The sequence below is a fragment of the Erythrobacter sp. SG61-1L genome (assembly GCF_001305965.1).
In the GTDB taxonomy this organism is placed as follows: Bacteria; Pseudomonadota; Alphaproteobacteria; order Sphingomonadales; family Sphingomonadaceae; genus Andeanibacterium.
The window spans coordinates 3,439,646-3,552,508 of record NZ_JXQC01000003.1; the positions used below are offsets into that span (position 1 = coordinate 3,439,646).

110 protein-coding genes and 2 tRNA genes (2 of these 112 only partly in view) are annotated in these 112,863 nt (G+C 64.0%); 62 read left to right on the forward strand and 50 right to left on the reverse strand.

Features of this window, described 5'->3' with window-relative positions:
• On the reverse strand, positions 1-177 hold the 5' end (the start) of the coding sequence (gene crcB, locus SZ64_RS16840) for a fluoride efflux transporter CrcB (RefSeq protein WP_054531870.1). The gene continues 231 nt to the left of window position 1, outside the view; 177 of the gene's 408 nt are visible here — the first part of the coding sequence; it begins with the start codon at positions 175-177; its stop codon lies beyond the left edge, outside the window.
• Positions 178-389: 212 nt separating this feature from the next.
• Here crcB and rpsU point away from each other — a divergent pair, with 212 nt between their 5' ends.
• From rpsU to SZ64_RS16875, 7 genes are all read left to right on the forward strand, one after another.
• Positions 390-596 carry a 30S ribosomal protein S21 gene (gene rpsU / locus SZ64_RS16845; protein ID WP_054531871.1) on the forward strand — a complete coding sequence of 69 codons (207 nt, stop codon included), beginning with the start codon at positions 390-392 and terminating at the stop codon, positions 594-596.
• 88 nt (positions 597-684) lie between these two features.
• A complete protein-coding gene (locus tag SZ64_RS16850) occupies positions 685-1,245 on the forward strand; it encodes an FKBP-type peptidyl-prolyl cis-trans isomerase (RefSeq protein ID WP_054531872.1) in 561 nt (186 codons plus the stop codon).
• Positions 1,246-1,327: 82 nt separating this feature from the next.
• A complete protein-coding gene (locus SZ64_RS16855) occupies positions 1,328-3,037 on the forward strand; it encodes a DUF4153 domain-containing protein (protein WP_082384666.1) in 1,710 nt (569 codons plus the stop codon).
• 58 nt (positions 3,038-3,095) lie between these two features.
• A complete protein-coding gene (gene gatC / locus SZ64_RS16860) occupies positions 3,096-3,398 on the forward strand; it encodes an Asp-tRNA(Asn)/Glu-tRNA(Gln) amidotransferase subunit GatC (RefSeq protein ID WP_054531874.1) in 303 nt (100 codons plus the stop codon).
• Positions 3,398-4,882, forward strand: coding sequence for an Asp-tRNA(Asn)/Glu-tRNA(Gln) amidotransferase subunit GatA (gatA, locus tag SZ64_RS16865; protein ID WP_054531875.1), 1,485 nt, complete (start codon positions 3,398-3,400; stop codon positions 4,880-4,882). The genes gatC and gatA overlap by 1 nt, the downstream gene beginning before the upstream one ends.
• 183 nt (positions 4,883-5,065) lie before the next feature.
• On the forward strand, positions 5,066-6,562 hold the full coding sequence (gene gatB, locus SZ64_RS16870; protein WP_054531876.1) for an Asp-tRNA(Asn)/Glu-tRNA(Gln) amidotransferase subunit GatB: 1,497 nt from the start codon (positions 5,066-5,068) through the stop codon (positions 6,560-6,562).
• 22 nt (positions 6,563-6,584) lie between these two features.
• Positions 6,585-7,049 carry a tRNA (cytidine(34)-2'-O)-methyltransferase gene (locus tag SZ64_RS16875; protein ID WP_054531877.1) on the forward strand — a complete coding sequence of 155 codons (465 nt, stop codon included), beginning with the start codon at positions 6,585-6,587 and terminating at the stop codon, positions 7,047-7,049.
• Positions 7,050-7,112: 63 nt separating this feature from the next.
• On the opposite strand, the gene SZ64_RS16880 is transcribed toward SZ64_RS16875, so the two are convergent.
• The 6 genes from SZ64_RS16880 to SZ64_RS16905 form a co-directional block, all read right to left on the reverse strand.
• The gene (locus SZ64_RS16880) at positions 7,113-7,895 is read right to left on the reverse strand and encodes a hypothetical protein (RefSeq protein WP_054531878.1); all 783 of its coding nucleotides are present in this window, start codon (positions 7,893-7,895) and stop codon (positions 7,113-7,115) included.
• Between the two features lie 25 nt (positions 7,896-7,920).
• Complete coding sequence (locus SZ64_RS16885; RefSeq protein ID WP_054531879.1) at positions 7,921-8,613, reverse strand: hypothetical protein; 693 nt, start codon at positions 8,611-8,613, stop codon at positions 7,921-7,923.
• A gap of 2 nt (positions 8,614-8,615) precedes the next feature.
• Positions 8,616-9,365, reverse strand: a complete 750-nt coding sequence (locus tag SZ64_RS18660; protein WP_156313673.1) for a hypothetical protein — start codon at positions 9,363-9,365, stop codon at positions 8,616-8,618.
• 98 nt (positions 9,366-9,463) lie between these two features.
• A complete protein-coding gene (locus tag SZ64_RS16895) occupies positions 9,464-9,769 on the reverse strand; it encodes a hypothetical protein (protein ID WP_054531881.1) in 306 nt (101 codons plus the stop codon).
• Positions 9,770-9,804: 35 nt separating this feature from the next.
• Positions 9,805-12,684 (reverse strand): pitrilysin family protein, encoded by a 2,880-nt coding sequence (locus tag SZ64_RS16900; protein ID WP_054531882.1) that lies wholly within the window; start codon positions 12,682-12,684, stop codon positions 9,805-9,807.
• Between the two features lie 94 nt (positions 12,685-12,778).
• Complete coding sequence (locus SZ64_RS16905) at positions 12,779-14,938, reverse strand: acylase (protein WP_054531883.1); 2,160 nt, start codon at positions 14,936-14,938, stop codon at positions 12,779-12,781.
• 296 nt (positions 14,939-15,234) lie between these two features.
• Between SZ64_RS16905 and clpB the strand changes: the two genes are divergently transcribed.
• Positions 15,235-17,814, forward strand: coding sequence for an ATP-dependent chaperone ClpB (gene clpB, locus SZ64_RS16910; protein ID WP_054531884.1), 2,580 nt, complete (start codon positions 15,235-15,237; stop codon positions 17,812-17,814).
• 43 nt (positions 17,815-17,857) lie between these two features.
• Here clpB and SZ64_RS16915 read toward each other — a convergent pair whose 3' ends face one another.
• On the reverse strand, positions 17,858-18,646 hold the full coding sequence (locus SZ64_RS16915; RefSeq protein ID WP_054531885.1) for a hypothetical protein: 789 nt from the start codon (positions 18,644-18,646) through the stop codon (positions 17,858-17,860).
• A gap of 109 nt (positions 18,647-18,755) precedes the next feature.
• Positions 18,756-21,722: a TonB-dependent receptor gene (locus SZ64_RS16920; RefSeq protein ID WP_241773076.1), complete on the reverse strand. Its 2,967-nt coding sequence runs from the start codon at positions 21,720-21,722 to the stop codon at positions 18,756-18,758.
• A 310-nt stretch (positions 21,723-22,032) separates the two neighbouring features.
• On the opposite strand from SZ64_RS16920, the gene SZ64_RS16925 reads away from it, so the two are divergent.
• The 4 genes from SZ64_RS16925 to SZ64_RS16940 all read left to right on the forward strand — a co-directional run bounded on the left by SZ64_RS16925 (position 22,033) and on the right by SZ64_RS16940 (position 24,923).
• A complete protein-coding gene (locus tag SZ64_RS16925) occupies positions 22,033-22,815 on the forward strand; it encodes an SDR family NAD(P)-dependent oxidoreductase (RefSeq protein ID WP_054531887.1) in 783 nt (260 codons plus the stop codon).
• A 24-nt stretch (positions 22,816-22,839) separates the two neighbouring features.
• Positions 22,840-23,463, forward strand: a complete 624-nt coding sequence (locus SZ64_RS16930; RefSeq protein ID WP_054531888.1) for a TetR family transcriptional regulator — start codon at positions 22,840-22,842, stop codon at positions 23,461-23,463.
• The gene (mtnP, locus tag SZ64_RS16935) at positions 23,460-24,353 is read left to right on the forward strand and encodes an S-methyl-5'-thioadenosine phosphorylase (protein ID WP_054531889.1); all 894 of its coding nucleotides are present in this window, start codon (positions 23,460-23,462) and stop codon (positions 24,351-24,353) included. Before SZ64_RS16930 ends, mtnP begins: the two co-directional genes overlap by 4 nt.
• A gap of 96 nt (positions 24,354-24,449) precedes the next feature.
• Entirely contained in the window at positions 24,450-24,923 is a 474-nt protein-coding gene (locus SZ64_RS16940; protein WP_054531890.1) for a MarR family winged helix-turn-helix transcriptional regulator, read from the forward strand.
• A 112-nt stretch (positions 24,924-25,035) separates the two neighbouring features.
• On the opposite strand, the gene SZ64_RS16945 is transcribed toward SZ64_RS16940, so the two are convergent.
• From SZ64_RS16945 to SZ64_RS16975, 7 genes are all read right to left on the reverse strand, one after another.
• Entirely contained in the window at positions 25,036-26,046 is a 1,011-nt protein-coding gene (locus SZ64_RS16945; protein ID WP_054531891.1) for a type II secretion system F family protein, read from the reverse strand.
• Positions 26,047-26,063: 17 nt separating this feature from the next.
• A complete protein-coding gene (locus SZ64_RS16950; RefSeq protein ID WP_054531892.1) occupies positions 26,064-27,035 on the reverse strand; it encodes a type II secretion system F family protein in 972 nt (323 codons plus the stop codon).
• Positions 27,036-27,110: 75 nt separating this feature from the next.
• Positions 27,111-28,400 (reverse strand): pilus assembly protein CpaE, encoded by a 1,290-nt coding sequence (locus SZ64_RS16955; RefSeq protein WP_054531893.1) that lies wholly within the window; start codon positions 28,398-28,400, stop codon positions 27,111-27,113.
• 2 nt (positions 28,401-28,402) lie between these two features.
• The gene (locus tag SZ64_RS16960) at positions 28,403-29,062 is read right to left on the reverse strand and encodes a CpaD family pilus assembly protein (RefSeq protein ID WP_054531894.1); all 660 of its coding nucleotides are present in this window, start codon (positions 29,060-29,062) and stop codon (positions 28,403-28,405) included.
• 14 nt (positions 29,063-29,076) lie between these two features.
• The gene (locus SZ64_RS16965; protein ID WP_082384667.1) at positions 29,077-30,666 is read right to left on the reverse strand and encodes a type II and III secretion system protein family protein; all 1,590 of its coding nucleotides are present in this window, start codon (positions 30,664-30,666) and stop codon (positions 29,077-29,079) included.
• Positions 30,667-30,715: 49 nt separating this feature from the next.
• Entirely contained in the window at positions 30,716-31,750 is a 1,035-nt protein-coding gene (cpaB, locus tag SZ64_RS16970) for a Flp pilus assembly protein CpaB (RefSeq protein ID WP_054531896.1), read from the reverse strand.
• 74 nt (positions 31,751-31,824) lie between these two features.
• Positions 31,825-32,319: a prepilin peptidase gene (locus SZ64_RS16975; RefSeq protein WP_054531897.1), complete on the reverse strand. Its 495-nt coding sequence runs from the start codon at positions 32,317-32,319 to the stop codon at positions 31,825-31,827.
• Positions 32,320-32,460: 141 nt separating this feature from the next.
• Between SZ64_RS16975 and SZ64_RS16980 the strand changes: the two genes are divergently transcribed.
• The 3 genes from SZ64_RS16980 (at position 32,461) to SZ64_RS18365 (ending at position 34,733) form a co-directional block, all read left to right on the forward strand.
• Positions 32,461-33,384, forward strand: coding sequence for an alpha/beta hydrolase (locus tag SZ64_RS16980; RefSeq protein ID WP_241773077.1), 924 nt, complete (start codon positions 32,461-32,463; stop codon positions 33,382-33,384).
• A complete protein-coding gene (locus SZ64_RS16985) occupies positions 33,381-34,481 on the forward strand; it encodes an FAD-dependent oxidoreductase (protein WP_054531898.1) in 1,101 nt (366 codons plus the stop codon). Before SZ64_RS16980 ends, SZ64_RS16985 begins: the two co-directional genes overlap by 4 nt.
• 75 nt (positions 34,482-34,556) lie before the next feature.
• Positions 34,557-34,733 carry a YegP family protein gene (locus SZ64_RS18365; protein ID WP_082384670.1) on the forward strand — a complete coding sequence of 59 codons (177 nt, stop codon included), beginning with the start codon at positions 34,557-34,559 and terminating at the stop codon, positions 34,731-34,733.
• Positions 34,734-34,754: 21 nt separating this feature from the next.
• Here SZ64_RS18365 and rnhA read toward each other — a convergent pair whose 3' ends face one another.
• The 3 genes from rnhA to ispH are packed head-to-tail and all read right to left on the reverse strand — an operon-like array spanning position 34,755 to position 37,205.
• Entirely contained in the window at positions 34,755-35,195 is a 441-nt protein-coding gene (gene rnhA / locus SZ64_RS16990) for a ribonuclease HI (RefSeq protein ID WP_054532340.1), read from the reverse strand.
• Between the two features lie 10 nt (positions 35,196-35,205).
• Positions 35,206-36,207, reverse strand: coding sequence for a homoserine kinase (gene thrB / locus SZ64_RS16995; RefSeq protein ID WP_054531899.1), 1,002 nt, complete (start codon positions 36,205-36,207; stop codon positions 35,206-35,208).
• 23 nt (positions 36,208-36,230) lie between these two features.
• The gene (ispH, locus tag SZ64_RS17000; protein ID WP_054531900.1) at positions 36,231-37,205 is read right to left on the reverse strand and encodes a 4-hydroxy-3-methylbut-2-enyl diphosphate reductase; all 975 of its coding nucleotides are present in this window, start codon (positions 37,203-37,205) and stop codon (positions 36,231-36,233) included.
• Between the two features lie 77 nt (positions 37,206-37,282).
• Between ispH and SZ64_RS17005 the strand changes: the two genes are divergently transcribed.
• The 9 genes from SZ64_RS17005 to tatC all read left to right on the forward strand — a co-directional run bounded on the left by SZ64_RS17005 (position 37,283) and on the right by tatC (position 44,749).
• Positions 37,283-37,942 (forward strand): hypothetical protein, encoded by a 660-nt coding sequence (locus tag SZ64_RS17005; RefSeq protein WP_054531901.1) that lies wholly within the window; start codon positions 37,283-37,285, stop codon positions 37,940-37,942.
• A 117-nt stretch (positions 37,943-38,059) separates the two neighbouring features.
• Complete coding sequence (gene argS / locus SZ64_RS17010; RefSeq protein WP_054531902.1) at positions 38,060-39,805, forward strand: arginine--tRNA ligase; 1,746 nt, start codon at positions 38,060-38,062, stop codon at positions 39,803-39,805.
• Between the two features lie 3 nt (positions 39,806-39,808).
• Positions 39,809-40,510, forward strand: a complete 702-nt coding sequence (locus tag SZ64_RS17015) for an SPOR domain-containing protein (protein WP_054531903.1) — start codon at positions 39,809-39,811, stop codon at positions 40,508-40,510.
• Between the two features lie 97 nt (positions 40,511-40,607).
• A complete protein-coding gene (gene nagZ, locus SZ64_RS17020; RefSeq protein ID WP_054531904.1) occupies positions 40,608-41,627 on the forward strand; it encodes a beta-N-acetylhexosaminidase in 1,020 nt (339 codons plus the stop codon).
• Complete coding sequence (locus SZ64_RS17025) at positions 41,624-42,442, forward strand: ScpA family protein (RefSeq protein ID WP_082384671.1); 819 nt, start codon at positions 41,624-41,626, stop codon at positions 42,440-42,442. Before nagZ ends, SZ64_RS17025 begins: the two co-directional genes overlap by 4 nt.
• Positions 42,439-43,131: an SMC-Scp complex subunit ScpB gene (gene scpB / locus SZ64_RS17030; protein ID WP_054531905.1), complete on the forward strand. Its 693-nt coding sequence runs from the start codon at positions 42,439-42,441 to the stop codon at positions 43,129-43,131. Before SZ64_RS17025 ends, scpB begins: the two co-directional genes overlap by 4 nt.
• Before the next feature lie 33 nt (positions 43,132-43,164).
• On the forward strand, positions 43,165-43,398 hold the full coding sequence (gene tatA, locus SZ64_RS17035; RefSeq protein WP_193391538.1) for a twin-arginine translocase TatA/TatE family subunit: 234 nt from the start codon (positions 43,165-43,167) through the stop codon (positions 43,396-43,398).
• Between the two features lie 31 nt (positions 43,399-43,429).
• Entirely contained in the window at positions 43,430-43,879 is a 450-nt protein-coding gene (tatB, locus tag SZ64_RS17040; protein WP_054531906.1) for a Sec-independent protein translocase protein TatB, read from the forward strand.
• Between the two features lie 3 nt (positions 43,880-43,882).
• Complete coding sequence (gene tatC / locus SZ64_RS17045) at positions 43,883-44,749, forward strand: twin-arginine translocase subunit TatC (protein WP_054531907.1); 867 nt, start codon at positions 43,883-43,885, stop codon at positions 44,747-44,749.
• A 137-nt stretch (positions 44,750-44,886) separates the two neighbouring features.
• Here tatC and SZ64_RS17050 read toward each other — a convergent pair whose 3' ends face one another.
• Together SZ64_RS17050 and SZ64_RS17055 are read right to left on the reverse strand one after the other, a co-directional pair.
• A complete protein-coding gene (locus SZ64_RS17050) occupies positions 44,887-46,635 on the reverse strand; it encodes an amidohydrolase (protein ID WP_082384672.1) in 1,749 nt (582 codons plus the stop codon).
• On the reverse strand, positions 46,632-47,567 hold the full coding sequence (locus SZ64_RS17055) for an NAD(P)-dependent oxidoreductase (protein WP_277813755.1): 936 nt from the start codon (positions 47,565-47,567) through the stop codon (positions 46,632-46,634). The genes SZ64_RS17050 and SZ64_RS17055 overlap by 4 nt, the downstream gene beginning before the upstream one ends.
• Before the next feature lie 82 nt (positions 47,568-47,649).
• Between SZ64_RS17055 and SZ64_RS17060 the strand changes: the two genes are divergently transcribed.
• Together SZ64_RS17060 and SZ64_RS17065 are read left to right on the forward strand one after the other, a co-directional pair.
• A complete protein-coding gene (locus SZ64_RS17060; RefSeq protein WP_054531909.1) occupies positions 47,650-48,903 on the forward strand; it encodes a threonine ammonia-lyase in 1,254 nt (417 codons plus the stop codon).
• Positions 48,904-49,078: 175 nt separating this feature from the next.
• Complete coding sequence (locus SZ64_RS17065) at positions 49,079-49,981, forward strand: arginyltransferase (protein ID WP_054531910.1); 903 nt, start codon at positions 49,079-49,081, stop codon at positions 49,979-49,981.
• Here the strand turns inward: SZ64_RS17065 and SZ64_RS17070 are convergent.
• From SZ64_RS17070 to SZ64_RS17080, 3 genes are all read right to left on the reverse strand, one after another.
• Entirely contained in the window at positions 49,969-50,445 is a 477-nt protein-coding gene (locus SZ64_RS17070; RefSeq protein WP_054532343.1) for a lysozyme, read from the reverse strand. The two genes, SZ64_RS17065 and SZ64_RS17070, sit on opposite strands and share 13 nt — an antisense overlap.
• 142 nt (positions 50,446-50,587) lie before the next feature.
• Positions 50,588-50,872, reverse strand: a complete 285-nt coding sequence (locus tag SZ64_RS19080; RefSeq protein ID WP_347230272.1) for an OmpA family protein — start codon at positions 50,870-50,872, stop codon at positions 50,588-50,590.
• Positions 50,787-51,635, reverse strand: coding sequence for an outer membrane protein (locus SZ64_RS17080; RefSeq protein WP_054531912.1), 849 nt, complete (start codon positions 51,633-51,635; stop codon positions 50,787-50,789). The genes SZ64_RS19080 and SZ64_RS17080 overlap by 86 nt, the downstream gene beginning before the upstream one ends.
• A 331-nt stretch (positions 51,636-51,966) precedes the next feature.
• Here SZ64_RS17080 and SZ64_RS17085 point away from each other — a divergent pair, with 331 nt between their 5' ends.
• Positions 51,967-53,226, forward strand: coding sequence for a glycosyltransferase (locus SZ64_RS17085; protein ID WP_054531913.1), 1,260 nt, complete (start codon positions 51,967-51,969; stop codon positions 53,224-53,226).
• A 180-nt stretch (positions 53,227-53,406) separates the two neighbouring features.
• On the opposite strand, the gene glnA is transcribed toward SZ64_RS17085, so the two are convergent.
• The 5 genes from glnA to SZ64_RS17110 all read right to left on the reverse strand — a co-directional run bounded on the left by glnA (position 53,407) and on the right by SZ64_RS17110 (position 58,265).
• On the reverse strand, positions 53,407-54,816 hold the full coding sequence (gene glnA / locus SZ64_RS17090) for a type I glutamate--ammonia ligase (protein WP_054531914.1): 1,410 nt from the start codon (positions 54,814-54,816) through the stop codon (positions 53,407-53,409).
• An 80-nt stretch (positions 54,817-54,896) separates the two neighbouring features.
• Positions 54,897-55,235, reverse strand: coding sequence for a P-II family nitrogen regulator (locus SZ64_RS17095; protein WP_054532344.1), 339 nt, complete (start codon positions 55,233-55,235; stop codon positions 54,897-54,899).
• A 288-nt stretch (positions 55,236-55,523) separates the two neighbouring features.
• On the reverse strand, positions 55,524-56,450 hold the full coding sequence (argC, locus tag SZ64_RS17100) for an N-acetyl-gamma-glutamyl-phosphate reductase (RefSeq protein WP_054531915.1): 927 nt from the start codon (positions 56,448-56,450) through the stop codon (positions 55,524-55,526).
• Positions 56,447-56,752: an SH3 domain-containing protein gene (locus SZ64_RS18980; RefSeq protein WP_156313674.1), complete on the reverse strand. Its 306-nt coding sequence runs from the start codon at positions 56,750-56,752 to the stop codon at positions 56,447-56,449. Before SZ64_RS18980 ends, argC begins: the two co-directional genes overlap by 4 nt.
• 127 nt (positions 56,753-56,879) lie before the next feature.
• Positions 56,880-58,265 carry a leucyl aminopeptidase family protein gene (locus SZ64_RS17110; RefSeq protein ID WP_054532346.1) on the reverse strand — a complete coding sequence of 462 codons (1,386 nt, stop codon included), beginning with the start codon at positions 58,263-58,265 and terminating at the stop codon, positions 56,880-56,882.
• 47 nt (positions 58,266-58,312) lie between these two features.
• Between SZ64_RS17110 and SZ64_RS17115 the strand changes: the two genes are divergently transcribed.
• Complete coding sequence (locus SZ64_RS17115) at positions 58,313-59,152, forward strand: DUF4163 domain-containing protein (RefSeq protein ID WP_082384674.1); 840 nt, start codon at positions 58,313-58,315, stop codon at positions 59,150-59,152.
• 40 nt (positions 59,153-59,192) lie between these two features.
• On the forward strand, positions 59,193-60,020 hold the full coding sequence (gene map, locus SZ64_RS17120) for a type I methionyl aminopeptidase (protein ID WP_054532348.1): 828 nt from the start codon (positions 59,193-59,195) through the stop codon (positions 60,018-60,020).
• A 391-nt stretch (positions 60,021-60,411) separates the two neighbouring features.
• On the opposite strand, the gene SZ64_RS17125 is transcribed toward map, so the two are convergent.
• Together SZ64_RS17125 and ccmA are read right to left on the reverse strand one after the other, a co-directional pair.
• Complete coding sequence (locus SZ64_RS17125; protein ID WP_082384675.1) at positions 60,412-61,071, reverse strand: heme exporter protein CcmB; 660 nt, start codon at positions 61,069-61,071, stop codon at positions 60,412-60,414.
• A complete protein-coding gene (gene ccmA / locus SZ64_RS17130; RefSeq protein ID WP_054531916.1) occupies positions 61,068-61,649 on the reverse strand; it encodes a heme ABC exporter ATP-binding protein CcmA in 582 nt (193 codons plus the stop codon). Before ccmA ends, SZ64_RS17125 begins: the two co-directional genes overlap by 4 nt.
• A gap of 53 nt (positions 61,650-61,702) precedes the next feature.
• On the opposite strand from ccmA, the gene SZ64_RS17135 reads away from it, so the two are divergent.
• The gene (locus SZ64_RS17135; RefSeq protein ID WP_054532350.1) at positions 61,703-61,993 is read left to right on the forward strand and encodes a 4a-hydroxytetrahydrobiopterin dehydratase; all 291 of its coding nucleotides are present in this window, start codon (positions 61,703-61,705) and stop codon (positions 61,991-61,993) included.
• Positions 61,994-62,131: 138 nt separating this feature from the next.
• Here the strand turns inward: SZ64_RS17135 and SZ64_RS17140 are convergent, their stop codons facing one another.
• Together SZ64_RS17140 and SZ64_RS17150 are read right to left on the reverse strand one after the other, a co-directional pair.
• A complete protein-coding gene (locus SZ64_RS17140; protein ID WP_054531917.1) occupies positions 62,132-62,941 on the reverse strand; it encodes an SDR family oxidoreductase in 810 nt (269 codons plus the stop codon).
• 604 nt (positions 62,942-63,545) lie between these two features.
• Positions 63,546-64,163 (reverse strand): DNA-3-methyladenine glycosylase, encoded by a 618-nt coding sequence (locus SZ64_RS17150; protein WP_054531919.1) that lies wholly within the window; start codon positions 64,161-64,163, stop codon positions 63,546-63,548.
• A 103-nt stretch (positions 64,164-64,266) separates the two neighbouring features.
• Here SZ64_RS17150 and SZ64_RS17155 point away from each other — a divergent pair, with 103 nt between their 5' ends.
• From SZ64_RS17155 to SZ64_RS17295, 29 genes are all read left to right on the forward strand, one after another.
• Positions 64,267-64,584, forward strand: a complete 318-nt coding sequence (locus SZ64_RS17155) for a 2Fe-2S iron-sulfur cluster-binding protein (protein WP_054531920.1) — start codon at positions 64,267-64,269, stop codon at positions 64,582-64,584.
• 117 nt (positions 64,585-64,701) lie between these two features.
• The gene (locus tag SZ64_RS17160) at positions 64,702-65,712 is read left to right on the forward strand and encodes a cysteine synthase A (protein ID WP_156313675.1); all 1,011 of its coding nucleotides are present in this window, start codon (positions 64,702-64,704) and stop codon (positions 65,710-65,712) included.
• Positions 65,713-65,750: 38 nt separating this feature from the next.
• Complete coding sequence (locus SZ64_RS17165; RefSeq protein WP_054531922.1) at positions 65,751-66,107, forward strand: hypothetical protein; 357 nt, start codon at positions 65,751-65,753, stop codon at positions 66,105-66,107.
• On the forward strand, positions 66,085-66,843 hold the full coding sequence (locus tag SZ64_RS17170) for a hypothetical protein (protein WP_054531923.1): 759 nt from the start codon (positions 66,085-66,087) through the stop codon (positions 66,841-66,843). Before SZ64_RS17165 ends, SZ64_RS17170 begins: the two co-directional genes overlap by 23 nt.
• A 329-nt stretch (positions 66,844-67,172) precedes the next feature.
• Positions 67,173-67,679, forward strand: coding sequence for a division/cell wall cluster transcriptional repressor MraZ (locus SZ64_RS17175; protein WP_054531924.1), 507 nt, complete (start codon positions 67,173-67,175; stop codon positions 67,677-67,679).
• On the forward strand, positions 67,676-68,641 hold the full coding sequence (gene rsmH / locus SZ64_RS17180; RefSeq protein ID WP_054531925.1) for a 16S rRNA (cytosine(1402)-N(4))-methyltransferase RsmH: 966 nt from the start codon (positions 67,676-67,678) through the stop codon (positions 68,639-68,641). Before SZ64_RS17175 ends, rsmH begins: the two co-directional genes overlap by 4 nt.
• Positions 68,641-69,171, forward strand: a complete 531-nt coding sequence (locus SZ64_RS17185) for a hypothetical protein (RefSeq protein WP_156313676.1) — start codon at positions 68,641-68,643, stop codon at positions 69,169-69,171. Before rsmH ends, SZ64_RS17185 begins: the two co-directional genes overlap by 1 nt.
• Positions 69,168-70,892, forward strand: coding sequence for a penicillin-binding protein 2 (locus tag SZ64_RS17190; protein ID WP_054531927.1), 1,725 nt, complete (start codon positions 69,168-69,170; stop codon positions 70,890-70,892). Before SZ64_RS17185 ends, SZ64_RS17190 begins: the two co-directional genes overlap by 4 nt.
• Positions 70,889-72,355: a UDP-N-acetylmuramoyl-L-alanyl-D-glutamate--2,6-diaminopimelate ligase gene (locus tag SZ64_RS17195; protein ID WP_054531928.1), complete on the forward strand. Its 1,467-nt coding sequence runs from the start codon at positions 70,889-70,891 to the stop codon at positions 72,353-72,355. The genes SZ64_RS17190 and SZ64_RS17195 overlap by 4 nt, the downstream gene beginning before the upstream one ends.
• Positions 72,355-73,833 (forward strand): UDP-N-acetylmuramoyl-tripeptide--D-alanyl-D-alanine ligase, encoded by a 1,479-nt coding sequence (gene murF, locus SZ64_RS17200; protein WP_054531929.1) that lies wholly within the window; start codon positions 72,355-72,357, stop codon positions 73,831-73,833. Before SZ64_RS17195 ends, murF begins: the two co-directional genes overlap by 1 nt.
• Positions 73,833-74,903, forward strand: a complete 1,071-nt coding sequence (mraY, locus tag SZ64_RS17205; protein WP_054531930.1) for a phospho-N-acetylmuramoyl-pentapeptide-transferase — start codon at positions 73,833-73,835, stop codon at positions 74,901-74,903. The genes murF and mraY overlap by 1 nt, the downstream gene beginning before the upstream one ends.
• Positions 74,900-76,228: a UDP-N-acetylmuramoyl-L-alanine--D-glutamate ligase gene (gene murD / locus SZ64_RS17210; RefSeq protein ID WP_054531931.1), complete on the forward strand. Its 1,329-nt coding sequence runs from the start codon at positions 74,900-74,902 to the stop codon at positions 76,226-76,228. The genes mraY and murD overlap by 4 nt, the downstream gene beginning before the upstream one ends.
• Positions 76,229-76,284: 56 nt before the next feature.
• Positions 76,285-77,493 (forward strand): putative peptidoglycan glycosyltransferase FtsW, encoded by a 1,209-nt coding sequence (locus SZ64_RS17215; protein WP_054531932.1) that lies wholly within the window; start codon positions 76,285-76,287, stop codon positions 77,491-77,493.
• Entirely contained in the window at positions 77,490-78,746 is a 1,257-nt protein-coding gene (gene murG, locus SZ64_RS17220) for an undecaprenyldiphospho-muramoylpentapeptide beta-N-acetylglucosaminyltransferase (RefSeq protein ID WP_054531933.1), read from the forward strand. The genes SZ64_RS17215 and murG overlap by 4 nt, the downstream gene beginning before the upstream one ends.
• On the forward strand, positions 78,743-80,158 hold the full coding sequence (gene murC, locus SZ64_RS17225) for a UDP-N-acetylmuramate--L-alanine ligase (RefSeq protein ID WP_054531934.1): 1,416 nt from the start codon (positions 78,743-78,745) through the stop codon (positions 80,156-80,158). The genes murG and murC overlap by 4 nt, the downstream gene beginning before the upstream one ends.
• Positions 80,159-80,190: 32 nt before the next feature.
• Positions 80,191-81,090 carry a UDP-N-acetylmuramate dehydrogenase gene (murB, locus tag SZ64_RS17230; protein ID WP_054532351.1) on the forward strand — a complete coding sequence of 300 codons (900 nt, stop codon included), beginning with the start codon at positions 80,191-80,193 and terminating at the stop codon, positions 81,088-81,090.
• 123 nt (positions 81,091-81,213) lie between these two features.
• Complete coding sequence (locus tag SZ64_RS17235) at positions 81,214-82,176, forward strand: D-alanine--D-alanine ligase (RefSeq protein WP_082384676.1); 963 nt, start codon at positions 81,214-81,216, stop codon at positions 82,174-82,176.
• Complete coding sequence (locus tag SZ64_RS17240) at positions 82,177-83,136, forward strand: cell division protein FtsQ/DivIB (protein ID WP_054531935.1); 960 nt, start codon at positions 82,177-82,179, stop codon at positions 83,134-83,136.
• A complete protein-coding gene (ftsA, locus tag SZ64_RS17245; RefSeq protein WP_054531936.1) occupies positions 83,136-84,416 on the forward strand; it encodes a cell division protein FtsA in 1,281 nt (426 codons plus the stop codon). The genes SZ64_RS17240 and ftsA overlap by 1 nt, the downstream gene beginning before the upstream one ends.
• A gap of 134 nt (positions 84,417-84,550) precedes the next feature.
• The gene (gene ftsZ, locus SZ64_RS17250; protein ID WP_054531937.1) at positions 84,551-86,242 is read left to right on the forward strand and encodes a cell division protein FtsZ; all 1,692 of its coding nucleotides are present in this window, start codon (positions 84,551-84,553) and stop codon (positions 86,240-86,242) included.
• A 66-nt stretch (positions 86,243-86,308) separates the two neighbouring features.
• A complete protein-coding gene (locus tag SZ64_RS19050) occupies positions 86,309-88,054 on the forward strand; it encodes a tetratricopeptide repeat protein (RefSeq protein WP_082384677.1) in 1,746 nt (581 codons plus the stop codon).
• Between the two features lie 161 nt (positions 88,055-88,215).
• Positions 88,216-88,719: a YbjN domain-containing protein gene (locus SZ64_RS17260; protein WP_054531939.1), complete on the forward strand. Its 504-nt coding sequence runs from the start codon at positions 88,216-88,218 to the stop codon at positions 88,717-88,719.
• 32 nt (positions 88,720-88,751) lie between these two features.
• Positions 88,752-89,570, forward strand: coding sequence for a pyrroline-5-carboxylate reductase (locus tag SZ64_RS17265; protein WP_054531940.1), 819 nt, complete (start codon positions 88,752-88,754; stop codon positions 89,568-89,570).
• 112 nt (positions 89,571-89,682) lie between these two features.
• Positions 89,683-90,429, forward strand: a complete 747-nt coding sequence (locus SZ64_RS17270; RefSeq protein WP_054531941.1) for a Bax inhibitor-1/YccA family protein — start codon at positions 89,683-89,685, stop codon at positions 90,427-90,429.
• 182 nt (positions 90,430-90,611) lie between these two features.
• The gene (locus tag SZ64_RS17275) at positions 90,612-91,532 is read left to right on the forward strand and encodes a hypothetical protein (protein WP_054531942.1); all 921 of its coding nucleotides are present in this window, start codon (positions 90,612-90,614) and stop codon (positions 91,530-91,532) included.
• A 112-nt stretch (positions 91,533-91,644) separates the two neighbouring features.
• Positions 91,645-91,720, forward strand: a tRNA-Ala gene (locus SZ64_RS17280).
• Between the two features lie 147 nt (positions 91,721-91,867).
• The gene (gene obgE, locus SZ64_RS17285) at positions 91,868-92,926 is read left to right on the forward strand and encodes a GTPase ObgE (protein ID WP_054531943.1); all 1,059 of its coding nucleotides are present in this window, start codon (positions 91,868-91,870) and stop codon (positions 92,924-92,926) included.
• A 44-nt stretch (positions 92,927-92,970) separates the two neighbouring features.
• A complete protein-coding gene (gene proB / locus SZ64_RS17290) occupies positions 92,971-94,104 on the forward strand; it encodes a glutamate 5-kinase (protein WP_054531944.1) in 1,134 nt (377 codons plus the stop codon).
• Positions 94,101-95,009 (forward strand): NAD(P)-dependent oxidoreductase, encoded by a 909-nt coding sequence (locus tag SZ64_RS17295; RefSeq protein ID WP_054531945.1) that lies wholly within the window; start codon positions 94,101-94,103, stop codon positions 95,007-95,009. Before proB ends, SZ64_RS17295 begins: the two co-directional genes overlap by 4 nt.
• A gap of 1,144 nt (positions 95,010-96,153) precedes the next feature.
• Here the strand turns inward: SZ64_RS17295 and SZ64_RS17300 are convergent.
• The 9 genes from SZ64_RS17300 to SZ64_RS18665 all read right to left on the reverse strand — a co-directional run bounded on the left by SZ64_RS17300 (position 96,154) and on the right by SZ64_RS18665 (position 104,595).
• Positions 96,154-96,957 carry a phosphoadenylyl-sulfate reductase gene (locus tag SZ64_RS17300; protein ID WP_054531946.1) on the reverse strand — a complete coding sequence of 268 codons (804 nt, stop codon included), beginning with the start codon at positions 96,955-96,957 and terminating at the stop codon, positions 96,154-96,156.
• Complete coding sequence (locus SZ64_RS17305; RefSeq protein WP_054531947.1) at positions 96,944-97,384, reverse strand: DUF934 domain-containing protein; 441 nt, start codon at positions 97,382-97,384, stop codon at positions 96,944-96,946. The genes SZ64_RS17300 and SZ64_RS17305 overlap by 14 nt, the downstream gene beginning before the upstream one ends.
• Positions 97,377-99,011, reverse strand: coding sequence for a nitrite/sulfite reductase (locus tag SZ64_RS17310; RefSeq protein WP_054531948.1), 1,635 nt, complete (start codon positions 99,009-99,011; stop codon positions 97,377-97,379). The genes SZ64_RS17305 and SZ64_RS17310 overlap by 8 nt, the downstream gene beginning before the upstream one ends.
• The gene (locus SZ64_RS17315) at positions 99,011-99,310 is read right to left on the reverse strand and encodes a DUF2849 domain-containing protein (protein ID WP_054531949.1); all 300 of its coding nucleotides are present in this window, start codon (positions 99,308-99,310) and stop codon (positions 99,011-99,013) included. Before SZ64_RS17315 ends, SZ64_RS17310 begins: the two co-directional genes overlap by 1 nt.
• Positions 99,307-100,086 carry a uroporphyrinogen-III C-methyltransferase gene (cobA, locus tag SZ64_RS17320; RefSeq protein ID WP_054531950.1) on the reverse strand — a complete coding sequence of 260 codons (780 nt, stop codon included), beginning with the start codon at positions 100,084-100,086 and terminating at the stop codon, positions 99,307-99,309. The genes SZ64_RS17315 and cobA overlap by 4 nt, the downstream gene beginning before the upstream one ends.
• Before the next feature lie 68 nt (positions 100,087-100,154).
• Positions 100,155-101,210: a mechanosensitive ion channel domain-containing protein gene (locus tag SZ64_RS17325; protein ID WP_054531951.1), complete on the reverse strand. Its 1,056-nt coding sequence runs from the start codon at positions 101,208-101,210 to the stop codon at positions 100,155-100,157.
• Complete coding sequence (gene metC / locus SZ64_RS17330) at positions 101,207-102,451, reverse strand: cystathionine beta-lyase (protein WP_082384679.1); 1,245 nt, start codon at positions 102,449-102,451, stop codon at positions 101,207-101,209. The genes SZ64_RS17325 and metC overlap by 4 nt, the downstream gene beginning before the upstream one ends.
• 8 nt (positions 102,452-102,459) lie before the next feature.
• Complete coding sequence (gene sseA / locus SZ64_RS17335; RefSeq protein WP_054531952.1) at positions 102,460-103,317, reverse strand: 3-mercaptopyruvate sulfurtransferase; 858 nt, start codon at positions 103,315-103,317, stop codon at positions 102,460-102,462.
• 69 nt (positions 103,318-103,386) lie between these two features.
• Entirely contained in the window at positions 103,387-104,595 is a 1,209-nt protein-coding gene (locus SZ64_RS18665; RefSeq protein ID WP_054531953.1) for a hypothetical protein, read from the reverse strand.
• A 134-nt stretch (positions 104,596-104,729) separates the two neighbouring features.
• Between SZ64_RS18665 and queF the strand changes: the two genes are divergently transcribed.
• Positions 104,730-105,197 (forward strand): preQ(1) synthase, encoded by a 468-nt coding sequence (queF, locus tag SZ64_RS17345; RefSeq protein ID WP_054531954.1) that lies wholly within the window; start codon positions 104,730-104,732, stop codon positions 105,195-105,197.
• Here the strand turns inward: queF and trxC are convergent.
• The 5 genes from trxC to SZ64_RS17370 form a co-directional block, all read right to left on the reverse strand.
• The gene (gene trxC, locus SZ64_RS17350) at positions 105,194-105,649 is read right to left on the reverse strand and encodes a thioredoxin TrxC (protein WP_054531955.1); all 456 of its coding nucleotides are present in this window, start codon (positions 105,647-105,649) and stop codon (positions 105,194-105,196) included. The genes queF and trxC overlap by 4 nt on opposite strands.
• A gap of 52 nt (positions 105,650-105,701) precedes the next feature.
• A tRNA-Thr gene (locus SZ64_RS17355) sits at positions 105,702-105,777 on the reverse strand.
• Positions 105,778-105,819: 42 nt separating this feature from the next.
• A complete protein-coding gene (locus SZ64_RS17360; RefSeq protein ID WP_054531956.1) occupies positions 105,820-106,686 on the reverse strand; it encodes a hypothetical protein in 867 nt (288 codons plus the stop codon).
• The gene (locus tag SZ64_RS17365; protein WP_054531957.1) at positions 106,683-107,444 is read right to left on the reverse strand and encodes a hypothetical protein; all 762 of its coding nucleotides are present in this window, start codon (positions 107,442-107,444) and stop codon (positions 106,683-106,685) included. The genes SZ64_RS17360 and SZ64_RS17365 overlap by 4 nt, the downstream gene beginning before the upstream one ends.
• A 10-nt stretch (positions 107,445-107,454) precedes the next feature.
• Entirely contained in the window at positions 107,455-108,774 is a 1,320-nt protein-coding gene (locus tag SZ64_RS17370) for a replication-associated recombination protein A (RefSeq protein ID WP_054532354.1), read from the reverse strand.
• Between the two features lie 105 nt (positions 108,775-108,879).
• Here SZ64_RS17370 and SZ64_RS17375 point away from each other — a divergent pair, with 105 nt between their 5' ends.
• Positions 108,880-109,551 carry a PadR family transcriptional regulator gene (locus tag SZ64_RS17375; protein WP_241773078.1) on the forward strand — a complete coding sequence of 224 codons (672 nt, stop codon included), beginning with the start codon at positions 108,880-108,882 and terminating at the stop codon, positions 109,549-109,551.
• A gap of 62 nt (positions 109,552-109,613) precedes the next feature.
• Positions 109,614-109,940, forward strand: a complete 327-nt coding sequence (locus tag SZ64_RS17380) for a DUF2218 domain-containing protein (protein WP_054532356.1) — start codon at positions 109,614-109,616, stop codon at positions 109,938-109,940.
• A gap of 199 nt (positions 109,941-110,139) precedes the next feature.
• On the opposite strand, the gene SZ64_RS17385 is transcribed toward SZ64_RS17380, so the two are convergent.
• The 3 genes in view from SZ64_RS17385 to typA are tightly spaced (at most 56 nt apart) and all read right to left on the reverse strand, a layout consistent with a single transcriptional unit that may run on beyond the window.
• Positions 110,140-111,294: a glycosyltransferase family 1 protein gene (locus SZ64_RS17385; protein WP_054531958.1), complete on the reverse strand. Its 1,155-nt coding sequence runs from the start codon at positions 111,292-111,294 to the stop codon at positions 110,140-110,142.
• Positions 111,295-111,350: 56 nt separating this feature from the next.
• Positions 111,351-112,394: a DUF4424 family protein gene (locus SZ64_RS17390; RefSeq protein ID WP_054531959.1), complete on the reverse strand. Its 1,044-nt coding sequence runs from the start codon at positions 112,392-112,394 to the stop codon at positions 111,351-111,353.
• A gap of 41 nt (positions 112,395-112,435) precedes the next feature.
• Positions 112,436-112,863, reverse strand: partial view of a translational GTPase TypA gene (gene typA, locus SZ64_RS17395; RefSeq protein WP_054531960.1) — the final stretch only. 1,402 nt of this gene lie beyond the right edge of the window; 428 of the gene's 1,830 nt are visible here — the last part of the coding sequence; its start codon lies off the right edge, out of view; the stop codon is at positions 112,436-112,438.

The following is a 112,863-nucleotide window of genomic DNA, read 5'->3' on the forward strand; positions in this document are numbered from 1 at the left end:
ACCCATGGCGACGCTGCCCAGCACGTTGCAGGTCAGGGTGGCCCAGGGAAAGGCGGTGACGGTGGCGGGGCCGAGAGCGTGGGTCATCAGCCGTCCGAGCTGATAGCGCAACGCCGCGCCTGCACCGCCGCCAAGGGCGACATAGGCGGTTGCGGCAAGGGGGGAAGTGGCAGTCATGAGCGGTGCCTTAGACGTGCGGCGCCGAAGTTGGAAGGCAGGCCGCGCCAATTTGCTGGCTCAAATGCTTGCCTTTGGGGGCGGTTTTCGCTAGGGGCGCCCGCTATCGAGCCGTTCCTCCACGGAATCGGCCCAATTTTCGTTGATTCGTCAGGGCTGGTCCCCGCCGCTTCGCGGGGCGCCCCGGCAGTTGCTGTGAGGTGTTTGAATTTATGCAGATCATCGTTCGCGATAACAATGTCGACCAGGCCCTTCGTGCGCTCAAGAAGAAGCTGCAGCGCGAAGGCGTGTATCGCGAAATGAAGCTGCGTCGTCACTTCGAGAAGCCGAGCGAAAAGCGTGCCCGTGAAAAGGCCGCTGCCGTCCGCCGCGCCCGCAAGCTGGAGCGCAAGCGGATGGAACGCGACGGATCGAAGTAAGCGTTCAAGATCGCTTGAACCCACAGCATTGTTGAGCCAAGAGGGCGCGGCTTCAAATCCGCGCCCTTTTGCTTTTCAGGAAACGCCCATGGCCGAAGTTACCCGCGTCCCGCTCCAGCCCCTGAAGAAGGGTTCCCTTGCCAAGCTCTGGCTGGGGGTCGTGGTTGTGATTCTCCTCGGTGCCGGGCTTGCCTGGCTCACTGTGCCCAAGGGCGTTTCCGTCAAGGAAATTACGGCCGGGGTCGGCGCGGCGCCGGGTGAAACCGACGTGGTCGTTGTGAACTATGTCGGCAAGCTGGATGATGGCACGGTGTTCGATCAGGGTCAGGGCGTGCCGATCCCGCTGGGTCAGGGCACCATTGCCGGATTTGGCGAAGGCCTGACCAAGATGAAGAAGGGCGGCAAGTACACGCTGCATATTCCTTCGGAAAAGGCCTACGGTCCGGCTGAACAGAAGAACCCGATGACGGGAGAGGTCGTGATTCCCGCCAATGCGGACCTGACCTTCGAGATCGAACTGATCGATTTCATGTCCGAAGCGGACTTCCAGCGCCGGATGCAGATCCAGCAGATGATGCAGATGCAGCAGCAGGGCGGCGCGCCCGGTGGTGCGCCTGCCGGTCCGCAGGGTGCCCCTATCCCTGAATAAGCGCCGATCCCCGAATAGGGGCTGGCGTTTAAGCTGAGCCGGGGCGCTTGCCGCTGCCTCGGTGTTGGGGGATGTTCCTCTCATGGGAGAGGAACGAATCGATATGTCCGGATCGCATGCCCGCGATTGGCCTTTGCGGCCGTGGTTGCTGGCGGGGTTGCTGGGCCTTGCCGGCCTGCTGATCCACTTCACTACCGATGGCCATGATGACAGTGCGCCACACATGGCGGCTGCGGCTTTCCTGTTTTTCGGCCCGATCGCCGCCGCCTTCTCGCTTGAGCGGGAAAGGTGGAAGGAGGTTGCGACATTCGCCTTGATAGCAGGGCTTGTCATGGCCGGGCTGGCCTGGCGGGCGGTCAGCGCAGGCGATCATGCCTCGGATGAACAATACGGTTTCGGTGCCGGAGTAATCGCCAGCTTGCTGGCGCTGCCGCTGTTTCAAGCGGGCTTCCATCGCACCCGCTTTGCCACGCCCTATCGTGATACACATTTCTTCGTCTGGACCGATGCAGTCAGCGCGGCGGGGGCATTGGCATTTACGGGTCTGTCCTTCCTTCTGCTGTTCGTGCTTTCGGAACTGTTCCGCCTGATCCGGATCGAGCTGCTGCATGATCTGCTGGACAAGGGCTGGTTCGGCTGGAGCGTGGCCGGCATCGCCTTTGGTGCGGCACTGGGCACCTTGCGCAATTCGCTGAAAGTGCTGGGCGCGCTGCAATCCGTGGTGCTGCTGGTTCTCTCGCTGCTGGCGGTGCCGCTGGCTGTGGCGCTGACGATCTTCCTGATCGCGGTCGCTTTCTCCGGCCTCGACGTATTGTGGGAAGCAACGCGTAGCGCGACGCCGGTGCTGCTGGCCTGTGCGGCGGGATGCTTCATCCTGGCCAACGCCATTGTCCGCGAAGACGATACGGACATGACGCGCAATGTGGTGATGCGTGTCACTGCCTTCGTACTTGCCGTGGGCATATTGCCGCTCACCCTGCTGGCAGTGATCTCCATGGGCACGCGCGTGGTCCAATATGGCCTGTCGCCGGAGCGGCTGTGGGGCCTCACGGCCATTGCCGTGGCCTGCGCCTATGGTGTGGCGATCTGGGTTGCCGCGATCAGGGGGAAGGTTTGGGGCTGGCGCCCCTATCTGCGCCGGGCGAATCTGCATCTGGCGGTGGGGGTGAGCCTTTATGCGCTGCTGCTGGCCCTGCCGATTCTCGATTTCGCGGGCATTTCCGCTGCCAACCAGCTTTCGCGCCTGGAACGCGGCAAGGTGAGCGCGGAAGATTTCGATTACGATGCGCTCAAATGGGAATTCGGCGATGCTGGAAAGCGCGCCTTGGCAAAGCTGGCGAAGAGCAAGGATGCCGAAGTGGCCAGGCTGGCGCAGGAAGCGCAGGCTCGCAAGGAGCGGCGCTGGTCCTGGATGGAATCGCCAGTGAAGCGGGATCGACGCTTGGCCAATTTGCGTGGGTTGGGTGCGGAACCGCAGGTAAAGGCCGCGTTTGAGCAGTTCCTCAAGCAGGATAGCTGGCGCTGCAACACCCCCTGCACGGTGCTTGATCTCGGGGCCTATTCCATTGGGGATCGCCATTTCGCGCTGATCGAGGGAAGCGAGGTCCAGCATCTGCGGTTGCAGGCTGACGGTTCGCTTTTGCCGGAAGCCGCTGTCCCGCGGCCGCCGGTGCCGGCCTTGAACGATGTTGCGGCCGAAGCTCAAGGCCGAGTGCCCCAGGTCGAGGTTCGCCCGTTCAGCGGCCGCCGCATCTATGTGGATGGCAAGCCGGTGGGAGAAGCGTTCGAATAGTCGCCTTTGCGGCATCCCCGTGCTTGAAGGCGCGCCGCAGGCAAGCTAACGCGCGGCCATGTCAGTCGATAAAGCAACCGTGGCGAAGATCGCCTCGCTCGCGCGCCTCCGGATGAGCGATGAAGAGCTCGACCGGATGGTGCCGGAGTTCAACAATATCCTCGCTTGGGTGGAGCAACTCGGCGAAGTGGACGTGACGGGCATCGAACCGATGACCGCCGTGATCCCCAACAGCCTGCGCCTGCGCGATGACGTGGTAGATGCCGATCCGCTGACCGGCGGCGGCAAGCGCGATGCGGTTCTGGCCAATGCTCCCGCTGCCGAACACGGCTTCTTCGGCGTGCCCAAGGTGATCGAATAATGACTGACGTAACCGAACTCGGCGTCGCCGCCATCCGCGAAGGCGTGGCCAAGGGCGATTTTTCCGCACGCGAAGTGGCAGAAGCGTTCAACGCCAATATCGCCGCCGCGCAGGACGCGCTCAACGCCTTCATCGTCGCCACGCCTGAAAAGGCGCTGGAAGCGGCGGACAAGGTCGATGCGGATCGCGCTGCGGGCAAGGCGCTCGGCAAGATGGCCGGCGTGCCCATCGGCATGAAGGATCTGTTCGCCACGCAGGGCGTGCAGACCACGGCGGCCAGCCACATTCTGGAAGGCTTCAGCCCGGAATATGAAAGCACCGTGTCCCGCAAGCTGTGGGAAGCGGGCGCAGGCATGCTGGGCAAGCTGAACCTTGACCAGTTCGCCATGGGTTCGTCGAACGAGACGAGCTATTTCGGCAATGTGATTTCGCCCTGGCGCAAGCAGGGCAGCAATGCCGCGCTCGCCCCGGGCGGTTCCTCGGGCGGTTCCAGCGCGGCGGTGTCCGCGCGTCTCGCGCCTGCGGCTACCGGCACGGACACCGGCGGCTCTATCCGTCAGCCCGCCGCTTTCACTGGCATTTCGGGCATCAAGCCAACCTATGGCCGTTGCAGCCGCTGGGGCATCGTGGCCTTTGCCAGTTCGCTCGATCAGGCAGGCCCGATGGCCCGCGACGTGCGTGACTGCGCGATCATGCTGGAAGCCATGGCGGGTTTCGACCCAAAGGACGCGACCAGCCTCGATCTGCCGGTACCCGAATGGGAAGCCGGGCTGAATGCCGATCTCAAGGGCAAGAAGGTAGGCATTCCGCGCGAATACCGCATGGACGGGATGGACGCCGAAGTCGCCAAGAGCTGGGACCAGGGCATCGCCTGGCTGAAGGATGCGGGGGCCGAGATCGTCGACATCTCCCTGCCGCACACCAAATATGCCCTGCCGACCTATTACATCATAGCCCCGGCAGAAGCCTCGTCCAACCTCGCCCGTTATGACGGCGTGCGGTATGGTCTGCGCGATCTGCCCGATGGTGCCGGCCTGCAGGACATGTATGCAGCAACCCGCGCCGCCGGTTTCGGCGACGAGGTGAAGCGCCGCATCCTGATCGGCACCTATGTGCTCAGCGCCGGTTTCTATGACGCCTATTACACACAGGCGCAGAAGGTCCGCACGCTGATCAGCCATGATTTCAAGAACGCCTTCACCGAATGTGACGTGATCCTGGCGCCGACCACGCCCACCGCCAGCTTCCCGCTGGGTGACAAGCTGGACGATCCGCTGGCCATGTATCTGAATGACGTGTTCTCGGTTCCTGCCTCGCTGGCGGGCCTGCCGGCCATGTCGGTTCCGGCTGGGCTGAACAGTGAAGGCCTGCCGCTGGGCCTCCAGCTGATCGGCAAGGCCTTTGACGAACAGGGTGTGCTGAATGCAGGGCTAGCCATCGAACAACGGGCTGGCTTCGCGGCCAAGCCGGAGAAGTGGTGGTGAGCTTTGCGGCTGACGTCATCTCGGTGACAGTTTCTGTCATCGAAGGCGTCGGCGATGCATGGCTGAAATTGAGCAAGCGGCGGCCAAAGCGATATGCGCCCAGGCCGGAAAGCGAACAGGACGAAAGTCCAGAACTTCCCCGGCTGACGAAGCGGAAGTAGCGGGACTAAGACGGAAAAACCTATGAGCGAATATCGCATCCAGGGCGCAACGGGCGAATGGGAGGTCGTGATCGGCCTCGAAGTCCATGCGCAGGTCACCAGCAATTCCAAGCTGTTCTCGGGCGCGGCCACGGCTTTCGGCGCGGAGCCGAACAGTCAGGTGTCGCTGGTCGATGCGGCCATGCCCGGCATGCTGCCCGTGCCCAACCGCGAATGTATCCGCCAGGCCGTTCGCACCGGCATGGCGATCAACGCCCAGATCAACAAATGGAGCCGGTTCGACCGCAAGAACTACTTCTACGCCGATCTTCCGCAGGGCTATCAGATCAGCCAGCTCTATCATCCGCTGGTGGGTGAAGGCAGCCTTGAAGTGATCCTCGACGAGAAGGATCCGGAAGGCAGCACCAAGACCATCGGGATCGAACGCATCCATGTGGAACAGGACGCAGGCAAGCTGATGCACGATCAGCACCCCACCATGTCCTATGTCGATTTGAACCGCTCGGGCGTGGCGCTGATGGAAATCGTCAGCCGCCCGGATATGCGCAGCCCGGCCGAAGCGGGGGCATATCTCGCCAAGCTGCGCTCGATCCTGCGCTATGTCGGCTCGTGCGACGGCAATATGGATCAGGGCTCGATGCGCGCGGACGTGAACGTTTCGGTGCGCAAGCCCGGCGAGCCGTTCGGCACGCGCACGGAAACCAAGAACGTCAATTCGGTCCGCTTCGTGATGGCGGTTGTCGAAAGCGAAGCGCGTCGTCAGGTCGATCTGATCGAGAGCGGCGGCACGGTGGTGCAGGAAACCCGGCTCTATGATCCGGACAAGAACACCACCCGGTCCATGCGCAGCAAGGAAGATGCGCATGATTACCGCTACTTCCCCGATCCGGATTTGTTGCCGCTGGAGCTGGACGATGCATTCCTGGAGGAATGCCGCGCCTCTCTGCCCGAACTGCCGGATGCCAAGCGGCACCGTTATGAATCCGGGCTGGGGCTGTCTGCCTATGCTGCGGGTGTCCTGACCGCTGACGTGGAAACGGCGCGTTGGTTCGAAGCGCTCGTCGCCGCGGCCGCCGCCAAGGCTGGCAAGCCGGAAGCGGACCTTGCCAAGCAGGCTTCGAACTGGCTCATTTCCGAACTGTTCGGCGCGCTCAACAAGCTGGGCAAGAGCCTGGGCGACAGTCCGGTTTCGCCCGATGCCGGGGCCGAACTGCTGGCGCTGATCGCGGACGGCACAATCTCTGGCTCGATTGCCAAGCAGGTTCTGGAGAAGATGCTGGAAACGGGCGACGGCGCAGCCGCGATCGTGGAGCGCGAAGGCCTCAAGCAGGAAAGCGACACTGGAGCCATCGAGGCAGCGGTGGACGGCGTTCTGGCCGCCAATGGCGACAAGGTGGAACAGTATAAGGGCGGCAAGGAAGCCCTGTTCGGCTTCTTCGTGGGCCAGACGATGAAGGCCATGCAGGGCAAGGCCAACCCGCAGGTGGTGAACGAACTGCTGAAGAAGAAGCTGGGGTGAGTAGCCCCGCGGGGAGCGGGCGATGCCGCTGAGCATCGTCCTCGTCCAGCCGGAGATTCCCGGAAATACCGGCGCGGTGGGGCGCACCTGCGTGGCGCTCGGCGCCGAACTGGTGCTGATCCACCCGCTGGGTTTCGAGATTTCCGATACGCGCGTGAAGCGCTCCGGCCTAGATTACTGGCCCCATGTGCGGCTGGCCGAGTTTCCCAGCTGGGATGCCTTTCTGGCCGAACGACAGCCGCGTGCGGAGCAGATGTTCCTGTTTGAGGAACATGGCTCAAGCTCGTTCTACGATGCGGACTATCCCGAGGATGCCATTCTGGTGTTCGGGAAGGAAACCACGGGCATCCCCGAAGCGATCTGGCGCGCCTTCCCCGGCCGCCAATTCCACCTGCCCATGCGCTCTGACAAGATCCGCTCGCTCAACCTTGCGAATACGGTTGCGGCGGCGGCCTATCAGGCGATGCGGGGGTATTTCAGAAGCTGAGATCCGCTGTTGGGGACAAGAGGCAGGATCGTTTCGGCGAAGCGATCCTGCCTGCCTGTGTGCTTAGGCCCCTTTCTTGGACTTCTTTGCCGCGGCAAGTTTGGTCCGGGCATTGTTCGCATATTCGGTGAAGTTCAGCTTGTATTTGGTGACAAGCTCATCAAGCGCGGCCACTGCATCCTCGCCCTCTTTGGGCGGGAACAAACTGAGGCCGTTGCCGCCCCAGGCCTTGTATTCAGTGTCGATCTTCTGATCTGATCCGAAGTCGCGGAACATGAACAGGGTACGCAGAGACCTGCCATAGATCATGGCTTTCTGGTAGAACACATCTGCCACTATCAGCTCCGAGTAGCATGACGCTTGGGAGTCTGAGCGGCGCGTCTTTACCTTGTTCATGGTCTTGCGTTCCAGCGGCTGGGCGTGCAGCACCACCGTCGTGCCAGGCGTCAGGGAAAGCTCCTTGCGCAAATCGATCTGGAGGAGCGCGTCAAGCTGGCTTGGGCTGTCGAGTGCGCTCGAGATCAACGTCTTGTTGTTCGCATCGGTGCCGCTGTGCAGCATGGCATCGATCAGGCCGCCGCCAAGCAATCCCGTCGTAATCGAGGTCATCCGTTCCGCCGGCCAAAGATGCAATTCGCAGCCGTCCGCCGGGGCAGAGGTGGGAGCCAGGCCAAATTCGCTGGTGAGTTGCCCTACAGCAGCTTCATTCGCGGCGCGCAATTCAGCGGCAGCTGCGTCCGCGGCTGCCTGTTCTTCAGGCGTCAACACCTTCTCTTTGGCCAGCGCGGGTACGGCAGACAGGCTTATGGCAACGGCAATCATGCCGCTGATGGATTTCAGTTTCATTGGAAATACCCCCTTATTGTCCATTTCAATTATCACGCATTTTTCTTTTGGGCGGTGGGTTCAACGCCTTGCCGAACTCACCAAGCGCTTCTGAATACTGATCGGCCAGTTCTCTGAAGCTGGCTTCCTGTTCCGCTTCTTCCTTCGGTGGAAACAGTTTGAGGCGACGCTGCGAATAGGCGCCGAAGCTGCGCGTCGGGGTATCCGAACCATCGAACTGGCGAAAACGGAACAGTGCCTTCAGAAAGCGACCATCAACGAAATCCTGCTGAAAGAAGATGTCGTCAGTCACCAGTTCGGCATAACAGGGTGGGGCATCCGGCACATGCGGCCCCTTCGCCTTGCGAATTTGGGCACTGGTCAGAACATCGTCATGGACGATGAGTTTGTAGCCTTTGAGAGACAGGATTTCTGCCAAGGGGCTGGCGCGCAACCTTGCCGCCTGTTCGGCAGTCGATAATGGGTCGGGTGGCAGTTTGCGATAGCCGTCACGGCCCTGGACGGCGCCGTCTGTAATCCCGCCATGGAACCAGCCATGGTAAGTCGAGCGAAGGCTGTTTGCTGGCCATGCATGCAGCTCGCAAACTGTCGTTTGCGGAGCGTCGGCACTTTGGCTCGTCGCCGTTTCGCCATTGTCCTCGGCAGTGGCCGGGATGGCTGTGCAGGCAAGCAGTATGACGGGCAGCATCAGGAGATGTGCATTGTATCGCGGCTGCATGATCAGTTCTTCTTCCGGGGGCTGCTGAGAAAACCGGCAAATTTTTCGATGTTTTGAATCAACGCGCCGGGCAATTCGGCATCGCTTGCCGGAATGTCTGCCTTCTCCCCATCGCGGAAATTGTGCAGCTTCGTTTCGACCCAGGTTGAAAGATGGCGGACGGGAAGGTCGCTATCGGGGCTGAACTGGCGGAAATGAATGTAGCTCTTGAGAGATTGTCCGCGTGCAGTCACCCGGGAGAACACGACATCGCTGAGGACGAGGTCGGCGTAACAGGCTGGTACGTCATTGAGGTAGGGTGTCTTGATCTTGCGCTGGGTATGGTCGTCAAGCGCCTCATCATGAATGATGACTTGGAAATTCGGCAAATCCATCAAGCTGGTGAGCGGCAGTTGCCTGAACAGTTCGGCTTGTTGCGCGGATGCGAGGGGAGCGGGACGGATGCCGGTCTGGGGCGGGATGAGGCTGGCGTCTCCTGTCCCTTTGTCAATGTTATGTGTTCCTGAAAATGCGATCCACGTTCTTGCGCTCGCCTCCGGTAGAGTTCCGCCTCCTGCAAAATTATCCCATAATTTCAGATTATTGACGGAAAGCCTTGGGGCGGGCCAAACATGGAGTTGGCAAGGGGCGGAATTCGTCGAATCTTCTGCGATAGGGGGTGCGACGTCTTCGCTATTCGCGGCAGAAGGCGATTGCGCAGCAATGGCCACCGCTACGGCCAATGCCACCGCCTTGCGGTTTCCAATATTCACGCGACCCCCCGTTTGGACTCGTGACTAACGGAAGCTGATTAAAAGCAAAAAAGACTGGCGCAAATTCAGATTGCACCAGTCCCGAGCAATCTACGAAGTCACCCCTTGCGGGAGCCCGTCATCGGCATGGCGCCGAAGGCACCGGCATTGACGGTACCGGTCAGCGTGTCGCCGTCGATCGTGGCGGTGGCTTCGAGGGTGAGCGGCATGGGCACGGTCATGTCCATCTTCCAGGTCAGCGTGTTGCCGTCGATCTTGCCTTCCTTCACTTCCAGCGAGCCGAGCGGACCGGCGTTGAGGCCGGTGAAGGTGGCGCCGTCATCGGAAGGGACGACAGTGAAAGTGCTGGTCTGGTCGCCCATCGGGGTCTTGGTCAGGCATTCATAGGTACCGGCAACGGACATGGTGTTCTCCTCTCAAAAGGGGCAAGCGGCGGGGCTTACTCCGCCTCACTTACATTGCTGTCAGTATCGGCATATTCAACCGGCATGTCCAGTCCCGCAAGCTGCTGGTCGATCACCTTGCGGTCCCCCACCACAATGATCGCCAGATCGGCAGGCTGGAGATATTGCCGGGCCGCCGCGTCGATCGCCTCCTTGGTCACGGAGCGATAGATTTCCGGCAGCTTCACCTGATAATTGTCGGGACGGCCATAGAGGCGGTTCGAAAGCAGCGCGCCCAGAACCTGCCCGTTGGTCTGGTAACGGTTGGGCATGCCGCGGATATTACCATCGGTCACGCGCTGGAATTCGGTGTCCTCCACCGGGCGGGCGACGGGGAAAGCTGCCATGTTATCGAGGATCAGCCTGATCGAATCCGCCGTCTTGTCCGACTGGACCTGCGTGTAGACCAGCAGTGCCTCCGGACCCTGATTGCGCATGATCTGGCTACCCACGCCATAGCTCCAGCCCTTGTCCTCGCGCAGGTCGAGATTGAGGCGGGAAAGGAAGCCGTCGCCGATCACCTCATTGGCAAGGTCCAGCGCTTCCTGCCCCTGCTGCTTGCCGGTGAGCGGCAGAACGCGGCCGAAGACCAGCACGGACTGCGGCGAATTGGGCCGGTCGATCACTACCAGGCGGCGCTTGGGCGCAGGGGTGGCTGCGGCCAGATCCTTGCGCGGCGGCATGGAGCGGACGCCCGGCCAGTGGCCGAACGTGGCATTGAGCTGGGGCAGCAGCTTGTCCATCGTGATGTCGCCCACCACGGTGATGCTGGCAAGATCGGGCCGCAGCCAGCGGCGATGCTCGGCAGAGATTGCCTCGGGCGTCAGGGCGGAAATCACGCTCTCGTCACCCAGCCCGCCGACCGTGCCATAGGGATGGGAGGGGCCGTAGAGGATCGGCCGCAGTGCGCGGGTGGCAAGGCCGAAGGGCGATGCCTTTTCCTGTGCGATGTCGGCCAGCCGCTGGTCCTTCACGCGGGCGACGTCCTCCGCCTTGAAGGCCGGATTGCGCACCATGTCCGCCATGAGTTCCAGCGAGGGCGTGAGATTGGCGGTGAGCGCCGTGAGTGAGACGGAGCTGGTATCGAGGTCCGACCCGGTGCCGATGGAGGCGCCCAGCCGTTCCTGTTCCTCCGCGATCTGCACCGCGCTGCGGGTGGTGGTGCCTTCTTCCAGCAGGTCCATCATCAGTGACTGGGTGCCGGCCGCTTCAGTGCCGTCGGCGGCAAAGCCGGCATCGAATGAGAGCTGGACGGAAACTTTGGGAATGGCTGTGCGGCGAGCAAGGGCAACGGTGATGCCATTATCCAGCTTTGCTCGTTCGATGCCGGGGAAGGTAAGCTCTCCCACGTCGGCCACGGGCGGATAATCGCGCGGGGCACTGCGCTGCACATCGGGCACGGGGCGCTTGGCATCGGGCAGGGGCGCAGGCGTAGTGCCTTCATCACCCCAGCCGCCCATCGTGCCGCCATCATCTGTGCGCTCGCCCGGCACCACGGCCAGACGGTAGGAGGGGCGAGTGAGCCAGCGCTGCATGGACTGCTGCACATCGGCAGGTGTCAGGGCGGCCATGCGCTGCAGCTCATGCTTGTAGTTCGCCGGATCGCCTGCGTAGAGCAGCCCCTCCGCCAGGGTCGCGCCCTTGCCGGAAAATCCGCCGACCACTTCCAGTGCGCCGATCTGGGCAGAGACGGTCTGGGTGGCGGCACGCTGCAATTCATCGGCTGTGGGGCCATTGGCCACCAGATCGGCGATGATCTCGTCCAACCGCTTTTCCGCCTGTGCCCGGTCCACGCCGGGCTTCACGTCCATTTCCACCTGCAGGAAGCTCAGCTGTTCGAATTGCTGGGCACCGGCGGAAACGCGCACGGCCAGCTGCTCGTCGCGCACCAGCGCATTGTCGAGGCGGGAACTGGCAAGTCCGCCCAGCACATGCATGCCGATGGCCAAAGGCACGGCATCCGGGCTGGTCAGGGCAGGGCCAGTCCATGCGCGATAGATGCGCGTCACTGGCACCTGATCGGTCATCTCGCGGGTGACGGGTGAGGCAAGGGTGACGGGTTCGGCCGCGATCTTGGCAATGTCCGGCCCGCGCGGAATGTCGCCGAACCATTTTTCCACCTTGGGCCGCGCGGTGGCGGCATCGATGTCGCCCGACAGGACCAGCACGACATTGTTCGGCCCGTAATTGTCAGTGAACCACTTGCGCACATCGGTGATGCTGGCCGCATCGAGGTCCGCCATCGAACCGATGGTGGAATGGCGATAGGGGTGGCCAACGGGCAGCAGCCCTTCGTTGAGCGCATAATCGACCAGACCATAGGGCTGGTTATCGCCCTGCCGCTTCTCGTTCTGGACGACGCCGCGCTGCTTATCGAGCTTGTCCTGCGTCACCGCGCCCAGCAGGTGCCCCATGCGGTCGCTTTCCATGAACAGGGCCAGGTCCAGCGCGCCGGTGGGTACGGTTTCGATATAGTTCGTCCGGTCGAACCAGGTGGAACCATTGGTGGAGGTGGAGCCGGCGGCTTCCAGCGGAATGTCGAAATTCTCGACGTTCTCCGATCCGCCGAACATCAGATGTTCGAACAGATGGGCAAAGCCGGTGCGACCGCGCGGTTCGTGCTTCGATCCCACGCGGTAATAGATCGTCACACCTACGACCGGCGCCTTGCGGTCTGTATGGACGATGGTGGTCAGCCCGTTGGGCAGAGTGAAGCTCTCATAGGGAATGTCCACTTGCTGGACGAGCCCGGCCAGCGGCGCGGGCTGAACTGCGGGCGCGCTCTTGAGCGAGGCCTGCGTGGATGCTCCGCTGCAGGAGGCAAGCGCCAGCGAGGCCGTGAGCGTGAGGAAGACGGGGGCGAATTTGCGGCGCATGGTCAGTCCCTTGATATGCGGCGGGTTCCGGCCCTTGCTCCGCAGGGCAGGGGAATAGGAACCTTCGAAACTATCCCGCAGGCCTAACGCCTGCTCAGCCGCTCGTCACTTCATATCGACGAACGGCATGTTTCAGCGCATCGGCGCGTTCGAACCACACGGGCTTGCGCTGCCTTGCCACGAACAGGGCGGACTGGTCCGTATAATGCGGGCTGTCCGGCCGGGTTGTGGCACTGCCGAAAGGCATGACGGAAGTGGAGCGGACCTTGCCGTCCTTGCCCCATTCCACGAACATGATGAAACTGTCGCCATGCTTCACCGATGCCCGGCCATCGGGCGCAAGGTCGAAATTGGTGGCCGCGCGCAAAGTGTCGCTGCCGCCGTCGTACGGCAGGTCGGTTTCGCCTTGCCGCAGCCGCAGGAACTCGCCCAGCGGCGGGTCCAGGCGGCCGAAATGCTCCATCAGGTGATGGGCAGCAAATGCCAGATGCGCGCGCGGATCGGGCAGGGGCGTGTTGTTGTAATCCGAACGGCTCGCTTCGTTCAGGATCAGCCCGGCCAGCGCATCGGCGCGGCCCTTGCCGTCAGAATTGTAATCCCATTCGCCCAGCAGTTTCTGTGCCTTTGCCAGCAGCGGATCGCCTGAGACGTCCAGCGCTGCGATCCCGTCCAGCATCTGGGCGACATAGCCTGCGCGTTCCCAGCCGGTATCGTATTTGATCCGCTCCAGCACCAGCAGGCCTATCGGCCCCTGTATCTGTGCGAACAGTTTCTGTGCGCGGCGGGCGCGGTTGGTCATGGTCAGTTCCACGCCATATTCCGGGGGCACACTGGAAGGCGAAAGGTCGCTCTGCCCGGCAGCGGCGAAGGGCGTGTTGTTGGCGTTCCAGAGAAAGCCCGATGCCGGGTTGAGGTAGAAGGGGATCTTTTCGAACGGCACTATGCTGCGCCAGACCAGGTCCGACCGGTCCCCCGGCAGGACCCGCCGCCAGTCCGGCCCGGCGATCCGTTCGGGCAAGGCAGCATTGTAATGATAGGCGATATTGCCCGCCGCATCGGCATAGATGAAATTGGTGGACGGCACAGCCTGCATGGCCAGCGCCGCCCGCCATTCGGCATAATTGCGGGCCTTGTTCAGGCGGAAATATTCCTCCAGCTGGCCGATCCCGCCCATCCCGCCATAACGGATGGCAAAGGCGCCCTTGGGGCCTTTCACCACCGGCCCATGCTCGCTGCTCCACACGGTGCGGCGGATGGGCAGGGTGATCGGGCCGAGCTTGACTGGCAGGACGATGTCCCGGCGTTCCAGATCGTGCCACTTGCCATCCAGCCGGTATTTCGTGCCGCTGGGATCGAGCACCAGCCGATAGGCATCGATGATGTCCGGGCGGTTGACCGTGTTGGTCCAGCCGAGCGTCTCGTTATGGCCCAGCAGGGGGAAGGGCGCGCCGGGGAAGGTGGCCCCGGCATAGTGCCAGCCCTCATCGCTCTCCACCACCAGCTCATACCAGGCGACCGGCCCGCGCCATGGCTGGTGAGTATTGGAAACGAGCCGCGTGGCGCCGTCGCCGCTGCGGGAAGGGGCGATGGCGAAGGCGTTGGAGCCATTGTCGTCCGATCCTTCCCCCAGTGGGGTCAGCGGCGGATTGCCGGGCTTTCCGGTGTCGAACACCGGGCCGAAATCCACTGCCGGGTCTTCCCCTTCGGCCAGCGGGGCGATCACCCGGTCCAGCCCGAAGAAGAAGGGCTGGCGCAGGGCAAAGCCGGTGGCGATGTCCAGCCCGTCCACCGGGAAGAGATTGCCCAGCTTCACTTCGCCGGGGTGGGCCTTGGCATAGGTATTGAGGCCGGTGGCATAGGCATCCAGCAGGGCGTGAATATCGGCAGGCAGCTTGCCATATTCCCGCTCCGCCGTGCCGCGTGCGTCGATCAGGTGATAGGCGAAGTCCACTGCCGCCCCGTCCTTGCCGATCACCGCGCCATAGCGGCCGCGCGTCATCGCGATCACATCCTGCAGGGTGGAAAAATCGTCTTCCGCATGGGCCATGGCGATGCCGAAGGCGACATCGGCGTCCCGCTTGCCGTGGATATGCGGCACGCCCCATTCGTCGCGCAGGATTTCGGCGCGATAGGTCACGCCGGTTGGCGCTTTCGCAGGGCTGGCGGCGAAGGGTTCCCATGTGGCGAGGCCGATGAAGGCAAGGGCGATGAGCGCAAGCACGCCCCAGCCGATCCGCGCGATCCACCGCTTCATCCCCGTTCTCCCCTGACCGGGCGCGGCCTTTGCGGCTGCGCATTTTCGTTTGAAACTTTCCTACACGGCCCGGCCCGGTCTAGACAATCGCGATAAGTCGCGCCTGCCTTTCAGCACCTGTCACGCTGATTTGACGCGTATCAGTGAGGGCCGGGAATTTTTACGCGATGGGTCCGTAACATGTGTAACACCTCACCATATGCGGCTGGCACACGGGCTGACAAAAATCCGGGACGAGGGCTTGTGTTGCCAAAGTGCAACACCATATCTAGGCGGAAAGGTATTGAGGGCACCCCATGAATCTCGAAAAATTCACCGATCGCGCCAAGGGTTTCCTGCAGAGCGCACAGACCGTTGCCATCCGCATGAGCCATCAGCGGATCGCCCCCGAACATCTGCTGAAGGCCTTGCTGGAAGATAGCGAGGGTATGGCCGCGCAGCTTATCCAGCGCGCGGGCGGCAACGCGCACATCGCCACTGCCGAAGTGGACAAGGCGCTGGCCAAGATCGCTTCCGTTTCCGGCAGCGGCGCGCAGTCAACGCCGGGCCTCGACAATGATACGGTCCGTATTCTCGATCAAGCGGAACAGCTTGCATCGAAGGCGGGCGACAGCTTCGTGCCGGTGCAGCGCATCGTTCAGGCGATGGCGCTGGCCACCACTACGGCCGCCGGGCAGGCACTGAAGGCCGCGAATGTCGATGCCAAGGCGCTGGAAGCGGCGATCCAGGAAGTGACCGGCGGCCGCGCCGCGCATTCCGCGGGCGCCGAAGAAAGCTATGACGCGATGAAGAAATATGCCCGCGACCTGACCGAGGCCGCGCGCGCCGGCAAGCTTGATCCGGTGATTGGCCGTGACGAGGAAATCCGCCGCACGGTGCAGATCCTTGCGCGCCGCACCAAGAACAACCCCGTGCTGATCGGCGATCCCGGCGTCGGCAAGACGGCCATCGTCGAAGGCCTTGCCCTGCGCATCGCCAATGGCGACGTGCCGGACAGCCTGAAGGACCGCAAGCTGATGGCGCTCGACATGGGCGCGCTGATCGCGGGCGCGAAATATCGCGGCGAGTTCGAGGAACGGCTCAAGGCCGTGCTGGACGAAGTGAAGGGCGCCGAAGGCGAGATCATCCTGTTCATCGACGAGATGCACACGTTGATCGGCGCGGGCGCCTCCGAAGGCTCGATGGACGCAGGCAATCTGCTCAAGCCCGCCCTTGCGCGCGGCGAGTTGCACTGCATCGGCGCGACCACGCTCGACGAGTACCAGAAGTATGTCGAGAAGGACGCTGCCCTGCAGCGCCGTTTCCAGCCGGTCTATGTCGGGGAACCGACCGTGGAGGATACGATCAGCATCCTGCGCGGGCTGAAGGAAAAGTATGAGCTGCATCACGGCGTGCGCATCACCGATGGCGCGATCGTGGCTTCGGCGACGCTTTCCAACCGCTACATCACCAATCGCTTCCTGCCCGACAAGGCGATCGACCTGATGGACGAGGCCGCCAGCCGCATCCGCATGGAAGTGGAGAGCAAGCCTGAGGAAATCGAGAAGCTGGATCGCAAGATCATTCAGCTCAAGATCGAGGAAATGGCCCTCTCCAAGGAGACGGACACCGCTTCCAAGGATCGGCTGGATGCCCTGCGTGAAGAACTGGCCAATCTCGAACAGCAGTCGAGCGAACTGACCACGCGCTGGCAGAACGAGCGCGACAAGATCGCTGCCGAAGGCAAGATCAAGGAAGAGCTGGACTCTGCCCGGCTGGAACTGGAACAGGCTCAGCGTCAGGGCGATCTCGCCAAGGCGGGCGAGCTTTCCTACGGCCGGATTCCCGAGCTGGAAAAGAAGCTGGCCGAAGCCCAGTCCCAGTCGCAGAACGCCCTGCTGCGCGAGGAAGTGACTGAGGACGACATCGCTGCCGTAGTCAGCAAGTGGACCGGCGTGCCGGTCGACAAGATGATGGAAGGCGAGCGCGAGAAGCTGCTCCAGATGGAGCAGGTGATCGGCAAGCGGGTCATCGGCCAGCAGGCTGCGGTAGAGGCGGTGTCCAAGGCTGTGCGCCGTGCGCGTGCAGGCCTTCAGGATCCGAACCGTCCGCTGGGCAGCTTCCTGTTCCTTGGCCCCACGGGCGTCGGCAAGACCGAACTGACCAAGGCCCTGGCGGAGTTCCTGTTCGACGACGATAGCGCGATGGTTCGCATCGACATGTCGGAGTTCATGGAGAAGCACGCGGTGGCCCGCCTGATCGGCGCTCCTCCGGGCTATGTCGGCTATGAGGAAGGTGGCGTGCTGACCGAAGCGGTGCGGCGCCGGCCCTATCAGGTCGTGCTGTTCGACGAGGTCGAGAAGGCGCATCCGGACGTGTTCAACGTGCTGCTGCAGGTGCTGGACGATGGCCGCCTGACCGATGGACAGGGCCGCGTGGTGGACTTCTCCAACACGCTGATCATCCTCACCAGTAATCTGGGAAGCCAGTATCTGGCGAACATGGCTGACGGGCAGGACGTTTCGGCAGTCGAACCGCAGGTGATGGAAGTGGTGCGGGCGCATTTCCGCCCCGAATTCCTCAACCGTCTGGATGAGATCATTCTGTTCCACCGCCTGAGCCAGGCGAATATGGAACCGATCGTCGATATCCAGGTAGGCCGGGTGCAGAAGCTGCTGAAGGACCGCAAGATCACGCTCGACCTCACCGAGGCGGCGCGGCGCTGGCTGGGCCGGGTAGGCTACGATCCGGTCTACGGCGCAAGGCCGCTCAAGCGGGCAGTGCAGCGTTATCTGCAGGATCCGCTGGCGGAGAAGCTGCTGGCCGGGGAAATCCCCGACGGTTCGACTGTCAATGTGGACGAAGGCGACGGCGCGCTGAGCATCGCCGTGAGCTGATACTGGACGGCCCCCGCTCGAGTGAGCTGGGGGCCGTTTGCGTTCAGGCGTATCCCAGCAATTCGCGCAGGCCCGGGGCGGCAAAGTCCACCAGTTTGCGGTGCTTCTCGCCAAGTACCTTGGGCACGGCACTGCCGGCATTGGACAGGTTCTCACTCGCGGTGGAGCTTTGCTTGCGGTCGGCCCCTATCCGCACGCGCTCGCGCCAGTCATCGGGCACACTGGCAAGGCCGCAAGCTTCGAACAGGCCCATGAAGAAGCTTTCCGCGCCGGCGCCGTCCAGGTCTTTCAGCGCGGCGATAATGTCTTCATAGCGGACAATCGGGCAGCCTGCGCCCATCCAGCTGACGGCATTATGCATATACATGTCGCGCAGGCTCATGCTCTTCTTCTGGACCCCGAAGATCATCAGGGTAATCAGCGCATCGACTGACAGGCGCTGGCTCTTCACCAGCATGGAATTGTCGCCGAATTCGTCTGAAAGGAAGAAGCGGGCTCGCGCCAGAACCCAGCTATAGGGATCGCGGACCAGCACGATCGTGCGCGCGGAAGAGGTCTCGACTGCCGAAACGTCAGAAAAGAGCAGGTGGCCCCAGCTCAGCATTCGGCGCTCCGGCTCGAACGCCATGAGGTGCTGCTGGAGGTTGCCCCACTGGATGAACTGCGTCTTGTATTGATCTTCCACCGGAACGAACATCCGCATGATGTTGCGCAGCAGGTGAGTGCCTGATTTGGGCACGCTGTTGAGGAAGAGCGGGCCGGGCAGGCGGGCCTGTTCGAACTTCCGGTTCTCTTCGTCGAGAGTGTCAGGTTTCAGGCGGATACGAACCATGCTGGCTTCCCCGTTTGGCAGAACTGCCGGATTGGCGAAGCAGGACAGTGAAGGTCAACAAAAAAGGCGGCCCGAAGGCCGCCTTTCAAGTTCCGGATTGCAGCAGCAATCAGAAGATGTCGCCGAGCTTCGCCTTCACGCCGATATAGGCATAGCGGCCATAGGCAGAGACCGGGTAGCTGAGCGAGAAGTCCGGCTTCGCGTTGAACAGGTTGTTGATACCGCCATAGACGGTGAACTTGTCTGCGAAGTCGGCCGAGACGCGGATGTCGTGCTCGACGCGGGACTTGTAGAAGAAGTACTTCGGATCGCTGATGTCGGGGTTACCCGCGAGCTGCTCGGTCGTGTACCGGCGGGTCTTGTCCCACCAGGTGAGCGAGTAGCTGGCAGTCACGTTGCCGATTTCCCAGTTGAGATCCCAGGCAGCAGTCCAGCGCGGCTTGTAGGCCTCGCCCAGATCGCTGTCGAGGTCGGCCCCGATCGATGCGAAGTAGTTCAGCTTGTCGAGATAGCCGATCGTCAGGTTCGAATAGAGTGTGCCGAGGCCATCGCCCACCGGGAGCGAGTAGTTCACCTGAGCGTCGAAACCTGCGGTTTCGAACTTGGCAACATTCTGCGGACCAGAGCGCCAGCCGACGACGAAGCCCGAGTCGGGATCGCGATCGATGTTGGTGCAGAACTGGTTGTCCAGCGAGGGCTGGTCAACGCACAGCTCGGCCAGATCCTGGGCCGTGGCGGTGTTGATCGCGTTCTCGATCTTGATGTTGTACCAGTCGAAGCTGACGGCCAGACGCGGAATGAACGAGGGCCGCAGCACAACGCCGGCAGTCCAGGTCTTGGCGGTTTCGGCCTTCAGATTGGGGTTGCCACCCGAGAAGCCGAGAATGCTGGTGTTCGCTTCGGCATCGGTGGCCGGGCTGAACGCAGCAATCTCGTCGGGGGTGAGGCCCAGGCCGCTGAGCAGCGCCTGACAGTTCGCAGCGCGATACTGCGTGCCTTCGGCGACGTTGGTGGGATCGCACGGATCGTCGATGAACAGGTAGCCGCCAGCCTGGGCGCCATACAGTTCGCCGATGTTCGGTGCGCGGACCGATTCCGAATAGGTGCCGCGGAAGCGGATATCCGGGATCGGAGCGTAGACGCCGTCGAACTTCCACGCCGTGGTGCTGCCGATGCTCGAATAATCGGACAGACGAACTGCTGCACCGAAGGAGAGCGTTTCAGCCATCGGAGCGCCGTCGAAAATCGGAACGTTCAATTCGCCGAAGATTTCCGAAACGTCGAACTTGCCGCTCGAGTCAGCAAACTGCGCGCTGTCCGCATACCACCCATTGTGGTAGTATTCGTCATAGGTCGCTTCGCTGGTTTCCTTGCGATATTCAGCGCCGATGGCGAAGCCGATCGGACCGCCCGGCAGTTCGAAGAACTTGCCGAAGTCGCCGCTGATCGAAGCCGAAACGACGTTCTGAGTAACCTTGGAGCTGGAGAGCGAATCGCGGGTCGCCCAGTCGATGGCGGCCTGCGAAGCGACGCCATAGCCCAGGAGATTGAGCGGAACACAGCCGCTGCCGGCGCCCGGAGTGAAGGTTTCGGGCGCAGCGCCGTAGTTCCACTCGGTAGGGTCGACGATGCCGCTGCCGTCGATGTCGATGCGGCAGACGGCCTTGCCGGTGCCATCGTCGACAGCGTCGATCGCAGCATAATAGCGGTCGGCGATACGGGCGTGGGTGTTGGTCACGTCCGCCGAGGTTTCGCCGTAGACGTACGAGATTTCGTACCGGGCGTGATCGGAGATCTCGCCTTCGAAACCGATAACGCCGCGCCAGGTTTCACGATCGTTATATTCGCCGCGCTGACCGAAATCGAAATTGTCGCGGCTGACCAGAGCGTCGCCCTGAACCAGATCGCCGAAGCGGTCGTTCAGGAAGTAGTTGTCGCCCTGCAGCAGGGTGTAGAAGTCGAAGCTCGGCTGGCTGATCGAGTAAGCCTTCGCCTTCATGTACTTGCCTTCCGCGAAGAAGCGCAGAGCAGGCGAAACCTCGTAGCTGAGCAGCACGTTGCCAACGTGGCGCTCGGTCTGCGGCACGATGTCGCCGTAATAGCCGGCGCGCGGCGTGTTATCGCCGCCGATCGCAAGGCCGCCGGAAGACGGGAGGATCAGGCCGCGGTCATAGACCTTGCCGCTGCCGGTGTAGTCCGGAATGCCGTCGAAATCGAGGTCGACCGCGCCGTCGACAGAGCTGTCGGACCAACCGGTGTTGGCGATCGGAATACGATCGGGCACGTTCGGATCGTCAGGGAAGTCGTTGGGATCGCGGATGATGCCGTAGAAGCGGCTGTTGTCGCCAAGGTAGCTGCGCGCACGGGTATCGACGCGTTCCTGGCGAGCATATTCATACGCCACGGCGATATTGCCGCGATCGTCGGCAAAGTTCTTGCCGGCGGTGACGGAGACGAGGGTCTGGTTGCCGTCGCCTTCGGTGGTCCAGCCGGTCTGAGCGCGAATGTTCAGGCCTTCGAAGTCACGCTTGAGGACGAAGTTGACCACGCCCGACACGCCGTCGGCACCGTAAACGGCCGAAGCGCCGCCGGTGAGAACGTCGACGCGTTCGATCAGATCCTGCGGGATCGAGCTGATGTCGACCGCAGCCGATTCGGGAACGCCGGCGACGTGACGCTTGCCGTTGACGAGGACGAGCGTGCGGTTCGCGCCGAGGTTACGCAGGTCAAGCAGGTTGACGCCGGTATAGCCCAGGCCAACGCCGGTGTTCGAGCCGGCGCTGTCGGCCGAGCCGACCGAGCCGAGCAGGGCAGGGTTGCGGATCAGGGTGTCGACGACGTTGACGTCGCCCGAACGCTCGATCTGTTCAGCCGTGACGGCGACGACCGGGTTGGGTTCGTTCAGCTGGCTGCGGGCAATACGCGAACCGGTCACGATGATGACGGCATCCGTATCTTCGGCCGAGTCGACAGTAGCGACGGAATCGTCGTCCTGTGCCAGAACCGGCTGTGCCACCAGCATGATGGACAACGCGAGAGGTGCGGCAGCACCCTTCAGGCGGGATTGGATTTTCACTGATACAGTCCCCATTGCAGGCCCTGCTCATGGCAGGGCGCTTTGATGTGAACGTTGTCCGGACATCCCCTTTGCAGCGTGCCCGGACGACGAAATAGCGTGTGTGCTACCTACCACCTGCGTGAAGCCCGGATTGGTTTCAATTCAAATTACTTTGCGTTGCGGCATTCATTGCCCGAATGTTGCAATCGCACAACAGTTGCAATCGAGACGAAATATTTGCCGACTTAGCTCCCGGCTTGACCGGGCAGGACGACCTGCTTAGCCGGTCGCTTAATTTTCCGCCGATTCCGGCGCGAGGGAGGCTAGCTTGAAGATCGACAACACCGTTTCCGCCGTCATTACTGGTGGCGCTTCCGGCCTGGGCGAGGCGACCGCTCGTGCGCTGGCCGCGCGTGGGGCCAAGGTTGCGCTTTTCGACCTGCAGCAGGAAAAGGGCGAATCTGTCGCCGCCGAAATCGGCGGCATCTTTTGCCAGGTGGATGTCACTTCCGACGAGTCCGTCGATGCCGGTTTCGCCAAGGCTCGTGCAGCCCATGGGCAGGAACGGATTTTGGTGAATTGCGCCGGTATCGGCACCATCGGCAAGACGACTCGGCGCGACCGCGAAACGGGTGCGATCTCGCACTTTCCGATAGCCGCCTTTGCCAAGACGCTGGAAGTGAACACGGTCGGCACCTTCCGCTGCATCGCCAAGGCTGCTGCGGGCATGATGACGCTGGAGCCGCTGGTGGACAATGAGCGCGGGGCTATCGTCAACACTGCATCTGTTGCTGCCGTCGATGGCCAGATGGGGCAGGCTGCCTATTCTGCTTCCAAGGGCGGCATCGTGGGCATGACGCTGCCCATCGCGCGTGACCTGATGAGCGAGGGCATCCGCGTAAACACGATCCTGCCGGGCATCTTCCGTACACCGCTGCTGGCAGGCCTGCCGGAAGCAGCGCAGGAATCGCTTGCCGCTCAGGTGCCGTTCCCGAAGCGGCTCGGCCATCCTGAAGAATATGCTGCGCTGGTGATGACCATGATCGAGATCGGCTATTTCAACGGCGAGCATGTCCGTCTCGACGGTGCGATCCGAATGCAGCCGAAGTAAGGCGCAAGGCCGGGGGGCAAGGACATGGCGGCAGCACCGGACACTACGTCTGAAGCGCGGGAGCAATTGCTTGCTACCGCGTCTGCCATCATGCGCGAGACCGATACGGTCGACATTTCGCTGGCCCAGCTCAGTCGTCGCTCGGGGCTCAACTCGGCGCTGGTGAAATATTATTTCGGCAACAAGGCGGGGCTGATGAAATCCCTGCTGGACCGGGATATGACCAGCATTCTGGCCTCGGTCGATGCCTTGCTGGCGTCGGAACACGATCCGGAGACGAAGCTGCGCCGCCACATTTCCGCGGTGGTGGACCGTTTTTACGATGTCCCCTACATCCAGCGTCTGCTGATGCGGCTTATCCGCGAAAGCGAAGCAGTGGAGGCACAGCGGATCGCGAACACCTATCTTAGCCCGATCTATTCCGCGTACGATCAACTGATCGGTGAAGGCGTGGAAGCCGGGGTGTTTCGCGAGGTTGACCCACAACTCTTCTATTTCAGCGTGACCGGCTCGGTTGACCGGTTTTTCGCAGCGCGGCTGTTCATGCGTTATTGCTTCGGAGAAGATGCCTTGTCCGAGGAATTGCGCGACCGCTACCGCGCGCATCTGATAGATTTCATCATGGCAGGATTGCTGAGGAACGGATGACTGCAAGCTGGCATATCGGCGTGATCGGCGGAACCGGTCTCTATGATGCAGAGGTTGTGGAGGAAGCTCAGCAGATCACGGTGCGCAGCAGCTTCGGCGAACCGTCCGGCCCGGTAACTACCGGGCGCATTGGCGATGTGCGCTTCACCTTTCTGGCCCGCCACGGTGCCGGGCACCGCATGTCTCCGGGAACGGTGAATTACCGCGCCAATATCGATGTTCTGAAGCGTTGCGGCGTGACCGACATCCTGTCCATCTCGGCCATCGGTTCGCTGCGCGAGGAATTCGCACCGGGCGGGTTCGTGGTGGTCGACCAGATGATCGACCGCACTCTGGGCCGGGACCGGAGCTTCTTCGGGGAAGGGCTGGTCGCCCATGTCAGCCTCGCCGATCCCACTTGCCCTCGCCTTTCCGGCTTTGTCGGCGATGCAGCGGAAAAGGCCGGGGCGATCGTGCATCGCGGCGGCTGTTATGCGGCAATCGAGGGGCCGCAGTTTTCGACTAGAGCGGAAAGCCACATGTACCGCGCTTGGGGCGCGGATGTGATCGGCATGACGGCCCTGCCGGAAGCCCGCCTCGCGCGGGAGGCGGAATTGCCTTACGCCCTGCTGGCAATGGTCACCGATTACGATTGCTGGCGGGAAAGCGGCGAAGCGGTGGACGTTGAAGAAGTGCTGCGGGTGATGCACGACAATGCGGGAAAGGCGCGTGCTGCCCTGACTGCGCTGGCAGGCCTGTTGCCCAAGGAACGCAGCTCCAGCCCGATCGACACGGCGCTCGAAGGCGCGATCGTCACTTCCCCGGAAAAGCGGGATCAGGCACTTGTCGCCCGGCTGGACGCCGTGGCCGGTCGCGTGCTTGGCCGGGCAGTGCCGGCACAAAAACGATAAATACTGACGCCGGGGCAGCCAGTTCGTGCCATTTTGGACGGCGTTACCGTTCGATACTTGCATTTTGCAATGCAAAATCGTTACAGCAAAAACCATATGGACGTTAAATCGCCCCTCTCCGATTTTTTGCCCTACATGCTTTCGGTCACGTCGAATGCCGTAAGCGGGCGCATTGCGCTCGAATATCGGAGCCGCTTCGGCCTCAAGGTGCCGGAGTGGCGAGTAATGGCGGTGCTGGGCGATGCCGGTGCGCTGACTCAGCGCGAGCTGACGGCGATGACCCTGATGGACAAGGTCGCCGTCAACCGCGCCTGCAAGGAACTGGAGGAACGTGGCCTCGTATGGCGCCAGCCCAATACCAAGGACGGGCGTTCGCACCTGCTTGAACTCACCGAAGAAGGTCGGCGGATGTATGGTGAGATCATGCCGCTCGCACTGGAGATGGAACGGCGGCTGCTATCCAGATTCACTGCCGAGGAGATTGCAGGCTTCAAGGGACTGCTTGTGCGTCTCAAACAGGAGGTGCGCGATCTGCACGCTGAAGGTATCGACAGCGGCAATTACGACTGAGGCGCCGGGTTGACATCACCCCAGGGCAAGCGGTCGCAAGGCTTCCCAAAGCAGCGAAAGGCCCTTTCCGGCTGGCGGAAAGGGCCTTTGCTCTGTCAGTGGTCCGGCTGGATCAGCCGCCGCCAGGCCGGTTGGCGAAGGTGTCGCCGATGGCACAGGCCGCTGGGCCGAGGATCACGATGAACAACACCGGCAGAATGAACAGGATCAGCGGAACCGTCATGATCGCGGGCAATCTCGCTGCCTTCTCTTCCGCTCGCATCATGCGCTCATTGCGGAACTCGGCGGACAGGACGCGCAGCGAGGATGCCAGCGGCGTACCGTAGCGCTCCGTCTGGATCATGGTGGTCACCACGCCGCGGATGGAGTCCAGATCGACGCGATAGGCGAGATTCTCGAATGCCATCCTTCGTTCGGTAAGGAAGGACAGTTCGATGGACGCGAGCATGAACTCGTCGCCCAGTTCGGGATAGGCGCGGCCCAGTTCCTTGGCCACGCGGGCGAAGGCGGCGTCCACGGTCAGGCCGGCCTCGGCGCAGATGACCAGAAGGTCCAGCGCATCGGGCAGACCCTTGCGCATGGCCTGGGAGCGCTTGGTGATCTTGTTCTTGAGGAACAGGTCAGGCGCCTTGTAGCCGGCGATGATCGCGGCCGCGAAGGCCATGAAGCGCTTGAAGCTGCTCCATTCCGGGAAGGTGTTGCTCCAGTAAACGAGAATCACCGCAATCACACCCAGTACGATGGGCAGGACCATGCGGGCAAAGATCACCGCGACGGCCCATTCCTTGTTGCGGTAACCGGCCTGCGCCAGCTTCTGCTGGATCTGCTTGACCTGACTGTCCTGAAGAACCTTCATTCCCGTCAGGGCGTCCTTCATGCGGTCGGTCGTCTCGGTCTTGCGGACCAGGCTCTGGCGCTTCTTGGCAGTGGCGGTGACGATGCCGGCCTTCAGTTCCTCGCGCCGGGCGTTGAGCGTCTTCACGCGGCGAACCATCGGATCGCGCACGGTAACGGCGGCATAGACGGCCATCATTGCGGCCAGTGCGGCGACGCCCGCCAGAATGGAGCCGACGGCAAGGACGTCGACGCCGAGGAGCGTGGGGCCGGGAGGTGTGCCGATCATGTTGCTGTTCCTCCCGATCAGATTTCGAAGCTGACCATCTTGGCCATGATGAACGCGCCGATGCCCATCCAGACGAAGCCGCCAATGCCTGCGACCATCAGTCGCTCATCGACGAAGAAGTCGTTCAGATAGTCCGGGTTGACCCAGTAGATCATGCCGAAGACCAGGAAGGGCAGGGCGCCGACGATATAGGCCGAGGCCTTGGATTCAGAGCTCATCGCCCTGATTTTCAGCTTCATCTGCGCACGCTTCCTGAGAACGTCGGACAGGTTGGAGAGTGTCTCGGCAAGGTTGCCGCCCGTCTCGCGCTGGATCGCAAGGGTGATGCAGAAGAACTGGAATTCAGGAGTTCCGAGGCGGTCGGCCGTGACCTGAAGCGCTTCTTCCATCGAGCGACCGACCTTGATTCGGTCTACGATCGCGCGGAATTCCTCACCTACCGGGCCGGGGATTTCGCTTGCGACAACCGACAAGGTCTCCGTCACCGGAAGGCCGGAGCGCAGGCCGCGCACCAGCAGTTCGAGCGCGTCCGGGAACTTGGTATTGAACGAGTTGGTGCGCTTCTTGATGAAGTAGTTCACTGCCATATGCGGCACGCTGGCTCCGATCAGCACGCCCACGGCCAGCGAGAGCAGCAGCGCGCCCGACTTGAGATAGACAATTACCGCCAGAGCCAGCGCAAGGCCGATCGAGGCGTAGACATATTGCGTGACCGACCAGTTCTTGCCGCTACGATGCAGGCGCAGTGCAAGGGCCTCGATACGCGAGCTGGAGCCGGCGATGCGATGCATCTTGGGCTTGCGCGCGGCGATTGCCTTCTTGAGCTGGGATTCGACCTTGTCGACCGTGCTTTCCGAATGACGATAGCGCACTGACTGGAGGCGCCGGGCGCTCTCCTTCGCAGCCGAGGGGCCGGCAAAGGCAGCGTAGATCAACCCCAGAACGCTGGTGATGGCGAACACGAACAGCCCGATCTGGAGAATGTTCATTGCCTGGTTCTGCCTTCCTTGCCTGCTTCAACCGGTGTGGCCGGGGCACGTAATGCCGCCCGCCACCCGAATTCCTTATTCGACCGCTTCGGCGGCCTTCTTGCTGCCCTTCTTGGCCATCAGCGACTTGATGTCGAACTTGCCCAGCAGCGAGGTCTTGGCGCTCGCTTCGTGGTGCAGCACGGCTTCTTCGCCGCCCATGCCGATAACAGCGTTGGCGACATCGCGGATCACGCCTGCCGCCTTGCTGGAACGGTTGGCATCGACGAAGGTCTGGCCGAGCTTGGCGGCATTGACTGCCGCACGCTGATCATCGGGGATCGTGAAATCGATCTTGCGTTCGATCGAAGCCTCGAAATCCGCCTTGGAAATCTCGACCAGACCCTGCTGAACCTTGTTGGCCACAACGACCGGAGTGGCGTGCGGAGCGTTCGACTTGAGCCAGGAGAGGATGCGGATCGCATCGCGCGCGGAAGCCAGCGTCAGCTCGGTCGCCAATACGACGACATTCACATCCGCGAGCAGATGCGGGAAGTTGATCAGCATGTTGCGGGGCAGGTCGATCACCGTCATCTCGAAAGCGTGACGGAATTCCTCTTCCAGCTGCACGAAGGCGGAGCCGTCGGTGATCAGCGGAGAGTTGATCGGCGCTTCTGCCGACAGGATCGAGAGGTTGTCGTTCGCGCGGATCATGGCGCGTTCGATGAACAGGCCGTCGATACGGCTGGGATTGTCGATCGCGTCGGTCAGGCCGCGGCCTGGTTCCAGATCGAGCGTCAGCGCGCCGGTGCCGAAATGGACGTCGAGATCCAGCAGGGCGGTAGGCATCTTGTGCTCTGTCGAAAACAGCCATGCCAGCGAAGTGACCAGCGTGGATGCGCCGACGCCGCCGCGTGTGCCAACAACCGCGGTCGAGATGTGGCGCTTGGCCGCATTGGCATCGCTTGATTTCGGCGCGGAGAAGACCGCCTGGGCCTGAACCAGTGCATCGCGCACCTGCCCGGACGAAAGCGGCTTGAGCAGATAGTCATGGATGCCGCTGGCCAGAAGATCGCGATACAGGCGCACGTCGTTGACCTGGCCGATGGCGATCACCACCGTGCCCGGTTCGCAAACTTCCGCCAGCGCGTTGATGTCGTTCAGCGGATCGCCGCTTTCCGACAGGTCGACCATCAGGATGTTCGGGCTTGCCGTGACCGAGAGCGACTGGACTGCGTTGCGCAGGCCGCCCTTGGCGCATTTTTCAGGCTGCCAGCCCATTTCGATGACGACCGGGCGCAGCACGTCCAGCGCGGTTTCATCGCATACGAAGGCGGCGAAGGGATCACGTCCATTGGGCGTTCCCGCTTTCCACGGCGCGTTCATGCTCAGTTACCTCCGCTGGCGGCGTTGCTGGTGCTGGTCGTGTTCAGGCCGCCGGTTCCGGTCGGCTTCTGATCGCGATAGCTGGCAATCGCCTTGTTCGACGTCATGATCACTGTCTCGCCGGTGCCCTTGGCACCGTGGATCAGATGTTCGGGATCGGCGACCATGGCGGAAAGGTTGCTGTTTACCGAGCAGCCGAAGCCGTCATTCGTGCCGTTATTGTAATTCGACGCCGCTCGGCCGCCCCAGTCGGGGCAACCCGGCACCGAAGCCTTGGACCGGGTGACGACGATCCTTGCCGTGCCCGGAATTACCGAGCCTTCGGTTACCGGCGCGCCATCGCTGACCAGAATGCCGTAGCGTGCGGCGATCTCGGCAATCTTTTCCCGCGTGGCGGTGCTGGCCATGGGGTCGTCGATCGAGACGCGGTCGCCATAGCCGAGTTCCATAGCCTTGAACCAGTCGTTCAGCCGTTGCTGTTCGCTGATGGCAAGGCCGCCGGGGCTGGCAGTGACGTCGAAGGTGTAGTTCGATCGTTCGACCACCGGCTGCTTGACCGAGTCGAGCGAGCGGTTGGTCGGTTCGCTGGCGCAGGCCGTGAGCGAAAGCCCCAGAGTGAGTGCCAGTGCCGTCGCGACGGATTTGGTCATGCGGATGCGCATCGTTTTCACCTTTCTCACTTGAGGCTGAAGCCGGGAGCGACATCGGCTTCGGCGCGGCGTTCTGCCTGGCCGTTGCGCGGGCGATCCTTGGCGTCGTAATCTTCGAGGCCGAGCTTGGGAGCGCTGGCGCCTTCGCCGATTGCGCTTGGCTTCGGGCGGTCGCCGCCGGTCACACCGTCATTTTCCAGATTGCCGAGCAATTGCTGGATAGCAGTGGGCGCCCGGAAGCCGTCGGTCGGCAGCTTGATGTCGTTCGCATCGACCGGGTTCACCAGATACGGCGTGACCACGATCACCAGTTCGGTCTGACCCTTCTGGAATTCGGTCGACTTGAACAGATTGCCCAGGATCGGCACGTCGCCAAGGCCGGGGGCCTTGTCGATTGCGTTCTGCGAATTGTTGCTCAGCAGGCCTGCGATCATGAAGCTCTGGCCGGAGCCGAGTTCCACGGTCGTTTCCGCGCGGCGCACGGTCAGGGCAGGGACGGTGAAGTTGTTCATTGTCACCGCGCCCTGGCTCGAAAGCTCCGACACTTCGGGGCGCACGCGGATCGAGATCCGGCCATTGGCCAATACGGTGGGCGTATAAGCCAGGCTGACGCCGTATTTCTTGTATTCGACCGAAGTCGTGCCCAGGCCCTGGCTCATCAGGATCGGGAACTCGCCGCCGGCAAGGAAGTCTGCCGTTTCGCCCGAAAGCGCGGTGAGGTTGGGCTGCGAAAGGGTCGTCACCAGACCGTCGCGCTCGGCAAGGTCAAGCGCGCCGAGCAGGTCGAGGCCCAGAAGCTTGCCGGCACCGGACAGGGTCGTGCCGTTGGCAATCGTTTCGATCGACGTGCCGTCAACTTCGACATATTTGCCGGGATTGTTGACGTCCGGAATGGTAACTTTCACGCTGCTGCCGGCGCCGAGTGCAGAGCCACCCGGGTTCGTGTTCGGGCGGAAGGTATTGGCGAAGCCGTCGCGGCCTGATCCGAGGCCGAACTGGAAGCCGCTGGAGCTGTCGATCGAAGTCAGGTTCGCGCCCAGCGAACGGACCAGCGAACGGCTGACTTCGGCAAACTTCACCTGCAGGTTCACCTGCAGCGGCGTGGCCGTCTTCAGGCGGCTGACCACGTTCGAATTCTCGCCGACGAAGGCCTTCACGAGGCGTTCCGCTTCTGCAGCATCTTCAGGAGCGGCGACAGTGCCGGTCAGCAGCACGGTGTTGCTGCCCATGGTGGCGACCGACACCTTCGCGTCGGGCATGGCCAGCGACAGCATCTGGTCGATACTGTCGATGTTGGATCCCACGCGGATGTTGGCCGCCCACACCACATCGCCCGAAGCGTTGCTGGCATAAACCGTCGTCTCACCGCCGGAGAGGCCGAAGACGTAGAGCTGGCGCTGCGACTTCACCTGAACATCCGCGATTGCCTCGTTAGCAACGAAGATGTCGGTCATGTTGCCTGGAACGCTGACCAGCTGGCCACGGCCCACGGAAAGCACGATGTCGGTGGAAGGCCGCAACACGGACTGGGCGTGGGCCACGCCGGAAGGCGCAGTGGCCATCGGGATGGCGGCAACGGCCGCAGTCAGCATGGTGGCGATAAGGCGGCGGTTCATGGTTTTGCCCCTCGATTGAATTCGCTCGCTTGGTGCGGTGGTCATGGCGTTACTTGCCGACCGGAACCGCGACGGTGGTTTTGCCCCGGGTCACGTTGACGATCGGTCCGGTCCGGACCGGCGCTGCCGGAGTGTTGCCGCGCGTGCCGGTATTGCCGTTATAAGCCATGGCAGCGGGCGGCGGAGTTGCATCGGCGCGCGGGATGGAGGTGCGCTGGAAGCGGGAGACGTCGCCGCCGGTGACGAAGCTGCTGCCACCGTCACGCGGGCGGCTCATCGCCGTGCGCAGGATCTTTTCCTCGTCAGACTTGGATGCGCCTTCCGGCACATTCACATCTCCGGAGGCAATGGCGCGCTCGAGATCGGACTGATTGTCGGCAATCGAGCGCAGCGACAGGCTGAGAGTGCCGATCGTCTGGGCAACGGCGACCTTTTCGGCGATTTTCGGCGTGACTTCGAGCGTCACGGTACGGAAGTCGCGGACCACCGTCTTGCCGTCGGGCGTGTGGGTGGTTTCGGTCGACTGGTCGGTCGCCAGCACGCGGATGTTGCGCAGGATCGTCTCGGCGGCCTTGAGCGGAGCACCGCGACCGCCCGAGTCGCCGGCGTTGACAGTCTGCGTCAGCACCAGGTCGACACGGTCGCCCGGGAACACGAAGCCGCCCACGCCGGTCTTGGCAGACACGGGAACGGTTACGGCACGCATGCCCGCGCCAAGCGCTGCGGCAAGGAAGCCGCGATCGCCGGGGGCGACGAGCGAACCCTGGGTAACCGGCTCACCGGCTGTGATCGGGTGGCGAACGACAGTACCCAGAAGGATGTTCATGTCGGATTTGCCGTCGATGAAATAGGCGTCCTGCACCATTTCCTTCGGCCACAGCTGATAGGCGACCGCATCGGCGGTGATGATGGTACCGACCGGCAGTGCACGCTGTGCCACCAGCACCTTCGGGCCTTCAGGCTCCTGCGGCGCGGCTGCGGCCTGAGGAGCGGAGGAACCCGCGAACATGCTACGCGCTGCAATGGCCGTGCCGATCGCGATGATCAGCGCCCCCAGCAGCAGTACCAGTTTCTTCCTGTCCATGGTGCGTCAAGCCCCCTCAATGACCGTAGGGAATTCAGAACCCCGATGTTCGGCCAGAATGGTTAAAATCCCGTTCACCCCAAATTCCCGCCTGCAGCGTGGGCTGCTGGCAGGTAATTCGCGGCAAGTACCCACAATCCCCCGATTGCGATTGCGACCCCGTAAGGCACCGCCAGGCGGTCGCGCTGGCGGCGGGCGACGTGCCAGGCGCCGAACACGATGGTGAGCACACCGCCCACCAGTGCCATCACGATCAGCAGGGTCAGAAACTGCGTCGGCGGGATCCACAGGGCCAGCGCAGTAAGCAGCTTCACGTCGCCGCCACCCATCGCGCGCAGCGCGAACAGAACGGCAAGGACGGCGAAACAGGCCACTGCAACGCCAAGCTGGATCGCCACGCCCGGCCACAGCGCAAGCCCGCTGGCCCACCAGAAAAGCGGCGCGCCAAGAGCGATGGCAGCGTTCAGCCAGTTCGCGATCTGTCGCGAACGGATATCGGTGAAGGCTGCCACAAGCAGTGCAATTGCCAAGGCTGCAAGCAATCCGTACTGGATCGAAGCGTCGTCCATATAGGCCCCCTGATGGTCTCAGAAGGCACGGGTACTCTTAAGGGCTTACTAAAAAGTAACCACGGGCAGGAGGCTCACATTAGCCAACCAATCCAAGCGCAGAGCTGTTCTTTCGACCGCCGGGCCATTCCGGCGGCCGCAGTGGAGGGTTTCTGGCATGCCGAAGATGGCTGGCCGGTTCGCCGGATCGATTGGCCCCTGCCAGATGTTGGTGCCAGGGGTTCGATCCTGTTCCTGCCAGGGCGGGGGGACTGCTACGAGAAATACCTCGAAACGCTGGACCACTGGTCGAAGCAGGGCTGGCGGGTCACGGCATCGGACTGGCGCGGGCAGGCAGGGTCCGGGCGGCTGGGAATGGACGCGGTAACGGGCCATGTGCCCGATTTCGCCGTCTGGGTGGCGGATCTGGCGTGGTTCTGGCGCCGTTGGGTGGCCGAGACGCCCGGCCCGCACGTGATCGCAGGCCATTCGATGGGCGGCCATCTGGTGCTGCGTGCACTGGCGGAAAAGGCCATCGAGCCGGATGGAGCAATTTTGTCGGCGCCGATGCTGGGGTTCCATTCCTGGGGTCTGCCAAGCTGGCTGATGCACTCCATCGCCGGTCTGATGACCCATCTGGGCGACCGTCGCCGCCCGGCCTGGAAATGGAGCGAGAAGCCCGGCGAAGTCCCGGAGGGCCGTGACATGCTGCTGACTCATGATCCCGAACGCTACGGCGATGAATTATGGTGGCGCCAGCACCGGCCGGAACTGGTCATGGGGCCGGGTAGCTGGGGCTGGGTGGAACGCGCGTATGCCTCGGTGCGGGGCCTGGAAAAGCCCGGTGTGCTGGAGGCAGTGGAATCGCCGGTTTTCGTCGTGGCCACCGATCATGACAAGCTGGTGGCCTATTCCGCGATTGAGAGAGCGGTCCGCCGACTGCCACGGGGGGAATTGTTCCTGTTCGGCGAGGAAGCGCACCATGAAGTGTTGCGCGAAGTCGACGCCATCAGAAATCTTGCGATAGAGGCGATTGACGGATTCCTCTCGCTTGTCGCATCGCGGGGGACGAAGAGGTCCTCTTGAACGATACATACGACATTGCGGTAATCGGCGCGGGAATCGCCGGGGCGAGCCTTGCGGCCGAACTCGGACCCCATGCTCGCGTAATCATGCTGGAAGCGGAAGACGCACCGGGCCGCCATGCGACCGGGCGTTCCGCCGCGTTCTGGGCCGAGACCTATGGCGGTCCATTGGTTCAGCCGCTGACCACCGCTTCAGGCCAATGGCTGGAGGAACGCGGCTTCCTGTCGGATCGCGGATCGCTCAACATCGCCAAGGCCGGGCAGGAACCGGAACTCGAGGCGTTCATCGCCGATTTCGAGCAGGCAGGCGTCAGGGTGGAACGACTGGGACGTGAGGAGATCGAGCAGATCGTCCCGGGCCTCAAGCCCGATTGGATTTACGGTGTTGACGAACCGGACTGCCGCGACATCGATGTCGCCGGAGTCCATGGTTGGTATCTTGCCGAAGCAAGGAAGGCCGGGGTGGAGCTGCGCTGCCGCGCTGGCCTGACCGAAGCTGGCTACGACCGGGACCGTGGCTGGACCCTGCGCACTTCCGACGGTGCGACGATCCACTGCAAGGTGCTGGCCAATGCTGCCGGGGCATGGGCGGACCCGGTGGCGCAGATTGCCGGAATCCACCCGCTGGGCATTCAGCCTTTGCGACGCACCGTGGTGCAATTGCGCACTGCTCCCGCCGCACAGGACGATCTGCCGCTGGTAGTGGATCTTGGCGGCAGCTTCTATTTCAAGCCGGAGAGCGGGCGCCTGTGGCTTAGCCCGCATGACGAAACGCCCAGCGTCCCTTGCGATGCCGCGCCCGAGGAACTGGACGTGGCCATCGCCATTGACCGGTTCGAACAGGTTGTGGACTGGACAGTGGAACGGGTGGAGCACAAATGGGCCGGCCTGAGGAGCTTCGCGCCCGACCGGCTGCCGGTCTATGGCTTCGATCCGGCTAATCCGGCCTTCTTCTGGTTTGCCGGGCAGGGTGGTTTCGGCATCCAGACGGCGCCTGCCGCCGCCCGGCTTGCAGCCCAGATCCTGCTGAACCTGCCAGCCGACGATTTGACTGTATCGCTGGATCGCGAGCGTTATCTGGCCAGTCGCTTCGCTTAAGGACTTGCGGTTCAGCCGCCGGAAAGGGCAACTTCGCGAACTGTTCGAAACCGAGCAACGAAGGGAGTTGGCCCCATGGCGCACAAGTTCGAGATTTATAAGGACAAGGCAGGCGAGTTCCGCGTCCGCTTCAAATATAATTCCGAAGTGATGTTCTCGACCGAAGGCTATTCCAGCAAGGCGAGCGCGCAGAACGCCATCGATTCGATCAAGAAGAACGGGCCGGACGCTCCCGTCGAGGACAATAGCTGACTTACCCGATCCGGCGGGGCCTCAACGCCCCGCCACACTCGCGGCCGCGTCGCTGGCCAGCTTGTCCACCCGTTCGTTTTCGGGGTGGCCATTATGGCCCTTCACCCAGATCCAGTCGATCTTGTGCGGGGCGGCAGCCTCGATCAGATCGTGCCATAATTCGGCATTGCGCACTGGCTTCTTGCTCGCATTGACCCAGCCCTTGCGCTTCCAGCCGTGCACCCACTTGGTGATGCCGTCGATCACATATTTGCTGTCGGAATGAAGCTGCACCTCGCAAGGGCGCGTCAGTGCCTTCAGTGCACTGATCACTGCCATCATTTCCATGCGATTATTCGTGGTGTGCGCTTCTGAGCCGGAAAGTTCCTTCTCATGCGGGCCCATGCGCAGCAGCGCGCCCCAGCCACCCGGGCCGGGATTGCCCTTGCATGCGCCATCGGTGAAAATTTCTACCTTCGTCACACTCCGTTCCTCAAGGCAGATGGTCCGGGTGAGGATGGGCGGCAAAAGCAGCGGCCCCGCGATCCGCATAGAAGGCAAGCCGCCGGGCGAATGCCAGCGGATCCTTGCGGGTTACCAGCGCATCGGCGGGCGTGTGCAGCCAGTCTTCGGCGCGCGTCAGCAGGAAGCGCAGAGAGGCCCCGCGTGCCAGCACGTCCAGCGCGGCGCGTTCATCGTGCGACAGGGGCCGGATGCTTTCATAGCCTTCCATCAGCGCAGTGCCGATTTCCGGCCGGAACCCGCGCCCTTCGGCATCGAAGCACCATGCAGCATGGGTCACTGCCAGATCATAGGCTGTGATGTCACAGCAGGCGAAATAGAAGTCGATCAGCCCGCTGACCTGATGTCCCATCATCAGGACATTGTCGGGGAACAGATCGGCGTGGATTACCGAGCGCGGCAGGCCCTTGGGCCAGTTCTCGCGCAGATATTCCAGTTCCTCGCTCACTGTTGCGGCCAATGCCGGGTCGATCTGGGTCAGCCCTTCCGTGCCGCAGACGCCAGCCAGATTTTCCCAGCCGGCCAGGCTGAGATCGTTCGCGCGCTCCATCGCGAAATCGGCTGAGGCCAGGTGAACGCGGGCAAGGGCACGGCCTACTGAGTAAGCCTGCTCTGCCTCGGGATGGTCGATGGAAACGCCCGGCAGGAACTCGATCAGCGCCACTGCCTTGCCGTCCAGCATGCGGAAGGCGGCGCCTTCACGGTCATGGATCGTGCGCGGCACGGGGCAGTCATGTTCCGCCAGATGATCCAGCAGGCCAAGGAAGAAAGGCAGGTCCGCCAGTTCGATCCGCCGTTCATACATGGTGAGGATGAAGCGCGCGCCATATCCTTCCCTGCCTGTCGTCTCGATCAGCCAGTTGGAATTGGAAACGCCTTCCGCGATGCCTTTGGCCGAAACCAGTTCACCAACGTCATAATGCGCGATGAGCGCAGCGAGATCCTCTGCGCCGAGATGCGTGTAGACTGCCACTTGCCTGTCCCCCTTCGCGCGGCCTAGTCCGCCAGCTGGCGCGGCAGCTTGAAGATCATCTTCTCTTCCGCAGTCACGAGCGTGTGCTCTTCCACCTCGCGCCACTGCGACAGCGTGTCGACCACTTCACGCACCAGCTTCTCAGGGGCGGAGGCGCCTGCAGTGAGGCCCAGCGTGGCCACACCCTTCAGCCAGTCGGGATCGATTTCGCTCGCGCGCTGGATCAGGCGAGCGGGCGTGCCGAAGCGTTCGGCCACTTCCACCAGACGCAGGGAGTTTGAGCTGTTGGGTGCACCGATCACCAGCACCAGATCGCATTGCGGCGCAATCGCCTTTACCGCGGCCTGCCGGTTGGACGTCGCGTAACAGATGTCTTCCGCCTTGGGCCCGACAATCTGGGGATAGCGCGCCTTGAGGGCATCAATGATCTCTGCCGTGTCGTCCACCGAGAGCGTCGTTTGGGTCAGGAAAGCCAGAGAAGTCTTTTCCGGCAGGTCGAGGGCTGCAACGTCTTCCACGGTTTCGACCAGCGTCATCGCCCCTTCGGGTACCTGGCCAAAAGTGCCGATCACCTCGGGATGGCCCTTGTGGCCCACAAAGACGATATGCCGCCCGGCTTCCATCTGGCGTTCGGCCTGGCGGTGTACCTTGCTCACCAGCGGGCAGGTGGCGTCCAGCCAGTTCAGCCCGCGTTCCGTCGCGGCTTCCGGTACGGATTTGGGCACGCCATGCGCGCTGAATACCACCGGCACGCCATCGGGCACTTCGTCCAGCTCTTCCACGAAAACCGCGCCCTTGGCCTTCAGCCCTTCTACGACAAAGCGGTTATGGACGATCTCGTGCCGGACATAGACCGGGGCGCCATAACGGGTGAGCGCGCGCTCCACGATCTCGATCGCGCGGTCCACGCCGGCGCAGAAACCGCGCGGCGCTGCAATAAGCAGGATCAGGGGCATAAGCGTTTCCGGACGGTGTGGTTTTGGAAAGGGAGCGTTCATCTGGGTCGCTCTAGCGGTTGTCGCTGCGCGGCGAAAGGGCTAGGGCTGCGCCGACAGCTTCGCCTTGAGGACTTTTCATGATCGCTCGCCATCGCCGGATTTCCAAGATTGCGACCCTGGCCGCATGCGCAGCCGCGCTTGCGGGGTGCCACGCCAAGGGCCAGCTCGTGATCGACGAAGGCGTGGGCGTTACCGCGCTGCGCGGTGTTTGTCCTGCAGTCGGCATTCCTGATTACACGGGGGATATCACCCTGTTCAACGGCGCAGCACGTACGGCTGATGCGATCGACGTGGTTGCGGTGATGACCAATGTACGCAGCAATTGCGACGATTCGGGCGACCGGGTCTACGCCACTGCCTCGTTCGACGTGCTGGCACGCCGCTCGAACACGAATGGCGCGCGTACGGTGCAGATTCCCTATTTCTCCACGGTACTGCGCGGCGGCAGTGCCGTTGTCTCCAAGCGAGTGGGAACGGTGACGATCCAGTTCGCCGATGGGCAGGAACGCGCGCAGGCGAGCGGCGTGGCCGGCGCCTATATCGACCGCGCGGAAGCAACCCTGCCGCAGGACATCGTCGATAAGATCGGCCGCAAGCGCCGGGCTGGCGAGGAAGACGCGGCGATTGATCCGCTCACCCTGCCGGAAGTGCGCGATGCACTTGCCCGCGCGAATTTCGAACTGCTGGTCGGTTTCCAGCTTTCCGAAGCGCAGCTGGCCTATAACGCCACCCGATGAACCGGCTCTCCCCTGGCGGGAGAGCCTGACGGGCCGCATGGCCCCGCGCACGCGCCGGCCGCCAAATGGCGGCTGGGCGCTTTTCCCCATTCAGTAAACAGGCTAACGGCCAGAACCATGTCCGCAACCAAGACGATCCATGCCGCCTTCGCGGCCCATCTCGCAGATGTCCTCGACGCGCTCGAACAGGAAGGTGCGTTGCCAGCAGGGCTGCCGCGCTCCAGCGTGACGGTGGAGCCGCCGCGCGATCCTTCTCATGGCGATCTGGCGACCAATGCCGCGATGGTGCTGGCCAAGCCCGCTGGAACCAATCCGCGTGCACTGGCGGGCGGGATTACGGCAAAGCTGGAAGCGCTGCCGGAAGTGACCTCCACCGAAATCGCCGGGCCGGGCTTTATCAACATGCGCGTATCCGATGCGGCGTGGCGCGGCGAACTGGCCGCGATTGCCGCGCTGGGCGCGGATTATGGCCGTTCGAGCGTGGGCGGAAGCCGGATGGTGAATGTCGAATATGTCTCGGCCAATCCCACCGGCCCGATGCATATGGGCCATTGCCGCGGCGCGGTGGTGGGCGATGCGCTGGCCAGCCTGCTGGAATTCGCGGGCTATCGCGTGACGCGCGAATATTACGTCAACGATGCGGGCGGCCAGGTCGATGTGCTCGCCCGCTCGGTCTACCTGCGGTATCGCGAGGCACTGGGCGAGGACATTGGCGAGATTCCGGCCGGCCTCTATCCGGGCGATTACCTCAAGCCGGTTGGCGCCGCGCTGGCGCAGGAACTGGGCGACGCCTATCTCGGCAAGCCGGAAGAGGAATGGCTGGTGCTGTTCCGCACCCGCGCCGTGGCCGCAATGATGGAGATGATCCGCGCGGACCTGTCGCTGCTGGGCATCCATCACGATCTCTTCTCTTCCGAGGCGGAACTGCAGGCCGCAGGCAAGCCCGAAGCGGCCGAGAAGTGGCTGCGCGAACACGATCTGGTCTATGACGGTGTGCTTGAAGCACCCAAGGGCAAGACTCTGGAAGACTGGGAGCCGGTGGAACTGCCGCTGTTCCGTTCGACCAAATTCGGCGACGATCAGGACCGCCCGATCCGCAAGAGCGACGGCAAGTGGACCTATTTCGGTGCGGATCTGGCCTACCATCTGCAGAAGGCCCAGAGCGCTGACGAGTTGATCGACATCTGGGGTGCGGACCATGCCGGCACGGTGAAGCGGATCAAGGCCGCAGTCGCTGCGCTGTCCGAAGGGCAGGGCAAGCCGATCCCCTTCGATGTGAAGCTGGTCCAGATGGTCCAGCTGCTGCGCGATGGCGAGCCGGCCAAGATGTCCAAGCGGTCGGGCAATTTCGTCACCATCGCCGACATGGTCGATGAAGTGGGCAAGGACGTGGTCCGCTTCACCATGCTGACCCGCAAGCCCGAAGCGCAGATGGATTTCGACTTTGCCAAGGTGGTGGAAGCTTCGAAGGACAATCCGGTCTTCTATGTGCAGTATGCCCATGCGCGCATCCATTCGACCCTGCGCAAGGCAGCAGCCGAGGGGCTTGCGCCGTCCGACGCGCATCTCGATCTGCTGGGCGAGGAAGAACTGGCGCTGGTGAAGCATGCCGCGCAGTTCCCCCGCATGGTGGAAGCGGCTGCGGTTGCTCGCGAGCCGCACCGGATTGCCTTCTTCCTCTACGATCTGGCAGCAGCGTTCCATGCTTACTGGAATCTGGGCAATGACGATCCGTCCAAGCGCTTCATTCTTTCCGATCAACCCGAACTGACCGGGGCAAGGCTTTTCCTCGGCCTGCAAATCGGGCAGGTTGTGAAGAACGGCCTCAATCTGCTGGGTGTCGAGGCTGTCGAGGAGCTGTAAGACATGGCGATCGGCGATCAGTACGGCGATGAAAGCGATCCTTTCGGAGATGCCGGCGCGGCACCGGCACCTGCCGGCCGGCTGGCGCTGGACGATGGTGACGACCAGCTGCCCTGGCTGGAAAGCGACGACGATTACGAGGATGAAGGCGTCGATACGGCGCGGATCGCCGCTCTTGCCGTGATCGGCCTTCTTGGCGTCGCTCTGCTCGTTGGGGCGATCTGGTGGTTTACCCGCGAACGGTCTGACCCTGCGCTTATGGCTGATGGCAGCACGATCGAGGCGCCGGAAGGCCCCTATAAGAGCAAGCCGGAAGATCCGGGCGGCAAGACCTTTGCCGGCACTGGCGATACCAGCTTTGCGGTAGCCGAAGGCAAGACGCGTGAGGCCAAGTTGGCCGAAGAGGATTTGCCGCGCCCCAGCATCGACACCAAGGCCGCATCGCCAGTGTCCACTGCTGAAGCCAAAGGCGGTGTCGGGGTGCAGGTCGGCGCCTATTCCACCCGCGAAAGCGCGGAACAGGGCTGGCAGAAGCTGGCAGGCAAATATGAGGCGCTGAGCGGTGTGAGCCACCGTGTGGTTGAAGGGCAGGCCGACATTGGCAAAGTCTATCGCCTGCAGGCCGTGGCGGGCGATCTGGCCGGGGCCAACGCGCTGTGCAATAGCCTCAAGGCTTCGGGCGGCGCCTGTCAGGTGAAGCCGTAAGGCTGTTTCCTGCGCCGGCTCGGCTCAAGGTGAATTTCCACATCCGCGCGCGCGCCATGCTTGCGGAAATGACGCATAGCTGCGAGCCTTCCTGTCCATGACGCCAGCGATCTTTGGCCTTTCCGGACTACAGCTGACCGCTGACGAGCGGGCGTTTTTCCGTGACTGCGATCCTGCAGGCTACATCCTGTTTGGCCGCAATGTGGAAAGCCGCGATCAGCTCTGCGCGCTGACCGATGAATTGCGCGCGATCCAGGGGCGGGACCGGCTGTTCATCTGCATCGATCAGGAAGGCGGGCGGGTCGCGCGGATGAAGCCGCCGCAGTGGCTCGCTTTTCCACCGGGCGAAGTTTTCGATCGGCTTTACGATCTGGCCCCCGCCAGCGCGATCGAAGCGGCGCGATCCAATGCGCAGGCACTGGGCATGGATCTCGCCGAAGTGGGCATCACGGTCGATTGCCATCCTTCGCTCGATGTGCGCCAGCCCGGCGCGCATGACGTAATCGGAGACCGCGCGCTGGGTAGCGAGCCGATGCGCGTTGCCGCCTTGGGCAAGGCCATATTGCAGGGGCTTATCCGCGCCGGAGTGGCAGGCTGCATCAAGCATATGCCAGGCCATGGCCGCGCCATGGCGGATAGCCACAAGGCCCTGCCAGTAGTGGATGCGAGCGAGGAAGAGCTGGAGATCGATCTCGCCCCCTTCCGCGCCCTTGCAGATACGCCGGTGGGGATGACGGCCCATATCCGTTATCGCGCGTGGGACGATGAGAATGCAGGGACGCTTTCCCCCTTCGTGGTTGGCGAGATCATCCGCAAGCGGATCGGCTTCGATGGGCTGCTGCTGACTGACGATCTGGACATGGAGGCGCTGACCGGGACAGTGCCGGAACGTGCCGCGCGGGCGCTCGCCGCGGGCTGTGACATCGCCTTGAATTGCTGGGCGAAAATGGACGACATGGTGGGCATTGCCAGTGCCTTGCCCGCCATGGGCGAGGTTGCGGCCAGAAGGCTTGACCGTGCGCTCAACGCCACCGAAGGGGGGCAGAACGGCACCGATCAGGCCACATTACTGGCCAAGAGGGACGCACTGCTGGCCCTTGTCGGGCAGCCGGCATGAGCGAACAGGAAACTTCCCTGGACGCTGACATCCCGCCGCTGCCGCAGGACGATGCATGGGAGTTTCCAGCCGGTCAGGGGGCAACGAGCGAGGAAGAGGCGCTCTACCTCGAACTCGATGGTTGGGAAGGGCCGCTCGACCTGCTGCTCGATCTTGCGCGGCGCCAGAAGGTCGATCTCAAGAGCATCTCGATCCTCTCGCTCGTCGACCAATATATCGCCTATATCGAGCGGGCCGAGGCATTGAAGCTGGAACTGGCGGCCGATTATCTCGTGATGGCCGCATGGCTGGCCTATCTCAAATCCGCCCTGCTGCTGCCGAAGGACGAGCAGGAAGATCCCAGCCCTGAAGAACTGGCCCTGCGCCTGCAATTGCGCCTGCAAAGGCTGGGCGCGATGCGCGAGGCTGCGGCGCGGCTGATGGGGCGTGACCGGATCGGGCGCGATGTGTTCCTGCGCGGCGCGCCGGAAGGGCTGCGGGTGGACCGCAAGAATTTGTGGCAGTGCGACTGGTTCGATCTGATCCAGGCCTATGGCCAGGTGAAGGCCCGCACCCAGCCGGCAGTGCACATGGTGCGCGACCGGATGGTGATGACGCTGGATTCCGCGCTGGACCGGGTCTCTGCCATGCTTGGCGTCACGCTGGACTGGATGGAACTGCGCGAATTCCTGCCCGGCGGGCCGGACAAGAAGTTGCAACGCTCCGCCCTTGCCTCCAGCTTCGTCGCCGCGCTGGAACTCGCCCGGCTGGGCAAGGCGGAAATTCGGCAGGAGGAGATTTTCGGCCCCATGCATCTCAGGCGGATCAAGGCATGAGCGAGGAACAGGTGCCCGAAGCCGGCACCCGGCCCGAAGCGGACGATCTGGTGCGTGCGGTGGAGGCCACCCTGTTCGCCGCGGAAGAAGCCTTGAGCGCGGATGCGATTTCCACCCATCTCGGCGGGGCGGATGTGCGCGCGGCGCTGAAGGAACTGGAAGCGCATTATGCCCAGCGCGGCATTCGGCTGGTGGAGCGGGGCAAGCGCTGGCAGTTCCAGACCGCGCCCGATCTGGCCCATCTGCTGCGGCGCGAGCGGGAACATGCCCGCCGCCTGTCGCGCGCGGCCACCGAAGTGCTGGCGATCGTGGCCTATCACGAACCCGTCAGCCGCGCGGAGATCGAGGCGATCCGCGGTGTGCAGACCAGCGGCGGAACGCTGGACGTGCTGATGGAAGCGGGCTGGGTGCGCGTGGCCGGGCGCCGCGAAGTGCCGGGCCGCCCGGTGATCTATGCCACCACGCCGGAATTCCTCAGCCACTTTTCGCTCGAATCGCGGCGCGACCTGCCGGGCATCGACGAATTGCGCGCAGCGGGCCTGCTTGATCCGGTTGATGACGCTTATGATGCGCTTATGACAGGCGGGGACGCTGGAGAGGCCGCACAAGAGGCTGAATCGGCCTCGGAAACCGATCTTGCGGACGCGGATGATGCCGCGATGCTGGATAAGCCCGGCGAACTGGGCTAAGGGTCCGCCCCGTAAGTATCGGAGTTGCCAATAATGAATATCGGGCCGGTTCAGATCCTGATAATCGCGATCGTAATCCTCGTGCTGTTCGGCCGTGGCCGGATTTCCGAGATGATGGGCGATTTCGGCAAGGGCGTGAAAAGCTTCCGCAAGGGCCTGAATGACGACGATGCGCCCGCGGTTCCGCCTGCCAGGATCGATGCACCCAAGCAGGGGGCGGCAGATAATGCGGAGACGAAGTCTCCCGATAATACCACCTCCAACTGAATGAGGACGGGGGTTCGCCCCCGCTGGCATCATGTTCGACATCGGCGCGCAAGAGCTGCTGGTCATCGTGGTCGTGGCGGTACTCGTCATCGGCCCAAAGGATTTGCCTGCAGCTTTGCGCACGGCCGGTCGCTGGATCGGCAAGGTGCGCCGCGTTTCCAACCATTTCCGCGCCGGCATGGAAACCATGATCCGCGAGGCGGAGCTGGAGGAAATGGAGAAGAAGTGGCAGGAACAGAACCGCCGGGTGATGGAACAGCACCCCGATGCGGAACAGCCCAATGCCGCCAATGGCGGAGGTGCCGAGATGGTGCCGCTGCCGCCTGCCGTGGACCCGGCTGCCTCTGACAATTCCGCTTCGGATGCCTCCGCCGAAACCGCACCGCCAGCCTCTGCCGAAGCGCGCGTGGCCGATGTGCCTGCTGGCGAGACTGCTCCTCCTGCCGCGCCCTCTGCCCCGGCCGATCCGGAGAAGACCTGAGCCATGGTGTTCAAGATCCGTGAAATCGACGATTCGCAGGCCCCGCTGCTCGATCATTTGATCGAGTTGCGCGCGCGGCTGGTGCGCTGCGTCGCCGCGCTGCTGGTGGCCTTCGGCGTGTGCCTCTATTTCGCGCGGGACATTTTCGGGTTCCTCGTGCTCCCGCTGACCAATGCCTTCCCTGCGGGGCAGGGCAGGCTGGTCTATACGAAGCTGTACGAAGCCTTCTTCGTGGAGATCAAGGTGGCGCTGTTCGCTGCCTTCTTCATCAGCTTTCCTGTGATCGCCAATCAGCTCTGGGCCTTTGTCGCGCCGGGCCTCTATGCGAAGGAAAAGAAGGCGTTCCTGCCCTTCCTCTTCGCCACGCCGGTGCTGTTCGCGGCCGGTGCCTCGCTGGCCTATTTCGTGGTCATGCCAACTGCCTTCAAATGGTTCCTCGGCTTCGAGGGGACGGCGGGCGGCCTCACGCAGGAAGCATTGCCTGCGATGGGCGATTATCTCGATCTGGTGATGCGCTTCATCCTGGCCTTCGGCATCAGCTTCCTGCTGCCGGTGCTGCTGTTGCTGCTCAATACGGCCGGCCTCGTCACGCGCGAGCAACTGGTGGGTGCGCGCCGTTATGTGGTGGTGGTGATCTTCATCGTTGCTGCCGTGATTACGCCGCCCGATGTGGTCTCCCAGCTCCTGCTCGCGGCGCCACTGCTGGTGCTGTTCGAAGGGTCGCTGGTGCTGATGTACTTCTCCGAACGCAAGCGGGCGAAGGAGAAAGCGGAAGAAGAGGCACAGGCTGCTGCCGAGGCGGCAGCGGAAGCCGCTGCGGCCGCATCCGCTGCAGAACCCGCAGCCACCGAACCCGCGAAGGAAGGCTGACAGCCTTACCTCTCCGTCCCTTACCTCTCCGTCCCTTAGCTCGCCGTCATTGTGGGCGCAGCGAGGCAATCCAGTGCTGCTCGCAGTGACGAAAGGAGCGGTGGCACTTTCGGCGCCGTGCCGTCCGGATCAGGCCGTCACCGTCCTTCGGCAGGCGGAGTGGCTTCGGTGGTTTCACCCAGATCGAAGCTCTTCATCGCCTCGTCCTGCTTGATCTCAAGTGGAACGGCGGTTGCGGCATCGAATACCTGCGCACCGTTGATCCACACCTGCAGCACTTTCGTGTTCCGCAAATCCTGCGTGCTGGCCAGGAACGGGTCCTGATCCACCACCAGAAAGTCCGCCCGCTCGCCTTCGGTCAACTGGCCGAAATGCCCATCGGCAAATCCGGCATAGGCTGCGCCTGCCGTATAGGCCGCCAGTGCCTGTTCGCGGCTGATGACTTGCTGGGGCTGCCACCCGCCGAAGGGCTGGCCGTCCTTGTCCTCGCGCGTGATGGCCACGGCCATGCCTTCGAAGGGGCGGGGCAGTTCCACCGGCGCGTCTGACCCGAAGGCCAGCGGCACCTTGGCGTCCAGCATGGAACGCCAGGCATAGGCGCCCGCCAGCCGGTCCGGCCCCAGCCGCGCTTCGGCCATCAGCCGGTCGCTCGTCTGGTGGGTGGGCTGCATGGAGGCGATGGCGCCTTCTTCGGCAAAGCGCGCGAAGTCTGCCGGGTCAACCACCTGCGCATGTTCGATGCGCCAGCGCCGGTCGCCCTTGTAGGTGTCCGCCATTTCGCTGATCGCGCTCAGCGCCTCGGCATTGGCCGCATCGCCAATGGCGTGGATGGCCACCTGAAACTTGTCGAGCGCGGCGCGGCTCATGATGTTGCGCAGCTGGGTGGGATTGAGCAATTGCAGGCCGCTATTGCCCGGATCGTCGGTATAGGGGGCCTTCAGCCAAGCCCCGCGCGAACCCAGCGCGCCATCGAGAAACAGCTTGATACCGTTCAGCCGCAGCCGGTCATCATAGAGCCACGGCGTGGGGCCGGGGCCGCCGATCAGCGCCATGTCTTCCACACTGCCGGCATAGGCCATGATGCGGATGCGCAATTGCCCACTGTCGCCCGCGCGGCGGTAGGACTGCCAGTCATCGATGGATATGCCCATGTCGGCCACGGCGGTTACGCCCTGCCGGATCAGCATGTCCTGCGCGGTGAGGAAGGCCAGGTCGCGGTCTTCCGGGCGCGGCTTCGGAACTTTGGAATCCACCAGCTTCTGGGCATTGTCCACCAGCACGCCCGCCGGGTTGCGGGTGGCGCCAGTGCGCAGGATGCGGCCGCCATCGGGATCGGCCGTCTTGGCGGTGATGCCCGCCATCTGCAGTGCCTTGCTGTTGGCCCAGCCTGCATGGCCATCCACCCGGCTCAGCCAGACGGGGCGGTCGGCCACGGCAGCATCGAGTTCGGCAGCGGTGGGGAAGCGGCCGAGGCCCCATTTCTCCTGATTCCAGCCCGTGCCGATGATCCATGCCCGGTTGGGGAAGCGCGCGGCATAGGCGGCGATCTTCGCCTGCGCGTCGGCCAGCGATGTGGTTTCGGAAAGGTCCAGCGTCAGCGCCTGAAAGCCCAGGTCCATCAGGTGGAGATGGGCGTCGATCATGCCGGGTACGACCGTCTTGCCCTGCCCATCGACATGATACTGATAGGGCGTCATCGGCTGTTCGCCGCGCTTCAGGATCTGGCGGATGATGCCGTCGTCGCGGATCATCATCCCGCCGAACTGCGTCACCGTGCCGTCGCGCGACACGGAAACGCCATTGATATTATTGACCAGCGTGTCGGCCGCGGCAGGCGATGCCGCAAGGACACAAGCCGCCAGCGCGGCCGCCACGCGAGCGATCATTTCTTGCCGCCTTCCGGCAGGCAACGGACCAGCGCGCTGGTGTCCTGACGCCCGCCGCCCATGGTTTGCACCTTGGCATAATAACCGTCGATCACGCTGGTGACCGGCAGCTCTACGCCCAGATTTTCCGCTTCGGCCATGGCGATGGCCAGATCCTTGCGCATCCAGTCCACCGCGAAGCCGAAATCGAATTCGCCAGCCGCCATGGTCTTCCAGCGATTGACCATCTGCCAGCTCTGCGCCGCGCCGCCCGATACGGCTTCCAGCACCTTGTCCATGTCGAGTTCGGCGGCCTGTGCGAAACGCACCGCTTCGGACACGCCTTGCAGCACGCCGGCGATGCAGATCTGGTTGACCATCTTGGTCACCTGCCCGGCGCCGGGGCCGCCGACATGCACGATGCGCGCGGCATAGGCTTCCATCACCGGAGTGGCTGCCGTCACAGCCTCGTCCGTGCCGCCGCACATGATGGAAAGCTTGCCGCTTTCCGCGCCCGCCTGCCCGCCGGAAACGGGGGCGTCCACAGCCAGAATGCCGCGCGCGTCAGCTTCTGCCGCGATGCGGCGCGCGATGTCGGCGGAAACGGTGGTATGGTCGATATAGAGCGATCCGGGCGCCATGGCCGCCAGCGCGCCTTCATCGCCCAGCACGACCTGCGCCAGATCGGCATCGTTGCCCACGCAGGTGATTACAACGTCCTGCCCGGCCGCAGCCTCGGCCGGAGTGGCGGCAACGCGCACCGAAAGGCCTTCTTGCGCCAGCAGCGCCTGCCGGGCTTCCGCGCGGGCCAGAGTGCGGTTGTAGATTGTGACATCATATCCGGCGCGGGCGAGGTGGCCGGCCATCGGCCCGCCCATAACGCCAAGGCCAAGGAACGCGATCTTTGTCTTCTCGGTCATCGGTGTGTCCTGTGCAGCTTGTTGGGTCGCAATGCAAATGCCCACTCTGCCTAGGTGGCGCGGATGCGATTGTCTGTTTCCCAAATGCACGGTTTTCCGTTACGGGCCGCACACTATGACCGAGACTACTGCACTGGATAAGCAAGCAAGCGCCACCGCGCTGCTGACGATCGACGATGTTCGGGCCGCTGCACAGCGGATCGAAGGCGCGGTCGTGCGTACCCCCACCACGCACAGCAAAACCCTTTCGCAGATTACCGGCGCCAATATCTGGCTGAAGTTCGAAAACCTGCAATTCACTGCCGCCTACAAGGAACGCGGCGCCTTGAACAAGCTGCTGCTGCTTACCGAGGAACAGCGCAATCGCGGTGTGATCGCGGCGTCTGCCGGCAACCATTCGCAGGGCCTTTCCTATCACGGCACCCGCCTGGGCGTACCCGTAACCATCGTGATGCCGCGCACCACGCCGATGGTGAAAGTGATCCAGACCGAACAGGTCGGCGGCAAAGTCGTGCTCGAAGGCGAGAATTACGACGAAGCCTATGAATATGCCCGCAACCTGGAAAAGCAGCTGGGCCTGACTTTCGTCCACCCGTTCGACGATCCTGACGTGGCGGCCGGGCAGGGAACGGTTGCACTGGAAATGCTGGCCGACGCGCCTCAGATCGACACGCTGGTGGTGCCCATCGGCGGCGGCGGCCTGCTGTCCGGCATGGGCACGGTGGCCAAGGCGCTCAATCCGGACATCAAGCTGTTCGGCGTCCAGCCCCAGCTTTACCCGTCGATGTATTCCAAGCTCAACGGCAAGGATCTGCCCAGCGGCGGGGATACTCTGGCTGAAGGCATCGCGGTGAAAGTGCCGGGCAGCTTCACGTCCAGCGTGCTGAAAGACCTGATCGACGAGATCGTGCTGGTCGACGAGGAAATGCTGGAGCGGGCGCTGGCGCTGCTGCTGCAGATCGAAAAGACGGTGGTGGAAGGGGCCGGCGCTGCCGGGCTTGCCGCCGTGCTGGCTCATCCGGAAAAGTTCAAGGGCCGCAATGTCGGGCTGGTGCTATCGGGCGGCAATATCGATACGCGCCTGCTGGCCAATGTGCTGCTGCGCGATCTTGCCCGTTCGGGCCGCCTCGCCCGCCTGCGCATCTTCCTGCAGGACCGGCCGGGATCGCTCTACAAGGTGATGCACGAATTCGATGCGCACCATGTGAATATCCTGGAAATCTACCACCAGCGGATCTTCACAAATCTGCCCGCCAAGGGGCTGGTGACGGACATCGAATGCGAAGCGCGCGACCGCGAGCAGCTCGTGTCGCTGATCGATGCTCTGACCGCCAAGGGCTATCAGGTTAGCGAAGTCGAACTCAACTGACCGATTTCGGGCCGCACAGCCGCAACCCCTGCCGCATGGGGGTGTGGCTGTGCAAAAAATCCCCTGTGTTAAGCATGAATCGTGGTTAAGGTTGTTTTAATGGTCGAGTCTCCGGGGCATAGTCTGCGGGAACTCGCCCATTGGCCAAACTTAGCTTGGAAGGCTGCGCAGCCCCGTGACCGCACCGGTACGCTTCCCCCGCTTCTTCGTGACCAGCCCGGCGCCGTGTCCCTATCTGCCGGGCAGGACGGAACGGAAGGTGTTTACGGAGCTGAAGGGGCCGAATGCCGACGGGTTGAACGAAGCGCTGGGCCGCATCGGTTTCCGCCGCAGCCAGACGGTGGCCTATCGCCCCAGTTGCAGCAATTGCCGGGCCTGTGTTTCGGTTCGCGTGGCCGCGACTGAATTCAGGGCATCGAGCACCCAGAAGCGCAATCTGAAGCGCAATGCCGACCTGATCGCCATCGAATGCCGCCCCTGGGCCACGAACGAACAATTTGAATTGCTGCGCCGCTATCTGGGCGCGCGCCATCCCGGTGGCGGCATGGCCGCGATGGACGAGGTTGACTTCGCCGACATGGTGGAACACACGCCGGTCACCAGCGTCATCGTCGAATATCGCGAGCGGCGCGAGGATGGAGAGCCGGGCCGCCTGGTGGGCGCCTGCCTCACCGACCGGCAGACCGACGGCTATTCGATGATCTACAGCTTCTACGAGCCGGAAGAATGCGGCCGTTCGGGGCTGGGCAATTACATCATCCTGGACCACATCCGCCGTGCGGCGGAAACCGGCTTGCCGTTTGTCTATCTCGGCTATTGGGTCGAGGGTTCCGAGCGGATGCAGTACAAGGTTCGCTATCGGCCGCTTGAACAGCTTACCCCCGATGGCTGGGAACGGATGGATGCGGATCAGCAGGAACGGCTGATTGCCGCCACGGCGGCCTCCAGCCATCAACGCCGCGCCATTCCGCTGGGTGGCAGCGGCAAGGACGGCACGCCCGGCGGGCAGGAACAATATGTCCTGAACGAGGATGAACTGGCTCAAGCCGCCGCCGCCGCACTCGGTCAGGACGCGTAGAGAAGTGCTTCCGCTTCCCGGCGACGGGTCAGCCCTTTCAGCACTTTGCCGCCTGCGCGGTTCCACCGGGCAAATTCCCGTGCAGCGCCGCTGAAATCGCCTGCCGCATGTCTGCGCGTCAGCGTCGCCCGGCCGATTGCGCCGGTGTTGTAGTGGAAGCTGACCAGCGCATCGAATTGCGGTTGCGATGTGGGCGCATCGCCCAGCGCGCGGTCGACGGCATCGGCATAAAGGGCAAGGTCCGCTTCAAGGCGCGCGTCGCATTGCCGCCGGGTCCACACCGTGTCCGGCCCAATGCCGCGGCCGGTTGCGCCCCAGCCGATTGTCCATGGCGGGCCGCCTGTACCGGGATCGGGATAGGCTTCGAACAACCCGTCCGCGCGCTGGCGCGCACAGCCTTCAAAGCTCTGGATCAGGGCAATGCCATTGGGGCCAATCCTGCGGGGGCGGGCAAGGGGTTCCATGATGTCCTCCATTGAGTTGGACGGAACATGTAGGGAACACATTGCCCTGTAGGAAAATGGTTTCTGGCGGCAGGCGAAAGAAAAGGCCCGAAGGTTTCCCTCCGGGCCTTTCGCTTTTCGGGCCTTGCGGCTCGGATCGGGCTTAGCGGCCCGAACCAGGGCCGTAAGTGATCTCGACGCGGCGGTTCTGCAATTCGCGCACGCCGTCTGCCGTCGGCACGCGGGGATTGCCTTCGCCGAAGGCGTGGGTGGAAATTGCGCCACCCGGAATGCCGTGGCCGACCAGATAGCTGCGCACGGCCTGGTTGCGGCGTTCCGACAGGCCGACATTGTAGGCATCGCTACCCGAGCGGTCGGCATAGCCGGCCAGCATGATCGGCACGTTGGTGCAGGCGCCATAGGCCATCACTGCCGTATCCAGCACCATTGCCGCCTCGGGCGTGATCGTCGACTGATCCCAGTCGAAGAACACGATGTAGGGGCCCTTCTGGCACACCGGCGGCGGCGTCTCCCGCTTCCAGCGCACCTCCATCCCGCGCGCCGATGCAACTCGGGATCGGCGGTTCGGACGGGCCGAAATTGACCGTGATGCCGCCCATCAGCGAATGGGTGCGCAAATTGCCGTGCAGATCGTCTTCATAGGCGTCGACGAAGTTCAGATCCTGAACCTGCAGCATGCGATATTTGATGCCCAGATCGATGTTCTTCGAAACGCGGAAGCGCATGCCCGTGAGCAACTGCCAAGCGAAACCGCTGGCCTGATCGTCGAGATAGGGAAGCGTATCGTCCACATCGAGATTGACCGAGGCATAGCCCACGCCGCCGCCGGCAAAGGCGGAAACCTGGCCATCGCCCAGTTCGAGCAGGGCATTGACCATGCCCGTCAGTACATTGACGTTGCCGTCCGCGCCGAAGTCCCCGGCGGAAGTTTCGTCGGCGTCCATGTCCTTGTAGGCAACTTCGCCTTCGACACGGATCACGCCGAAATCATAGCCGACAAAGCCGCCCAGATCGAAGCCGGCGGCATAATCGCCATCGACTACGTCCTGATCGCCCGAGAAGACTACGTCGTTCGGAATTACGATGCCGGCATCGACGCCAGCATACATCTGCCCGTCGCGGGCAAGCGCCGGTGTTGCGGTGGCGACGGCGATCAAAGCCGCGCCGAGACCGAGTGATTTCTTGACCATTGTTCGTCACTCCCCCTGCAGGATTCTGCCCAAATGCCAGCAAAAGGGTTAATTCGCAATCGGCTAGGTTGCGACTGCGAAATTCGCTCCTACATGCCCGCGATGCAGACTTCCCCTGAAATCGCGTGTTTCCCCCGTGGAAGTGACGCTTTGAGGACACGGTCCGCAACCTTTGCACAGCCGGAAGGCACGGCCCCTGTTGCACATGCGAACAGAATCGGCTTTTGCCATCCTCGTGCCCGAATTGGCTGCAAATAGCGGCTCGTCAAACCCGTTCAGAAAAGCTGCGCCGCCGCGAAGCGTAGTGTCCGAGGCAAGGTAGAAAGCAAATATGGCACGTGACGACAAACCTTTGCTGATCTGCGACCTCACTCAAAGCTATTCGCCCAATGGCGGCGGCGGGATCAGCACCTATCTGCGTGAAAAGCGCAATCACGTGCTGGCACGGACCGATCATCGCATCCTGCAGATCGTCCCCGGCCCAGAAGACCGCATCGTTGAGAACGGGCGCAGCATCTGGGTGGAAATCGGCGCGGAACCCGTGCGTGGCAGCCCGAATTACCGCTTCATCATGCGCACCAAGAAGGTGCGCGAGGTGCTGGAGCATTATCGCCCCGACATCATCGAATCGCTGTGCCCCTGGGTTCTGCCCTGGACTGCGATCAATCACCGGCGCAAGTTTCCCGAGACCACGCTGGTCGCCGGTTACCGCACCGATTTCCCCAATGCCCATGTCTATCGCGTGGGCAAGGAAATCGCGGGCGAGAGGATCGCCTCGATCGCTCGCTGGCTGATCATGGGCTATGCCGAAATCACCTATCGCGAGTTCGACCGCGTCTACACGCTGGGCGAAGATGCGAAGTCGATGCTGGGCACCCGCAAGATCGACCGGGTGGACGTATTGGAACTGGGCGTGGATCTCAGCCAGTTCGATCCTTCCAAGCGCGATCCCGAATTCCGCCAGCGCATGGGCCTTGGCGGCACGGACGGCCCGCTGTTGATCTATGCTGGCCGCATCGACAATGAAAAGCGTGCCGACCGTCTGGTCGAGATGATGAAGCGCCTGCCGCCGGAACTCGGCGCGGGCCTCGTCATGGTGGGCGACGGCAAGTTGCGCGACCGGCTGGTGGCCGAAACGGCAGGAATGCCGGTGGCCTTCCCCGGTTTCATGAGCAATCGCGAGGAACTGGCCACGGCGCTGGCTTCGTCGGACATCTATGTCTCGGCCATGGCTGACGAAACCTTCGGCGTTTCCATCGTGGAGGCGCAGGCCAGCGCGCTGCCGGTAGTGGGCGTGGCATCCGGCGCCATGCCCGCCCGCGTCCCGCCGGGGCTGGGCCTACTCGGTCCGGTGGACGATGCAGACACGATGGCGCGGAACGTGCTTGAGATCTGGAACAGCAACCACGATGCGATCGGCGCCGCCGCGCGCAACCATGTGGTGAACCGCTATAGCTGGGATCGGACCTTCTATCGCCTGTTCAACGAGATCTACCCGGTGGCTCTGGCGCATACTCGCCAGCGCAATCGCGGGCCTTCGAGCGGCTGGCAGACCCGCCCCGCATCGGAATTGCTGCGCGAAACGGTCTGACCCGGTGGGAAGTCTGGCGGGTGCCCTGCAGGGTGCCCGCTTCAGCTGATACAGGCCTGAATCAGATGGGCAAAAAAAGGGCGGAGCCGCGAGGCCCCGCCCTTCTTTTTTCCGCGATTTCCCCCCGGATCAAGCGGAAGGGAGGCCAGGCCTTCCGGCCGGCCCCCCGATGCCCGGCCCTTAGGCCGAGTAATACATGTCGAACTCGACGGCCGACGGCGTGGTTTCCCAGCGCAGCACTTCCGGCCACTTGAGTTCGATGTAGGCTTCCAGCTGGTCCTTGGTGAACACGCCGCCTTCCAGCAGGAATTCGTAATCGGCTTCCAGCGATTCCAGGGCTTCGCGCAGCGAACCGCAGACGGTCGGCACGGCGGCGAGTTCGGCCGGCGGCAGATCGTACAGGTTCTTGTCCATGGCTTCGCCCGGGTGGATCTTGTTCTTGATCCCGTCGAGACCGGCCATCAGCAGGGCTGCGTAGCACAGGTAGGGGTTGGCCATCGCGTCGGGGAAGCGGAATTCCACGCGCTTTGCCTTTTCGCCCGCACCGTAGGGGATGCGGCACGAAGCCGAACGGTTGCGGGCCGAATAGGCCAGCAGAACCGGAGCTTCGTAACCCGGAACCAGACGCTTGTAGCTGTTGGTGGTCGGGTTGGTGAAGGCATTGAGGGCCTTGGCGTGCTTGATGACGCCGCCGATGAAGTACAGGCACATGTCAGACAGGCCGGCATAGCCGTTACCGGCGAACAGGGGCTTGCCACCGTCCCAGATCGAGATGTGGGTGTGCATGCCCGAGCCGTTATCCTTCATGATCGGCTTCGGCATGAACGTGGCGGTCTTGCCATAGGCATGAGCGACCTGCTGCACGACATACTTGTAGACCTGCATGCGGTCGGCGGTGGTCACCAGCGTGCCGAAGGTCAGGCCGAGTTCGTGCTGCGCCGAGGCCACTTCGTGGTGGTGCTTGTCGCAGGGCAGGCCCATTTCGAGCATGGTCGAGACCATTTCGCCGCGGATGTCGACGCAGCTGTCGACCGGAGCGACGGGGAAGTAGCCGCCCTTGGCGCGCGGACGGTGAGCCAGGTTGCCGGCTTCATAGTCGCGGGCCGAGTTGGTCGGCAGTTCGATGTCGTCGATCTTGAAGCCGTTGCCGTCATAGCCGTCGTAGAACTTCACGTCGTCGAACAGGAAGAATTCGGCTTCCGGACCGACATAGACGGTGTCGCCGATGCCCGAGGCCTTCACGAAGGCTTCGGCGCGCTTCGCGGTCGAACGCGGGTCGCGGGCGTAGAGTTCGCCGCTCGAGGGCTCGACGATGTCGCAGACCAGGATCATCATCGGCGTGGCCGAGAACGGATCGATGTAAACCGCGTCAAGGTCGGGCTTCAGGATCATGTCGGATTCGTTGATGGCCTTCCAGCCTTCGATCGACGAACCGTCGAACATCAGGCCGTCTTCCAGCTCGTCTTCGCCGAGCACGGAGGCGACCATGGTCAGGTGCTGCCACTTGCCCTTGGGATCGGTGAAACGCAGATCGACCCATTCGATCTCCTCTTCCTTGATCCGCTTCACGATTTCCTTTGCACTGGGCATAACTCAATTCCTCCAATGGACTTGTTCGTATTGTTCTTCCCCCGGCGGCAGCACCGTCAGGGGCTATCTTGTCTGATAGGTTAGATGGCCGCGTCGTCGCGCTCGCCGGTGCGGATGCGCAGGGCGGTGTCGATCGGCGAGACGAAAATCTTGCCGTCGCCGATGCGCCCGGTCTGCGCGGCAGCGGCAATCGCTTCCACCACGCGCTCGGCCATGTCGTCGGATACGACGACGTCGAGCTTCACCTTGGGCAGGAAATCGACGACATATTCGGCGCCGCGATAGAGCTCGGTATGGCCCTTCTGACGTCCGAAGCCCTTGGCCTCAGTAACGGTGATGCCGGATACGCCGATTTCATGCAGCGCTTCCTTCACCTCGTCGAGCTTGAAGGGCTTGATGATCGCTTCGATCTTTTTCACTTGGTCCCAGACCCCTGTTGCTGTCCGCGCCGGCTTCAAGAAGCCGAAGCCGGGGGAGTTCGAATTTCCCCGGCGCAATCATCTACAAGAATCGTGCCAACACGACTGAGAATCATGCCAAGGGCTGGAAACGGGGCGTATAAGATCGGCAGCCCTTGGGAAAGTGCGGATTCGCAAGATCGTGAAAGCGGCGGCACGACTGTGGCAACAATCCTGCGTCGCGCCGCGGCTTGAGAATGGGTAAAATTCGGGCAGGAAGCTGCCCGTTTTTTAGGCAGTTAACCTTGCTCAGAGGCGCAAACCGGCGGTTTCTTCCAGTCCGGACATCAGGTTCAGGCTCTGCACGGCAGCCCCGCTGGCGCCCTTGCCGAGGTTATCGAGCATGGCGATCAGGCGGACCTGCGAACCGTCCGGGCTGGCAAAGACAAACAGGTCCATCCGGTCGCTTCCCTGGTTCGATGCGCGCAGCAGCAGTTCGCCGTCGGCCGGGCTTTCGCCCATGCCCACGATCGGGCTGTCGGCATAGAAGGCGGCCAGGCACTGGCGCAACTCGTCGGCCGGGGCTGCGCCCTTCATCGCGGCGAGTTGCAGCGGAATTTCCACCACCATGCCGCGGTGGGCCGGGACGACTGCCGGAGTGAACAGAGGCGCAAGGGCAAGGCCGCAGCGGGCCTGCATTTCGGGCACATGCTTGTGGCCCAGCGCCAGCGCATAGCCGCGCCAGGCAATGTCGGCATCGTCCTCGAACCGGGAGATCAGCCCCTTGCCGCCGCCGGAATAGCCGCTGACCGCATTGCAGGTATAGGGCCAGTCGGCCGGCAGCAGCCCGGCGCGCACCAGCGGGGCGAGCAGGGCAATGAAGCCGGTGGAGTAGCAGCCCGGATTGGAAACCCGCATGGCTTCCGCCACATTGCGGCGGCCTTCGACTTCGGGAAAGCCATAGACCCAGCCGGGCGCCACGCGATGCGCCGTGGAGGCATCGATCACGCGGGTTGTGTCATTCGCGATCAGCGCGGCCGATTCCCGCGCGGCGTCGTCAGGCAGGCACAGGATCACGAAATCCGCGGCGTGGAGTGCCTCTGCCCGCGCGGCGGGATCCTTGCGGCGTGCCTCGTCGAGCGTGATCAGCGTGAATTCGTTCCGGCCCGCGAGCCGGTCGGCAATTTCAAGGCCCGTAGTGCCTGCCGCGCCATCGATGAAGATGGAGGCGGTCATGCGAAGGGGTCCAGCAATTCGCTGGTCTTTACATAGCCGACCGGGCCATCGGGGCCAAGGCAGCCCCAGGCCCAGGTCGCGTTGCTGTCCAGCAGGTCGAACCGCTGACCCGGCGACAGGTCATAGACGATCTCGGATTCATCGGTGGCTTCGGCGCGCATATTCGCGCCCATGTCACCCACCATTCGCTGCATCGGCACGACGTAATGCGGCACGAAATATCGGCCCGCCAGCGCGACATGCGCAAGGTCGCCGCGCAGGGGAACCCTATGCGCGTCAGGCTTGGCGACCGGGCCGCTCAAAGCGAAGGGGCCCAGGTTCGAATTGTCTGAGGTCGATGCGGTGGCGTTCAACGAAGGGTCCGTCTGCTGGATTAATTTCGCGCGCGCTTAGCCCCCAAGGGGCTTCGGGGCAAGATTTGCCGTCGTTTCACGCGCCATAACGTGCCTTGAGCATGTGCCAAGCCGCCCGCAAGCCCAACGCTTCGCCACCCTTGGGGCGGCCGGGCTTGGCCGAGGGACGCCAGGCGAAAGTGTCGAAATGCGCCCAGTCGATGCCTTCGCCTACGAACTTGTCGAGGAACAGGCCTGCCACGCTGGCCCCGGCATAGCCATTGTCGGGCGAGTTGTTGAGATCGGCCACGTCGGACTTCAGCCATTCGGCATAGGCCGGATGCAGCGGCAATTGCCACACGGCGTCATCATGCGCGATGCCCGCTTCGATCAGGGCGCGGGCGGTTTCCTCGCGCCGGGCCATCAGGGCGGGAAGGTCCGGCCCCAGCGCGACGCGTGCCGCGCCGGTGAGCGTGGCGAAATCGATAATCAGGTCCGGCTCGCTTTCCGAAGCCAGCGCCAGCGCATCGGCCAGGATCAGGCGCCCTTCGGCATCGGTATTGCCGATTTCCACCGACAGGCCCTTGCGCGATTTGAGGATGTCGCCCGGGCGGAAGGCATTGCCTGCCACGGCGTTCTCCACTGCCGGGATCAGCAGTTGCAGCCGCACGTTGAGGCCCGCTTCCATCACCAGCCCGGCAAGGGCCAGCGCGTGGGCGGCACCGCCCATGTCCTTCTTCATCAGCGCCATGCCGCGCGCGGGCTTGATGTCCAGTCCGCCGGAATCGAAACACACGCCCTTGCCGACAAGGGCGAGTTTCGGCGCCTTCTCGTTGCCCCAGGTCAGCTCGATCATGCGCGGGGCATGGTGGCGGCTGGCGGCGCGGCCCACGGCATTGACCATGGGAAATTCGCTTTCCAGCCGGTCACCCTTGGTGACGGAGACCTTGGCCGAATGTGCCTTGGCCAGCGCTTCCACCTCGGCCTCGATCTGGGCCGGCCCCATGTCTTCCGCGGGAGTGTTGACCAGATCGCGCACGGTCATCACGGCGCGGGCTTCGGCAAGGGCAGGCTCGATTGCCTTCACGCCCTTGGTCAGCAGAATCCGGTCGCCCTCTTCCTCCTTCTCCTTGCGGTAGCGGGTGAAGCGATATTGCCCGGTCTGCCAGCCATGCAGGGCAGGGCCGGGATCGCCGGTCATCAGGCGATAGGTGCCTGCGGGCAGCACTTCGGCCAGCTTGGCCAGGCACCAGCTTGAAAGCGATGCGGTGTTGGCCACGCCGCCTGCGGCAAACCAGCCATCCCCATCGGGCACGATCACAGTCTGGTATCCGCCCGCAGTGAATTTCTGCGCTTCCACTGCCGCGCGCTGGGCGGGGCTGAGTTTCTTGAACCAGGCTTCGAAGCCCTGCTTGTCGATCAGATGAATTTCGGTGGCTTTCTGCCCCCGGTCAGGCTGGATCAATGTGTCCTTGTCGATCATGCATCCCATCTGCATCACCTGCCGCCGAACCGCGAGGGGAAATTTCGATGGCTGTACGCTCTGTTATTTCCAGTGCCCTTTCCGCCACCCTGATTTCCGCCGCGCTCGTCGCGTTGGCGGGTTGTTCTTCTTCGTCCCCGGCCGAGAAGAAGGAGGCGGCAACTGCCACCCCGACGCCAAGCGCGACGCAGACGGCAGCCGTTGCGCCGCAGGGGGAGGCCCGCAAGATCGCGCAGGCGAACGAGACTTACGAATTCGAATACAGCTTCCCAGCACAGGCCGATGCCGTTCCGGGGTTGCGCGCCATGCTGGAAACCCAGGCGAAGAAGGACATGGCAGAGGCAGAAAGCGCGGCCACTGCCGGGCGGGCGGATGCCCAGGCCAATGATTATCCCTTCCACGCCTACGGATATTCCACGGACTGGCAGGTGGTGACCGATCTGCCAGGCTGGCTCAGCCTTTCGGCCACCCATTGGGAATTTACCGGGGGCGCCCATGGCAACAGCAATTTCGATAGTATGTTGTGGGATCGCAAGGCCGATACGGCGCGCGAGCCGCTGTCCCTGTTCACCTCCGTCAAGGCGCTGGAGGCGGCAGCCCAGCCCGCCTTCTGCAATGCGCTGGACAAGCAACGCGAGGAAAAGCGCGGCGAGAAGGTGGTGCGCAGTGCGGATGACTGGATGACGGCCTGCATCGGTTTCGATTCCGTCACTCTCATTCTGGGTTCCTCCAACGGCCAGACTTTCGACCGTATCGGCTTCCTCGTCCCGCCCTATGCCGCCGGGCCTTATGTGGAAGGGGATTACGAGGTGACGCTGCCGGTCACGCCCGCCGTGATGAAGGCAGTGAAGCCGCAATATCGCGCATCGTTCAGCATCATGCGGTGAAACCCTCGCATTTCCGGCCCGCAGTCGCTACATGGCCGGCATGACCGAATACCAGACAATTACCGGAAACGAGACCGTCCTGCGCGACGGCACGATCAAGCTCCATGGGCCGGAAGGCTTCGAAGGCATGCGCAAGGCAGGCCGCCTTGCTGCTGAAATCCTCGATGCGATGGTCGATCTGGTGAAGCCCGGCGTCACCACGGGCGAGCTTGACGATGTGGTCCGCCAGATGACGCTGGATGGCGGCGCGGTTCCGGCGACCCTGGGCTATCGCGGCTATACCCACAGCTGCTGCATCTCGCTCAATAACGTGATCTGCCATGGCATTCCGGGCGACAAGGTTATTCGCGACGGCGACATCCTCAATATCGACGTCACGCCGCTGCTGGATGGCTGGCACGGCGATTCCAGCCGCATGTATATCGCCGGCGATGCTCCGCTGAAGGCGCGCCGCCTGATCGACGTGACTTATGAGTGCCTGATGATCGGCATCGATCTGGCCAAGCCCGGTGCACGGCTGGGCGATATCGGTGCGGCGATCCAGGCCCATGCCGAAGCCCATCGCTATGGCGTGGTGCGCGAATTCTGCGGCCATGGCCTTGGCCGCCTGTTCCATGACGCGCCCGAAGTGGTCCACGCCGCGCGCGCCGGGACGGGGCCTGTGCTGAAGCCGGGCATGTTCTTCACCATCGAACCGATGATCAACCTCGGCAAGCCGGGGGCCAAGATGCTGTCGGACGGCTGGACGGCCGTGACGCGCGACCGTTCGCTGTCGGCGCAGTTCGAACATTCGATCGGCATTACCGAAACCGGCTGCGAAATCTTCACCGCCAGCCCCAAGGGGCTGCACCAGCCGCCCTACGCCTGAGGCATTGCGGGGGCGGGACGGCGCCCGAAAGTTGACGCAGAACGACCAGCGAAACCTGTGACTTTCCGCCTTCGCCGAGGGGCGGAAAGCGCCTTCCTGCCCAGTGTGCAGATCGGCTGAAAAGCTTGGAATCGGGCCGTTTTCTTGCCGCTCGATCGTGCCGCATCGCGCCGACAATACCGTGCTGCCCATTCCCGCGAGTGTGACCTTTGGCAAACAGCCTGTCAGCGGCTGTGACCTTCCGGCGGAGGCCCGATGCGCGGCGTGGTCTGAGGGCAGGGCGGAAAGGCGAAGGCTCATCTCCGGGCATAAGCCAGATTTCGGCCGTGTAGGAAAATGCTCTCTGCGCGGGCGTCCGGAATTCCTTCGGGCCGGAATTCCTTCGGGAAGGCTACCCCTCGCGCGATGCCCTCACTGCCGCACCGCCCGCAAAGGGCGCGATGGCCATCAGCACAAGGCTGATCGCGGCGGTCAGCATGATGCCGCTTTCCCCTCCGGTAGAGAGCGCGCCCGCGCCGAAGATCAGCAGCGGCACCGCCAGCGGGATCAGCAGCAGGCCCGACAGCGCCGCGCCGGCGCGCAGGCCCGCAGTCAGGGCCGCAATGGTCACGCCGATGGCGGCAAGGCCCGGCGTGCCCGCCAACAGGCCCAATTCCACCGTGTAGAGCGTCTTGCCGTCGATCCCCAGCAGGGCCGAGGCGGGCAGGGCGGCCAGCATCAGCGGCGGGCCGAAGCTGAGCCAATGGGCCAGCACGCGCACCGCGATCACCACTTCTTCCGAAATGCCGCGCAGCGCCCAATGGTCGAAGAAGCCCTGTTCCAGATCGGGCGCGACCAGCCGGTCGAGCGGGAGGATGGCGGCCAGCAGCGCGCCGATCCACGCCACGCCGCCGCCCGTGCGCGCCAGCACGGGTGCATCCGGCCCGACGGCAAAGGGATAGAGCATCGCCACGGCAAGGAAGAACAGGATCGGCAGCAAAGTGCCGCCGCGCCGCCCGCCGGGCATGAAGGCCGCCAGATCGCGGCGCAGCAGGTGCAGCAGCGCGCTCACGCCACGAAATCCCGCAGCGGCAATTGCTGCATTCCCGCCAGCGCGAAGGTCTGATGGGAGGCGACGACAGCGATGCCGCCGCTGGCGCAATGCTCCGCCGTCAGCCGGGTGACCAGAGCGACGGCGGTGGTGTCCAGGCCGTTCAGCGGCTCGTCCAGCAGCCAGATCGAAGCCTTCTGCCCCAGCAGCCGGGCCAGCGCCGCGCGCTTGCGCTGGCCGGTGGAGAGGTAGCGCACCGGCACGTCCAGCAGCTCCGACAGGCCGAGCCCTGCGGCGCGCTGCGCCTCGTCCTCGCCATCCAGCGCGCTCCAGAAGGCTAGGGCCTTGCCCAGCGGCAGATGCTCGTCCAGCGCGAGCCTTTCGTCGACCAGCCCCACCGTTCCTTCGCGCTCCACCGCGCCGACATAGGGGCGGGCAAGGCCGGCAAGGATACGCAGCAGGCTGGATTTGCCGATGCCGTTCGCGCCCGCAACCTGCAAGGCCTCACCCGGACCCAGCGAGAAGCCGAGGCCGGAGAACAGCAGCCGGTCCCCCCGGCGGCAGGCAATATTACTGGCAGAAAGACGCGCCGCTTGCATGGCCAAGCCGCTTAGGCGAAAGCCGGTTGAGCGACAAGCAGAGGAGCCGCATCATGCCCATTCCGCAACTGACCGACGGAGAACGGATCGAAGGCCTCTCTCACCTGCCCGGCTGGGATCTGCATATCGACAAGACGGCGATCACCCGCAAATTCGCCTTCCACAACTTCAGCGAAGCCTTTGCCTTCATGACGCGCGTGGCCCTGCTGGCGGAAAAGATGGACCACCATCCCGAATGGGCGAATGTCTACAACCGGGTGGAAATCACCCTGACCACGCATGACGCAGGCGGCCTTTCGGCGCGCGACATCGCGATGGCGCGGGCGATTGACGAGATTGCCTAGATTGGATTGGCAGACTTCCTCCTGCCGCCGTCCGTCCTGAGCCTGTCGAAGGACGCGCGCAAGCTTCCGGCATGGCCTCTTCCTGACGTACCCTCAAATCGTCATCCCAGCGAAAGCTGGGATGACGCGCAGATCAACTCACCCCTCCACATCCTCATGCGCCTTGTTCAGCAGGGCAGCCCGCTTCCTCAGCTTGCCGGGCATCCACTTGGCGGCGAAGCGCATCTTCCTGGCGGTCTTGCCGACGAGGTAATGCACCCTGTCGCCATGGACGGCGTCCCAGGCATTGTCGGCCACTTCCTCTACCGGCGTGAATTCGAGGCCCGCTTCGGCCACCACCTGCCGGATCGGCACATTGCTGCGCGAATTGGGCACGTGGGACAGCAGGGGCGTGTCGATGAAGCTGGGCATCAGCGAACGCACGCGGATCCCGTCGGCCTGCCATTCGCCGTCCAGCGTTTCGGTGAGGGAGCGCACGCCCGCCTTGGTCGCGCCGTAAATGCTCTGGCTGGGCATGCCGTATAGCGCGGCGGCACTGGCGGTGTTGAGCAGGCAACTGCCCGGCGCGCTGGCCTTCAGCCAGGGATAGGCCGCCTGCGCGCCATAGATCACCCCCTTGAGATTGATGTCCAGCGTGCGGTCGATCTCGTCGCGCGAAAGCTCCGCCAGCGGCCCGGCCAGCGGCACGCCTGCATTGTTTGCCAGCACATCGATCCGCCCGCCCGAAGCATTGGCAAAGCCGCGCAAAGCCTCGTCCCACGCATCGCGCTCGCGCACGTCGAACCGGAACCGGAATGCTCCGCCTGCCAGCATGGCGGCGGTCTCTTCCATGCCGGTATCGTTCACATCGCCAAGGCCCACGAACCAGCCTTCCGCCGCAAAGCGCCGGGCGATGGCCCTGCCAATGCCGGACCCGCCCCCGGTGATGAAGATCGCCCGCTGAGTCATATGCCGCTCCTCTCCCGTTTCTTTGGGAGGAGGGCATACTGCGTACTGACAGTCCTGTCAGCAGGAGACCTTTCGTGGCTGGGCCGCATGGATACAAGCGGCCGCTTTCAGGCGTGCTTTATCGCGGAGGCGATGGCCGAATTGGGGTGGTTAGCGGACTATTGCTCTTTGGTCTGACAAAATGTTGCAATGGGGTCACTTACCGCGAGACCTGTGAGCGTCGTGTAATATATCGGAATGGAGGTAAGGTTCACCAGAGAAAGACAAAGGGCGACCTTCCTTGACAGATTCCGAAAGGCCGTGAGCACAAATATGACCGTTGCAAGCGTTAGCATTATGGATGGGACGATTATCTTGTGCCACAGTTCGTACTCAATCGACCTTTCGGGCAAGAATACACAAGCGACAAAGTCTAGATACTTGATGTCTAGCCTAAGAACCCAAAACCAAAACAGCGCTGCAATGGCGCTAAGAATGAGGGTTATCAATCGCACAAGTTAAATTTAGACCTTCCCCGTGATGTCCGCAATGTTGTCGTGTCCGGACAGTCAGCTTTTGGAATCCCCCGGGCGAATTGCCGATAGTCCGAATTCGCCCACGCACCCTATAGCGCGGCGTTGTTGTAGCAATGCCAGGTGAAGATCGCGGCGGCTCCGCGATGCGGGCGCCAGGGATCGGCCAGCACGCGCACTTCCTTCTCGCTCGGCCGGGCTTCCATCTGCAGGATTTTTCCGATCCCGGCCTGCACGGCAAGGTCGCCCGCGGGCCAGATGTCGGGCCGCCCTTCGGCGAAGAGCAGGTAGATTTCGGCTGACCAGCGGCCCACGCCCTTGATCTGGACAAGCTGGGCGATGGCGGTTTCGTCATCTTCGGGCAGGGCTTCGAAATCGAGTTCGCCATCGGCCACGAGCTGGCAGAGCGAGCGGATATAGGACTGCTTCTGGCGCGAAAGGCCGCAGGCGCGCAGTGCGTCGAAATCCTGCGCCAGGATCGCTGCCACCGGCACGTCGGCGCCCACCAGTGCCTCCAGCTTGGTCCACATGGAAGCAGCAGCGGCCACGCTTACCTGCTGGCCAACGATGGTGCGCAGCATGGTGGCATAGCCGGTGGGGCGGATGCGCGGTTCGGGATATCCGGCGATCTGGCGCGCACGATCAAATGCCGGTTCGCGAGCCGACAACTCGTCGATCCCCTGCCGCAATAATTCCGCCGAAAGCCCCATAAATCCTCGCCGCCTTCTTGCCAAAACCCGCCTCAACCCGTAGCAGCCCGGCCATGCGGCCGGCCGGCCGCAGCCAATTTTCCGAGACGATGAGGACGTGCATATGCCCAAGCTGATCGTGGTCAACCGCGCTGGCGAAGAAACTTCGGTCGAGGTTGGCCAGGGCCTGACCGTGATGGAAGCCATTCGTGACAATGGCTTCGATGAACTGCTGGCTCTGTGCGGGGGCTGCTGCTCCTGCGCCACCTGCCATGTGCATGTCGATCCGGCCTTCAAGGATCTGCTGCCGAAGATGACGGTGGATGAAGACGATCTGCTCGACAGCTCCGACAATCGTGACGAGAATTCGCGCCTTTCCTGCCAGTTGCCCTTCACGGACGATCTGGACGGCATGAAGGTGACCATCGCCAAGGAAGACTGATCGGGCTTGCGGCGCGCCCGGCACTGGCCGGGCGATGTCGCTGGTCCAAGCAGGACTAGGGGCGGGCAAAGCGCATTTGCATTGCGATGCGGGCGCTTGCCCCCTAACTCAGCCACCATGACTGGTGCGACTTACCGCGATACGCTCGATCTGATCGGCAACACTCCGCTCGTCCTGCTCAAGGGGCCGAGCGAGGCCGCAGGCTGCGAAATCTGGGGCAAATGCGAATTTGCCAACCCCGGCGCCTCGGTGAAGGACCGGGCCGCCTTGTGGATCATCCGCGATGCGGAAGCACGGGGTGAGTTGAAGCCGGGCGGCACGATCGTGGAAGGCACGGCCGGCAACACCGGCATCGGTATCGCGCTGGTGGCCAATGCGCTGGGCTACAAGACGATCATCGTCATGCCCGACAATCAGAGCCGCGAGAAAATGGCCACCCTGCGCGCGCTGGGTGCCGAACTGGTGCTGGTTCCGCCCGCGCCCTACAAGAACCCCGGCCATTTTGTGCATACCAGCCGCCGCCTTGCGGAAGAGACGCCGGGCGCGATCTGGGCCAACCAGTTCGACAATACCGCCAACCGCAAGGCCCATATCGAAAGCACCGCGCCGGAAATCTTCGCGCAGTTGGAAGGCCGGATCGATGGTTTCACCTGCGCGGCGGGCACTGGGGGCACGATTGCCGGAACCGGCATGGGCCTGAAGTCTCTGGACGAGAACATCACCATTGCCCTGACGGACCCCTATGGCGCGGCGCTGTATAATTACTACGCCCATGGCGAGCTGAAGGCGGAAGGGTCTTCAGTGGCGGAAGGGATCGGGCAGGGCCGGATCACCGCCAATCTCGAAGGCGCGCCGATCGATACGCAGTTCCGCATCTCGGATGAGGAAGGCCTGGAATGGGTCGGCCGCCTGTTGAAGGAAGAGGGGCTGTGCCTTGGCCTGTCCTCCGGCATCAACGTGGCGGGCGCCGTGGCGCTGGGCCGCAAGCTGGTGGCGGAAGGCAAGAGCGATGCCCGCGTGGCCACGATCCTGTGCGATACGGGCTTTCGTTACCTGTCCTCGCTCTACAATCCCGAATGGCTGGAGGCCAAGGGCCTGCCGGTGTTCGGCTGGCTTGAGCAAGCGTAAGGCTTGGAGCGCGGCCCGGCTTGGGCTAACAGCCGGTGATGAACAGCGAACCGCCAGTCGATCGCGAAGCTGACGATGACGATGCCCCGCTCGTCAGCCGCAGCCGTACGCGCGCGGAAGCGATCAAGCGGATGCAGATCGGCATTGCCGGGCTGACCGGGGTGCTGCTGCTGGTGGGCCTGGCCAACATCATCCGCGATCGGGCGAATGAATCCGAATTGTCCGCCGTTCCCGAAGCCGTTTCCACGACAACGTCGACGACTTCGCATGCCCCGGCGAAAGATCCGCTGGCCGATGCCGGCGTAGTGCCCGAACTGCCGGCCGATCCGGTCGCCTCGGCCAAGCCCGCGCCGACGGATGCGCAGGGCATCGATGATCCGCAGACCCAGCCGTAAGACGCTGATCGCCGTTCTGGTGGTGCTTGCCGCGGGCGTTGCGGCGTGGCTGCTCGCGCCTCGGCCTCCTGCCGTTCGGGGAACTCCGCTGGGCCTGTTCACCACCTTGCCGCTCTACTGGAACGAGGCGGCGGACATCTCGGCCATGCTCGATCCCGCGGCGGAAAAGCACTGGGCGCGCGGACTGATCGAAGAACGGCGCGATCTGCGTCCGCTCGACGTGCTGTCGCCCGAAGCGCTGGCGCCGTTTGCGGACATGCTGATTGCCCAGCCGCGCGCTCTGGCTCCGGCAGAGAATGTCGCGCTGGACGATTGGGTGCGGGCCGGGGGGCATGTGCTGCTGTTCGCCGATCCGCTGCTTACCCAGCATTCAGGCTTTGCCCTGGGCGACCGGCGGCGGCCGATGGATGTGGCGCTGCTTTCCCCGATCCTCAACCGCTGGGGCCTTTCGCTCGACATTGACGAGGCTCAGCCGGAAGGGGAGCGGGAGGCGCAATTGCTGGGCGGGCCGTTCCCGGTGGATGAGGCCGGGCGGCTCGCGCTGGTGGCCACGGCGCCCGATGCGCCTGCTTCCTGCCGCCTGCTGGAAGGCGGCCTGGCTGCCGATTGCGCTATCGGGCAGGGCCACGCCCTGATCGTGGCCGATGCCGCCCTGCTCGACAGCGAGGGTGCAGGATCGGGCGAGCGGGAAGCCGCGCTTTCCCGCCTGTTGGCGGCAGCCTACGCGCGAGACTGACCAAATCGGGGATTTTGCGGGAAAGCGACTCTCCCTTTTCGGGGATTCGCTCGCAAACCCTTGAATTTACATGGAACATTTGATGAACATCGTGCCCTTTGAAAGGTCTTGTTAAGGAGGAAAATCACGTTAATTCCGTGTGTTGCATACTAATCCCCGAATTTCCCGCGATTTTCCCTTCCATCCCCGCTTTGTGCGGGTTACACAATCTTTCCATCGGAAACCTGTTCTCGCTGCATTCCGCCCATGCGGAGTGGGCGGGCCGTGGATCAGCACGGCCCCCGGCGGGGGTGGTTTGCCGATGGTGAGGGATCAACGCCCAATTCGGGATGGGGCTGGTGACAGGGGACAGGCAGGTCATTTACAGCGGTCAGGGCTTCTCGCTGAAGGGCGAGAAGGGCCGTTTTGTGCTGCCTGCACCCTTCCGCAAATCGGTAGCTGAATCGAGCGACGGCAAGATACTCTGCCTCGCCAAGCATGAGCGCTGGAACTGTCTGACCGGCTTTGGCCTGTCGCGCAGCGCGGAGCTTGAAGACCAGATCGAGCGCGAAGAAGAACGCGCCATCCGCATGGGCCGCGATTTCGACCCCGACCTGCGCCGCATCCAGCTGTTCGGCTTTGTGGAACTGCCCTTCGATGCCTCGGGCCGCTTCATCATGCCTGAACATCTGATCGGCCTGGGCTGCCTGACCGACGGCGTGTTCTTTCAGGGCGCGGGCACCTTCTTCACCCTGTGGAACCCCGAAGAACTCTATCGCATGGGTGAAGGCTGGGAAGGCGCGCAGGCCGCTTGCCGTGCGCTCGCCGCCGAAAACACGAAGGGGAAGAAGGCATGACCGCTTCCCTCACCACGCCAGCCGATGCCCCGCACATCCCCGTGCTGCTCGATGAAGTGGTCGTCGCGCTCGATCCCCGTCCCGGCGATGTGATCGTGGACGCCACGTTCGGCGCTGGGGGTTACACTCGCCGCCTGCTCGATGCCGGGGCGACCGTGCATGCCTTCGATCGCGATCCCGATGCCATCGCCGCCGGAAACCAGTGGCCCGAAACGCGCGAGAATCCGCCGCGCCTGATCCTGCACCCGCGCCGTTTTTCCGAAATGGCCGAGGCCATGGCGGAGGCGGGCGTGCCGCAGGTGGACGGCGTGGTGATGGACATCGGCGTTTCCTCCATGCAGCTCGACCAGTCGGAGCGCGGCTTTGCCTTCGCCTCCGACGGTCCGCTGGACATGCGCATGAGCCAGGACGGGCCGAGCGCCGCCGATTTCCTCAATACGGCGGACGAGGCCGAGATTGCCGACGTGCTGTATCTCTATGGCGAGGAACGCCAGTCCCGCCGGGTGGCCCGCGCCATCGTGGCCGCGCGTCCGCTGACGACCACGGCCGAACTGGCCCGTGTGGTGCGCAAGGCGCTGGGCCATCGCCCCGGTGCGCCGAAAGACCCGGCAACCCGCAGTTTCCAGGCCATCCGCATCCATGTGAATGCGGAACTGGACGAGCTTGAAGCGGGGCTGAAGGGCGCTGAAACGCTGCTGAAGGACGGCGGAAGGCTCGCTGTGGTCAGCTTCCACAGCCTTGAAGACCGTATCGTGAAGCGTTTCCTGCGCGATGCATCCGGCGCCGCCGCCAGCACATCGCGCCATCTGCCTGCCGCCAATGACGGCACGCCCGCCACTTTCGCTTCGCTGTCCAAGGCGATCCGTCCAACCGAAGCGGAAACCACGCGCAATCCGCGCGCGCGTTCCGCCACCTTGCGCGCCGCCACTCGCACCGGCGCGCCTGCCAGGGAGGCCGCGTGATGTCCGGTAAACCCATCATGGGCAGCAGGATGAGGAAAATCGGCTGGGCGGCAGTATTGCTGACCTGCACCAGCGCCTATGGCGCGCTGCACCTCAAGGTCAATTCGGTGAAGAGCGAGGTCCGCCAGGCCGAACGGCGGATCGTGGCCCTGCGCGAACAGAAGCTGATGCTGGAAACCGAGTTTGAAACCCGCGCCAACCAGCAGCAGCTGGCCAATTGGAACGAGGTGGATTTCGGCTATCAGGCGCCCACCGCCAAGCAGTTCCTTGAAGGGGAGCGTCAGCTCGCCCAGTTCGGCACGCCCCGCGCCAAGGGCGCGCCGGAGCCGATCACCGTGGCCCATGCCCCGGTCGAAACGGAAGAGAGCATCTTCCCGGCGATGGTTTCGCCCATCACCGGCAAGGCCATTGCCGCCGAAGTTCCCCGGGACAATCCGCCCAAGCCTATCGCGCGCGAGAACCTTTCCGCGCGGCTGATGCGTCCGGCCCAGCGCGTGGAGATCGGGCCGATTGCAGGGGGGGCGGAGTGAACGCACTCACGATCAGCACGGCAATCACCACCGGCCGTGTCGAACTGGTCAACACCCGCCAGCGCTCGCTCTTCACCGCCCGGTTCCGTGTCTTGTGGGTAGTGGCGATCTTCAGCCTGATTGCCCTCGTGGCGCTGATGCGCATTGCCTATATCGGCGTGGTCCAGCCCGGCCCGTCACGCACGTCCATGGCCGAGGCTCTGCTGCCTCCGCGCGGCGAGATCACCGATCGCAACGGTGTGCCGCTGGCGCGCGCCTTCCCCGCCTATGCGCTGTGGTTCAACCCCACCGCGCTGGGCGATGGCGGATCGCCGCTGGTGAAGACTCCGGCGGAAGTGGCGGCCGAACTGGTCAAGATCTTCCCCGACATGGATGCCAAGTGGCTCACGCGCCGGCTTGCGAGCGGCAAGTCCGGCTATCTGCGCCGCCGCGTTCTGCCTGAAGAGGCGAACCGCATTCAGGCAATCGGCGAACTGGCGCTGGAAGTCCCGCGTGAGACGGACCGGCATTATCCGCAAGGCACCATGGCCGCCCACGTGCTGGGCTATGTCGGGGCCGACGGACATGGCCGGGTGGGCATGGAATCCGTGCTCGACAAGCAATTGCTCGATCCTGCCCAGCGCGGAAAGCCCGCCATGCTTTCCATCGACAGCCGGGTGCAGGGCGCACTGGAAGACGAATTGCGCCGGGGCATGCTGGCAGTGGACGCCGTCGGCGCGGCCGGGCTGGTGCTGGATGTGGACACGGGCGAAGTGCTGGCGCTGGCATCGCTGCCGGAATTCGATCCGAACAAGATCGACGCGGCGGGCGAGAAGAACATGTTCAACCGCGTGACCAACCAGGTCTATGAACTGGGTTCCACTTTCAAGCCGCTGACCGTTGCCGCCGCCATCGACGCGGGAACGGTGACTGACCTTTCGCGCCGCTATCAGGCCGCCCGCCCGCTGGAAATGGGTGGCTTCCGCATTCGCGACAGCCACGTTATGGGGGCAACCCTGAACGTGCCCGAAGCCCTGATCCATTCCTCCAATATCGTGACTGCCCAGGTTGCCGACGAGCTGGGCGGCAAGGCTTTGCAGCGCTATATGACCGAGCTGGGCATGCATGAGCGGCCCTATATCGAACTGCCCGCGCGCGGCTTCCCCATCTGGCACAAGGGCGACTGGCCCCGGCTGCGGACCATGACGGTCAGCTATGGCCACGGCATTGCCGTTACTCCGCTGCATCTGGCCAGTGCCTATGCCACCATGGTGAACGGCGGCATCTGGCGCCCTGCCACGCTGCACAAGGTTGAACCCGGCCATGCAGCCAAGGGCCGCCGCGTGTTCAAGGCCAGCACCAGCGCGCGCATGAACCAGCTGCTGCGCATGATCGCGGTCTATGGCACCGGCAAGAACGCCGATGCGCCCGGCTTCCGCGTGGGCGGCAAGACCGGCTCGGCCGAAAAGCCCGGTGCGGGCGGCTATCAGCGCTCCACGCTAGTTTCCACCTTCGCCGCCGCCTTCCCGATGGACCGGCCGCGTTATGTCATCATCGCCATGCTGGACGAGCCGAAGGGCACGGCGGCCAGTTCCTATCAGCGCACCGCCGCATGGAACGCCGCCCCGATCGTGGGCCGTCTGGTGCCGCGCATCGGCCCGCTGCTGGGCGTCATGCCCGACGATACGCATGACATCGACCTGACCGATCTTGCGCCGCTGGTTGGTGGGAAGAAGGAATGAACCTCGCCCGCCTGGCCGAAGCGGCGGGCATCGCCGTTTCCAACCTTCCCGACGATACGGTGACGGGCTTTGCCATAGATCACCGCAAGATCGCGCCGGGCACGGTGTTCGGCGCCTTCCGGGGCGCGCGCTTCAACGGCGAGGATTTCATTCCTGCCGCCATCGCTGCGGGCGCCATTGCCATTGTCGCTCGTCCCGAAGCAGTGGTGCAGGGCGCGGTGCATATCGCCGATGCCGAACCGCGCCGCGCCTTTGCCCGCCTTGCCGCGCAGTTCTTCCAGCCCGTGCCGGAAGTGGTGGTGGCGGTGACGGGGACCAACGGCAAGACTTCCACGGTGGAAATGACGCGCCAGATCTGGCGCATGGCGGGCCAGCGCGCGGCCTCCATCGGAACCCTGGGCGTGACCACCCCGGACGAGAGCGTTTCCACCGGGCTGACCACGCCCGACATCGTCACTTTCCTGTCCAACCTGCACGGGCTGGCGCAGGAAGGCGTGACGCATGTGGCCTATGAAGCGTCCAGCCACGGATTGTCGCAATATCGCGTGGAAGGGCTGAAAGTGGCGGCGGGTGCCTTCACCAATCTCAGCCGCGATCACCTCGACTACCACCCCACGATGGAAGATTACTTCGCCGCCAAGATGCGCCTGTTCGACGAAGTGGTCGAAGATGGCGGCGCGGCGGTGATCTGGGCCGACGATGAATGGTCGGCCCGCGCGGCAGACCATGCGCGGCAGCGCGGCCTCAAGTTGATGACCGTGGGCGAGAAGGGCGAGGGCATTCGCCTGACCGGCCGGGTTCCGGGCCAACTGGGGCAGGAACTGGAACTGGAATATGCCGGCGCCGTCTGGAAAGTGAAACTGTCGCTGATCGGCGGTTATCAGGCGGCCAATGCGCTGGTTTCGGCAGGGCTGGTGCTGGCGACGGGCGGCGATCCGAAGGCAACCTTCGATGCCCTGTCCCGCCTGCAGCCAGTGCGCGGGCGGCTGGAACGCGCGGCGATCAGCGCGGCGGGTGCGCCCATCTATGTCGATTACGCCCATACGCCCGATGCGCTGGAAGCGGCGATTGCGGCCCTGCGTCCGCATGTCGAAGGCCAGCTTATCACTGTGTTCGGCGCGGGCGGGGATCGCGATACCGGCAAGCGTGCGGAAATGGGCAAGGTGGCCGCTCGCGCTTCGGACGTGGTAATCGTAACGGATGACAATCCGCGCAGCGAAGACCCGGCGGCAATCCGCGCCATGGTGCTTTCCGGCGCGCCGGATGCGCAGGAAATCGGTGACCGGCGGGCGGCTATTGCTGCGGCCATTGCGCAGGCCGGGCCAAAGGACATCGTGCTGATTGCCGGTAAGGGCCACGAACAGGGCCAGATCATCGGCGCGGGAGACGAGATGCAGATCCTTCCCTTCGACGACGTGACAGTGGCGCGCGAATGTGCCGGTATTGCGGGAGGCGCGGCGTAATGGCTTCCCTTCCTCTCCCGATCACGTGGCTTCCCCAGACTTCCGATGCGCTGCCGCTGGCCCTGTGGGATGCAGTGTCCATCGCCGTCGCCACGGGCGGCAAGCCCAGCGGGCAATTCCAGGTCTCGGGCGTCGAGATCGACAGCCGCGACGTGGTGCCCGGCGATCTGTTCTTCGCCCTGAAGGGTGAGACGAGCGACGGCCATGCCTATCTCGACAAGGCCTTCGCCAATGGCGCGGTGGCTGCCGTGGTGGATCGCCCGATAGACCGGCCGCATATTCTGGTGGAAGATACCACTGCCGCACTGGCCGCATTGGCGCAGGCCGCGCGCAGCCGCGTGTCCGCCCGCATCATCGGCGTCACCGGATCGGTCGGCAAGACGGGCGTGAAGGAAGCTATCTTCGCCGCGCTCGACCGGGCCAGCCGCGGTGCGGCCCATCGTTCGGTGCGCAGCTATAACAACCATGTCGGCGTCCCGCTCAGCCTCACGCGAATGAACGCACGCGCAAAGTTCGCGATCTTTGAAATGGGCATGAACCATGCGGGCGAAATCGCCGCGCTGACTGCACAGGTTCGCCCGAATGTGGCCGTCATCACCACCATCGCGCCCGCTCATATCGAGATGTTGGGCAGCGAAGAGGCGATTGCCGAGGCCAAGGCGGAAATCTTCCTCGGCCTAGAAGCGGGGGGCACGGCAGTCATCCCGGCGGACAGCCCGCATTTCCTGCGCCTCAAGGAAGCCGCACTGGCGGCCGGGGCAAAGGTCGTCTCCTTCGGCAAGGCACGCGATGCCGATGTGCGCCTGCTCGATGCCATTCCCCAGGCCAATGGCGGATCGCTGGTGACGGCCGATCTGGGCGACAACCGCCTGTGCTACACGGTGGCTGAGCCGGGCGAACACTGGGTGACCAATTCGCTTGCCGTAATGGCGGCCGTGCGCGCTGCCGGCGGCGATCTGGGCGCGGCGGGCCTTTCGCTGGCCGAGATGGGCGGCCTCAAGGGCCGGGGCGCACGCCACCGGGTGGCAGTGCCCGGCGGGCAGGCCCTGCTGATCGACGAAAGCTACAACGCCAATCCCGCCTCCATGCGGGCAACGCTGGCGCAGTTGGGGCAGACGCCCGCCACGCGCCGGATCGCCGTTCTCGGTTCGATGCGCGAGCTGGGCGACTTCGGCCCGGCCTTCCATTCCCAGCTCACCGAGCCGCTGGCGGCTGCCAATGTGGACTTCGCGCTGCTGGTCGGTGCGGAAATGGATGCACTGGCGCTGGAATTGGGGAAAGGGGCGGCAAACGCGCTTGGCAAGCCGATTCGCTTCGCTCATTGCGGTAGTCCTGAAGAAGCCATCGCGGCCCTTGAGGAATACGGGCTGGCGGGGGGCGACGCGGTGCTGGTCAAGGGCTCTAATTCGGTAGGGCTGGCGCGCGTGGTTGCTCACTTCGCCGCGGCCGTAAATGCCGAGGGTCGCAAGGAAGTCTAATGCTGTATCTCATCGCACAATGGCTGGATTTCGAAGGGCCGGCCAATCTCGTGCGCTATCAGACGTTTCGCGCCGGCGCGGTGCTGATTACCGCGCTGCTGATCGGGCTGGTGATTGGCCCGCGCTTCATCAACATGCTGCGCGTGCGCCAGGGCAAAGGCCAGCCGATCCGCGAGGACGGCCCGCAGAGCCACCTCGCCAAGCGCGGCACGCCCACCATGGGCGGGCTGATGATCCTCGTCTCGCTGATGCTCTCCATGCTGCTGTGGATGAACCTTGCCAGCCCCTTCGTCTGGGCCTGCATGGCCGTGACAGTGGGTTTCGGCCTGATCGGCTTCCTCGACGATTATGACAAGGTGACCAAGCGCAGCCACAAGGGGGTTTCGGGCAAGGTGCGCCTTGCCGCGGAATTCTTCGTGGCAGGAGTGGCCAGCTGGATCATCGTCAGCCAGATCAGCACCAACCTTTACATCCCCTTCCTTTCCGGCGTCAGCATTCCGCTGGGGCCGTTCTATTACGTCTTTGCCGCCACGGTGATCGTGGGCTTCGGCAATGCGGTGAACCTGACTGACGGGCTGGATGGCCTCGCCACCATGCCGGTGGTGATTGCGGCGGGGGCATTCTCGCTGATCTGTTACCTCGCGGGCCGCGTGGACTATGCCACCTATCTGGGCATTCCGCATGTGCCGGGCGCGGGCGAACTGGCGATCTTCTGTGCGGGGATCATGGGGGCGGGCCTTGCCTTCCTGTGGTTCAACGCACCGCCTGCCGCCGTGTTCATGGGCGATACGGGCAGCCTTGCCCTTGGCGGGGCGCTGGGCACCATTGCCGTGGCCAGCCATCACGAAATCGTGCTGCTGGTGATCGGCGGCCTGTTCGTGCTGGAGACGGCATCGGTCATCATCCAGGTGTTCTTCTACAAGCGGACCGGCAAGCGTGTGTTCCGCATGGCGCCGATCCATCATCATTTCGAACAGCTTGGCTGGGCGGAATCGACCGTGGTGATCCGTTTCTGGATCGTCTCGATCGTCTTCGCGCTGGCGGGCCTCGCAACGCTCAAGCTCAGGTGATCCGCTCAACCCACTTCTCCGGCAAGCGTTACGCCATTCTCGGCCTTGCCCGTTCCGGGCTTGCTGCGGCCGAATGCCTGCTGGCCAGCGGCGCCGAAGTCGTCGCGTGGGACCGGCAGGATAATGCCCGCGCCGCCGTGGAAGGCCGCGCGCGGCTGGCCGATCCGCTGGAAATCGACCTGACGGGTTTCGACGGCGTGGTCGTATCCCCCGGCGTGCCGATCAATGTTCACCCGATTGCCCAGCGCGCCCGCGAGGCAGGCGTTCCGCTGATCGGTGACATCGAACTCTTCGCGCTCGCCCGGGCCGACCTGCCGCCTCACCGCGTGGTGGGCATCACCGGCACTAACGGCAAGTCCACCACCACTGCGCTGGTGCGCCATCTGCTCGACAGCGCGGGCATCCCCGCGCGCATGGGCGGCAATATCGGCCTGCCGATCCTGGCGGAAGAACCGCTGGAGGCGGGCGGGGTCTATGTGCTGGAACTGTCCAGCTATCAGATCGATCTGACCTTCTCGCTCAAATGCGAAGCAGCGGCGCTGACCAATATCACGCCAGATCATCTCGATCGCTATGCCGGGTTCGAGGCTTACGCTGCCTCCAAGGCGCGGCTCTTCGCGATGCAGGATGCCGATCAGTTCGCCGTCTTCGGCTGCGACGATGCACCCACCCGCGCGATCTATGAGGCTGAGCGCAGCCGCCGCCCGGCGGGCCGCGTGGCCTGCGTGGACAAGGCCGCGCTCCTGCCGCATCAGGCTGAGTGGCCCTCCCTGCAAGGGCCGCATAATCTGGAAAACGCGGCCACTGCCGCCGCGCTGGTGGAAGAACTGGGCGTCACGCGCAATCAGGTGCTGGCCGGCCTCGCCACCTTCCGGGGGCTGCCGCACCGGATGGAGCGGCTGGGCGAATATCGCGGCGTGCTGTTCATCAATGACAGCAAGGCCACCAATCCCGCTTCTGCCGCCCCGGCGCTCGCGGCCTTTCCGCCAAACCCGGAAAAGCGCATTCACTGGATTCTGGGCGGCCTGCCCAAGGGTGACGATTTGGGCGAGTGCGAGCGTTATTTCGGCAATGTGGCCGCCGCCTATACTATCGGGGAAGCCGGGCCGCGCTTTGCGGAAATCCTCGATCCGGTCACGCATGTCGAACGCTGCGAAATGATGGCGGAGGCGGTCAGCCGCGCCATGGCCGCCGCCAAGCCGGGCGACGTGATCCTGTTCTCCCCCGCCTGCGCCAGCTTCGATCAGTTCCGTGACTATGAACTGCGCGGCGACGCCTTCCGCGAAATCGTCAGCTGCCTGACGGATGGGGGTGTCGCGCCGTGACCGCAGTGCCCGGCCTTTCCCACACACCCAGCTTGTCGCAACCTTATGTTCCCCGGATGGGTGAACGCGGTGCGCAGGCTTCGCGCAGGCGGCTCGACAAGCGCAGCCAGTTGCGCATCTGGTGGAGAGAGATTGACCGGGTTCTGCTGGTGATGGTGCTGCTGCTGATGGCCATCGGCACAGTGGCCGTGGCCGCCGCATCGCCTGCCAGTGCGCGGCGCCTGTCGACTTCGGCAGTGAAGCTGGACGATCTCTATTTCTACTGGCTGCACCTGCGCTGGCAGTTCCTGGGCATCCTGACCATGCTGGGCGTTTCCATGGCGCCCAAGGACTGGGCACGGCGCGGCGCCATTGTGCTGTGCGCGGCGATGCTGGTGGGCCTTGTCCTGGTGCCCTTCGTGGGGTCTGAAGTAAACGGCGCCAAGCGCTGGCTGCGCTTCGGCATCAGCCTGCAACCGTCCGAATTCCTCAAGCCGGCCTATGCGATCACCATGGCATGGATTCTGTCGTGGCGAGTGCGCGATCCGCGCCTGCCGGTAATTTCCATCGCCACGGGCCTGATGGCGCTGATCGTCGGCCTGCTGATGGCGCAGCCCGATTTCGGTTCCGCAATCCTCTATGTCGGCTGCTGGGGCGTGCTGGTGCTGCTTTCGGGCATCGACATGCGCCGTATCGGCGCGCTGATGGGCGCAGGCATTGTGGGAATCGGCGCGACCTATCTGCTTTACGACAACGCCCGCCACCGCATTGATGCCTTCCTTGGCGGCGGCACGGCCTATGACCAGGTGGACCTTGCCCGGCGCACGCTGATGGCCGGCGGCTGGACGGGCAGCGGCATGTGGCTGGGCACGCGCAAGCTTTCCCTGCCTGAAGCGCATACGGACTATATCTTCTCCGTCATCGGAGAAGAATTCGGCCTGCTGATCTGTGCATTGGTGGTGCTGGTCTATCTGGCGATCATCGCCCGCGTGCTGGTGCGGCTGGTGAACGAGGAAGACCTGTTCACGATCCTTTCGGCATCGGGCCTCATTGCGCTGATCGGCGGGCAGGCCTTCATCAATATTCTGGTGAACCTCCAGCTCTTCCCCTCCAAGGGCATGACCTTGCCCTTGGTGAGCTACGGCGGTTCTTCCACAATTGCCCTGTGCCTAACTGTCGGGCTGATGCTGGCCTTGACGCGGCGCAACCCCTATCTCAGCCGGGACCGGTTCGATCTCATGGCGGCGCTCGCCAAAGAGGACCGGGACAAGGGAGGGCGGCATTGAGCTCCGCTTCGAAACATTACGTACTCGCCGCCGGAGGAACGGGCGGACATCTGATCCCGGCTTTCGCGCTCGCTACCGAGCTTGAGCGGCGTGGGCATCATGTCGCCCTGATCACGGATGAACGCGGCGCGGCCATTCCGGGCAAGCCCGAATTCCTGACGGCCCATGTGCTGCCCGCCGGGCGGTTCGGCAAGAACCCGCTCAAGTGGATCGGCGGCGCGCGTGCCGTATGGCAAGGGCGCCAGATGGCCCTGCGCCTGTTCGACGCCTTCGAGCCTTCGGCAGTGATCGGCTTCGGCGGTTATCCGGCGCTGCCTGCGCTGCTGGCTGCAACGTCCGCCCGCATCCCCACTGTGATCCATGAACAGAACGCCGTGCTTGGCCGGGTCAACCGGCTGCTGGCGGGCAAGGTGGATGCGATTGCCACGGCCTATCCTCATGTCGAGCGACTGAAGGAAAAATACGAGGGCAAGGCGCATCTCGTCGGCAATCCGGTGCGCGCCGAAGTTCTGGTTTTGCGTGACGAACCTTTCCCGGCGCTGACGGAAGACGGATTGCTGCGGGTGCTCGTCACTGGCGGAAGTCAGGGTGCGCGTATCTTGTCGGATGTTGTGCCCGATGGTCTCGCGATGCTCCCGCCTGCCTTGCGCGCGCGACTTCAAGTGACGCAGCAATGCCGTCCCGAAGACATCGAGGCTGTGCGCCAGCGTTACGCGGGCCATGGCATTCCGGCGGAATTGGGCACCTATTTCGAAGACATGCATATTCGCCTGGCCGATGCCCATCTGTTCATCGGGCGGGCAGGGGCATCTACGATTGCAGAACTGACAGCCGTAGGGCGCCCCGCGATCCTGATCCCGCTGCCAATTGCCACGGATGACCATCAGGCCGCCAATACCCGCGAAATGGTGAAAGCGGGGGGTGCTCGCATGATCCGCCAGCCCGGTTCCACGGTCAAGGATACGTCGGGCATGGGCGAAGAAGGCAATCAGTTGCGCAAGGAACAGTCCGACGTGTTGCAGAAGCTGGCCAAGGATATTTGCCGTCAGATCCTGGCGCTCGCCGAAAATCCGAAGGGGCTGGCCAACGCAGCCCATGCCGCATGGAATTGCGGCCGCCCCAATGCGGCAAGGGATCTTGCCGATCTGGTCGAAAGCTTCGGCGGTGCGCCGCTGATGGACGTGATCCGCGTGAATGGCGGGGAAGTGCAGGCCAATGGCCGCGAGGCTCTCGCACGGGAGACTGCACAATGAAGGGGGTGGGCACCGATATCGGGACGATCCACTTCGTCGGCATCGGCGGCATCGGCATGTCCGGCATTGCCGAAGTGATGAAGAACCTGGGCTACGCAGTTCAGGGTTCGGACATTGCCGAAGGGCCTTCGGTGGAACGGCTGCGCGCGCGCGGGATCAAGGTAATGATCGGCCATGCGGCGGAAAACCTTGGCGATGCCGCCGTGGTGGTGACGTCCACTGCCGTGCGCCGCACCAATCCGGAAGTGGCCGCCGCGCTGGAACATCGCATTCCCGTGGTCCGCCGCGCGGAAATGCTGGCCGAGCTTATGCGGCTGAAGAACACGGTCGCCGTGGCCGGCACGCATGGCAAGACGACCACCACCAGCATGATCGCCACTCTGCTCGATGCGGGCGGGGTTGATCCCACCGTGATCAATGGCGGCATCATCGAAAGCTATGGCTCCAACGCGCGCCTTGGCGACAGCGACTGGATGGTGGTGGAAGCCGACGAAAGCGACGGTTCCTTCCTGCGGCTCGACGGTACGATTGCCGTCGTCACCAATATCGATCCGGAACATCTCGACCATTACGGCTCGTTCGATGCGGTGAAGAAGGCCTTCGTCGAGTTCATCGAGAACGTGCCGTTCTATGGCGCCGCGGTTCTGTGCATCGATCATCCCGAAGTTCAGTCCGTGGTCGGTCTCGTGCGCGACAGGCGCGTGGTGACTTATGGCTTCTCGCTGCAGGCCGATGTGTGCGGCGTGAATGTTCGCCCCGAAGGCGGCGGCAATGTGTTCGATGCAGTGATCCGCCAGCGCGGGCAGGAAGATCGCCGGATCGAAGGCGTGAAGCTGCCCATGCCGGGCCGCCACAACGTGCAGAACGCGCTCGCGGCGATTGCCGTGGCCGTGGAAATGGGCTGCCCGGACGATGTGATCCGCAATGGTTTCGCCAAGTTCGGCGGTGTGCGCCGCCGCTTCACCAAGGTGGGCGAGACGGGCGGCACCACGATCATCGACGATTATGCGCACCATCCGGTGGAAATCAAAGCCGTGCTGTCCGCCGCGCGCGAGGCGACGCAGAACCGCGTGATCGCTGTGGTCCAGCCGCACCGCTTCACCCGCCTGCGCGACCTGATGGAAGAATTCCAGACCTGCTTCAACGATGCCGACATGGTCTTTGCCGCGCCGGTCTATCCGGCGGGCGAAAGCCCCATCGAAGGCGTGGACAGCAAGGTTCTGGTGAGCGGGATCAAGGCACGCGGGCACCGTTCCGCCGCCGAGGTTTCCGGCGCGGATGAACTGGCAAGCGTGCTGGCCGATATCGTCGAGCCGGGCGATATCGTCGTGTGCCTCGGCGCGGGTGACATTACCCGCTGGGCGGCCGGGCTGGCCCCTGCGATCGAAGCGAAGAAGGGTGCTGCCAAATGATGAGCGCGCCCTATTCCGAAATCGACGAGGTGATGGTTTCGGCGCATCTTCCGGTCAAGAACGTGCGTGGCAAGCTGACACATAACGCGCCGCTGGCCCCGCTGGTGTGGTTCAAGGCGGGCGGCGCGGCGGACTGGCTGTTCGAACCGGCCGATGTGGAAGATCTTACCTCGTTCCTGTGCCAGCTTGGCGGGCAGGTGCCGGTGATGGCGCTGGGCCTGGGTTCCAATTTGATTGTACGCGATGGCGGAGTGCCGGGCGTAGTGATCCGGCTGGGCAAGCCTTTCGCGAAAGTGGAGCAGGTGGATGCAACCACCCTGCGCTGCGGCGGCGGGGCGAGCGGTATTCTGGTGGCTTCCACTGCGCGCGATGCGGGCATTGCCGGGCTGGAATTCCTGCGCGGCATTCCCGGCACGGTCGGCGGCTTCGTGCGGATGAATGGCGGCGCCTATGGCCGCGAAGTGGCCGATATTCTGGTGGATTGCGATGTGATCCTGCCCGATGGCAGCTTCGTCACGCTTGCGCCCGATGAACTGCAATATTCCTATCGCCATTCCGCCCTGCCGGATGGCGCAATCGTGGTTTCGGCGCGGTTTGCCGGGCAGCCGGGCGATCCGGCGGCAATCGGCGCGGAAATGGACCGCATCGCCGCCGCGCGCGAGGAATCGCAGCCGCTCCGCTCCAAGACGGGCGGATCGACTTTCAAGAACCCCGAAGGTGACAAGGCATGGCGGCTGGTCGATGCCGCCGGTTGCCGGGGCCTGACCATGGGCGGCGCGCAAGTGAGCGAAAAACATACCAATTTCCTGATCAACACCGGCAGCGCCACCAGCACCGACATCGAAGGGCTGGGCGAGGAAGTGCGCCGCCGTGTTTCCCAGAGCCAGGGCGTGGATCTGGAATGGGAAATCCAGCGCGTGGGGAGGCCTTGATGCTGGCGATGCTTCTCCCTTGGTGCGCTCCTGCGAAAGCAGGAGCCCATAGTGTCGCCTCGCCTCGTTCCGCTAGGCTCCTGCTTTCGCAGGAGCGCACAACGCAACGCGGAGGAGGCTACCGTGTCTGAACTCCCCAAGCTCCATATCGCAGTGCTGATGGGCGGCTGGGCCAATGAACGGCCGGTCTCGCTCACGTCGGGCAATGGCGTGGCCGATGCGCTGGAAGCGCGCGGCCACAAGGTGACGCGGATCGACATGGATCGCAGCGTGGCCGCAAAGCTGGCCGAGGCCGCGCCGGATGTGGTGTTCAACGCACTGCACGGCGTGCCCGGTGAAGACGGCACGGTGCAGGGCATGATGGACCTGATGGGCATTCCCTATACCCACTCCGGCCTCGCCACTTCCGTGATCGCCATCGACAAGGAACTGACCAAGCTCGTCCTCGTCCCCCATGGCATCCCCATGCCGGGCGGGCGCATCGTGCAGTCGGAAGAACTCTATCAGCGCGATCCGCTGCCGCGCCCCTATGTGCTCAAGCCGGTGAACGAAGGCTCGTCGGTGGGCGTGGCGATTGTCACCCAGGAATGCAATTACGGCGATCCGATCCGCCGCGATGCAACCGGCCCGTGGCAGGAATTCGCCCAGCTTCTGGCCGAGCCCTATATCAAGGGCCGCGAACTGACCTGCGCAGTGGTGAACGGCAAGGCGCTGACCGTTACCGAACTGGTGCCCAAGGGCGGCTTCTACGATTTCGAGGCGAAATATACCGACGGGATGACGGACCATATCTGCCCGGCGAATATCCCGCTGGAGATCATGGAACTGTGCAAGGCCTATGCGCTCAAGGCGCACAAGGCGCTGGGCTGCCATGGCACCAGCCGTTCGGACTTCCGCTGGGATGACGAACAGGGGCAGGCCGGGCTGTTCCTGCTGGAAGTGAATACCCAGCCGGGGATGACGCCGCTGAGCCTTGTGCCCGAGCAGGCGAAATATTGCGGCATGGACTATGGGGACCTTGTCGAGGCGATCATTGCCGACGCGCTGGAGCGTGCAGAAGCATCGCGCGGGGGAAAGGGGGCGTAGGTGGCGCAGACGATCAAGCGCAAGGCTCAGGGGGTGCGCCGCGCGGCGGCGGCCCGGGGCACCGCGCAGAAGGTTAAGCAGGCCCGTTCCTCCACCGGGGCAGTGGCCGATGCGCTGGTGCGCTGGCTGCCCTTCACCGAAGAACAGCTGCAGCGCGTTTTCCTTGCCCTGATCCTGGGCGGGGCAGTGGCGCTTGCCTGGATCGTCGCCAGCCTTGCGGGCCTGCCCGCGCTTGCCAGCCAGCAGATCGCCACAGTGGCGGGCGATGCGGGCTTCGAAGTGAACCGGGTGGAAGTGCGCGGCGTACAGCGCATGAATGAACTCAAGGTCTATGAGCGCGTATTGGGCGAGCGGGACCGGGCGATGCCGCTGGTCGATCTGGATGCGGTGCGCGTCCAGTTGCTGGGCCTCAGCTGGGTCAAGGACGCGCGCGTTTCGCGCCGCCTGCCGGATTCGCTGGTGATCGACATTGTCGAGCGCACGCCCCATGCCGTGCTGAAGAAGGCCGACAAGCTGGTGCTGATCGACGATACCGGCCACGAGCTTGAGCCGGTTTCCACCGCTGCCGCGCGTGGGCAACTGATTATCGAAGGGCCGGGCGCTGGCCGCCAGGTTGCCGCACTCGGCACATTGCTGGATGCCGCCCCGGCGCTGGAACCGCAGGTGGCGGGTGCCGAATGGGTCGGCAATCGTCGCTGGAACCTCACCTTCAAGACGGGGCAGGTGCTTGCCCTGCCGCAGGGCGAGCGGGAATCGGCCAGCGCGCTGGTGTCCTTCGCCCGGCTCGACGGGGTGAACCGCCTGCTGGGCGGCAAGGTCGCCACATTCGACATGCGCGCGCCGGAACGGATCTACATGCGCATTCCCGGCCGCACGCAGCAGCAGCTCGATTCCGGTACTGCCGCGCCTACAGCGTCGGGTACGGATGAGATGAGCGAGAATGCGGAGGTGCCCGAGTAATGGCATCCACGCCGCGCATCACAAAGGTTTTCGGGGCGATCAATATCGGCTCGTTTCGCATTTCCGCGATGATCGCGGGGGTGAGCGAAACGGGCGAGATGATCGTGCTGGGATCGGGTCACCGTGCGGCGCAGGGGATCAAGCGCGGCTATGTCACCGACATGCAGGCCGCGACCTATGCCGTGCGCGATGCGATAGAGCGGGCGGAGAAGCTGGCCGGCACCAGCGTATCCAGCGTGTGGATCGGGTGTTCGGGCGCCGGACTTTCCAGCAAGATCGCACAGGTGGAAATCGATATTGGCGGCCGCCGGATCGAAGAAGAGGATATCGAACACCTCCTCGTTGCCGCGCGGGACGGGTTGCAGCCCGATGGCCGCACCGTGCTCCACGCCCAGCCAGCGCATTACACGCTGGATGGCGCGCATGGCGTGTCCAACCCCAAGGGCCTGCATGCAGAGCGGCTTGGCGTGGATATTCACGTGATGTGTGCCGATGGCGCGCCGGTGCGCAACATCACTGAAGCGGTTCAGAACGCGCATCTCGATGTGGAATCGGTGATCGCCTCACCTGTCGCGGCTGGCTATGCCTGCCTCAGCCAGGAAGAACGCGAACTGGGCGTGGCGCTGATCGAACTGGGCGCGGAAGTCACCAATGTCTCGGTCTATGCCGGGGGAATGCTGCTGGGGATGCTGCCGATCCAGATGGGTTCGGCCGACATCACCGATGCCATTGCATCCCATTTCGGCATTCGCCGCTTTCAGGCCGAACGGCTCAAATGCGTTTCCGGCTCGGCCATCGCCTCGCCGACCGACCATCGCGAGATGATCCCGGTTAACGGGCCGGGGGAAGAACAGGTCGGCCCAATTGCCCGCCATGCGGACGACAAGAACCGTGTGCCGCGCGCAGAGCTGATCTCCGTCATCACCGGCCAGCTCGACAAGCTGATCAGCGAGATTTCAAAGGCACTCAAGAGCCTTGGCTTCCCCGGCCAGAACGGACAGGTGGTGCTGACCGGCGGCGGGGCGGAACTGGCCGGCATCGCGGATTTCGCGCAAGGGGCACTCGCCCGGCCGGTGCGTATCGGACGCCCGCCCGCGTTGAAGGGCCTGCCGGAGGCGCATGGCGTGCCCGGCTTTTCGACACTTGCCGGCCTGATCCTCTATGCCGCGGCCGATCCGGTGGACGTCCGCTCCATTCGTCCCGGCTATCAGGATACCACCCGGCTGAGCGGTTTCGCGCTCGCCCAGCGTGTGTTCCAGGCCCTGAAACAGTATTTCTGACGGGATGAATGCGGTTTGAAACGCGCTTGTCAGACTGTGGATAAGGGCTGTTACGCTTTGCACCAGCGATTCCCTTTATGGCACAAGTGCAACAATGAGCATCGCCTTGCAGTGCGCCCTCTTGGAGAGCTTCAATGAGCATTAATATCGGCCCGCCTTCGGTTGAGGAACTGCGCCCCCGCATTACCGTGATCGGTGTGGGCGGCGCGGGTGGCAACGCCATCGCCAACATGATCTCTTCCGAGATCGAGGGTGTGGACTTCATCGTCGCGAATACAGACGCGCAGGCGCTGAACAATTCCATCGCCGAACATCGCATCCAGCTTGGGCCTGACATTACCCAGGGTCTTGGCGCGGGTTCGCGCCCGGAAGTGGGCAGGGCTGCCGCGGAAGAAACCGTGGAAGAGCTGGAGCGCGCGCTCGACGGCGTGAACATGGTCTTCATCGCGGCCGGCATGGGCGGCGGCACCGGCACGGGCGCGGCTCCCGTCATTGCGGAGGCTGCCCGGCGCAAGGGCGTGCTGACCGTAGGCGTGGTGACCAAGCCGTTCCTGTTCGAAGGCACGCGGCGCATGCGTTCCGCCGATGCGGGCATCGAGGAACTGCAGAAGCACGTCGATACGCTGATCGTCATCCCCAACCAGAACCTGTTCCTGGTGGCCAAGGCGGAAACCACCTTCAAGGAAGCCTTCGCGCTGGCCGACGAAGTGCTGCAGCAGGGCGTGCGTTCCATCACTGACCTGATGGTGATGCCGGGCCTCATCAATCTCGACTTTGCCGACGTGCGTTCGGTGATGGGCGAGATGGGCAAGGCGATGATGGGCACCGGCGAGGCCGAGGGCGAAAACCGCGCTCTGGAAGCAGCCGAGCGCGCCATTGCCAACCCGCTGCTGGACGGCGTGAGCATGCAGGGCGCCAAGGGTGTCATCATCTCCATCATCGGCGGCGAAGACATGAAGCTGCTGGAGGTGGACGAAGCCGCGAACCACATTCGCGAACTGGTCGATCCCGATGCGAACATCATCTGGGGTTCGGCCTTCAATCCGGACCTTCAGGGCAAGATTCGCGTTTCGGTGGTCGCCACCGGTATCGAGCAGACGGTGGAGCAGGCCGTGCAGGCTTCGCGTCCGCTGGACTTCTCGGCGCCGCGCGGGCCGAAGCGCCCTGTGCTGCCCGTGCCGACCGAAGACGAGCGTGCCGTGGATGCCGCTGCACTGCAGCCGCAAGCCGCGCCTGGCTTTGCCGCGCCTTCAGCGCCGCCGATGGCAGCGCCCGCCATGCCGCAGGCCTATGAGCCGACCCCGTCCTATGACGAGGAAGACGAGTATGACGATACGAGCGGTGGCAGCTATGCCTCGCTGAGTGGCGACGAGATCCAGACCGGCGAATTGACGCTGGAGGAAGAGGAAGATGACGGGATGGCCGATGACTGGCTCAATCCCGCGGCTTCCCAGCAGACCGGCATGGGCGGCAGCGAGCTTGAGCTGACGCTGGAAGCGCCCGATGGCGGCAATGGCAATGAAGACGAACTGCTGCTCGACGCCAGCCGCCTCGCCGCTCAGGACGAACCGCCGGTGCAGGCCCAGCTTGGCGGTGGTCGCCGCCGTGGCATTCTGGGCGGCGAAGCGGCGGCTGCCGCTTCCGCAGCTGCTCCGGCCGCGCCCGCTGCAGGTGGCGGGGCTGCCGGTGGCGGCTCGACCCTGTTCGAGCGTATGGCCAATTTGTCGCGCGGCGCTGCGAAGGATGCCGTGGATGACGATGACGACGATCCATCGGGTTCCTCGCTCAGCATTCCGCGCTTTCTGGGGCGCCAGAACAACCAGTGATCGCAGGGGCGGGGGGCATTCGTCCCCCGTTCAGCCAGGCTCGGGCAGCTCAGGCCCGAGCCGGTAATGGCGAAGGTTGGGGCGATAACGGGTTCGGGTGCAGTGATTTCCACCAAGCAGAGTGCAAAGGGCCAGAGGGCCATGGCGGGAACTGCGATTGTCGCGGCACTTGCCGTGCTGGCTGTTCCGGCCTTTTCCCAGTCCTCCACCGGAGGCCCTTCCCGCGAAGTGGTGCAGCCGCTGCCGCCGAAATCGGCAAGCGATCTGAGTGATGCGCTCATGCGTTTGTCGGCCAATGCGCTCGACGGCAGGGCGATGCTCGATGCTGGCTGGGCCTCGCTCGATCTGAACGATGTCACTGCTGCCGTGGGTTTCTTTTCCCGCGCGGAGAATCTGCCTGAAACGGCGGCGGAGGCGAAAGCGGGCCTCGGTGCGGCGCAGGTCGCGCGCAAGCGGCCCATCGAGGCGCTGGCCCTGTTTGACGAGGCGGAGAAGCAGGGCGTCAGACTTGGCGTTCATGCAGCCCAGCGCGGCCTTGCCTATGATATGGTGGGCGACAATCTGCGGGCGCAGCAATTCTATCGCGCAGCCTTGGCGGAAAGCGGCCTGTCGGACGAAAAATCTCAGGAAATCACGCGCCAGCTTGCGCTTAGCCAGGCGATTTCCGGGGATCAGGCCGGGTCGGAGGCGACCTTGCTGCCGCTGCTCAAGCGGCAGGATCTCGCGGCCTATCGCACGCGGGCCTTTGCGCTTGCCGCATTGGGCAAGACGGATGAGGCAGTGGCGATTGCGGAGGCAGTGATGCCCGCCTCGCTCTCGGGACGGATTGCGCCCTATCTGCGCTTCATGCCGAAGCTGACCCGGGCGCAACAGGTGTCGGCAGGCAATTTCGGCAATTTCCCTGACGCCGATGCGATCGGGAAGGACGATCCGCAGATCGCGCAATATGCCGCTCAGGCCAGGCTGCCGCAGGTGGCTGCCGCGGTCGATGCCCGGCTGACTCCTACCGGCGCGCCGCTGGGAGATGGCAAGGCCAAACCCGCCGCGCCGCCAGCTGGCACCGTGGTGACGCTTGCAAAGTCCGATAAGCCTGCCGCCAGGCCAGCGGATGCGAAGTCTTCGTCCAAGAGCAAACCGGCCGAGCAGGCGAAGCCCGCCGCAACGCTGGCCAAGGCCGATCCGGTTCCGGCGCCTGTCAGGACTCCGACGCCGGCCCCGGTTCAGACATCCGCGCCAGTTCCCGCTCCGGCGCCAACTCCGGCCCCAACGCCTGCCCAGTTCGCGCTTCCGCCTGCACGGCCGGCCGAAACGCCGCCGCCCGCGCCCGCCAGTCTGGCCGATGCCTTTGCGGAATTCGCTACGCTGCCGACCAAGGTTGCGCCTGCGGCCGGGGCCGTGGACATCACGCGGATTGCCATCAAGCGCGAGCCGGACAAGAAGGCCGAGGCTGAAAAGGCAAAGGCCGAAGCTGACAAGAAGGCCGAGGCAGAGCGCAAGAAGATAGAGGCTGAGAAGAAGGCCGAAGCCAAGAAGAAGGCCGCCAATCCCAGCCGCGTCTGGGTTCAGGTGGGTACGGGCCAGAACCGCTCGGCCATCGCCTTCACCTGGCGCAAGTTGCAGAAGGAACAGTCCAAGCTGTTCGGCAGCCGCAAGGGCTATGTCGCGCAATGGGGCCGGACCAACCGCCTGCTGACCGGGCCGTTCGGCAGTGCGAAGGAAGCCAATGCCTTCATCGCCAAACTCAAGGCCGAAGGGATCGACTGCTTCGTGTTCACCAGCTCTGCCGGTGAGGAAGTCGAACCGGTTTCCTGACCCGCTTGTGACGCTGCAACCGCAGTCGGTGCCATTTTTGCACAGCTTGTAAACAGGGTTATCGAGTTTTGCCCAGCGCCGCCATAGGGGCGGATTGCAGCAGTGCCACTGCCCAACGCATTGGTTATCGAAGGGTTGCGAGAACCGTGGGAAGCTATGCGATGAGGACAAGCGAAGAGGACATCGACCGCGACGACGCGGCCCCGGTCGACATGCTCGCCCAGCTGTTCGACGCGCGGGGCTGGCCTTGCGAGTTCGTCAGCGATGACGAGATTTCCGGCGAGATACAGGGGAGCTGGACGCGCTATCAGGTGCGCGGCATCTGGCGTTCGGAAGACCGGGTGCTGCAACTGCTATGCCTGCCCGACATCCGCGTGCCCGATGCCAAGCGCCGGGCGACCTTCGAACTGCTTGCGCTGGTCAATGAACAGCTCTGGCTCGGCCATTTCGATATCTGGTCTAACGGCGGGGTGCTGCTCTATCGCCATGGGCTGATGCTGGGCGACGATGGCCTGCTGAGCCTCGGCCAGGCGCAGTTCGCGGTGGAAAGCGCGGTGGCCGAGTGCGACCGCTTCTATCCCGCCTTCCAGTTCGTGCTGTGGGGCGACAAGAATCCGGCCGACGCCTTGGCCAGCGCATTGGTGGACGCAGCCGGAGAGGCTTGACGCTGTTGCCGCACTAAGTCAGTCGGCATGCCATGAACAGCTTCACTTCCATTCTCCTCGTCGGCTGCGGCAATATGACCGGCGCCATGCTGAAGGGCTGGATCGCAGGCGGCATTGCCCCATCGGTCTTCACCGTAGTCAATCCCAGCCCGCGTGACCTGCCCGAAGGCGTAACGCAATTGCGCAGCCTGCCGGATGTCGGACAATTCGACGCAGTGATGCTGGGCGTGAAGCCCCAGAAGCTGGCCGAGGTGGCTCCGCAGGTTGCGCCACTGGTCGGGCAGGGCACTGTGCTGCTTTCCGTGCTGGCGGGCGTCCAGCTGGCGACTTTGGCCGCAGCCTTCCCGAATTCCGCCGCACAGGTGCGGGTGATGCCCAACCTTGCCGCCGCATTGGGCAAGTCGCCGGTGGCGCTCGTCGGGGCGGGGCTGGACGATGCTTCCACGGCCAGGATCGACGCGCTGATGGCGCCGCTGGGCACTGCCGAATGGCTGACGGAAGAAGGGTTGATGGACCTCGTTACGGCGCTGGCCGGATCCGGCCCCGCCTTCGTCTATCGCTTCATCGATGCGCTGGCGCAGGGCGCGGCCAATCTCGGCCTGCCTGCCGAACAGGCGCAGCGCCTTGCGCTGGCAACTGTGGAGGGCGCTTCCGCTCTTGCTGCCGCGTCGGAGCATTCGCCAGGTGAACTGGCCCGCCGCGTGGCAAGCCCGGGCGGGGTTACGCAAGTGGGGCTGGACATACTCGACAAGGGCAATGCCCTCGCCGATCTGATGGAGGCGACATTGCGCGGAGCGCGCGACCGTTCGATCCAGATGGCGGCCGAAGCAAGAGCTGCTTCCCAAAGTTAACGGAATCAGACTAATCCAATCCGGTTTTCCTTGAAATCGGTCTCGTGAACATCGATATTCGGTGTTGACCGGCCCCGCTTTGGGCGGCCGGCACTGGAGTTAGGAAACGAAAATGGCAGATTGGAACGAACCCCGCCGCTCGCAGCAGGGATTCGGCGCGTCTACCGGCTTTGGCGGCGACCTTGCCGGCCGCACGACCTTTGACGCCGGCCTGCGCAAGCACATGCTGTCGATCTACAATTACATGGCATCGGGCGTGCTGCTGACCGGCATCATCGCGATGCTGTTCGCCCGTTCGGGCCTGGCCCTCTCGGTGATGTCGAGCGGCCTTGGCTTCGTGATCATGCTGGCCCCGCTGGCCATCGTCTTCGCGATGAGCTTCGGCGCGAACCGCTTCAGCACCACCACGCTTCAGGCGTTGTTCTGGGGCTATGCGGCGCTGATGGGCCTGTCGCTTTCCACGATCTTCCTCGTCTATACGGGGGCTTCGATCGCGGCGACCTTCTTCGCTACCGCCGGCGCCTTCGCGGGCCTCAGCCTCTATGGCTACACGACGCAGAAGAATCTGTCCGCCATGGGCAGCTTCCTGATTATGGGCGTGATCGGCCTGATCATCGCCAGCCTGATCAACATCTTCCTGCAGTCGCCGGGCCTCTATTGGGCGATCACCTATCTGGGTGTGCTGATCTTCGCGGGCCTTACCGCCTACGATACGCAGAAGCTGAAGGAACAATATGCCCATGTCGCCGGCACCGAATGGGCCGGCAAGGCAGTCGTGCTGGGGGCGCTGAACCTCTACCTCGACTTCATCAACATGTTCCTGTTCCTGCTGCGGATCATGGGTAATAACCGCAACTGATCCGGCTGGAGCCGCAGAATATCGTGCCCGGGGTGCCACGTGGCATCCCGGGCATTTTCATTATTGGTTAGGCACGTTAGGAAGGCGCTTCATCGGGGCGAAAGCTCCCGCGGCATATAAGGCGCCGCCAATTCCACCGGGTTCAATATCCGGGAGTTCAGGGGGGAGGGGCCCTAAATCTAATGAGCAGGAACGTGCAGATCTCTTTACGCAAGCTGTCAGTCTTCGCGGCCGTCGCCAGTCTTGTCACGCTTTCGGCCTGCGGCGGGTCAACGCCGCCGCCTCAGCCTGCTCCCCCGCCGCCGGTGGCGATCGTGATCGTTCCCGAACCCGAACCCGTGCCGATGCGCCCCATTCCCCCGGGCGGGGCCACTGCCGACATGCTGATCCCGGCCTTGGGCGTAGACGGTGTGCGCCAGACGGTGAACGCCCATCTCGATCCGCTGGAAACGGTGTGGAACTTCCGCTCTGCCTGGAATGTGGCTGCGCTCAACTGCATCGATCCGCAGTACCAGCCGATCCTCGATGGCTACAAGGCGATGCTGACCAAGCATGCCAAGCGGCTGAGCAAGGTGAACGCCGATCTCGACAAGCAGTATCGCAAGGAATTCGGCGCAGGCACCAAGGCTACCCGGGCGCGTGAAGCCTATATGACGCAGGTCTATAATTACTTCGCGCTGCCGCCTGCCCGCCAGTATTTCTGCGATGCGGCGCTGAAGGTGAGCGAAGAGGCGTTGCTGACGCCGCCGGCCGATGTGGATTCCTTCGCCCTTGCAGGCCTGCCGAAGCTCGAGGCCGCGTTCGAGCAGTTCTATCAGGACATGGAGAAATATCGAATCGCCGTGGCTGACTGGGACAGCAAATATGGCGCCCTTTATGGCGACGGCGCGGGTGGCCCGGCCTATCTGAGGGCGGATTACGGACCGCCAACGACGGTTCAGGGCGTGCAGGCCGGCTCGGAATTGCCCGCCGCGCAGGATTACGCGCTGCCGTCCGCGCAGACCAGCTATGCGGCCATTCCTGGCGAGGCGCCGGCTTCGGCCCCTGCTCCGGGTGCGCCTGCGGTCTATCCTTCGCAGCCGGTGGTGCAGCAGACGCCCTGAGCCAAACGCCGGCCGGGCGGTGTCCAGACTCAAATTTGTTCTTTCAAGCAGGTGGCCTCTTCGCTAAGAGGCCGCTTCCGCGGGCCATTTGGCTCCGCGATCGCACTGGAACGGGGCCGTAGCTCAGCTGGGAGAGCGCGTCGTTCGCAATGACGAGGTCAGGGGTTCGATCCCCCTCGGCTCCACCAGTGTGCTGAGAACTGCTCCATCTCAGCTTCCGATCCGCCGCCTTGGGTAAGCAAGGTGGCTTTGAGTAATCCTGTCGGCTAGAAGGCGAAAGCGTGGCCGGACGGCCAGGGGCCAGATGGCCCCGTCGGCGCTTGAGGCGAACAGACATGCATTTCCTTGACCAGGCCAAGATCTATCTCCGCTCCGGTGCGGGCGGCCCCGGCGCGGTCAGCTTCCGGCGGGAGAAATACGTCGAATATGGCGGCCCTGACGGCGGCAATGGCGGCAAGGGCGGTGACATCGTGTTCGAAGCCGTGGCCGGCCTCAACACGCTGATCGACTTCCGCTATGCCCAGCACTTCAAGGCTTCGCGCGGCGCGCATGGCATGGGCAAGGATCGCACCGGTGCCGCTGCGCCCGATCTGGTGATTCCGGTTCCGGTGGGCACGCAGATTATCTCCGACGAGGATGGTGAGACTGTCCTGGCCGATCTCACCGAAGTCGGCCAGCGGGTCACCCTGCTGGAAGGCGGCATCGGCGGCCGGGGCAATGCCAGCTACAAGACCAGCACCAATCGCGCCCCGCGCCAGCACCAGCCCGGTATGCCCGCGCAGGAAATGTATGTGTGGCTGCGGCTGAAGCTGCTGGCCGATGTCGGCCTGGTCGGCCTGCCCAACGCCGGCAAGTCCACCTTCCTCAATGCCGTCTCCAATGCCCAGTCCAAGGTGGGCGAATATGCCTTCACCACGCTGGTGCCCAAGCTGGGCGTGGTGCGGCACCGCAACCGCGAATTCGTGCTGGCGGACATTCCCGGCCTGATCGAAGGCGCGGCGGATGGCGCGGGCATCGGCGATCGCTTCCTGGGCCATATCGAACGCTGCCGCGTGCTGGTCCATCTGATCGACATTGGCGGGGTTGACCCGGTGGAGGCCATGCGGATCGTTGAGGACGAGCTGGAAGCCTATGGCGGCGGGCTGGAAGGCAAGCCGCGCCTGGTGGCCCTGAACAAGATCGACATTTCCGGCCGCGAACTGGCCGCCGATTATGCGAAGGAACTCAAGGCGGCAGGTGCCGACGAAGTGTTCCCCATCTCCGGCGCCACGGGCGAGGGGATGGAGGCGCTGCTCGATGCGGTGCTGAGCTATCTTCCGGCCAAGACGATCACGGAACGTCCTGACGGCGAAGTGGAAGAAGCACACGACGAGAAGCCCTGGTCCCCGCTTTGACGGTGCTTCCAAAGCTATCGCGCAACGGCTAAGGCCCGCCCGCCATGACGATTGCGCATCTTACTGATCTGGCCGATGCGGCCCTTTGCCCCCGCCTTGTGATCAAGGTCGGCTCCGCCCTGCTTGTCGGGCCGGATGGGCAGCCGCGCCGTGAATGGCTCGCCTCGCTGGTGGAGGAAATCGCCGCCGCCCATGCACGTGGGCAGCAGGTGGTGGTGGTCAGTTCCGGCGCCATCGCGCTGGGCGCCGCGCGATTGAAGCTGGAAAAGGGCGGTCGCGGCAATCTGGCCGATGCGCAGGCTGCTGCCGCCGTGGGCCAGATCGGCCTTGCGGGCATCTGGTCGGACCTGCTGGCAGGCCACGGCCTTACTGCCGCGCAGCTGCTGCTGACGCTGGACGATCTGGAAGATCGCCGCCGCTATCTCAACGCCGCCGCCACTTTGGGCCGTCTGCTGAAGGCGGGTGCGGTGCCCGTGGTGAACGAGAACGATTCCGTCGCCACGGAAGAAATCCGCTTCGGCGATAATGACCGGCTGGCCGCGCGCGTGGCGCAGGCCGCCCATGCCAATGGCGTGCTGCTGCTGTCTGACGTGGACGGGCTGTACGATCGCAATCCCAGCCAGCCCGGCGCGCAGATGCTGCCGCAGGTGCGCGGGGTGACCGAAGAAATCTATGCCATGGCGGACGACCGCTCCGGCTCCGGCCTCGGCTCCGGGGGCATGACTTCCAAGCTGCAGGCGGCCGAGATCGCGGAGCGGGCGGGCATTGCGCTCGCCATCCTCAACGGCACCCATGCGTCGCCGATTGGCCGCGCCATGGGCAATGGCACCGGCACGCTGTTCCTGCCCCTGCGCAAGGATGGCGCGCGCAAGGCCTGGCTGGGCGGGCGCATGCGGATGATGGGTACGCTCACGGTCGATGCCGGTTGTGCCAAGGCGCTGGCCAAGGGCGGCAGTCTGCTCGCCACCGGTGTGACCGGGGTGGATGGCAGCTTCGAACGCGGCGATCCGGTGATCGTGCAGGATGCGGCGGGCAAGCCTATCGCGCAGGGCCTCGCGGAATATTCCTCCGCCGAATGCGATCGCCTGAAGGGCACCCGCACGGAAGAACATGCCGCGATCCTCGGCTATTCCCCGCGTTCCGCGCTCGTCCATCGCGATCAGCTGGTGCTCTTGTGACGATAGCCGTCACCGGCGCGACCGGTTTCGTGGGACAGGCAATGCTGGACGAGGCGGCCCGACTGGGCATTCCCGTCCGTGCCCTCACGCGCAAGCCGCAGAAGCCCCGCAAGGGCGTGGAATGGGTGAAGGGCGATCTCGCCAGTGCCAAGGCGCTCGCCGCGCTGGTGAAGGGCACAGAGGCCGTCATTCACGTGGCAGGCGTGGTCAACACGCCCGATCCGGTCCAGTTCGAAATCGGCAATGTGGCGGGCACACTGGCCGTAGTGGAAGCGACGCTGAAGGCAGGCGTGCCGCGCTTCATTCAGGTATCCTCGCTCTCGGCGCGCGAGCCGGGCCTTTCGGCCTATGGCAAGTCCAAGCGCCGGGCGGAAAAGATCGTCAAGGCATCCGCGCTGGACTGGACCATCGTGCGCCCGCCCGCGATCTACGGCCCGCGCGATACTGACATGTTCGAACTGTTCCGCGCCGCGCGCTGGGGCGTAGTGCCGGTGCCGGAAGACGGCGCGGCATCCATGATCCATGTGGCGGACCTCGCCAGCCTGCTGTTCGCGCTGGTCCCCTCGGGCGAGGATGTGACCTACAAGGTGTTCGAGCCGGACGATGGCCGCAAGGGCGGCTGGCCGCATAAGGAAATGGCCCGCGCCATTGGCGAGGCGGTGGGGCGCAAGGTGCTGACGCCCGGCCTGTCCAAACCGATGCTGCTGCGCGCCGCCGCGCTGGATGCCCTGTTCCGTGGGGCCAAGGCCAAGCTGACCATCGACCGCGTCAATTACATGAGCCACCCCGACTGGGTCTGCGCAAGGAGCAAGGCCCCGCCGAAGAGCCGCTGGACGCCCCGCATCGATACGCGCGAGGGGCTGAAGGCCACGGCGACATGGTATCGCGAGAACAAGTGGCTTTAGGCTGAGGGCTGGTGTCGGGGCTGGATGTCCCGATTGCCCTCCGACTCCAACTTCCGTTCGTCCTGAGCTTGTCGAAGGACACGCGCTGAGGTTTGGACTTGGTCCTTGGACGGGGCCGGCTGGGCACATGTTCCGCGTGTCCTTCGACAGGCTCAGGATGAGCGGGTGTAGTGTGATTGGGCGCTTCCCTTAATTCGTCATTCCCGCGCAGGCGGGAAACCAGTTCGACGGTTGCTGCTGGATCCCCGCCTGCGCGGGGATGACGAAGGTTTGGGTTGTAGGTGGGGCGCAGGCACAAAACCCCATCCGGCGGCAAACCCGGACCTTACCGCCAGTGTAGCGCAACCAAACCAATCGCGCGGCCGGCACGGCGTCAGGAATGGCGCGTGCAGGGGGCGGGCGGAAGGATAGCGAAGGGCCGGGCACATCCACCATGCACCTGGCTCAACCCGATCGGTGACCGGCCGGAAAAGGCGCCCGCGGGCTCGCAGCCGGGCATCCCTTTCTCGCGGGTGATGATCCCGCGCCACTGGCGGTTCTGCGTGCACGCCCCGGATGGCCTGCCCGCAAGAGGGGGCAGGATCGGGGGCGGCCGGTGAAATCCGCGCATCCGGTAACCGCATCTGGCGCAAGCGGCTTTGCCAGGGGGTAACGCCCCCGCAGACACACACCCGCACCGGCCGCGTTGTTCAAAGCGAACAAGGGAGGAAAGGCAGTCGACATGCCGCCCTCCGGATTGGAGGCTTGCAGCGTGCTATTGCTGCAAGGTGCGGGGCATATAACCGAAACGGTTCGTTATGTCAAGTTGATTTGCCAAATGCGCTCGCGCTTCACGTGTCACCCCGGATTCATTCCGGGGTCCAGCTTTCTGGCGCGAAGAAGAAGCTGGATCCCGGAACAAGTCCGGGATGACCAAGGGGGCAGGGGGCTGAACCGGATCTTCGTCATTCCCGCGCAGGCGGGAAACCAGTTCGACGGTTGCTGCTGGATCCCCGCCTGCGCGGGGATGACGAAACAGGAAGAAGGCAGGCGCAAAGGCCGGCGATCCCGGTTCGACCGCAGGGAGGTCCACCCAGAGCCTGTCGAAGGGCAGGGATGGCGAGCGGGGCGCCGGCAGGGCACGTGTGGAACGTGCCCTGTATCCTTACAGCGCGGGGTCGAAGCCTTCCGGTGGCAGGCGGTAGGCGTCGGGGTTGTTCGGGCTGTGGATGCCGCATTCGGTCTTGTCCCAGCCCTTCCAGCGGCCCGAGCGAGGGTCTTCGCCCGGCGCGACCTTGTGGGTGCAGGGGGAGCAGCCGATGGAGGGATAGCCCTGTGCCACCAGCGGATGGCGCGGCAGGCCGTATTCCTCGAAATAGGCTTCCAGATCTTCCGCCGTCCAGTCGATCAGCGGGTTGATCTTCAGGCGGCCCTGTTCGTCCGAATTGTCGATCTCGAACCGCGGCAATTGCGCGCGGGTGCTGGCCTGAAAGGCCTTGCGCCCGGTGATCGAGGCATCGAAGCCCGCCAGGGCCTTCGCCAGCGGCTTCACCTTGCGGATTTCGCAGCAGCCGTCCGGGTCCCAGCTCCAGCGCAGGCCCGCCTCGTCCTTGGCGGCGATTTCCTCCGCCTCGGGCTTCAGGATGACCAGATTGGTCAGGCCGAGAAAGGCCACCAGCTCATCGCGATAGGCGATGGTTTCGGGGAAATGCTTGTCCGTATCGAGGAACAGCACCGGGATGGATTTGTCCACCTGCGCCACCAGATGCAGCAGCACCGCGCTTTCCGCGCCGAAGCTGGAAACGACGGCAACGTCGCCCGCCAGATGATCCTTCAGCACGCTGGAGAGCATCTCAAGCGTTTCCTGCCCGCGGAACATCCGGTTCAGGCGAATGGCATCGCCTTCCGTGAAACGGGCCGACGTATCGATCCGGTCGCGCGGGCGGGAGGACACTTCAGCCCCGTTCATCGACAGGGTGCCTCTTGGCCCAGATGGGCGTGCGCCCATCGCCGGTGGCCTGATAGACTTCGGGCCAGCGGTCGAGCGCGTTCTGCGCATCTTCGGGATCGAAGGGCTTTTCGGGCAGGAAGCTGTCAAAGCCGCAGCGGCGCATGTGCGAAAGCTGGTCCACCAGCACATCGCCCACGGCGCGCAATTCGCCCTGATAGCCGGCCTCGCGCAGGATGCGCGCGCTGGAATAGCCGCGCCCGTCGCCGAAGCTGGGGAAGTTCACTTCCACCAGTCGCAGCTGTTCGAGGAAGGGCAGCAGGCTCTTCGCGTCGTCGCCCGGTTCGATGCGGACGGCGGCGGCATTGGTCTGGTCGAGAAAGGCGTCGACCGTCACGGCGGGGGCAGTGACTGCCTCGTCTTCGCGGAAACGCAGGCTATCAAGCATAGATCGCCTCCTTGAACTTATCCATGCCGATGCGGCGGTAGGTATCGAGGAAACGCTCCCCTTCGGTGCGTTCGGCCAGATAGACGCCGGTGGCCTTTTCCACTGCGTCCACGATGCCGTCCTCGTCAAAGCCGGGGCCGGTGATCTTGCCGAGCGAAGTATCGTCACCCTCGCAGCCGCCGAGCAGCAGCTGGTAGTTTTCGGTGCCCTTCTTGTCGACGCCCAGAATGCCGATGTGGCCGGCATGGTGGTGGCCGCAGGCATTGATGCAGCCGCTGATCTTCAGCTTCAGCTCGCCCAGTTCCGCCGTCTTGCCGTTTTCGGCGAAACGCTGCGAAATCTTCTGCGCCACCGGGATGGAGCGGGCATTGGCAAGGCTGCAATAATCGAGGCCGGGGCAGGCGATGATGTCTTCCACCGTGTCCAGATTGGCCGCGCCGAGGCCGGCGGCGTCCAGCTTCTGCCACAGCGTGTAGAGATCGGCCTTGCGGACATGGGGCAGCACGATGTTCTGGGCGTGGGTCACGCGCAGTTCGTCGAAGCTGTATTCCTTCGCCAGATCGGCCATCAGGTGAATCTGTTCGGCTGAGGCATCGCCCGGAATGCCGCCAACCGGCTTCAGGCTGATATTGGCGATGATGTAGCCCGGCTGCTTGTGGGCCACGATGTTACGTTCCACCCAGAGGGCGAAATCCGGGTCCGAAAGGTCCAGATCGTCAGCGGCGGCAGTGTCATAGGCCGGATCGGTGAAGTGGGCCTTGATCCGCTCCAGCTCGGCAATCGGGGGTTCGATGCCCTGTGTCAGCAGGTGGGCGAATTCTTCCTCCACCTGACGCGTATATTCTTCCTTGCCCAGTTCATGGACGAGGATCTTGATGCGCGCCTTGTACTTGTTGTCGCGGCGGCCATAGCGGTTGTAGACCCGCAGGCAGGCTTCCGAATAGGTAATCAGCTGGTCCAGCGGCACGAAGTCGCGGATCAGCGGCGCGATCATGGGCGTGCGGCCCATGCCGCCGCCGACATAGAAGGCCGCGCCGATCTCGCCCGCCGCATTCTTCACGATGCGAATGCCGATATCGTGCAGCTTCATTGCCGCGCGGTCGGTTTCGCTGGCGATCACGGCGATCTTGAACTTGCGCGGCAGGGTCAGGAATTCCGGGTGGAAGCTGGACCACTGGCGCAGCAGTTCCGCATAGGGGCGCGGATCGATCAGCTCGTCTGCGGCGGCGCCGGCGAACTGGTCCGAACTGATGTTGCGGATGCAGTTCCCGCTGGTCTGGATCGCGTGCATTTCCACGGCGGCAAGGTCCGCCAGAATATCGGGCGCGTCTTCCAGCTTGATCCAGTTGTACTGGATGTTCTGGCGCGTGGTGAAGTGGCCATAGCCGCGGTCATATTTGTCCGCGATGTTCGCCAGCACATGCATCTGGGCGGCGTTGAGCGTGCCATAGGGCACGGCCACGCGCAGCATATAGGCATGCAGCTGCAGATAGAGGCCGTTCTGCAGGCGCAGCGGCTTGAACTGATCCTCGGTCAGCTTGCCTTCGAGGCGGCGGCGGGTCTGGTCGCGGAATTCCGCGACGCGGGTATCGACCATCGCCTGGTCATATTGGTCATAACGGTACATCAGATCACCCAGTTGCCGGCGTTGGGATCGGCGGGTTTGAGGGTCAGGTCAGGGCGCACGGTGGGGCCGAGCGCGCGGATACGGTCCTTGATATGGGCAGGGCGCACGCCGCGTTCGCCGTCGGGCTGCGCGTCGATGGCGTAGGAAGCATTGACCCGCCGGGCCCCTTCCTCGCGCTGCAGGATGGCGTCGGCCTGATCGCCCACATCCACTGCATCTTCGACGTGGATAGACCAGTCATGCCCGGTCCACCACACGACGGCCCCGCTCTTGAGGTCGTTTCCGGTAAGAATCTTCATCCCTGCGCCTCCAGCGCCAATTGCCTGAGGGCCGCGTCGTTACGGCCTGATTTCTGAGATGCAACCTCGCCGATCACGATTACGGCGGGGCTTTTCACCTTTGCGCCGCTGACCAGATCGGGCAGGCCTGCCAGCGAAGCGCGCAGCACCCGCATGGTGGGGCGCGCGGCATTTTCGATCACGGCCACCGGGCAATCCGGGGCCACGCCGTCTTCCATCAGCTTTTCCGCGATCTGCGGGGCCGTGGTGACGCCCATGTAGATCACCAAAGTGCGGCCCTTGCCGGCAAGGCCGGACCAGTCCTGCTCGGTCAGGCCCTTGCACTGGCCCGCCACGAAGCTGACGATGCTGGCACTGTCACGATGGGTCAGCGGAATCTGTGCAGCCGCCGCCGCGCCGATGGCGGCGCTGATGCCGGGGACGACTTCCACCGGAACGCCCGCCGCATGGCAGGCATCGGCTTCTTCTCCGCCGCGGCCGAAAATGAACGGATCGCCGCCCTTCAGGCGCACCACGCTGTTACCCGCCTGTGCCTCGCGCACCAGCAGGGCGTTGATTTCTTCCTGCGGCATGGTGTGGCGCGAACGGCTCTTGGCGACCGAGATCAGCCGCGCATCGGGGCGGGCCAGCGCCAGGATCGAGGGATCGACCAGCCCGTCATGCACCACCAGCCTGGCCTGCATCAGCAGGCGCGCGGCGCGCAGGGTCAGCAGGTCCGGATCGCCCGGGCCGGCGCCGACCAGATAGACCGTGGCGGGAGTTGCGGCATTCTTCATGGGGCGCACATGGCCCCGGTACCCCTCAAGTGCCAGCGAGAATGGTTTTGGCAGGGGGTAGGTGAGCTTTAGCCGGCCTGTCCCGGCCCGCCGCCACCGCTGTCTTCGCCGCCGTCTTCACCGCGCGAATCCCGCTCCAGCGCGGCGATCAGCGTATCGAACTGGGCATTGCCGCGCAGATTGATGTCGCGCTGGGGGAAGGGGATCTTGATGCCGTTTTCGCGGAACAGGCGCCAGACCCGCCAATAGACTTCGGAACGGACACTGCTGATGCCCTCTTCCGGGTCGGTGATCCAGAAACGGATTTCGAAATTGATCGAATTTTCGCCGAAATCCATCAGCAGAACGCGCGGCGCGGGATCGTGCAGCACTCGCGTCACGTCCTTGGCGGCCTGCATCATCAGGTCTCGCGCCAGATCGATGTCGGTATCGTAAGCCACGCCGATGGGCGCCTTCACCCGCACATCGCGCGAACTGTAGGACCAGTTCTCCACCTGATTGATCATCAGGTTCTCGTTCGGGATGAGGTATTCCTTCATGTCCCGCGTGGTGACCGAAATGGCGCGGATGCCGATCTTGCGGATCTGGCCGAAGCTCTCGCGGCCGGACATGTCGCTCACCGCGATCACATCGCCCGGCTTGATCGAACGGTCCATCAGCAGGATGATCCCCGCGATCAGATTGCCGAAGGTCTTCTGCAGGCCGAAGCCGATGGCCAGGCCGAAGGCGCCGGAAAACACGGCCAGCGCGGTCAGGTCTATGCCCAATATGTCGATCCCGACCAGGATCGACAGCGCCCAGATGGCCACGGTCAGCAGCTTGTCGGTCAGCAGTTTCTGCGTCGGGTCCAGCCGGGTGGCCTTGCCCAGCAGCCAGCGCGCCAGCCTGCTGGCGAACCATGCGAAAAACAGCACGGCAGTGATGACCATCACCACCACCAGTGTGTCCCACAGGGAAATCCTTGTGTGGCCGATCTGCAGGGCAATCGAATCCAGCGTGCCGACAAACTGGGCCACTGCGCCGGCCTTGGCGGAAACGGCGTCCCTGATGTCGTCCGCCGCGGCTACTCCGGGCGGGGCATCCTTGCCTGCACTCGCGGCGGCGAGGAAGGCGAGGGCATTCATCCCGCCCGGCCCATGGCGGCAAAGCCGCGCGCCAGATCGGCGATCAGGTCCGCCGGGTCTTCAAGCCCGATGGACAGGCGGATGCCCAGCCGGTCCGCCGGATCGCTGCCCGGCGGCGGCCAGTGCGTGGCACTGCGGGCGCCCTGCGGATCGAAGGGGATGACAAGGCTCTCGAACCCGCCCCAGCTATAGCCGATGCCGAACAATTCCAGCGCGTCGATAAAGCGGGCGCGAGCGGCATCGTCGGCGCCTTTCAGCACGAAGCTGAACAGCCCGCAGCCACCGGTGAAATCGCGCGCCCACAGATCGTGCCCCGGCGCACCGGGCAACATGGGGCAAAGCACGCGGGCGACTTCCGCCCGGCCCGCGAGCCAGCGGGCGATCTGCAGCGCGCTGGAATTTTCCCGTTCCAGCCGCAGTGAAAGGCTGCGCAGGCCGCGCAGGGCAAGGGCCGCATCGTCGGGCGAGACGACCTGCCCCAATTGCTGGGACATGCGGCGGATACGGCTGAAATGCGGTTCGGCCGCGCTGACGCTGCCCATCATCACATCCGAATGGCCGCCGACATGCTTGGTCAGCGACATGATGGAAATATCGCAGCCGCGTTCCAGCGCCGGGAAGCCCAGCGGGCTGGCCCAGGTATTGTCGATCAGGCTGACGGCGCCCTTGTCCCGCGCGATGGCGGCAAGGGCGGGCACGTCGCAGACTTCCATCGTCAGGCTGCCGGGGCTTTCCAGCAGCATGGCCTTTGTCCGTTCGCAGAATTGAGCCGCGAATCCATCTACATCCAGCGGATCGAACCAGCGGGTTTCCACGCCCATGCGGCTCAGCAGCCCTTCGGAAAGGGCACGGCTGGGCTGATAGGCATTGTCCGTCATCAGCAGAACGTCGCCCGTGCGCAGCACCGCCAGCAGCGCGCCCGCAATGGCGGCAACGCCGCTGGGATAGAGCACGGTTCCGGCCGCGCCGGGCTCGATCTGGGTCAGAGCTTCGGCCAGCGACCATTGGGTGGGCGCGCCGCGGCGGCCGTAATAGAAATGCCCATCCTCATTGGGGCGCCCGGCCGCAAGATCGGCGGCATCTTCGTAAAGGTGAGTGCTGCCCCGCCACACCGGCGGGTTCACAACGCCGCCCTTGTGGCCGGCAATGCCGGTCCATTCCCTGCGGCGCCCGGCGCCCGTCAGCATCGTGGCAGGCGCCAGATCCTTGTCGCTGTGATCAGAGTCGCCGCGATCAGACATGCTGCATCTCAGACATCCTGAAGCGCAGCGCCCGTCTCCTTGGGAGTGGCCGGATCGACTGCCCATTCGCTCCAGCTGCCGTCATACAGCGATACGTCCTTGTCCTTGCCCAGCAGGTGCAGGGCAAAGCACAGGACCGCCGCCGTCACCCCGCCGCCGCAGGTTGTGGCGACCGGTTGGGAAAGATCGACGCCCGCCTGTTCGAACGCGGCGCGCAGGCCCGCCTTGTCCTTGAAGGTGCCATCGGCATTGAACAATTCGTAGAAAGGCAGGTTTACCGATCCGGGAATGTGCCCGCTGGGCACGCCGGGGCGGAAATCGGGGATTTCGCCGGAAAACCGGCCCGAATCGCGCGCATCGACCACCTGTTCGGCATGGCTGCTGAGGTTGGCGAGCATATCGGCCTTGCTGCGCACCTTGCCGGCTTCCTGCCAGGCAGTGAAATGCCGGGTCTTCAATGTCTGCACGCCGCCTTCCAGCGGGCGCCCTTCCGCCTTCCACTTGGCGAGGCCGCCGTCCAGGATCGCGACATTCTGCGCGCCGAACAGCTTGAACATGAACCATGCCCGGCCCGATGTCTTCACGTCGCTATCGTCATACAGCACGATGCGGCTGCCATCGCCCAGCCCCAGCTTCTGCATGCGGCTGGCGAACATCTCCGCCGTGGGCAGCGCGGCAGGCACCGGGCTTTCCGGGTCGACCAGATTGGTCAGGTCCATGAACACAGCACCGGGTATATGCCCGGCCTCGTATTCGGCCCGGGCATCCCGCCCGGCGATGGGCAAGTGACTTGATGCGTCGACGATCCTCAGGTCGCAGGATCCAATTTCCTCTGCGAGCCAGTCGGTCGAAACCAGCGATTCCATTCGCGCGCTCCTCATCGCGTGAACGACTAGGGTTAAACCCCTGCCTTTCGCCCGTCGAGGGGGGATCGTTCAAAAGATTCTTTGTGTGACTTCTCGGTAAATGCGCGGACCCTGATCCAGCCGGAAAGGCTGCAATCCCGCGCCGGGGCGAGGTGAACGCTGCCCTACCAGTACGGTGCGCAAAATCGCGCCTGCCGCGCCAGAGGCGGCTTCCACCTTCAGCCGGGCCAGCGGCACGAACATCAGGGCCGTGCCCTTGCGGATCGGCCGGATGAGCGAGAAATTGAGGCGGAATTCGCCGCTCATCTGCGCGCTTTCGCCCGGGCGCAACCGCTCGATCCGGTGCTGCGGCACCAGTTCGCTCTCGCTGGAGGCAAGCTGTTCTTCCTCCGGCAGGGATGCATGGGCGGAGATCATGTCGCCCGTCACGCTGATGCCTTCCATTACCCGGCCGCTCATATTGGTGAGGGTCACGCGGTAGGAAAGCGTGGCGGCGGTCAGGGTGATGGCCAGTTCGCGCGCTTCGAGGGCAAGGCTGAGCGGGGCCACTTCCTCCGGTGCTTCATCGATCAGCATGTCCGGGTCCGTGGCGGGCGTTGGCGCAGGCCTTGCGGCAGCTGCCGCCGCCAGATCGGGCCGCTGGATTTCCGGTGCACGCACGGCGCGCTGGGCGCCTTCGCGCCGCCAGAACCAGATTCCGGCACCAAGCGCGGCGGCAAAGGCGGCAATCAGTCCGGCGATCGCGCCGATCCAGCCCCATGGCAGGGATTCGCTGTCGGTCGCCTCGGTGGCGGGCGGCTGCGAAGATTCGGCCGGTGTGGGGGCGGTCGCCGGGGCGGCAGGCGCGGCCGTCGGGGTAGGGATAGCCTCCGCTTCGTCCGTGGAAACTGGTTCGGGCGTATCGCTTGCGGTCGGCGTCGGGCTTGGCGTGGCGCTGACGCGCGGGGAAGGCGATGCGCCGGGTGTCGGTGTGGGCCGCGCGGCAGTGGGCGCGGGCGTCGGCGCCGGGGTGCTGGCCGCGGGGCGCGGCGTGGGAGTGGGCGCAGGTGTGGGCGTTGGCGCAGGGGGCGGAGCGGGGCGGGCGGGCGTCGCGGTGGAGCGCGGAGGCGCTTCCCCCGGCGCAACCGGGCCTGCCGGGGCCTGCGTATTGCCCGGCGGAAGCTGGAAATCGCCGACCGATGCCGCAGCCGGGGCCTGGCCCAGCGCGATCAGCCCGGCGCCTGCAAGCAGGGCCTGAATCCTCATCCGCCTGTTCTTGTCGTTGGGAGTTTTGGTCATGACCCCTGTCGGTATGCCCGTCTTCACTCGCGGGCTGGAAGTCTGGAAGCGCAGGGCGCGCTGAATAGCGGCTGAATCGTCTCCGTCAAACCGGTGACTTGTGCGGCAGGCGAGTTCGCGGCATCACGCGCGGCATGACCGACACACCCGAAAACCTGAAGCCCCTTCACCTCGGCCAATCGAGCGCGCTGCCGGCTTCCCCCGAAGAAGCGGTGCTGGATTACGTGCCCAACCCGCGCGTCGGATCGCTCTATATGATCCGTTTCGCCGCGCCTGAGTTCACTTCTTTGTGCCCCGTGACCGGCCAGCCCGATTTTGCCCATCTGGTGATCGACTATGCGCCGGGCGAAACCATCGTCGAATCGAAAAGCCTCAAGCTCTTTCTCGGATCGTTCCGCAACCATGCCGGTTTCCACGAGGATGTGACCGTGGGCATCGGCCAGCGGCTGGTGGAAGAAATGAAGCCCGTCTGGCTGCGTATCGGCGGATATTGGTATCCGCGCGGCGGCATTCCGATCGACGTCTTCTGGCAGACGGGCGCTGCGCCCGCCGGCCTGTGGGTGCCCGATCAGGGCGTGGCCCCCTATCGCGGGCGGGGCTAGGCCGAAGCCGCTGCCTGCCGCGCCCAGTTGACGATGGCGCTGGCGGGCATGGCCCCCGATTGCCGCGCGATTTCCCGGCCCTTGTGGATCAGGATCATCGTCGGGATGGACTGGATGCCATAGCGGGCCGCCAGTGCCTGCTCCGCCTCCGTATCCAGCTTGCCCAGTCGGATAGCCGGTTCCAGCTGGCCTGCCGCCGCGCCGAAGGCCGGGGCCATCTGGCGGCAGGGGCCGCACCAGCTCGCCCAGAAATCGACCAGCAGCGGCAGGTCGCTCTTGGCGGCATGGGCATTGAAATTGGCGGCGGTCAGCGTCACCGGCGTGCCCGTGAACAGGGCCGCGCGGCATTTGCCGCATTTGCCGCCCGCACCCAGTTTTTCACGCGGAACGCGGTTCAGCGCGGCGCAGTGTGGGCAGGCAATGATCATCGCTTCGGATTGGGTATCGGACATGGCGTCACCTCTCGCCCGCTAGATAGGGAGCCTTGGCAGGAGGGAAAAGGGATGGTGCCGGCTACAGGATTCGAACCCGTGGCCCCCTGATTACAAATCAGGTGCTCTACCAACTGAGCTAAGCCGGCCCTTGGCGCCGCCGATGGCGGGCTGCGCGAAGCCCCTCTGCTCTAAAGCGCGCCGAAGGTCCAGCCTTCGGTTTGGGCGATTTCATCTGTCATGGCGGAGGGATGCCAATATTCGGGCAGGTGAGCCACTTCGCGCAGCCAGGCGGCGGTGATCAGGGCGTCGCTGATGTGATCGTCGACCGGGCCGATGGCGGGCACCGGGCCGCTGCCCAGCGCGGCAAGGGCCTCGTTCAGTTCTTCGTAGCTGCGCAGCTTCGTCTGGCCTGCGCGGCGGCCGGCATGAATGGCGGCGAGCGAGGTGTAGATTTCCACCACGGCCGATCCGCCCCGGCCCGGCAGGGCATCGACCGGCCAGACAGGCACAAGGCCGGAAAGCCGGTGCAGCACGCGCATTCCGGTCAGGCTCGATTTGCCGACCTGCGCCGCGCCGACCAGATTGAAGTTGGAATAGGGATTGCAGCCCGCCTCGCGCTGGGCGTGTTCGGTGATGCGGAAGCGGCCTCTGCCGCCGCCGAACAGGTCGCCTTCCTCGCCCCGGTGGCGGAAGAAGCGGTGTGCCCATTCATGGCCGACGAAGCTGCTGGCGCAAAGGTGCGCGTCACCGGCGCAGATGCGGTCGATCAGCGCCCACAGCGCGCGGGCATCGTCGGGGCTTTCGTTCCAGCCGGGAAAGAAGGCGCCGCGATCCGCGAAGGGCAAGGACATGCCCAGATCCAGTCCGGCCAGCGTGCCTTCGGGCATTTGCGTAGCAAGCCAGTCCAGCACTTCGGCGCGGGACCAGCGATGGCCGGGGCGGACCAGCTGCGGTGCATCCCTGCCGGTGGTGCAGATCGCCACGGCAATGCCCCGGTGCCGTTCGCCGGCTGCGCCGGACCAGTCGATGGCGGCGAAATGAGTGAAACGGGTCATGGTTTGGGGCAGGCGCCCGGTTTCAGCGCCCATTTTTCCGCTTCGGTCGCGTGCCACGGGTCGCGCGTGGTGATGTCCACAAGCCCGGCATCGGAAGGGTAACGGTCGTTGGGAATGACGGAGAGGTTCACGCAGCCATCGCCCGCCCAGCCTTCCAGCCGCCAGTCGCCCGAAGGCATGCCTTCTTCCACCTTGGCCAGCGGGCGCAGGCCGACAGGTTCGATCTGCCAGACACCGAAGGCGTTGAACCCGCCGAATGCGGATTCGCTCAGATCGACCGAGGCGAAGCGCATGCCGCCGGGCGGGGAGAGCGGGGCAGTGCCGGTTTCGATAACCTGCCCCAATCCGCTGCGGTCCACCACGATAAAGCCGAACGCTTCATATCCGCCCCAGGCGAAGGAGAGGAAGCGCTGGTCGTGCGAGGCTTTGGCGTCCTCGATGCCTTCCATCCAGCCTGTGTCGACGCAGATCGTGTGGCCATTGGCGGTGGAGACGGCGAAGTGGTCCATGTCGGACCGCACCAGCCCGTCGAAGGCCGGTGGGACAGGGATGGGGGCCTTGCGCTCGCGATAGTCTTCATCGGCCGTTTCGGAGGGCTTGCAGGCGGCAAGATCGGGTTCGGCGGCGGGAGTGTTTGCGGATGCGGATGCAGCAGTTGAAGATGCGGCGGGCGCGGCCTCCCCCGCATCGCCGCAACCGGCCAGCAGGGCAATCGCGGCGAACATTCCGGCACTGCGTTGCATGGCCTTGCGGTTCATCCCGGCACCCTCACTTGCCGCGCTGGGCGCGCAGCTTGTTCCAATAGGCGATCCGTTCGATCACCTGCCGTTCGAACCCGCGCTCGACCGGTTCGTAATAGGTCTGCGGCTCCATCCCTTCGGGCCAGTAATTGTCACCGGAAAAGCCCTCTGCCGTGTCATGGTCGTAAGTGTAGCCGGTGCCATAGCCGATATCCTTCATCAGCTTGGTCGGCGCGTTGAGGATATTGGCGGGCGGGGCAAGCGATCCGGTTTCCTTCGCGCTTTTCCACGCCGCTTTCTGCGCCTTGTAGGCCGCATTCGATTTGGGCGCTGTGGCCAGATAGAGGCAGGCCTGTACGATGGCCACTTCGCCTTCCGGGCTGCCCAGAAACTCATAGGCATCCTTGGCGGCAAGGCATTGGGTCAGCGCCTGCGGATCGGCCAGGCCAATATCCTCGCTGGCGAAACGGACGAGGCGGCGCAGCACGTAAAGCGGTTCTTCCCCCGCAGTGAGCATGCGCGCCATGTAATAGAGCGCGGCCTGCGGATCGGAGCCGCGCAGCGATTTGTGGAGCGCGGAAATCAGGTTGTAATGCCCGTCGCGATCCTTGTCGTAAACGGCGACGCGGCGCTGGAGGAACTTGCCTAGAGCTGCCGGATCGAGCGGTTCGGGAATCTTCGCGGCATAAAGCGTTTCGGCCTGATTGAGCAGGAAGCGCCCGTCGCCATCGGCGCTGGCCACCAGCGCCTCGCGCGCGTCCGGCGTCAGGGGCAGGGGGCCTTCCAGTTCCTCCGCACGGGCTAGCAGGACGGAGAGCGCTGCCGCATCCAGCCGGTGGAGGATCAGCACTTGGGCCCGGCTGAGCAATGCGGCGTTGAGGGCGAAGCTGGGGTTCTCGGTCGTCGCGCCCACCAGCGTCACCGTGCCGCGTTCCACGAAGGGCAGGAAGCCATCCTGCTGGGCGCGGTTGAAGCGGTGGATTTCGTCCACGAACAGCAGGGTGCGCTGCCCGGCCTTGGCGGCCACTTCCGCCTCGGCAAAGGCCTTCTTCAGGTCTGCGACGCCGGAAAACACCGCGCTCACGGCGGCAAAGCGCATGCCCACCGCATCGGCCAGCAGGCGGGCGATGCTGGTCTTGCCCGTGCCCGGCGGGCCCCACAGGATCATGCTGGATAGTCGCCCGGCCGATACCATGCGGCCGATGGCGCCTTCCGGCCCGGTGAGATGTTCCTGCCCGATCACTTCGGAAAGGGTGGAGGGGCGCAGCCGGTCGGCAAGGGGCGCGTCTTCGCGCGGCGCATCGGGCGCACCGGCGGGCGGCAGGTCTTCGGCAAACAGGTCAGACATTTCGCGCACCATAGGCGGGGCGAAGGAATTTTGCATCGGCTCTTGCCAAGTTCGATCTACGATATATCTTAAAGCTATCGAGATATGCAGAATAAGGAATCATACATGCATAATCATTCGGATCGCTGCGGCGATCGTTCCGAACGCCATGGCCGCCATCGTGGTATGCGCGGCGGCCCGGGTGGCCCCCTGTGGGGCAAGATGGAAAAGCTCGCGGCCATGGGGCGCGGCGGATTCGGTGGCGGCTGGGGCGGTGGCTTCGGCTGGGACGATTTCGGCGGCGGCTTTGGCGGCGGCGGGCGCAAGGGCCGACGCGGACGGATGTTCGCGGGCGGAGAGCTTCGCCTCGTCCTGCTTAGCCTTGTCGCGGACCAACCGCGCCACGGCTATGAACTGATGAAGGCGCTGGAAGAGCTGACCGGCGGGAATTACTCGCCCAGCCCGGGCACGCTCTATCCCACGCTCTCGCTTCTTTCAGACGAAGGCATGATTGCCGAAAGCGCCGATGGCGACGGCAATCGCAAGGCCTTCGAGGCAACCGATACAGGCCGGGCCGAACTGGCCGAACGGGCCGAGGAAGTCGAAGCTCTGCTGAAGCGCCTTGCCGAACTGGGCGATGCAGGTGAACGCCAGCATTCGCCGGAACTGATGCGTGCGCTGATGAATTTCGGTGGCGTGCTCAAGCACCGGGTCTTTGCGGGCAAGCCCGACAAGGAGACGATGCAGGCCATCGTCGACATCATCGACGAAGCGGCCAAGCGGATCGAACGCGCTTGAACCGACTGGAAATGCTGCGCCGGCGCCACAATCTGGTGCCGGTGCAAGCCATGGAGATACTCATGAGTTCAACCGCCACCACCACGGCCATCGTCCCGACCGCCAGCGGCAGCCGCTATCTGCAGCAATTGTGCAAGCACTGGTCCCACAGTCTGGAAGTGGAATTCACGCCCGAACACGGCACGATTCGCTTCCCGGCTGAAGGCCGCGCGGGCACGTTCCCCGGCGATGCGCTGGTGACGATGGACGCCCATGCGGACAGTCTGGAAGTGCGGATCGACGCCAGCGTGGACCAGCAGCGGGACGTGATGAAAGGCGTCGTTTCCAGCCATCTGGACCGCTTCGCCCATCGCGAGGCGCCCTTGCCGTTCGACTGGCGGGATGGATGAAGTCTCCGGCGGCCTGCTAACAACCTCCGTTCATCCTGAGCCTGTCGAAGGACACGGGTGATGGTAATTCCGGGCGCACCGAAACTCCCGCTTGAGCGGGAAGCTTGGCATAACTGCGTGCTGGGCAAAGGTCAGCGCGTGTCCTTCGACAGGCTCAGGACGAACGGACGTGGCTTGGCAGAGGTAGCGCGGGGGGCGCTTACTTTCCCGCCGCGCGCTGCCCGATCAGGCGGATATAGGTATCGGCCACGGCCTGATTGATCCGGTCCCAGTCGAAATCGAGGCTGCGTGCCTCGCCCGCTGCACCGTGCTGCGCGCGCAGGCCTGCGTCTTCGACATAGGCCTGCACCGCATCGGCATAGGCGGGAATATCGCCCGGCTTAATCAGGCGACCGGTTGTGCCATCGGCCACCAGCACATCGCTGCCCGTTGCGCGCGCGGCCACTACCGGCAGGCGGCAGGCCATGGCTTCCAGCGTGACATTGCCGAAGGTCTCGGTGATTGAAGGGTTGAACAGCATGTCCATGCTGGCAACCGCCCGGCCCAGATCCGCGCCCGCCTGAAAGCCCGCGAAGCAGGCATCGGGCACGCGTTCGGCAAACCAGCCGCGCGCCGGGCCTTCGCCCACCACCAGCACCTTGTGCTTCACGCCGCGCCGGGCAAGTTCGGTTACGGTGTCGGCAAAGACATCCAGCCCCTTTTCCATCACCAGACGGCCAAGGAAGCCTACGGCCACTTCGTCATCCGCGATGCCGAAGGACTGGCGCCATTCAAGGTCGCGCACGCCGGGGTTGAAGATCGTGCGATCCACCCCGCGTGACCAGATGCCGATATCGCCGTTCATCCGCTGCTCGTGCAGCACGTCCACCATGCTCTGCGAGGGGGCGACCAGCGCATCGCAGCGCCGATAGAGCTTGCGCAGCCAGTTCTCCACCGTGGGTTCGAGAAAGCCGAGCTTGTAATAACGCGGATAGGTTTCGAACCGGGTGTGGACCGATGCGAGCACGGGGATGTCCCTGTCCCGCGCCCATTTGGCCGCCTGACGGCAGGCAAAATCCGGCGCGGAAATATGCACGACATTGGGGGCGAAGGCCGCAAGGTCTTCCCGGTTCTGGCGCGAAAGGCCGGTGGCCACGCGATATTCGCTGCGGCCGGGAATGGCGAAGGATGCCACGCCCACCAGATCGCCTGTGGGCGGGAAGTCCGGCTTGTCCACCACCGGGGAATAGACGCGCACGGCCGCGCCCTGACGCAACAGATAGCCCACCAGACGGTTCAGTGCCTGGTTCGCGCCATCGCGCACCATATTGTAGTTGCCGCTGAACAGGGCGATGCGAAGCTGGGAAGTGTCCATTCTGGCCGGGCTTTAGGGGTGGCTCCGCCGTCTCGCAACGGCGCCGCCAGTCTTGTTCACTCTTCGGGATCGTACCACTGGACGATCAATATTTCGAGATCGTGATCCGGCTCGTATCCCGTCTTGCGCACCTCGAAGCGAGTGGGCGAGATCTTTTGCACCCCGTCCATGCAGAAGCTCACCAGATTGTCGGGCCTGCCCTTGTCCACCACCAGCCGGAAATCCCCGATGGGTCCGCGCCAGTTGGCGCCGCTGGACAGGACATAACCGATCCAGGTTTCGCCATAGCCGTGATATTCATCGCCTGCCTTCGCCTCTTCGGTGCGCTGGCGCTTTTTTACGCCTGCCAGAAAGGCCGCATCGGTGCAGTAATGCTGCCGGTAATAGGCCTTCTGGTCCGCCCATTGCGGATCGTCGATCTGGTGGAGCAACCCGCCCACCGATCCGCCGACGATCGGGGTGTATCGGTGGGAGACACTGACCGTGGCATGGGCGGGGAAAGTCTGCTCGCGGGTGATGTGCCACTGCACCTGCCAGGCGGGGCCGTAATCATTGCCGCCCCAGCCTTCTTCCTTCACCAGCAGGCCCAGCGCCGCCAGCCGTTCCGCCTCGGTTTCGGGCAGGGCGGCGATCCGTTCGACGAAATCGTAATCCTGATACCATTCCAGCGGGAAGCCTGCGCCTTCCACCAGTGCAGTCACGTCCTTGCCGTTCGCTACCGCGCGCACCACAGTCTGCCACTCGGCAGGCTTGCCATCAATCGTGGTTGAGAAGCCCAGCCTGTTCCAGTCGGGCCAGCTGCCATATTCCACCCAGTCCTGCCCCTGTTCGGGCAATGCGGGCAGGGGGAAACTGATCAGGATGGTCTGCGGATCGTCGGAATGGTTGGTGTAGCTATAGTCCACCCGCACTTCATCGGCGGAAATGAACAGATCTTCCCGGTCCATGCTGATGGTATCGCTGGCCTTCAGCACCAGCCCGCCTACGGCCCATTCCGCTTCGGAATCATTGGCAAGGGCAGGGAGGGGCAGCAGCGAAAAGCAAACGGCCGCAGCGGCGAGAAGCCGTGCGGCCGGAAGCTGGGAAAGAAGGCGCGGCATAAGCGGATGATGCCCGTGCCGGGCGGCAGGGCAAGCGGATTTTATGCCGCTTCCTTGCGCTTTGCCTTCTTGCGTTCGTTCGGATCGAGGATCGCCTTGCGCAGGCGGATGGACTTGGGCGTCACTTCCACCATTTCGTCGTCGTCGATATAGGCGATGGCCTGTTCCAGCGTCATTACCCGCGGCGGGGTGAGGCGGATCGCATCGTCCTTGCCGGTCGAACGGAAGTTGGTCAGCTGCTTCGACTTCATCGGATTGACTTCAAGGTCATCCGGCTTGGCATTTTCGCCGATCAGCATGCCTTCGTAGATCTTTTCCTGCGGGCTCACGAAAAGGATGCCGCGTTCTTCGAGGCTGTTGAGCGCATAGCCCACGGCCTCGCCGGTGCAGTTGGAGATCAATACGCCGTTCTGGCGGCCTTCGATCTTGCCCTTGTAGGGGGCATATTTCTCAAACAGGCGGTTCATGA

Coding starts and splice junctions, on each gene's coding strand:
- murC (WP_054531934.1), top strand. CDS start 78,743: ATGAAGGGGGTGGGCACCGATATCGGGACGATCCACTTCGTCGGCATC.
- SZ64_RS17160 (WP_156313675.1), top strand. CDS start 64,702: ATGACTGGTGCGACTTACCGCGATACGCTCGATCTGATCGGCAACACT.
- nagZ (WP_054531904.1), top strand. CDS start 40,608: ATGACGCCAGCGATCTTTGGCCTTTCCGGACTACAGCTGACCGCTGAC.
- ftsA (WP_054531936.1), top strand. CDS start 83,136: ATGGCATCCACGCCGCGCATCACAAAGGTTTTCGGGGCGATCAATATC.
- sseA (WP_054531952.1), bottom strand. CDS start 103,317: ATGGAATCGCTGGTTTCGACCGACTGGCTCGCAGAGGAAATTGGATCC.
- argC (WP_054531915.1), bottom strand. CDS start 56,450: ATGACCGCCTCCATCTTCATCGATGGCGCGGCAGGCACTACGGGCCTT.
- SZ64_RS19080 (WP_347230272.1), bottom strand. CDS start 50,872: ATGGTGCTGGATACGGCAGTGATGGCCTATGGCGCCTGCACCAACGTG.
- SZ64_RS17080 (WP_054531912.1), bottom strand. CDS start 51,635: ATGGTCAAGAAATCACTCGGTCTCGGCGCGGCTTTGATCGCCGTCGCC.
- SZ64_RS17005 (WP_054531901.1), top strand. CDS start 37,283: ATGATCGCTCGCCATCGCCGGATTTCCAAGATTGCGACCCTGGCCGCA.
- gatC (WP_054531874.1), top strand. CDS start 3,096: ATGTCAGTCGATAAAGCAACCGTGGCGAAGATCGCCTCGCTCGCGCGC.
- murF (WP_054531929.1), top strand. CDS start 72,355: ATGGCTTCCCTTCCTCTCCCGATCACGTGGCTTCCCCAGACTTCCGAT.
- SZ64_RS16885 (WP_054531879.1), bottom strand. CDS start 8,613: ATGCAGCCGCGATACAATGCACATCTCCTGATGCTGCCCGTCATACTG.
- glnA (WP_054531914.1), bottom strand. CDS start 54,816: ATGCCCAGTGCAAAGGAAATCGTGAAGCGGATCAAGGAAGAGGAGATC.
- SZ64_RS17275 (WP_054531942.1), top strand. CDS start 90,612: ATGAGCAGGAACGTGCAGATCTCTTTACGCAAGCTGTCAGTCTTCGCG.
- SZ64_RS17015 (WP_054531903.1), top strand. CDS start 39,809: ATGGCGATCGGCGATCAGTACGGCGATGAAAGCGATCCTTTCGGAGAT.
- SZ64_RS16900 (WP_054531882.1), bottom strand. CDS start 12,684: ATGCGCCGCAAATTCGCCCCCGTCTTCCTCACGCTCACGGCCTCGCTG.
- SZ64_RS17360 (WP_054531956.1), bottom strand. CDS start 106,686: ATGACCCGTTTCACTCATTTCGCCGCCATCGACTGGTCCGGCGCAGCC.
- SZ64_RS16880 (WP_054531878.1), bottom strand. CDS start 7,895: ATGAAACTGAAATCCATCAGCGGCATGATTGCCGTTGCCATAAGCCTG.
- map (WP_054532348.1), top strand. CDS start 59,193: ATGACCGAATACCAGACAATTACCGGAAACGAGACCGTCCTGCGCGAC.
- SZ64_RS17380 (WP_054532356.1), top strand. CDS start 109,614: ATGAGTTCAACCGCCACCACCACGGCCATCGTCCCGACCGCCAGCGGC.
- SZ64_RS18365 (WP_082384670.1), top strand. CDS start 34,557: ATGGCGCACAAGTTCGAGATTTATAAGGACAAGGCAGGCGAGTTCCGC.
- cpaB (WP_054531896.1), bottom strand. CDS start 31,750: ATGGACAGGAAGAAACTGGTACTGCTGCTGGGGGCGCTGATCATCGCG.
- SZ64_RS16915 (WP_054531885.1), bottom strand. CDS start 18,646: ATGGTTCGTATCCGCCTGAAACCTGACACTCTCGACGAAGAGAACCGG.
- SZ64_RS16960 (WP_054531894.1), bottom strand. CDS start 29,062: ATGCGCATCCGCATGACCAAATCCGTCGCGACGGCACTGGCACTCACT.
- SZ64_RS17150 (WP_054531919.1), bottom strand. CDS start 64,163: ATGGGGCTTTCGGCGGAATTATTGCGGCAGGGGATCGACGAGTTGTCG.
- SZ64_RS17390 (WP_054531959.1), bottom strand. CDS start 112,394: ATGCCGCGCCTTCTTTCCCAGCTTCCGGCCGCACGGCTTCTCGCCGCT.
- SZ64_RS17165 (WP_054531922.1), top strand. CDS start 65,751: ATGAACAGCGAACCGCCAGTCGATCGCGAAGCTGACGATGACGATGCC.
- murB (WP_054532351.1), top strand. CDS start 80,191: ATGGTTTCGGCGCATCTTCCGGTCAAGAACGTGCGTGGCAAGCTGACA.
- obgE (WP_054531943.1), top strand. CDS start 91,868: ATGCATTTCCTTGACCAGGCCAAGATCTATCTCCGCTCCGGTGCGGGC.
- SZ64_RS17155 (WP_054531920.1), top strand. CDS start 64,267: ATGCCCAAGCTGATCGTGGTCAACCGCGCTGGCGAAGAAACTTCGGTC.
- SZ64_RS17385 (WP_054531958.1), bottom strand. CDS start 111,294: ATGGACACTTCCCAGCTTCGCATCGCCCTGTTCAGCGGCAACTACAAT.
- argS (WP_054531902.1), top strand. CDS start 38,060: ATGTCCGCAACCAAGACGATCCATGCCGCCTTCGCGGCCCATCTCGCA.
- SZ64_RS17260 (WP_054531939.1), top strand. CDS start 88,216: ATGAGGACAAGCGAAGAGGACATCGACCGCGACGACGCGGCCCCGGTC.
- SZ64_RS17305 (WP_054531947.1), bottom strand. CDS start 97,384: ATGCTTGATAGCCTGCGTTTCCGCGAAGACGAGGCAGTCACTGCCCCC.
- SZ64_RS16965 (WP_082384667.1), bottom strand. CDS start 30,666: ATGAACCGCCGCCTTATCGCCACCATGCTGACTGCGGCCGTTGCCGCC.
- SZ64_RS17310 (WP_054531948.1), bottom strand. CDS start 99,011: ATGTACCGTTATGACCAATATGACCAGGCGATGGTCGATACCCGCGTC.
- SZ64_RS17025 (WP_082384671.1), top strand. CDS start 41,624: ATGAGCGAACAGGAAACTTCCCTGGACGCTGACATCCCGCCGCTGCCG.
- SZ64_RS17140 (WP_054531917.1), bottom strand. CDS start 62,941: ATGACTCAGCGGGCGATCTTCATCACCGGGGGCGGGTCCGGCATTGGC.
- SZ64_RS17085 (WP_054531913.1), top strand. CDS start 51,967: ATGGCACGTGACGACAAACCTTTGCTGATCTGCGACCTCACTCAAAGC.
- gatB (WP_054531876.1), top strand. CDS start 5,066: ATGAGCGAATATCGCATCCAGGGCGCAACGGGCGAATGGGAGGTCGTG.
- SZ64_RS17135 (WP_054532350.1), top strand. CDS start 61,703: ATGCCCATTCCGCAACTGACCGACGGAGAACGGATCGAAGGCCTCTCT.
- SZ64_RS16905 (WP_054531883.1), bottom strand. CDS start 14,938: ATGAAGCGGTGGATCGCGCGGATCGGCTGGGGCGTGCTTGCGCTCATC.
- cobA (WP_054531950.1), bottom strand. CDS start 100,086: ATGAAGAATGCCGCAACTCCCGCCACGGTCTATCTGGTCGGCGCCGGC.
- SZ64_RS16850 (WP_054531872.1), top strand. CDS start 685: ATGGCCGAAGTTACCCGCGTCCCGCTCCAGCCCCTGAAGAAGGGTTCC.
- SZ64_RS17370 (WP_054532354.1), bottom strand. CDS start 108,774: ATGTCTGACCTGTTTGCCGAAGACCTGCCGCCCGCCGGTGCGCCCGAT.
- SZ64_RS17195 (WP_054531928.1), top strand. CDS start 70,889: ATGAACCTCGCCCGCCTGGCCGAAGCGGCGGGCATCGCCGTTTCCAAC.
- SZ64_RS16855 (WP_082384666.1), top strand. CDS start 1,328: ATGGGAGAGGAACGAATCGATATGTCCGGATCGCATGCCCGCGATTGG.
- SZ64_RS17300 (WP_054531946.1), bottom strand. CDS start 96,957: ATGAACGGGGCTGAAGTGTCCTCCCGCCCGCGCGACCGGATCGATACG.
- SZ64_RS16945 (WP_054531891.1), bottom strand. CDS start 26,046: ATGATCGGCACACCTCCCGGCCCCACGCTCCTCGGCGTCGACGTCCTT.
- gatA (WP_054531875.1), top strand. CDS start 3,398: ATGACTGACGTAACCGAACTCGGCGTCGCCGCCATCCGCGAAGGCGTG.
- rpsU (WP_054531871.1), top strand. CDS start 390: ATGCAGATCATCGTTCGCGATAACAATGTCGACCAGGCCCTTCGTGCG.
- metC (WP_082384679.1), bottom strand. CDS start 102,451: ATGTCTGATCGCGGCGACTCTGATCACAGCGACAAGGATCTGGCGCCT.
- queF (WP_054531954.1), top strand. CDS start 104,730: ATGACCGACACACCCGAAAACCTGAAGCCCCTTCACCTCGGCCAATCG.
- SZ64_RS17325 (WP_054531951.1), bottom strand. CDS start 101,210: ATGAATGCCCTCGCCTTCCTCGCCGCCGCGAGTGCAGGCAAGGATGCC.
- SZ64_RS17115 (WP_082384674.1), top strand. CDS start 58,313: ATGGCTGTACGCTCTGTTATTTCCAGTGCCCTTTCCGCCACCCTGATT.
- SZ64_RS17175 (WP_054531924.1), top strand. CDS start 67,173: ATGGGGCTGGTGACAGGGGACAGGCAGGTCATTTACAGCGGTCAGGGC.
- SZ64_RS17375 (WP_241773078.1), top strand. CDS start 108,880: ATGCATAATCATTCGGATCGCTGCGGCGATCGTTCCGAACGCCATGGC.
- SZ64_RS17365 (WP_054531957.1), bottom strand. CDS start 107,444: ATGAACCGCAAGGCCATGCAACGCAGTGCCGGAATGTTCGCCGCGATT.
- scpB (WP_054531905.1), top strand. CDS start 42,439: ATGAGCGAGGAACAGGTGCCCGAAGCCGGCACCCGGCCCGAAGCGGAC.
- SZ64_RS16950 (WP_054531892.1), bottom strand. CDS start 27,035: ATGAACATTCTCCAGATCGGGCTGTTCGTGTTCGCCATCACCAGCGTT.
- ispH (WP_054531900.1), bottom strand. CDS start 37,205: ATGAACGCTCCCTTTCCAAAACCACACCGTCCGGAAACGCTTATGCCC.
- tatC (WP_054531907.1), top strand. CDS start 43,883: ATGGTGTTCAAGATCCGTGAAATCGACGATTCGCAGGCCCCGCTGCTC.
- SZ64_RS17110 (WP_054532346.1), bottom strand. CDS start 58,265: ATGATCGACAAGGACACATTGATCCAGCCTGACCGGGGGCAGAAAGCC.
- mraY (WP_054531930.1), top strand. CDS start 73,833: ATGCTGTATCTCATCGCACAATGGCTGGATTTCGAAGGGCCGGCCAAT.
- SZ64_RS17185 (WP_156313676.1), top strand. CDS start 68,641: ATGTCCGGTAAACCCATCATGGGCAGCAGGATGAGGAAAATCGGCTGG.
- SZ64_RS16975 (WP_054531897.1), bottom strand. CDS start 32,319: ATGGACGACGCTTCGATCCAGTACGGATTGCTTGCAGCCTTGGCAATT.
- SZ64_RS17265 (WP_054531940.1), top strand. CDS start 88,752: ATGAACAGCTTCACTTCCATTCTCCTCGTCGGCTGCGGCAATATGACC.
- SZ64_RS16930 (WP_054531888.1), top strand. CDS start 22,840: ATGGCGGCAGCACCGGACACTACGTCTGAAGCGCGGGAGCAATTGCTT.
- SZ64_RS18665 (WP_054531953.1), bottom strand. CDS start 104,595: ATGACCAAAACTCCCAACGACAAGAACAGGCGGATGAGGATTCAGGCC.
- SZ64_RS17215 (WP_054531932.1), top strand. CDS start 76,285: ATGGGTGAACGCGGTGCGCAGGCTTCGCGCAGGCGGCTCGACAAGCGC.
- SZ64_RS17050 (WP_082384672.1), bottom strand. CDS start 46,635: ATGATCGCTCGCGTGGCGGCCGCGCTGGCGGCTTGTGTCCTTGCGGCA.
- ccmA (WP_054531916.1), bottom strand. CDS start 61,649: ATGCAAGCGGCGCGTCTTTCTGCCAGTAATATTGCCTGCCGCCGGGGG.
- trxC (WP_054531955.1), bottom strand. CDS start 105,649: ATGTCCGATACCCAATCCGAAGCGATGATCATTGCCTGCCCACACTGC.
- SZ64_RS19050 (WP_082384677.1), top strand. CDS start 86,309: ATGGCGAAGGTTGGGGCGATAACGGGTTCGGGTGCAGTGATTTCCACC.
- SZ64_RS17315 (WP_054531949.1), bottom strand. CDS start 99,310: ATGAAGATTCTTACCGGAAACGACCTCAAGAGCGGGGCCGTCGTGTGG.
- clpB (WP_054531884.1), top strand. CDS start 15,235: ATGAATCTCGAAAAATTCACCGATCGCGCCAAGGGTTTCCTGCAGAGC.
- SZ64_RS16875 (WP_054531877.1), top strand. CDS start 6,585: ATGCCGCTGAGCATCGTCCTCGTCCAGCCGGAGATTCCCGGAAATACC.
- proB (WP_054531944.1), top strand. CDS start 92,971: ATGACGATTGCGCATCTTACTGATCTGGCCGATGCGGCCCTTTGCCCC.
- SZ64_RS17270 (WP_054531941.1), top strand. CDS start 89,683: ATGGCAGATTGGAACGAACCCCGCCGCTCGCAGCAGGGATTCGGCGCG.
- SZ64_RS17170 (WP_054531923.1), top strand. CDS start 66,085: ATGATCCGCAGACCCAGCCGTAAGACGCTGATCGCCGTTCTGGTGGTG.
- tatB (WP_054531906.1), top strand. CDS start 43,430: ATGTTCGACATCGGCGCGCAAGAGCTGCTGGTCATCGTGGTCGTGGCG.
- rsmH (WP_054531925.1), top strand. CDS start 67,676: ATGACCGCTTCCCTCACCACGCCAGCCGATGCCCCGCACATCCCCGTG.
- ftsZ (WP_054531937.1), top strand. CDS start 84,551: ATGAGCATTAATATCGGCCCGCCTTCGGTTGAGGAACTGCGCCCCCGC.
- SZ64_RS16895 (WP_054531881.1), bottom strand. CDS start 9,769: ATGTCCGTTGCCGGTACCTATGAATGCCTGACCAAGACCCCGATGGGC.
- tatA (WP_193391538.1), top strand. CDS start 43,165: ATGAATATCGGGCCGGTTCAGATCCTGATAATCGCGATCGTAATCCTC.
- SZ64_RS16940 (WP_054531890.1), top strand. CDS start 24,450: ATGGACGTTAAATCGCCCCTCTCCGATTTTTTGCCCTACATGCTTTCG.
- SZ64_RS17070 (WP_054532343.1), bottom strand. CDS start 50,445: ATGGAACCCCTTGCCCGCCCCCGCAGGATTGGCCCCAATGGCATTGCC.
- SZ64_RS16955 (WP_054531893.1), bottom strand. CDS start 28,400: ATGAACGCGCCGTGGAAAGCGGGAACGCCCAATGGACGTGATCCCTTC.
- SZ64_RS17060 (WP_054531909.1), top strand. CDS start 47,650: ATGACCGAGACTACTGCACTGGATAAGCAAGCAAGCGCCACCGCGCTG.
- mtnP (WP_054531889.1), top strand. CDS start 23,460: ATGACTGCAAGCTGGCATATCGGCGTGATCGGCGGAACCGGTCTCTAT.